Annotated in this window: 90 protein-coding genes (2 of these 90 cut by a window edge); 73 read left to right on the top strand and 17 right to left on the bottom strand. The window is 52.7% G+C overall.

Annotation, left to right across the window (positions count from 1 at the left end):
- The 4 genes in view from HQN87_RS05070 to yajC are tightly spaced (at most 50 nt apart) and all read left to right on the top strand, a layout consistent with a single transcriptional unit that may run on beyond the window.
- Nucleotides 1–1376: the 3' portion of a SpoIID/LytB domain-containing protein gene (locus HQN87_RS05070; protein ID WP_173128694.1), read on the top strand. 733 nt of this gene lie to the left of the window's left edge; the window shows 1376 of its 2109 coding nt (coding positions 734–2109); its start codon lies off the left edge, out of view; its stop codon occupies nt 1374–1376.
- 17 nt (nt 1377–1393) lie between these two features.
- Nucleotides 1394–2422 (top strand): tRNA preQ1(34) S-adenosylmethionine ribosyltransferase-isomerase QueA, encoded by a 1029-nt coding sequence (gene queA, locus HQN87_RS05065; protein ID WP_173128691.1) that lies wholly within the window; start codon nt 1394–1396, stop codon nt 2420–2422.
- 21 nt (nt 2423–2443) lie between these two features.
- On the top strand, nt 2444–3580 hold the full coding sequence (tgt, locus tag HQN87_RS05060) for a tRNA guanosine(34) transglycosylase Tgt (protein WP_173128688.1): 1137 nt from the start codon (nt 2444–2446) through the stop codon (nt 3578–3580).
- Nucleotides 3581–3630: 50 nt separating this feature from the next.
- Nucleotides 3631–3945 (top strand): preprotein translocase subunit YajC, encoded by a 315-nt coding sequence (gene yajC, locus HQN87_RS05055; protein ID WP_036732365.1) that lies wholly within the window; start codon nt 3631–3633, stop codon nt 3943–3945.
- Between the two features lie 219 nt (nt 3946–4164).
- On the opposite strand, the gene HQN87_RS05050 is transcribed toward yajC, so the two are convergent.
- The gene (locus tag HQN87_RS05050; RefSeq protein ID WP_173128685.1) at nt 4165–4989 is read right to left on the bottom strand and encodes a phosphatase PAP2 family protein; all 825 of its coding nucleotides are present in this window, start codon (nt 4987–4989) and stop codon (nt 4165–4167) included.
- A gap of 115 nt (nt 4990–5104) precedes the next feature.
- A complete protein-coding gene (locus tag HQN87_RS05045) occupies nt 5105–5497 on the bottom strand; it encodes a TIGR04086 family membrane protein (RefSeq protein ID WP_173128683.1) in 393 nt (130 codons plus the stop codon).
- A 219-nt stretch (nt 5498–5716) separates the two neighbouring features.
- On the opposite strand from HQN87_RS05045, the gene HQN87_RS05040 reads away from it, so the two are divergent.
- Complete coding sequence (locus tag HQN87_RS05040; RefSeq protein WP_425517076.1) at nt 5717–6508, top strand: YetF domain-containing protein; 792 nt, start codon at nt 5717–5719, stop codon at nt 6506–6508.
- An 18-nt stretch (nt 6509–6526) separates the two neighbouring features.
- On the opposite strand, the gene spoVB is transcribed toward HQN87_RS05040, so the two are convergent.
- Nucleotides 6527–8128: a stage V sporulation protein B gene (gene spoVB, locus HQN87_RS05035; RefSeq protein ID WP_173128678.1), complete on the bottom strand. Its 1602-nt coding sequence runs from the start codon at nt 8126–8128 to the stop codon at nt 6527–6529.
- Nucleotides 8129–8343: 215 nt separating this feature from the next.
- Here spoVB and HQN87_RS05030 point away from each other — a divergent pair, with 215 nt between their 5' ends.
- The 6 genes from HQN87_RS05030 to HQN87_RS05005 all read left to right on the top strand — a co-directional run bounded on the left by HQN87_RS05030 (nt 8344) and on the right by HQN87_RS05005 (nt 15086).
- A complete protein-coding gene (locus HQN87_RS05030; protein WP_173128675.1) occupies nt 8344–8595 on the top strand; it encodes a post-transcriptional regulator in 252 nt (83 codons plus the stop codon).
- 230 nt (nt 8596–8825) lie between these two features.
- Nucleotides 8826–10079: a protein translocase subunit SecD gene (secD, locus tag HQN87_RS05025; RefSeq protein WP_173128672.1), complete on the top strand. Its 1254-nt coding sequence runs from the start codon at nt 8826–8828 to the stop codon at nt 10077–10079.
- Entirely contained in the window at nt 10069–10968 is a 900-nt protein-coding gene (gene secF, locus HQN87_RS05020; protein WP_173128669.1) for a protein translocase subunit SecF, read from the top strand. The genes secD and secF overlap by 11 nt, the downstream gene beginning before the upstream one ends.
- Before the next feature lie 120 nt (nt 10969–11088).
- Nucleotides 11089–12051, top strand: coding sequence for a cation diffusion facilitator family transporter (locus HQN87_RS05015; RefSeq protein WP_173128666.1), 963 nt, complete (start codon nt 11089–11091; stop codon nt 12049–12051).
- Nucleotides 12052–12080: 29 nt separating this feature from the next.
- On the top strand, nt 12081–14483 hold the full coding sequence (recJ, locus tag HQN87_RS05010) for a single-stranded-DNA-specific exonuclease RecJ (RefSeq protein ID WP_173128663.1): 2403 nt from the start codon (nt 12081–12083) through the stop codon (nt 14481–14483).
- An 84-nt stretch (nt 14484–14567) separates the two neighbouring features.
- Nucleotides 14568–15086: an adenine phosphoribosyltransferase gene (locus HQN87_RS05005; protein ID WP_173128910.1), complete on the top strand. Its 519-nt coding sequence runs from the start codon at nt 14568–14570 to the stop codon at nt 15084–15086.
- A 276-nt stretch (nt 15087–15362) separates the two neighbouring features.
- Here the strand turns inward: HQN87_RS05005 and uraA are convergent, their stop codons facing one another.
- Entirely contained in the window at nt 15363–16673 is a 1311-nt protein-coding gene (gene uraA / locus HQN87_RS05000; RefSeq protein WP_173128660.1) for a uracil permease, read from the bottom strand.
- A 322-nt stretch (nt 16674–16995) separates the two neighbouring features.
- On the opposite strand from uraA, the gene HQN87_RS04995 reads away from it, so the two are divergent.
- The 11 genes from HQN87_RS04995 to HQN87_RS04945 all read left to right on the top strand — a co-directional run bounded on the left by HQN87_RS04995 (nt 16996) and on the right by HQN87_RS04945 (nt 30487).
- Entirely contained in the window at nt 16996–19176 is a 2181-nt protein-coding gene (locus tag HQN87_RS04995) for a RelA/SpoT family protein (protein WP_173128658.1), read from the top strand.
- 28 nt (nt 19177–19204) lie between these two features.
- On the top strand, nt 19205–19648 hold the full coding sequence (gene dtd, locus HQN87_RS04990; RefSeq protein ID WP_173128656.1) for a D-aminoacyl-tRNA deacylase: 444 nt from the start codon (nt 19205–19207) through the stop codon (nt 19646–19648).
- Nucleotides 19649–19896: 248 nt separating this feature from the next.
- Nucleotides 19897–20052 (top strand): hypothetical protein, encoded by a 156-nt coding sequence (locus HQN87_RS04985; protein WP_173128654.1) that lies wholly within the window; start codon nt 19897–19899, stop codon nt 20050–20052.
- Between the two features lie 258 nt (nt 20053–20310).
- On the top strand, nt 20311–20817 hold the full coding sequence (locus HQN87_RS04980; RefSeq protein ID WP_173128652.1) for a type 1 glutamine amidotransferase domain-containing protein: 507 nt from the start codon (nt 20311–20313) through the stop codon (nt 20815–20817).
- A gap of 49 nt (nt 20818–20866) precedes the next feature.
- Nucleotides 20867–21328, top strand: a complete 462-nt coding sequence (locus HQN87_RS04975) for a hypothetical protein (RefSeq protein ID WP_173128650.1) — start codon at nt 20867–20869, stop codon at nt 21326–21328.
- Nucleotides 21329–22018: 690 nt separating this feature from the next.
- The gene (gene hisS, locus HQN87_RS04970; RefSeq protein ID WP_173128648.1) at nt 22019–23272 is read left to right on the top strand and encodes a histidine--tRNA ligase; all 1254 of its coding nucleotides are present in this window, start codon (nt 22019–22021) and stop codon (nt 23270–23272) included.
- Nucleotides 23273–23317: 45 nt separating this feature from the next.
- On the top strand, nt 23318–25096 hold the full coding sequence (gene aspS, locus HQN87_RS04965; protein WP_173128646.1) for an aspartate--tRNA ligase: 1779 nt from the start codon (nt 23318–23320) through the stop codon (nt 25094–25096).
- Nucleotides 25097–25169: 73 nt separating this feature from the next.
- Nucleotides 25170–25928 (top strand): tRNA threonylcarbamoyladenosine dehydratase, encoded by a 759-nt coding sequence (locus tag HQN87_RS04960; RefSeq protein ID WP_173128643.1) that lies wholly within the window; start codon nt 25170–25172, stop codon nt 25926–25928.
- A 133-nt stretch (nt 25929–26061) separates the two neighbouring features.
- The gene (locus tag HQN87_RS04955; protein ID WP_173128640.1) at nt 26062–27363 is read left to right on the top strand and encodes an NCS2 family permease; all 1302 of its coding nucleotides are present in this window, start codon (nt 26062–26064) and stop codon (nt 27361–27363) included.
- Between the two features lie 202 nt (nt 27364–27565).
- Nucleotides 27566–29770 carry a HelD family protein gene (locus HQN87_RS04950; RefSeq protein ID WP_173128637.1) on the top strand — a complete coding sequence of 735 codons (2205 nt, stop codon included), beginning with the start codon at nt 27566–27568 and terminating at the stop codon, nt 29768–29770.
- A gap of 81 nt (nt 29771–29851) precedes the next feature.
- Nucleotides 29852–30487: a hypothetical protein gene (locus HQN87_RS04945; RefSeq protein ID WP_173128634.1), complete on the top strand. Its 636-nt coding sequence runs from the start codon at nt 29852–29854 to the stop codon at nt 30485–30487.
- 656 nt (nt 30488–31143) lie between these two features.
- Here the strand turns inward: HQN87_RS04945 and HQN87_RS04940 are convergent.
- Nucleotides 31144–33159, bottom strand: coding sequence for a methyl-accepting chemotaxis protein (locus HQN87_RS04940; RefSeq protein ID WP_173128630.1), 2016 nt, complete (start codon nt 33157–33159; stop codon nt 31144–31146).
- 601 nt (nt 33160–33760) lie between these two features.
- Between HQN87_RS04940 and HQN87_RS04935 the strand changes: the two genes are divergently transcribed.
- From HQN87_RS04935 to HQN87_RS04920, 4 genes are all read left to right on the top strand, one after another.
- Nucleotides 33761–34042, top strand: coding sequence for a CD3324 family protein (locus HQN87_RS04935; RefSeq protein WP_173128627.1), 282 nt, complete (start codon nt 33761–33763; stop codon nt 34040–34042).
- A 179-nt stretch (nt 34043–34221) separates the two neighbouring features.
- Nucleotides 34222–35532: a replication-associated recombination protein A gene (locus tag HQN87_RS04930; RefSeq protein ID WP_173128624.1), complete on the top strand. Its 1311-nt coding sequence runs from the start codon at nt 34222–34224 to the stop codon at nt 35530–35532.
- 770 nt (nt 35533–36302) lie between these two features.
- On the top strand, nt 36303–39041 hold the full coding sequence (locus HQN87_RS04925) for a glycoside hydrolase family 9 protein (RefSeq protein WP_173128621.1): 2739 nt from the start codon (nt 36303–36305) through the stop codon (nt 39039–39041).
- A 30-nt stretch (nt 39042–39071) separates the two neighbouring features.
- Nucleotides 39072–41972 (top strand): glycoside hydrolase family 48 protein, encoded by a 2901-nt coding sequence (locus tag HQN87_RS04920; protein WP_173128908.1) that lies wholly within the window; start codon nt 39072–39074, stop codon nt 41970–41972.
- A 203-nt stretch (nt 41973–42175) separates the two neighbouring features.
- Here HQN87_RS04920 and mnmA read toward each other — a convergent pair whose 3' ends face one another.
- Nucleotides 42176–43297, bottom strand: coding sequence for a tRNA 2-thiouridine(34) synthase MnmA (mnmA, locus tag HQN87_RS04915; protein WP_173128618.1), 1122 nt, complete (start codon nt 43295–43297; stop codon nt 42176–42178).
- Between the two features lie 318 nt (nt 43298–43615).
- Between mnmA and cymR the strand changes: the two genes are divergently transcribed.
- Nucleotides 43616–44035 carry a cysteine metabolism transcriptional regulator CymR gene (cymR, locus tag HQN87_RS04910; RefSeq protein ID WP_173128615.1) on the top strand — a complete coding sequence of 140 codons (420 nt, stop codon included), beginning with the start codon at nt 43616–43618 and terminating at the stop codon, nt 44033–44035.
- 131 nt (nt 44036–44166) lie between these two features.
- Here the strand turns inward: cymR and HQN87_RS04905 are convergent, their stop codons facing one another.
- On the bottom strand, nt 44167–45168 hold the full coding sequence (locus HQN87_RS04905) for a VanZ family protein (protein WP_173128612.1): 1002 nt from the start codon (nt 45166–45168) through the stop codon (nt 44167–44169).
- A gap of 292 nt (nt 45169–45460) precedes the next feature.
- Between HQN87_RS04905 and HQN87_RS04900 the strand changes: the two genes are divergently transcribed.
- The 23 genes from HQN87_RS04900 (at nt 45461) to HQN87_RS04790 (ending at nt 72065) form a co-directional block, all read left to right on the top strand.
- Nucleotides 45461–46138 carry a response regulator transcription factor gene (locus tag HQN87_RS04900; RefSeq protein ID WP_173128609.1) on the top strand — a complete coding sequence of 226 codons (678 nt, stop codon included), beginning with the start codon at nt 45461–45463 and terminating at the stop codon, nt 46136–46138.
- Complete coding sequence (locus HQN87_RS04895; protein ID WP_173128606.1) at nt 46135–47952, top strand: HAMP domain-containing sensor histidine kinase; 1818 nt, start codon at nt 46135–46137, stop codon at nt 47950–47952. Before HQN87_RS04900 ends, HQN87_RS04895 begins: the two co-directional genes overlap by 4 nt.
- Before the next feature lie 141 nt (nt 47953–48093).
- Nucleotides 48094–48780, top strand: a complete 687-nt coding sequence (locus HQN87_RS04890; protein ID WP_367272657.1) for a GDSL-type esterase/lipase family protein — start codon at nt 48094–48096, stop codon at nt 48778–48780.
- A gap of 35 nt (nt 48781–48815) precedes the next feature.
- Nucleotides 48816–50222, top strand: a complete 1407-nt coding sequence (locus HQN87_RS04885; RefSeq protein ID WP_173128600.1) for an MBOAT family O-acyltransferase — start codon at nt 48816–48818, stop codon at nt 50220–50222.
- Between the two features lie 15 nt (nt 50223–50237).
- Entirely contained in the window at nt 50238–51386 is a 1149-nt protein-coding gene (locus tag HQN87_RS04880; protein ID WP_254075354.1) for a DHHW family protein, read from the top strand.
- A gap of 22 nt (nt 51387–51408) precedes the next feature.
- Nucleotides 51409–51897, top strand: a complete 489-nt coding sequence (locus HQN87_RS04875; RefSeq protein ID WP_254075353.1) for a DUF4358 domain-containing protein — start codon at nt 51409–51411, stop codon at nt 51895–51897.
- Between the two features lie 218 nt (nt 51898–52115).
- Nucleotides 52116–52313: a hypothetical protein gene (locus HQN87_RS04870; RefSeq protein ID WP_173128597.1), complete on the top strand. Its 198-nt coding sequence runs from the start codon at nt 52116–52118 to the stop codon at nt 52311–52313.
- On the top strand, nt 52306–53571 hold the full coding sequence (locus HQN87_RS04865) for a DNA polymerase IV (RefSeq protein ID WP_173128594.1): 1266 nt from the start codon (nt 52306–52308) through the stop codon (nt 53569–53571). Before HQN87_RS04870 ends, HQN87_RS04865 begins: the two co-directional genes overlap by 8 nt.
- Nucleotides 53568–54044, top strand: coding sequence for a YhjD family protein (locus tag HQN87_RS04860; RefSeq protein ID WP_173128591.1), 477 nt, complete (start codon nt 53568–53570; stop codon nt 54042–54044). Before HQN87_RS04865 ends, HQN87_RS04860 begins: the two co-directional genes overlap by 4 nt.
- A 151-nt stretch (nt 54045–54195) precedes the next feature.
- Complete coding sequence (locus tag HQN87_RS04855; protein WP_173128588.1) at nt 54196–55941, top strand: sensor histidine kinase; 1746 nt, start codon at nt 54196–54198, stop codon at nt 55939–55941.
- Nucleotides 55938–57131, top strand: coding sequence for a response regulator (locus HQN87_RS04850; RefSeq protein ID WP_173128585.1), 1194 nt, complete (start codon nt 55938–55940; stop codon nt 57129–57131). Before HQN87_RS04855 ends, HQN87_RS04850 begins: the two co-directional genes overlap by 4 nt.
- 146 nt (nt 57132–57277) lie before the next feature.
- On the top strand, nt 57278–58531 hold the full coding sequence (locus HQN87_RS04845) for an ABC transporter substrate-binding protein (RefSeq protein ID WP_173128583.1): 1254 nt from the start codon (nt 57278–57280) through the stop codon (nt 58529–58531).
- Between the two features lie 32 nt (nt 58532–58563).
- Nucleotides 58564–59442, top strand: a complete 879-nt coding sequence (locus HQN87_RS04840; RefSeq protein ID WP_173128580.1) for a carbohydrate ABC transporter permease — start codon at nt 58564–58566, stop codon at nt 59440–59442.
- Nucleotides 59442–60260, top strand: coding sequence for a carbohydrate ABC transporter permease (locus tag HQN87_RS04835; RefSeq protein WP_173128577.1), 819 nt, complete (start codon nt 59442–59444; stop codon nt 60258–60260). Before HQN87_RS04840 ends, HQN87_RS04835 begins: the two co-directional genes overlap by 1 nt.
- A gap of 34 nt (nt 60261–60294) precedes the next feature.
- Nucleotides 60295–61461, top strand: a complete 1167-nt coding sequence (locus HQN87_RS04830) for a glycoside hydrolase family 172 protein (RefSeq protein WP_173128574.1) — start codon at nt 60295–60297, stop codon at nt 61459–61461.
- Nucleotides 61462–61508: 47 nt separating this feature from the next.
- Nucleotides 61509–62945 carry a glycoside hydrolase family protein gene (locus tag HQN87_RS04825; RefSeq protein ID WP_173128571.1) on the top strand — a complete coding sequence of 479 codons (1437 nt, stop codon included), beginning with the start codon at nt 61509–61511 and terminating at the stop codon, nt 62943–62945.
- Nucleotides 62946–63134: 189 nt separating this feature from the next.
- Nucleotides 63135–64463: an ABC transporter substrate-binding protein gene (locus HQN87_RS04820; RefSeq protein WP_173128569.1), complete on the top strand. Its 1329-nt coding sequence runs from the start codon at nt 63135–63137 to the stop codon at nt 64461–64463.
- 90 nt (nt 64464–64553) lie between these two features.
- On the top strand, nt 64554–66335 hold the full coding sequence (locus HQN87_RS04815; RefSeq protein WP_173128567.1) for a cache domain-containing sensor histidine kinase: 1782 nt from the start codon (nt 64554–64556) through the stop codon (nt 66333–66335).
- Between the two features lie 5 nt (nt 66336–66340).
- Nucleotides 66341–67960, top strand: a complete 1620-nt coding sequence (locus tag HQN87_RS04810; protein ID WP_173128565.1) for a response regulator transcription factor — start codon at nt 66341–66343, stop codon at nt 67958–67960.
- Nucleotides 67961–68055: 95 nt separating this feature from the next.
- Nucleotides 68056–69969: a GH32 C-terminal domain-containing protein gene (locus tag HQN87_RS04805; RefSeq protein WP_173128563.1), complete on the top strand. Its 1914-nt coding sequence runs from the start codon at nt 68056–68058 to the stop codon at nt 69967–69969.
- 17 nt (nt 69970–69986) lie between these two features.
- Entirely contained in the window at nt 69987–70922 is a 936-nt protein-coding gene (locus HQN87_RS04800) for a carbohydrate ABC transporter permease (RefSeq protein ID WP_173128561.1), read from the top strand.
- A 23-nt stretch (nt 70923–70945) separates the two neighbouring features.
- The gene (locus tag HQN87_RS04795) at nt 70946–71785 is read left to right on the top strand and encodes a carbohydrate ABC transporter permease (protein WP_173128559.1); all 840 of its coding nucleotides are present in this window, start codon (nt 70946–70948) and stop codon (nt 71783–71785) included.
- A gap of 100 nt (nt 71786–71885) precedes the next feature.
- A complete protein-coding gene (locus HQN87_RS04790) occupies nt 71886–72065 on the top strand; it encodes a hypothetical protein (RefSeq protein ID WP_173128556.1) in 180 nt (59 codons plus the stop codon).
- 102 nt (nt 72066–72167) lie between these two features.
- Here the strand turns inward: HQN87_RS04790 and HQN87_RS04785 are convergent, their stop codons facing one another.
- Together HQN87_RS04785 and HQN87_RS04780 are read right to left on the bottom strand one after the other, a co-directional pair.
- A complete protein-coding gene (locus HQN87_RS04785) occupies nt 72168–73967 on the bottom strand; it encodes an alpha-glycosidase (protein WP_173128553.1) in 1800 nt (599 codons plus the stop codon).
- Nucleotides 73968–74090: 123 nt separating this feature from the next.
- On the bottom strand, nt 74091–74789 hold the full coding sequence (locus HQN87_RS04780; protein WP_173128550.1) for an SOS response-associated peptidase: 699 nt from the start codon (nt 74787–74789) through the stop codon (nt 74091–74093).
- 99 nt (nt 74790–74888) lie between these two features.
- Here HQN87_RS04780 and HQN87_RS04775 point away from each other — a divergent pair, with 99 nt between their 5' ends.
- From HQN87_RS04775 to HQN87_RS04750, 7 genes are all read left to right on the top strand, one after another.
- A complete protein-coding gene (locus tag HQN87_RS04775; protein ID WP_173128547.1) occupies nt 74889–75359 on the top strand; it encodes a 2-thiouracil desulfurase family protein in 471 nt (156 codons plus the stop codon).
- A gap of 124 nt (nt 75360–75483) precedes the next feature.
- Nucleotides 75484–76635 (top strand): cysteine desulfurase family protein, encoded by a 1152-nt coding sequence (locus HQN87_RS04770; RefSeq protein ID WP_173128902.1) that lies wholly within the window; start codon nt 75484–75486, stop codon nt 76633–76635.
- Between the two features lie 89 nt (nt 76636–76724).
- Nucleotides 76725–77246 carry a PRC-barrel domain-containing protein gene (locus tag HQN87_RS04765; RefSeq protein WP_173128544.1) on the top strand — a complete coding sequence of 174 codons (522 nt, stop codon included), beginning with the start codon at nt 76725–76727 and terminating at the stop codon, nt 77244–77246.
- Between the two features lie 14 nt (nt 77247–77260).
- A complete protein-coding gene (locus tag HQN87_RS04760; protein ID WP_036690502.1) occupies nt 77261–77470 on the top strand; it encodes a YrzR-like zinc ribbon domain in 210 nt (69 codons plus the stop codon).
- Nucleotides 77471–78123: 653 nt separating this feature from the next.
- A complete protein-coding gene (locus tag HQN87_RS04755; protein ID WP_173128541.1) occupies nt 78124–82671 on the top strand; it encodes a carbohydrate binding domain-containing protein in 4548 nt (1515 codons plus the stop codon).
- 192 nt (nt 82672–82863) lie between these two features.
- Nucleotides 82864–82995 (top strand): hypothetical protein, encoded by a 132-nt coding sequence (locus HQN87_RS32660; protein ID WP_301953154.1) that lies wholly within the window; start codon nt 82864–82866, stop codon nt 82993–82995.
- The gene (locus HQN87_RS04750; protein ID WP_216857145.1) at nt 82949–85924 is read left to right on the top strand and encodes a GH36-type glycosyl hydrolase domain-containing protein; all 2976 of its coding nucleotides are present in this window, start codon (nt 82949–82951) and stop codon (nt 85922–85924) included. Before HQN87_RS32660 ends, HQN87_RS04750 begins: the two co-directional genes overlap by 47 nt.
- On the opposite strand, the gene HQN87_RS04745 is transcribed toward HQN87_RS04750, so the two are convergent.
- Nucleotides 85921–87537, bottom strand: a complete 1617-nt coding sequence (locus HQN87_RS04745; RefSeq protein WP_173128538.1) for a response regulator — start codon at nt 87535–87537, stop codon at nt 85921–85923. The genes HQN87_RS04750 and HQN87_RS04745 overlap by 4 nt on opposite strands.
- On the bottom strand, nt 87515–89230 hold the full coding sequence (locus HQN87_RS04740) for a sensor histidine kinase (RefSeq protein ID WP_216857144.1): 1716 nt from the start codon (nt 89228–89230) through the stop codon (nt 87515–87517). Before HQN87_RS04740 ends, HQN87_RS04745 begins: the two co-directional genes overlap by 23 nt.
- Nucleotides 89231–89380: 150 nt before the next feature.
- Between HQN87_RS04740 and HQN87_RS04735 the strand changes: the two genes are divergently transcribed.
- Complete coding sequence (locus HQN87_RS04735; RefSeq protein WP_173128532.1) at nt 89381–90961, top strand: extracellular solute-binding protein; 1581 nt, start codon at nt 89381–89383, stop codon at nt 90959–90961.
- 275 nt (nt 90962–91236) lie between these two features.
- Here the strand turns inward: HQN87_RS04735 and bglS are convergent, their stop codons facing one another.
- The gene (gene bglS, locus HQN87_RS04730; RefSeq protein WP_425517075.1) at nt 91237–91926 is read right to left on the bottom strand and encodes a beta-glucanase; all 690 of its coding nucleotides are present in this window, start codon (nt 91924–91926) and stop codon (nt 91237–91239) included.
- Nucleotides 91927–92155: 229 nt separating this feature from the next.
- Here bglS and HQN87_RS04725 point away from each other — a divergent pair, with 229 nt between their 5' ends.
- From HQN87_RS04725 to HQN87_RS32655, 4 genes are all read left to right on the top strand, one after another.
- Entirely contained in the window at nt 92156–93223 is a 1068-nt protein-coding gene (locus HQN87_RS04725) for an AI-2E family transporter (protein ID WP_173128525.1), read from the top strand.
- Nucleotides 93224–93681: 458 nt separating this feature from the next.
- On the top strand, nt 93682–93879 hold the full coding sequence (locus tag HQN87_RS04720; protein ID WP_173128522.1) for a hypothetical protein: 198 nt from the start codon (nt 93682–93684) through the stop codon (nt 93877–93879).
- Between the two features lie 224 nt (nt 93880–94103).
- Nucleotides 94104–96536, top strand: a complete 2433-nt coding sequence (gene leuS, locus HQN87_RS04715) for a leucine--tRNA ligase (protein ID WP_173128519.1) — start codon at nt 94104–94106, stop codon at nt 96534–96536.
- A gap of 95 nt (nt 96537–96631) precedes the next feature.
- Nucleotides 96632–96763: a hypothetical protein gene (locus tag HQN87_RS32655; RefSeq protein ID WP_301953153.1), complete on the top strand. Its 132-nt coding sequence runs from the start codon at nt 96632–96634 to the stop codon at nt 96761–96763.
- Here the strand turns inward: HQN87_RS32655 and comER are convergent.
- A complete protein-coding gene (gene comER / locus HQN87_RS04710; protein ID WP_173128515.1) occupies nt 96760–97611 on the bottom strand; it encodes a late competence protein ComER in 852 nt (283 codons plus the stop codon). The two genes, HQN87_RS32655 and comER, sit on opposite strands and share 4 nt — an antisense overlap.
- A gap of 147 nt (nt 97612–97758) precedes the next feature.
- Here comER and HQN87_RS32255 point away from each other — a divergent pair, with 147 nt between their 5' ends.
- The 8 genes from HQN87_RS32255 to HQN87_RS04670 all read left to right on the top strand — a co-directional run bounded on the left by HQN87_RS32255 (nt 97759) and on the right by HQN87_RS04670 (nt 107539).
- Nucleotides 97759–98490, top strand: coding sequence for a ComEA family DNA-binding protein (locus HQN87_RS32255; protein WP_254075352.1), 732 nt, complete (start codon nt 97759–97761; stop codon nt 98488–98490).
- 703 nt (nt 98491–99193) lie between these two features.
- A complete protein-coding gene (locus HQN87_RS04700; RefSeq protein WP_173128512.1) occupies nt 99194–99712 on the top strand; it encodes a deoxycytidylate deaminase in 519 nt (172 codons plus the stop codon).
- A gap of 42 nt (nt 99713–99754) precedes the next feature.
- Nucleotides 99755–102775 (top strand): ComEC/Rec2 family competence protein, encoded by a 3021-nt coding sequence (locus HQN87_RS04695; protein WP_254075351.1) that lies wholly within the window; start codon nt 99755–99757, stop codon nt 102773–102775.
- 358 nt (nt 102776–103133) lie between these two features.
- Entirely contained in the window at nt 103134–104033 is a 900-nt protein-coding gene (locus HQN87_RS04690; RefSeq protein WP_173128509.1) for a glycosyltransferase family 2 protein, read from the top strand.
- A 146-nt stretch (nt 104034–104179) separates the two neighbouring features.
- Nucleotides 104180–105073, top strand: coding sequence for a sensor histidine kinase (locus tag HQN87_RS04685; protein ID WP_173128506.1), 894 nt, complete (start codon nt 104180–104182; stop codon nt 105071–105073).
- Nucleotides 105063–105776: a response regulator transcription factor gene (locus HQN87_RS04680; RefSeq protein ID WP_173128503.1), complete on the top strand. Its 714-nt coding sequence runs from the start codon at nt 105063–105065 to the stop codon at nt 105774–105776. Before HQN87_RS04685 ends, HQN87_RS04680 begins: the two co-directional genes overlap by 11 nt.
- Before the next feature lie 82 nt (nt 105777–105858).
- A complete protein-coding gene (locus tag HQN87_RS04675) occupies nt 105859–106785 on the top strand; it encodes an ABC transporter ATP-binding protein (RefSeq protein WP_173128500.1) in 927 nt (308 codons plus the stop codon).
- On the top strand, nt 106778–107539 hold the full coding sequence (locus HQN87_RS04670) for an ABC transporter permease (RefSeq protein ID WP_173128497.1): 762 nt from the start codon (nt 106778–106780) through the stop codon (nt 107537–107539). Before HQN87_RS04675 ends, HQN87_RS04670 begins: the two co-directional genes overlap by 8 nt.
- A 3-nt stretch (nt 107540–107542) precedes the next feature.
- On the opposite strand, the gene HQN87_RS04665 is transcribed toward HQN87_RS04670, so the two are convergent.
- The 4 genes from HQN87_RS04665 to nrdI form a co-directional block, all read right to left on the bottom strand.
- Nucleotides 107543–108343, bottom strand: a complete 801-nt coding sequence (locus HQN87_RS04665; RefSeq protein ID WP_173128494.1) for an alpha/beta fold hydrolase — start codon at nt 108341–108343, stop codon at nt 107543–107545.
- A 451-nt stretch (nt 108344–108794) separates the two neighbouring features.
- Nucleotides 108795–109754 (bottom strand): class 1b ribonucleoside-diphosphate reductase subunit beta, encoded by a 960-nt coding sequence (gene nrdF, locus HQN87_RS04660; protein WP_173128491.1) that lies wholly within the window; start codon nt 109752–109754, stop codon nt 108795–108797.
- Between the two features lie 37 nt (nt 109755–109791).
- Nucleotides 109792–111876 (bottom strand): class 1b ribonucleoside-diphosphate reductase subunit alpha, encoded by a 2085-nt coding sequence (nrdE, locus tag HQN87_RS04655; RefSeq protein ID WP_173128488.1) that lies wholly within the window; start codon nt 111874–111876, stop codon nt 109792–109794.
- Complete coding sequence (nrdI, locus tag HQN87_RS04650; protein WP_039309577.1) at nt 111863–112222, bottom strand: class Ib ribonucleoside-diphosphate reductase assembly flavoprotein NrdI; 360 nt, start codon at nt 112220–112222, stop codon at nt 111863–111865. Before nrdI ends, nrdE begins: the two co-directional genes overlap by 14 nt.
- Nucleotides 112223–112816: 594 nt before the next feature.
- Between nrdI and HQN87_RS04645 the strand changes: the two genes are divergently transcribed.
- The 3 genes from HQN87_RS04645 to HQN87_RS04635 all read left to right on the top strand — a co-directional run.
- On the top strand, nt 112817–113356 hold the full coding sequence (locus HQN87_RS04645) for an RNA polymerase sigma factor (RefSeq protein WP_173128485.1): 540 nt from the start codon (nt 112817–112819) through the stop codon (nt 113354–113356).
- Complete coding sequence (locus HQN87_RS04640) at nt 113353–114498, top strand: hypothetical protein (protein ID WP_173128482.1); 1146 nt, start codon at nt 113353–113355, stop codon at nt 114496–114498. Before HQN87_RS04645 ends, HQN87_RS04640 begins: the two co-directional genes overlap by 4 nt.
- A 192-nt stretch (nt 114499–114690) precedes the next feature.
- A protein-coding gene (locus HQN87_RS04635; RefSeq protein ID WP_173128479.1) for a LacI family DNA-binding transcriptional regulator crosses the window boundary here: on the top strand, nt 114691–115343 show its 5' portion. Its footprint extends 373 nt past the window's final position; the window shows 653 of its 1026 coding nt (coding positions 1–653); it begins with the start codon at nt 114691–114693; the stop codon falls past the right edge of the window.

The raw sequence follows: 115343 nt of genomic DNA, 5'->3' as shown, positions 1-115343 counted from the left end.
CTCTGACCCCTGTGTCTCCCGGCGCACCCGGATTAATTATCCGTATGGATGCAGGGCTTGATTTCAGCAGTGAAGTCCAGGCCTTTCATTATCTGTTATCCGGAAGTAACGCCAAGTTTATAGCGTCCGGCAATGAGAAGGGGATCATGCTTACCGAGAGATCGAAACGGATCTACCGCGGCGATCTGGAGCTTGGCAATCTGAACGGTTCATTGTCTGTCATTAACGTGGTTCCAATGGAACAATATCTCTATGCGGTAGTGGGGGGAGAAGTCTCATCCGGCTGGCCGGAAGAGGCGCTCAAGGCCCAGGCAGTAGCCGCACGCAGCTACGCGTTGTCCCAGGGCAACCGCTTTGATGTTGCGAACGTGGTTGATACAACGCTAAGCCAGGTCTACAACGGAATCGGTGCTGAATCCCCCACAATCATCAAGGCAGTCGATGCTACGGCAGGTGAAGTGGTGATGAGCGGGGGCAAGGTCGTTGAAGCTGTATTCTCCTCGAACAGCGGCGGCGTCACAGCCGATCCGTCTGAGGTATGGAACAGCGGCGGCAGCAGTACCTTTGTGAGTGTGGCCAGCCCCGAGGATAATGCGGCAGCTGGTTCATCCAAGAAGTGGTATTACCTGCTGCTGGACAGCGGTGTCTCCGGTTACGCCCGTGAAGATAATATCAAACTGACAGGGGACAAGACGGCTGCCGGACTGCCGGTTGCTACAGCTACGACCAAGGATGTGAATATCCGGCCGCTGCCTGTCGTTGAGAGCAGTGTTCCAGCTTCAGGCAAGCTGAATCCCGGCCAGAATGCCGTTGTGCTGAATCAGGTCTATGAATCCGGCAGCTACAGCTGGATCAAGGGTCCCTATTCTTCAGCCGAGCTGCTGAAGAGCCTGGCCGGCAAAACCAGCGGTACCCTGCCCTCCTCCATAACCAGTCTTCAGGTGACCCGGCGCGGGCCATCGGGAAGAGCGGTGGAGGTCAAGGCGAACGGGCAGGTTCTGCAGGTGAAGTACCCGGATTTGTTCCGCTCCTCCTTCGGCGGATTACCGAGTACTTTGTTTGATATTGTACCTGCCGGAAGTTATACTGTACTAGGCGCTGACGGCTCTACAGCCGACATTGGCAGCTCCACATCAGCAGGAGTCTTGTCCGCCTCGGGCCAAGTGACTGCGGGCGGCAGCGGCACGGTTGTGATGGGTGCGGATCAGACGTCCAGAGTCTTAACCGGCAGTCCGGGATTCTATTTCATCGGCTGGGGTTACGGGCACGGACTCGGCATGTCCCAATGGGGCGTGAAGGGGATGGCGGACAAAGGGTATGATTATAAGCAAATATTGCAACACTATTTCAGTAACGTTACTATCATTAAGAATTAAGGAATGAAGACTCTATCATGAATGTAGATCATTACGATTTCAATTTGCCGGAAGAGCTGATTGCCCAGACTCCGCTGGCTGACCGCAGTTCATCCAGGCTGCTGCTTGTGAACAAGGAGAGCGGCCAGCTGGACCACGGGCATTTCACGGATATATTGGGGCAATTCCGCCCCGGAGATACGCTGGTGCTGAATGATACACGGGTCATTCCCGCCAGACTGTTCGGTGTCAAGGAAGATACCGGAGCGAAGGCAGAGGTCCTGCTGCTGAAGAATCTCGAAGGGGACCGCTGGGAAGCACTGGTGAAGCCCGGCAAGAAGCTGAAGACCGGAGCGGTTATCATCTTCAGTGAAGAGCTTCGCGCAGTTATCGAAGAAGAAGCCGACATGGGCGGCCGGACGCTCCGCTTCATCTATCAGGGGATCTTCCAGGAGATTCTGGACAGGCTCGGCTCGATGCCTCTCCCTCCGTACATTAAGGAAACTCTGGATGACCGTGAACGGTATCAGACGGTTTATGCCCGGCATGAAGGCTCGGCTGCCGCGCCGACAGCAGGACTACATTTCACTAATGTGCTGCTGGAACAGATTGCAGCCATCGGTGTGAATATCGCTTATATTACACTCCATGTGGGTCTTGGCACCTTCCGCCCGATGTCAGTCGAGACGGTGGAAGAGCATGTAATGCATGCGGAGTATTTCGAGTTATCCCAGGCAACGGCGGATTTGCTGAATGAGGCCAGAGCAAGGGGCGGAAGAATAATCGCTGTAGGAACAACCTCCTGCCGGACCCTTGAGACCGTAGGCAGACAATGCCAGGGCGGTCCGATTGAGGCATGCAGCGGCTGGACGGATATTTTTATCTATCCGGGTTATGAATTCACTGTCGTCAATGCATTGATTACCAATTTCCATCTGCCCAAGTCAACCTTGGTCATGCTGGTGAGCGCTTTGGCTGGCCGGGAGCTGATTCTCGCCGCCTATGAAGAAGCGATTAAGCAGCGGTACCGGTTCTTCAGCTTCGGCGATGCAATGTTCATTTATTAAGCAAGAGGAAGGGTTAAACTAATGGCAGCAATCACTTACGAACACATTAAGACCTGTAAGCAATCCGGAGCACGGCTCGGCAGAGTCCACACTCCGCACGGAATTATTGACACACCAACCTTCATGCCGGTGGGCACGCAAGCTACCGTCAAAACCATGAGTCCGGAAGAGCTTAAACAAATGGAGGCACAGATTATTCTGAGCAATACCTACCATTTGTTCCTTCGTCCGGGCCATGAGATCATCGGTGAGGCGGGCGGCCTGCACAAGTTCATGAATTGGGACCGTCCCATCCTGACCGACAGCGGAGGGTTCCAGGTATTCTCCCTGAGCGACATGCGTAAGATCACCGAAGAAGGGGTTCATTTCCGCTCCCATTTGAACGGCGACAAGAAGTTTCTGTCTCCGGAAGTGGCGATGGAGATCCAGAACGCTCTCGGCTCCGATATTATGATGGCCTTCGATGAATGTCCGCCTTATCCGGCAGAATATGAGTATGTCCGCAAATCCCTCGAACGCACCACCCGCTGGGCCGAACGGTGCCTTAAGAGCCATGCCCGTCCTAACGATCAGGGGCTGTTCGCCATCGTACAGGGAGGCATGCACGAGGATCTCCGCCGCCAGAGCGCGGCTGATTTGACTTCCATGGATTTCCCGGGGTATGCTATTGGAGGGCTCAGCGTCGGAGAGTCCAAGCAGCTTATGTATGAAGTGCTGGATTATACGGTTCCGCTGCTGCCGCAAGGGAAACCGCGCTATTTGATGGGCGTAGGTTCACCGGATGCACTGCTGGAAGGGTCAATCCGCGGAATAGACATGTTCGACTGCGTACTGCCTACCCGTATTGCCCGTAATGGAACAACGATGACCAGTCAGGGAAGACTCGTAGTGCGCAATGCGCAGTATGCCCGTGATTTCGGGCCGCTAGATCCGGAGTGTAACTGCTATACCTGCCGGAATTATTCCCGCGCTTATCTGCGTCATCTGATCAAGGCCGACGAGACCTTCGGCTTACGGCTGACAACGTACCATAACTTACACTTCCTGCTGGAATTGATGCGTAAAGTGCGTGAAGCCATCATGGAAGACCGGCTGCTTGATTTTCGCGATGAGTTTTTTGCACAATACGGATTATATGATAATCTAAAAGGCTTCTAAACGGTTCTGAGTGGAGTGTTCATGTTTATTCTTGAAAGGGGGGAAATAAGATGTCACAGTTTTATATGGCAGCAGGTACAGGCGGCGGAGGCAGCATACTGGGTCTGGTAGGTCCGTTTGTACTTATGTTTGTTGTGTTCTACTTCCTGCTGATTCGTCCGCAGCAGAAGAAGACCAAGGCACGCAACGGAATGCTCAAAGCTCTGAAAAAAGGCGATAAGGTAGTTACCATCGGCGGTCTTCACGGAACCATCATGGAGATTTCGGATGACATTGTTATCTTGCGGGTTAACGATGTGACCCGGTTGACCTTTGACCGGGGTTCGATCAGTCATGCAGTAGTGGAAGTAGAGGACAAGATGTAAGATCTCTGCACCAAATTACATAAAACCGGCGTTTTCTCTTTGGAGAAAACGCCGGTTTTTTTATCCTTCTATCCAGGACGGCGTAGCCGTTTCTGCTTGGAAATATATAGATTGAACTTGAAAATATACAGAGAGGGAAAAGTGGCGGAGGAGAATATTGGCACACGGCCATCCCATAACAGAAAACTTAAAAGTTCAATCTATATAGAAGGTTTTCATTTAGCGTGAATTGGTTACCCGGCCCCGGACTCTCAGATTCTCTTCGCCGCTGCGCAGTGTAAGTCTGGCAAGCGGTACAGCAATCGCTGTGGACACGACAGCCAGTAAGGTACCCCCGAGCATATCCGTCAGCCAGTGAATCCCGAGATAGAAGATCCCGAATACGATGGCCACAGCGGAGACTGTAGTAATGACCATCCAGCGGCGGTTGCCGGAACGGAAGGCCAGGAGGGCCATGGATACAGAGATTGCCGTATGCAGGCTCGGGAAGCAGTTATTCAGCCCGGACAGCGGGCGGTATTCCTGTTCAAACTTTGGAAAAACATCCAGCATGGTGAACCTTACCCCTGCGGGCACATAGGACCATACTTCGTTTACCGGGAAATACAGATAGAATGGGATTGCAATAGCGTAAGTTAAGATAATAGTGTAACAGGTCGCATAGAGGATTACGCGATTCTTTTCCAGTAGATAGATACCAAGTGAGGCCGCCAGCACGGCTTGAAGCATGAAAATATAGAAGAAGACAATGATTGGAGTCAGCCAAGGTGCATAGAACAGATCTTGAACCATACGGACAAAATGCCCTTCAAGGCCGAACACAAAACCTGTATAGTCTGCGGTCAGGCGCATCTTCTCTTCAATCTGCAGCTCATATTTATTCAGGGCAAGAATGCCGAACATTCCTATAATAATGAGCGCGAATTTATAAGAGCGCAGCAGCTCTCTCCCGATTTCGACTAAGGCCATCAGTGGATTGCGCCGGGCGCCGATCCAGATTAGTATCACAACAATGGCAACGGTATATACAACTACTAAATTCATGGACTGGTAAAGCAAAGCATTCGAAGCCTCCTTGATAAATCGTTCATATGAAGTCAGACATACGTAGTGTACCATATTTTCAAGGTTAGGTTTCAATTTTTAGGAATTATATTAATTAGGATTTTTGTAAATTAACCCCAAACATTCCCCCAAGTGCGCTTATGCCCGCAGCCGCCAGAACCCAGAGGAAATCCATTCCTGCAGGGGAACTGTCAAGAGCCAGAAATCCGATCAGCAGCACCGCCAAACCGTAGAACAGACCCGTCAGCGCCCCTTGGTACCAGCCTTTGCGGAGAGCCCGGCTGCCTGCGGTCAATCCTCCAAAAGCGGCAGCAACACCGTGTACAATATAGGTGTACATAGTGAGATCCTGTTCCTGGAGTCCGCTGCCCCAGAGCAGGAGGGAAAGGATGAACGCACCCAGCATCATCCACAGGAACGAGCGGATTAAACCCGACAATACAGGACTTGATATTTTCCATGAGAATAGACGCCTGATCAGAGACATGGTAAGACCTCCTAAAAAGTTTGTTAACCGGATACTAATTATTGTATGGGGGGGCTTGCCCCAATAGTACAAGAATGGCCGACATGAATTTTACCAGTAATTAATCAGCAGATTTCCGCATGTTCCCTCGGCCGGCAGGCCAGAATAGGTGTACATTAATCCGCCCGCAGGGTGACAGACCTCCCGGGTGAGAAGCGGAAGGGGAGCTAAGAGAATATGTTGTTCCAGCATATTACTGCCCACATCTTTCTGACCGTGCTGATGTATATCTTCATTTTCCTGAGTATGCGGATCATGGGTAAACGCGAAATCGGCAAGCTGTCGGTGTTTGATCTCACGATTTCCATTATGATTGCCGAGATCGCTGTGTTTGTAATTGAAGATATCGAACGGCCCATCTATGACGGGCTTGTTCCAATGGCGATCCTGGTGCTGATTCAGGTGATCGTCGCCCAGCTCAGTCTGAAGAGCCGGAAGATGCGCCTGCTGATGGACGGCAGGCCCAGTATCCTGATCTCGGACGGCAAGCTGCACCGGGGCGAGATGCGCAAGCAGCGGTATAACATTGATGACCTGCTGCTGCAGCTCCGCGGGCAGAACATTGTCAGCCCGGCAGATGTGGAGTTTGCGATCCTGGAGACAAGCGGGCAGTTAACGGTGATCGAGAAGAATAAGAGTGTGACCTCGTCCAATCAGTCCGGCAACAGCAGCTCAGGGGCAGAGCGCAAAGAGCAGAACGGAGAAAGCCAGAAGAATTCAAAGGAAACACAATCATCCGGCGATTCTGCTTCCGTGAAACTGCCGAAGCATAAGATCCGTTATGAAGGCCTGCCGATTCCGCTGATTATGGACGGGAAGGTGCAGGACAGCAATCTGGAGATGATCGGCAAGAACAGGTTCTGGCTTAGAACCCAGATTCGTCAGAAGGGTGTCTCCGATTTCCGTGATGTCTTTCTGTGCTCAGTCGATCATAAGGGGCAGCTCTATATTGACCCGATTAAGCCCAGATAAGGCCGCAAGACCTAAGACCTAACTGCGCCAGCGTCTGAAGAAGGGCACACGCTCCAGGTCACGCCTGGAGATCAGGCCGGATAACAGGCAGATACTAAGATAGATCGCCATCCCGCAGGCAGCAGCGGCCAGGAATTGTATCCACTGGGATGACGAGACGGGTACAGAGGTATAGACGTATGACATCCCGGCAGCCATGATGATTGTGGCCGCTGTGATTTTGAGCAGGTCGGACCATTTCAGGGACAATGCAGTTAACCGGATCACACTATATCCATGCAGAAGTGTAACGAGCAGGCTGTTAACCATAATGGCGATAATGGCTCCCAGGATTCCGTATTCGGGCCGGGAGGCCAGCAGGAGAATCAGCAGGATTTTGATAACCGCCCCTATCAGCGTATTGATAAGTGCCTTCCCCGGCCGGTCCATCGCCTGAAGCGCAGCCTGCAGCGGAGCCTGGACGTAGAGGAAGACAGCGAACGGGGCCATCATCCGCAGCATAGGTGCCGTATCCGCTGCGTTGCCATACATGAGCGTACATAGCGGTACGGCAAGAATATACATAACGGCAGCAAACGGGGCACCGGTTACCATAGCGAGCCGCAGTGCCTGATGCATTCTTTTATGAATCGTGGGCAGATCATTGCGTGCGGCTGCCTCGGACAAGGAAGGGACGAGGGAAACGGCCAGCGAAGAGCTGAGTACACCCGGCAGGAGCAGCAGCGGGATCACCATTCCCTGCAATGAACCATATTGCGCAGTTGCGGCAGCGGTGGCGATTCCGGCCAGTGCGAGGCTGCGTACAGTAATAATAGACTCCAGGAGATAGGAGAATGAGCCGATCAGGCGTCCGGCTGTTACCGGTACAGAAATGCCTATTAGCCGTCTTAGGACAGGTGCTGTTGTCTGTGCAGGATCGCTTCCGGCACTCCCTTGCATATCCTGAATAGTCATATCAACGGCAGAGGGGAGCTCAGACCTGTCTTTTTTGTCGTTCAAATAATATTGCCCCAGCAGAGCCAGCATTCCGGCAATCTCTCCTACCGTAACGCCTAGCATCGCACCGGCAGCCGCAAAGGCAATTCCCTTCGGCAGCAGCAGCCAGGAGAACCACAGCATGAAGAAGATCCGGATGACCGACTCCAGCACGGAGGAGAACGCCGATGGAATCATATTCTGCCTGCCTTGGAAGTACCCCCGGTAGATGGACGAAACAGCAACGATTGCGATCATGGGGGTCATGCTGACAAAGGTATAATAGACACGCCGGTCCGTCAGAAGAACACTGGATACCCAGGAGGCGCTGAACAGGGCCACAAAGGTGAACAGAACCCCCAGCGACAGACTGAGGACAAGGCCCGTATGCAGGATTTTGCGCGATTGCTCCGGACGGTTCTCCCCCTCGGCTTCAGCGACCAGCTTGGCAATCGCCAGGGGGATGCCGCCGGTAATGACTGTGATCAGCACAATGAAAAACGGGTATCCAAGCTGATACAGCCCCACCCCTTCGGCGCCGATAATCCGTGGCAGGGCAATCCGGGGGATGAAGCCAAGCATCCGGTTGATGATCCCGGCGAATAGCAGGATGATCGTTCCTTGTATAAAACTCTGTTTCCTCAAAGGGCACTCCTTCTTCCCGCAAATGAAATGAAACTGCCAGTGAACTTTCGTGATCCCGAGGTAGGCTTGTATAAGGATATGCGGGTACAGGCCTACTCCATGACAAGCATTCCATAGCAGACAAGTTTTTTGACCGAAAGCAGGAAAGTATGACCGGCAGGTCGAATATCTACCCTGAACATGCGTAATTGAGGATTCTTTGGAGGTGCCCACACGTGGAATCGGAACAATGGAGATACGACGAGCTTAGTGAAGAGATCGAAGCCATGTGCATCAGCAAAGCGGAGGAATTCCGGCTCCTCGGCTATGAATATGTGACCGGTAAGGATATTTGGGACTGTATCAGCCGTAATTATGCCAAGGAAGGAAGACCTCCCCTGCATAAACTGGTCAATGATATTTATTCGCTCAAATCGGGGAGTTATATGACTTATCTGACACTGGCAGCCTACCGGGGATTGAATTAATAGACTAATTTGTCCAAAAGGAACGATTTTCTTTTGCAAACAGGTACAGGAAGCAGTAAAGTAAGTAAGGTAAGTTTGGACTTGTCCTATCTAACGGAGGTCTCTGGCCTACAGCAGAACCGGCCGTTTCTTTGTGTGAATCCGGCACCGTCATTCCTTCTGAATTGACGGTCATTTCGCACGTAGCTATAATAGGAATATTGAGTAATGAAAGGGGAACTAGCTAGAGCATGAAGAGAATGTTGAGCTTTATCATTACTGTGGTCGTTCTAACCGGCGCCATGGTATTTACAACTCCCGGGCTGCTGGACAGAGTCCGTCTGGGTCTTGACCTCAAGGGCGGATTTGAAATTCTGTACCACGCAGAGCCAATGGATACGGGAGGAACCCTGACCCGTGCTTCGCTGCAAAAAACAGCAGAGAGTCTGGAAAAGCGGGCGAATGCACTCGGAACAAGCGAGCCTGAGGTGACAACCGAAGGTACGGACCGGATCCGTCTGAAGATTGCTGGTGTTACCGATGAGGCAGAGGTCCGCAAGAAAATGAAAGAACCCGCAGTTCTGACCTTCCGCAGTGCTAAGGAAGGGGATAAGCCCGGAGTGTACAGCAAGATTGAACTCGTGGGCAGTGACTTTGTAGAGGGCGCTGCAGAGGTTCAACGCGATAATCTGAACCGTCCTGAGATCAGTATCTCCATTAAGAACAAGGAGAAATTCGCGGAAATTACCGAGCGCCTGCTGGGTAAAGAGCTCGCTATTTATCTCGATGAGAACTTGTTATCTTCGCCCCCAACAGTAAGACAAGTCCTCACAGATGGTAAAGCTTCGATCTCCGGGGGATATACACTAGATGAAGCCCGTGAGATTGCCGATACGATTAACCTCGGTGCATTGCCGCTGAAGCTTACGGAGAAATATTCCCAGAGCGTAGGGGCAACACTTGGCAAGCAGTCCTTGAATGATACCGTCAGAGCAGGTATTGTCGGTTCCGTGATTATTTTGCTCTTCATGTTGTTCATGTACCGTCTTCCGGGCGTACTGGCCAGCTTCGCGCTGATCCTGCACACGTGGCTGCTGATTCTGGTGTTTGTTCTGGCTGACTTTACGCTGACCCTTCCCGGTATCGCCGCGTTCATTCTCGGTATAGGGATGGCTGTCGATGCCAATATCATAACCAATGAACGGATCAGGGAAGAAATCCGCAGCGGGAAGGGCATTATGTCCTCCGTCAAAGCAGGGAACAAGACCTCCTTCCGTACGGTTATGGATGCGAATGTAACCACTATTATCGTGGCGGCTGTCATGTTCGCCTTCGGTACAGGTGCGGTAAAAGGCTTCGCGCTGATTCTGATCGTGGAAATTGTACTTAGTATTGTAACAAACCTTTATTTTGCCCACTGGCTGCTGACAGTGCTGGTTAAAGCCGGCGCGCTCAAGAAGCCGAAGCAATTTGGGGTAAAGGAGAGTGACATCAGTGCGCTTTAAGAAAGAGCTGGATTTCGTACATTTAAGCAAATTCTTCTATATCTTCTCGATAGCCCTTACGGTGGCGGGTCTGATCTTTCTGGCAACCTTCGGCCTGAATTACAGCGTAGATTTCAAGGCCGGGTCCAACGTGGACGTAGCCCTTTCCAAGAGTATCACACTGGATCAGCTGAAGCCGGCTTTGAATGAAGCAGGCATTGGAGATGATCCCACTATTACCGTTGGTGATAAGCGGGTTAATATCCGCTATGATCAAGAGCTGAGTGATACGCAAAGTGAAAGCCTCAAGAAGTCAATCAACAAGATTGATGAGAAGGCATCCTTTGAGATCAACACCGTGGATACCGAAATGGCTAAGGAACTGGCCCGCAATGCGATCTATTCGGTGCTGCTCGCCAGTATCGGGATTATTATTTATGTAAGTATCCGTTTTGAATGGCGTTTTGCGCTGGCATCCATTGTGGCGCTGCTCCATGATGCTTTTATGGTTGTAGCGATCTTCTCCATCTTCCGTCTGGAGGTGGACATAACCTTCATTGTCGCGGTGCTGACCATTATCGGTTACTCGATTAACGATACTATCGTTATCTTTGACCGGATCCGTGAGAATCTGCGCTTCGGCAAACAGAAGTCGTATGAGGATCTTAAGGAGCTGGTCAACAAGAGTGTGGCGCAGACGCTCATGCGTTCGCTATATACAGCATTCACTGTATTTATTGCCGCGTTCTTCCTGCTGATCATGGGCGGCGAGTCGATCAAGATGTTCTCGCTTGCCATGGTTATCGGTCTGCTCTTCGGAGCCTATTCATCCATCTTTATCGCAAGCCCGCTCTGGCTGCTCCTGAAGAAACGCCAGAAGCCGGCGGTGAAGACCCCGGCCAAAGTCTAACACCCGGTTGTCCTTCAAGCCGCGTCAGTAGCGACGCGGCTTTTCGGAATCTTCGGATCAGGAAGTCACGCCGATTTCATCATCATGAGATTACCTGCTAGTGGTAAGGAGGGCCTCGTTATGAATGACAAACAATTACCCCCAAGAGAAACCGTTGTCTGGACCGGAATACTTAGTGATACTCTACTGGCTGTAGCCAAAGGCAGTATCGGTTATCTGTCGGGCAGCAAGGCATTGATGGGGGATGCCATCTATTCTGGAGCAGATGCCGCTGCCAAGCTGGCAGGGGTGATTCCGTGGAACCGGAAGCAGAGTCACAAGGCTGCAGGCTCAGCAGTACGCAGCCGGTCTGCGCAAGGAAGCAAGGAGCCGATGGCGGCTATTCTATTCTCTGTGCTGATTCTTATGGGCGGGCTGCAGGTGGCCTTCTCGGCGATCCGCGATTTGACCCGGGGACATTTGTCGGCACCGGGGCAGTCAGCGCTTGCCGCTGTCCTGCTGTGCATTGTGTTCAAAGAGGCTGTGTTTCAATATCAATACCGTTATCACAAAAAAAAGGGCGACGGCAGTCATGCCGCCTATGCTGATAGCCACCGGTTCAGCCTATATACGTCTATAACTGTCTTCATCGGGATTGCCCTGGCGATGACGGGAGGATACCTGAACTGGCATCCTCTGCTGTATATGGACCCTATCGCAGCCCTGCTCGCCGGTTGTCTGATTCTCCGCAAAGGCTATTCATTAATTACTTCCTCGGTGTACAAAAGAATACAGGAGCTTCCTTCCGAGGAAGCGGCCAGCTTCATTGAGACGGTTCAGCGTGTGCATGGAGTCATCCGTGTCGAGCAGCTAAGCGCACTGGAGGAAGGCAGTTATGTGAATCTTCACGTGAAGATCAGTGTGAACCCGCGGATCAGCGTGATGGAAGCCCAGGATATTTCGGAATGTGCCCGGAAGCTGCTGCAGCACCGGTTCGTTCATGTTGGTGAGGTTCATATGGATGTTGTGCCGTATGATCCGGGTTACCCTTATAAAAGCAATCATGAGCTCGTGGACAACGATATTCCCACGCTGCTTCAGTAGTCTGCAAGGTGAGAGAAAGGTGAGCTGTATTGCTTCATTCAAAAACAACATGGCAATCTCCGGCAGCCGATTCCGAGCGTATTTCGGAACTGGCCCGGAGCCTTTCTATTTCTCCGCTCCTTTCCTCCCTGCTGGTGCAAAGAGGCATGGATACCGCTGAACTGGCACGGGTATTTATGGATGGCGGAGCGGAAGATAGACATGATCCATTCCTGCTCAAAGGAATGGCTGAGGCTGTGCCGCGGATTCAGAAGGCACTGCAGGAAGAAGAGCATATTTTGGTATACGGTGATTATGATGCGGACGGAGTGTCCAGCACTGCGTTGATGATCTACCTTCTGCGTCATCTGGGCGCCTCTTTTGACATTTATATCCCCCATCGTTCCAATGAAGGTTATGGACTGCATAATCATGCGCTCGACTGGGCGCTCCAGCAGGGTGTATCTCTCGTTATTACGGTAGATACTGGTATCAGTGCTTATCATCAGATAGCCTATGCCAGAGAGCTGGGGATTGATGTCATTGTTACTGATCATCATGAACCGCCTGAACAACTGCCCGAGGCTTATGCCCTTATTAATCCCAAGCTGCCGGACTGCCCTTATCCCTTCAAGGGTCTGGCCGGAGTGGGAGTGGCTTATAAGCTGGCTGAGGCGCTGCTTGGCAGTGAGGTGCCCGAGGAATGGTGTGAGATTGCCGCTATCGGTACGGTCGCTGATCTGATGCCGCTGCTGGGAGAGAACCGCAGTCTTGTCCGCAGGGGCCTCCGCAGTATGCGGAATTCGTCATTCCCGGGTATCCGGGCGCTGCTCTCGGTAGGCGGAATTACGATGAACACCGTCAGTGCGGTGAATATCGCCTTCGGGATGGCACCGCGAATTAATGCCAGCGGAAGACTGGATCACGCCGGACGGGCAGTTACGCTGCTGACCACGGAAGATGCGGCTGAAGCGGAGCAATTCGCCGGAGAGCTTGACCTGCTGAATAAGGAACGTCAGCTGGTTGTGGAGCGGATTGTCCAGGAAGCTACGGCCAAGCTGGAGCAGAGAATCAGCCGGAGCGGACTGCCGGATATTATTGTACTGGCGGAACAGGGCTGGAATGTCGGTGTAGTCGGCATTGTAGCCTCCAAGCTGCTGGAACGGTACTACCGTCCGGTAATTATTCTGGATATTCACCCGGATACCGGAATGTGCAAAGGCTCAGCCCGTTCAATTCCAGGACTTGATATCTATGCGGCCTTATCCGCTTGTGCCGGACTGATGGACCACTTCGGAGGACATCCGGCCGCTGCCGGTATGAGCCTGCCGCAGGATAAGCTCGAAGCCTTCGATGCAGCGCTGAACAGCTATGCCGCCTCTATCCTGACACCGGAGGACTTCGTAGCTGTAACAACTGCAGACGGCGAGGTGTCCATTGCCGATCTGACCCTGCAGGCAGCGCTTGAGCTGGAACGGCTGGCTCCGTTCGGGATGGCGAATCCGTTGCCGAAGTTCATTCTGCGCGGAGTGGCTGTCAAGGAGACCCGCAAGATGGGCCAGGACGGCAAGCACCTGAAGCTTGTCCTGCAACAGGACAAGCTGACGATTGAAGCTGTAGCCTTCGGTAAGGGCCCGCTGGCCGAGCTGCTTCCGGACGGCACTATCGTGGATGTACTCGCGGAGCTGTCCGTCAATGAATGGAACGGCTCACGCAAGCCCCAGCTGATGCTGCAGGATCTTGCGGTGCCGAATGCACAACTGTTCGACCTGCGCGGCGCAGCGGATGCGGTCAAGCAGGCGGCGCATATACATGAGCTGCTGCGTACCTATAACGGCAGCAGTCCGGGCAGGAGTGCGGCAGTATTTCAGAACAGCCGGACGACGCCGCTGCGTGATCTGAAGGGCATGTCCCTCTGGGTATATGATGAGGCTGCCGGGATCTCTGCTGTACACCAGCCGGAGGCAGGGCATGACGAGGCGGGGATCTCGCTGCTATGTCTGCTGGATATGCCTGAGTCTCCGGAGCAGCTTGAGGCACTGTTCGCTGCTTTTCCTCAGGCAGAGAATATTGCCCTGCTGCATTCGATCCGCGACGGGCGGGACCGGCTGCAGATTCCTACACGTGATCATTTCAAATCGTTATATAAATGGATTGCTTCGATCGCCGCTTCTCCAACTCCTGAGCATGAAGTGCTGCTGCGGCTCAGCCGCCAGTCTGCGCTGGGTGTGCGTATGGTGAGCCGGATGCTCGATGTGTTTGACGAGCTTGATTTCATTGAACGCAGCGGGGGAAGCATCACCTTTGTCCCGCAGCCTGCCGCGAAGAGTCTGACCGCCTCAGAGCATTTCGTCAGACTGGGCAAGACGGCGGAGATGGAGCAGTATTTCATGGAGGGCAGCCGCAGTGAATTGCAGGAATTTATGCTGTCGCGCAATTTAGGCGCTTCATAGCAGTTGCAGAATGGTTTTGGGGTTAGGGTTCAAATAAGGTAATTTCAGTGAGGCATTCCTCACAACTTTTAGGAGATGATGATGTTGGATTTCAAAAACAATATTCGCGTAATTCCTGATTTTCCGCAGGCTGGAATCAGCTTCAAGGATATTACTACACTGCTGAAGGACGGCGCTGCGTACCGTGCAGCCATTGATGAGCTTAAGGCTCTGGTCGCACATCTGGAGATTGACGTTATTGCCGGACCGGAAGCGCGCGGCTTTGTAGTGGGCGCCCCGCTGGCTTATGCACTGGGTGTAGGCTTCGTACCCATCCGCAAAAGCGGCAAGCTTCCCTATGAGACCATTGAAGTGGGCTATGATCTGGAGTACGGCAAGGATACGCTGGCTGTACATACCGACGCCATCAAGCCCGGCCAAAAGGTGCTGATCGCTGATGATCTGCTGGCTACCGGCGGTACGATTGCTACCTCGGTAAGTCTGGTGGAACAGCTCGGCGGGCAGGTGGTCGGTGCTGCATTCCTGATCGAGCTGACCGCTCTGGCCGGACGTAATAAGCTGTCGGATATTGAAGTCGTTACGTTGTTGACTTACGAGGATTAATTTTACCCGGTTAACTTTTCCCGGGAAATATAAAAGCGGACTGCTGTCGAATGAAGACAGCAGTCCGCTTTTTGTTATGTCAGCCCCAGTTATAAATTCATTAATGAGATGATAGTAACGGAGGGGGATTTTGAAGCTGTAGGAGCGGAAGCGTCCGCCTTTGTCACCGGATTTCCAACGCGTTAAGCGGTATAAATCAAGAAATCTGGTGACAACAGCGGCCGTAAGTTCAAAATTCACCGCAGTTACGGTCAGCATCGCATAATAGACATTTATTTAATGAGCAGACTTCTCAGATTCCTGTTCATTGGACAAGCCCAGAACCTCAATCAATTTGAAGAGTATGGCGAGAACCATACCGACGATTGTCGCCAGCGCCATCCCTTTCAGCTCTACACCGCCAAGCTTAAGCGAGATGCCGCTGATTCCTACAACCAGTACAAGCGTCGCCAGAATCATGTTGGTAGCTTTGGAGAAATCGACTTTCTGCTCTACAAAAATACGCAGTCCCGACGCTGCAATGACGCCGAACAGCAGCAGCGACACACCGCCCATAACCGGCAGCGGAATGTTGGCAATGACCGAGGAGAAGGTCCCTGAGAACGACAGTACGATGGCGATCACAGCAGCTCCGGCGATCACGAATACCGAATACACTTTGGTTAATGCCATAACGCCGATATTTTCACCATAGGTAGTGTTTGGAGTAGACCCCAAGAATCCGGACAGTACTGTTGAAATCCCGTTACCCATCAGCGAGCGGTCCAGCCCCGGATCTTTGGTCAGGTCTTTGCCGACAATGTTGCTGGTGACCAGCAAATGGCCGATATGCTCAACAATAACAACCAGAGATACAGGAATGATGGTTAAGATAACCTGCCAGTCGAAGGACGGGGTAATAATCGTTGGATGGGAGAGGAAGCTTGCTTCAGAGATGGCACTTGTATTAACCTGACCCAAGATATAAGCGAGTACATAACCGGTAACGATACCGATGAGGATGTGAATGATTTTGGGGAAGCCGCGGAATAACACGGAGCCGAGTACGGTGACGCCGAGCGTGACAAGCGACAAGGTAATGGCTTTGCCGTCAGGAGTCCAGTCGCTGACCGCCACCCCTTCAGGAGCAATCAGTCCGGCCATACGTGCGGCTACGGGTACAAGCTCCAGTCCGATAGTTGCTACGATAGCTCCCATAACTGCCGGAGGGAATACGATATCAATCCAGCCGGTACCGGCATAACGTACAATTAAGGCAACCAGAATGAAAATAACACCGGTAACGATAAATGCGCCAAGTGCAAGCGAATATCCATGCTCATGATCGCCGGAGTGTTCTTTCAGCACAAGCAGTACCGGAGAGATGAAGGCGAAGCTCGAACCCAGATAAGCGGGGATTTTGCCGCGGCAGATCAGAATGTAGAGCAGGGTGCCGATACCGTTCATCAGCAGGATCATGCCGGGATCTACCCCGAACAGGTTGGGAACAAGCACGGTGCTGCCGAACATGGCGAACAGATGCTGAAGACTCAGGAGGAAACCCGGGCCCCAAGGGAGTCTTTCGTTAACTTGAATTTCGCGTTGCAATGGAGTTCACTTCTCTTTCTGATCTAATTTGAGGTAGCAGCTTGATTTTTCTTCTCTTTTTACAAAACCGCCTTTACTAGATTAAATAGATCGGGGGATTTTTACAACAACATTTTTGCCCGCGCCACAAAATTGTCTTTTCTTGACCCTTTACCTGTCAGGAATCCCACGCTATGGCAAGTGTTGACGGAATCCCTCGTAAGCGTCATAATTATAGACAACTTTAACCTGAGCGTAATGCAGCCGGGAACATATGGAACCTGCAAATTCTGCATGGCTTGCAGGTTCATTTTATTATAGAAGGGAAACGGATACGACGAGAATGGGCATAGAGCAACTAACCGAAAAGGCTGGCGCCTATATAAAAGAAAAAGATCTTCTCCGCATCCGTGAAGCTTACGAATTCGCCGATCAGGCTCATCATGGGCAGGTCCGGAAATCGGGGGAGCCATACATTCTGCATCCGCTGGCGGTCGCAGATATTGTCGTCAATATGCAAATGGATGTTATCTCCATTATTGCTGCGCTGCTGCATGATGTTGTGGAAGATACAACGGTGTCTCTGGAGCAGATCCGCACGAAATTTGGCGATACCTGCGCAATGCTCGTGGACGGTCTGACCAAGCTGGAACGCATCCGCTTCCGCTCCAAGGAAGAGCAGCAGAACGAGAATTACCGCAAGATGTTCATCGCCATGGCCCAGGATATCCGGGTGATCGTGATTAAGCTGGCGGACCGTCTGCATAATATGCGCACGCTCAAATACCAGTCGGAAGAGAGTCAGCGCCGGATTTCTTATGAGACGCTGGAGATTTTTTGTCCCATTGCTGACCGCCTGGGGATTTCAGCGATTAAATGGGAGATGGAGGATATTGCCCTCCGTTATCTGAATCCGCAGCAGTACTACCGGATCGCCAATCTTGTACACAAGAAGCGGGCAGAACGCGAGCAGTTCATCGACAGTGTCATCGGCCGCATCCGCTCGAAGCTGGATGAGATGGGGATCGACGGGGATCTTTCGGGACGCCCGAAGCATATTTACAGTGTCTATAACAAGATGAACACCAAGAACAAGCAGTTCAATGAAATCTATGATCTGCTGGCTATCCGCATTATCGTCGACAATATTAAGGATTGTTATGCCACTTTGGGCATTATTCATACTCTTTGGAAGCCGATGCCTGGCCGGTTCAAGGATTATATCGCTATGCCTAAGGCGAACATGTACCAGTCTTTGCATACAACAGTGGTAGGTCCCGGAGGGGAGCCGACTGAGGTTCAGATCCGTACCTGGGAGATGCACCGCACGGCTGAATTCGGGATCGCAGCCCACTGGGCGTATAAGGAAGGCAGCAGCAACAATGTCAATCCGGAGAACCGGATGCCGTTTTTCCGCGAGATCCTGGAGCTGCAGCATGAAGCCAAGGATGCGGAAGAATTCGTGGAATCGCTCAAAATGGACTTTTTCTCCGATCTGGTCTTCGTGTTCACACCTAAGGGTGAGGTTGTGGAGTTGCCTGCCGGCTCTGTGCCGCTGGATTTCGCATTCCGTATCCATACCGAGGTTGGCAACCGGACGATCGGCTCCAAGGTGAATGGGCGTATTGTGCCGCTTGACCATAAGCTGAAGACCGGGGATATCGTGGAGATTCTGACCTCGAAGAATTCGTACGGACCCAGCCGTGATTGGCTGAAGATTGCCCAGTCCTCCCATGCGCGGAGCAAGATCAAGCAATGGTTCAAGAAGGAGAAACGCGAAGAGAACGTTGAAAAGGGCCGCGAGGCCATCGAACGCGAGCTGAAGCGCCTGAACGTGGAGGTCTCCGACTGGCTGACCGAAGATAAACTGTCGGAGGCTGCGAAGAAGTTCGCCTTCAACGATGTTGAGGATATGCTGTCGGCTGTCGGCTTCGGCGGAATTACCGCCGCGCAGATTGCTTCCAAGCTGACCGAGAAGCTGCGCAAGGACCAGGAAGACGCCGCAGGACATCTGGAGCTTACCTCCGAGATGAAGGCCATTAAATCCAGCGGAGAGAAGCGCAATCAGCCGACCAACGGAGTCCGTGTCAAAGGCATCGACAATCTGCTGGTACGCTTCGCGCGATGTTGTAACCCCGTGCCCGGCGACGATATTATCGGTTATGTCACCCGTGGACGCGGCGTATCCGTGCACCGTGAGGATTGTCCGAATATTCCGAATGAGATGGACGGGGAGGAAGCAGCCCGCGTGATCGAAGTGGAATGGGAAGGCAGCATGGAGGCCAACTATAGTGTCGATATTGAGATTACCGGCCATGACCGGAACGGGTTGTTGAACGAGGTGCTGCAGGCGGTATCGGAGAGCAAGACCAATATCTCAGCCGTCACCGGGCGCTCCGACAAGAACAAGATGGCCATGATTCACATGACCATTCTGATCCGCAATACCGATCATCTGCAATCTGTGGTCGATAAGGTGAAGCGGGTCAAGGATGTGTATACCGTTAACCGTATTATGCAATAGGTGCTAAGGCAAGGAGCTGAAGGATGAGATGAGAGTCGTTGTGCAGCGCTGCAAGAACTCCAGTGTGACGGTGGACGGTGCAGTGACCGGAGCGATTGGAGAAGGCCTGCTGCTGCTGGTCGGCGTTACCCATGAAGATACGGAGAAGGATGCCAAGTATCTGGCTGACAAGGTAGCCGGGCTGCGGATTTTTGAGGATGATGCCGGTAAAATGAACTTCAGCGTAACGGACGCCGGAGGAGCCATTCTCTCCGTGTCACAGTTCACGCTGTATGGGGATTGCCGCAAAGGCAGGCGCCCCAACTTCATGGCTGCGGCAGCTCCCGCTGAGGCCGAGCGGATCTATGACTACTTCAACGAGGAGCTGCGCAGAGGCGGGCTTCAGGTGGAGACCGGCGTGTTCGGAGCGATGATGGACGTAGCCCTTACCAACTGGGGGCCGGTTACACTGCTGCTGGACAGCCGTGGTTAGTATAGCTGGACAGTCAGGGCGGTGCTCTGAAGCAGGCTACGCTTGGGCAGATTTAGGTTGCCTGCTTATTTTATAGATGGATCTATGGGACTCCACAGGGTGGGGTCTTTTTTTTGGCGCGAAGACAATGGGCGGAAGGTATGCGGAAAAACCGAACACAATGTGCTGGCTCCTGCCGGATAGCAGTCACCCTTGCTGGATAGACTAAGGGATGAACCACTATTCATAAGCTGCAAGGAGCAAGAGGCATGAGACAATCACCAAAAGCATGGATATGGAACACGATACAGTCCCATACGGCTGGATCTATGGCTGAAGCTACGGCGGCAGCGAAGGAAGCCGATGACCCGCGGGAGCTGCAGGGACTCCAGAGAATGCGCCGCAGTCTTTTGCCCCGGACCTAGGGAGCGAAGGGGTGCGGCTTGTTGTTTTTTAAAATATAAGAATTTATATGTTGCACACAATAACTTATCCTTCTATTTCTCGCTGAAACGAATACCGTCCTAATAAAAGGACGGCAAAGTCGTTTCCACTTGGCGTGAAGGGACAGCGATTGTGGAACATAATTTGCAAGTAAGCTGGCAGGTCTCGTTATAAAGCCGGGGAATGAGGGTAATAGAATGACGAGAACGATAGCAGCGTAGAGAGGAGCGATCTATCTCATGAGTAAAGTTGCATTTCTGCTCGCGAATGATTTTGAAGACTCGGAAATGAAGGTTCCTTACGAAGAAGTTCTGCAGGCTGGCCATCAGGCGGAGATCATCGGTCTGAAGAAGAATGAGACTCTGCTTGGCAAACAAGGAAGCGTATCCTATGCAGCCGATAAGGCGATCAGTGAGGTAAAAGCCGAAGAGTATGATGCGGTGGTCATCCCTGGCGGTTCTTCACCGGAGAATCTTCGTCTTGATCCTGATATCCTGCAATTTGTGAAGGATGCTGACCAGGCAGGCAAGACAATTGCTGCCATCTGCCACGGGCCGCAGATTCTGATCAGCGCTGAGCTGCTGAAGGGCCGTACGCTTACCTCCTATCCGCCGCTGAAGGATGATCTGATTAACGCCGGTGCGGAGTTCAAGGACGAAGAGGTCGTCGTTGACGGCAATTACATTACTTCACGCACACCCAAGGATGAGCCCGCTTTTGTGCGTGAGCTGCTTAAGGTGTTGTAATACAGCTTGATCCGAGAGGAATAACACTAATTTATGGGAGGGATTTACAATGACTAAAAGAATCCAGGCCTATTTCAGTACAGAAAGTGCAGCGGAAGGTGCAAAGACAGCATTGATTCCTTATGGCGTAAACGGAATGGAAGTATCGGCGTTAACGGACCCTCTGAATAATGGAGGAAACAACCGGCGTAATATTCTGATTCCGCTGGGCTCCACTAATACCGCTTCCACGGGTGCCGGAGGAGTATACGCAGCCGGGGGCGCCTCCGGAATGGCTGCGGGAGCGGCGATTGTTCCTGCCGTTGCAGATGACGATGATGTGAACCGTACCGATGAAGTGCGTGCAGAGGAAGTGCGCAATGAGGGCGAGGTCCACAGAGGGAACGATTTGAAAGACAGTGACCTGGAGAACCTGCACTATGTTATGGATCTCAAGGTGGCTGAGAATCAATACAATGAAGTGGTAGAGGTTCTGCGCGGCAAGCAGGCATATGTGGAGATTTTTGATTAAGCAGGACTGCTGCTTAACCCGGACCTAAGTTCAGCTCCAGCCCTCCGTTATGGAGGGGCTGGAGCTGTTTGTATTTTACGAAATATTGAAACGCTTTCTTTTCTGTAATGAAACCGTAATACTGCATTCATGATTCCTTAATATAGCGTGTTTATAATAGAAGCATGACCCCCTTTTTTATAATATATGACGATGGACCTGCAGCAATCGGCTGCGGGTCATTTTTTTATTTACGACAAGAATTTCATTCATTCCTTGACTTTAGCACAGTGGTTCAGTAGAATCTAACAGTATACGGTAAGTTTATATTGTTTTGATGACGGGACCAAGTACTCCGTACCCCACAACCCCAGAGAGGAATCCCGCAGATCGGACTGCCCAACCAAGTTAAGCCGGGCAACAAGCTGATCCGCATGGCTGTAAGGATTCTGTTGATGAACGGACGAATGACCTCCCCGAGAACGCACGGCGAAAGCAGGCGGCAAGATAGCCTACAGTCAGTAGCCGGTTGCGCGTAGGCGGGCGTTAACCGCTTAGAGCGGATCTGGAGCAGAGCAGTTGCCCGGTTCGGAATGTGGGTGGTACCACGGGTGAATTATTGGTTATGATAATCCCTCGTCCCTGTTTGTAATTGAACAGGGGTGAGGGGTTTTTTGCTGTTTAAGGGGTTATTTTCAGGAGGGATAGACTGTGGCTAAAGAAAGATTCGAGAAACCTACAGGTACGCAGGATGTGCTTCCGGGTGCAGTGGAGAAATGGCAGGTGGTTGAGGCCAAGGCAAGAGAGCTGTGCCGCCGCTTCAATTACCGGGAGATCCGTACCCCGCTATTCGAGCACACCGGGCTGTTCGAGCGCGGGGTAGGCGAAACAACGGATATTGTGGAAGGTGAGATGTATACCTTCAAGGACAAGGGCGACCGTGATCTGGCACTCCGTCCCGAAGGGACAGCAGGTGTTGTCCGCGCGTATGTCCAGAACAAGCTGTACGGGGAACCGGATGTCAGCAAGCTGTATTATATCGGACCGATGTTCCGCTATGAACGTCCGCAGGCCGGCAGATACCGCCAGTTCCACCAGTTCGGTATCGAAGCCTTTGGCGCCGTAGACCCGGCCATTGATGCTGAAGTCATCTCGCTCGGGTATCAGTTCTATATTGATCTGGGGCTGAAGGATGTGCGGGTAGAGCTGAATTCCGTCGGCAACGCACCCAGCCGCGCAGCTTACCGCGAGAAGCTGCTGGATTTCCTGAGACCGATGAGAGAGAGCCTGTGCAGTGACTGCCAGCGGCGGATGGAACGCAACCCGCTGCGTGTGCTGGACTGCAAGGTCGATCAGGACAAGTTCGGCGGTGCGCCTTCTATTCTGGACAGTCTGGATGAAGAGTGTACAGAGCATTTTGCGAAAGTAAAGGGGCACCTGGATGTGATGGGCGTGGAGTACAGCATTAACCCCCGCCTGGTACGCGGCCTTGATTATTATACGCACACAGCGTTTGAGTATAAAGCGGCAGGCATCGGCTCCATCGACACGGTGGGCGGCGGCGGCCGGTATAACGGTCTTGTAGAGGAGATCGGCGGACCGGATCAGCCGGGCATCGGTTTCGGGATTGGCCTGGAGCGCATTCTGCTGATTCTGGAGAATCAGGGAGTTACGCTTGAGGCGGCGAAGCCGCTGGATGTGTACTTTGTCGCACTGGGCGAAGCCGCAGATCTGGAAATTACGAAGCAGCTGTTCCGCCTGCGCAGCCTTGGATTCTCTGCGGAGCGCGATTACCTGGGACGCAAGATGAAAGCGCAGATGAAGTCGGCGGACCGCATGTCGGCCCGGTATACGGCGATTCTTGGCGAAGATGAGCTGAACAGCGGCGTCATCGCGCTCAAGTCGATGGAGACCGGCGAGCAGCGGACCGTCAAGCTGGAAGAGCTGGCACAGTCACTGAATTAGAAGGATTACCAATGTAATTTCAATCATGAAGGGGTAGGATAAAAGATGACCAGAAGCCATAACTGTGGACAACTAACGACAGCGAGCATCGGCGAGACAGTAACACTGAACGGTTGGGTACAGACCCGCCGTGACCTTGGAGGCGTGCTGTTCATTGATCTGCGCGACCGGACAGGAATTGTACAAATTGTCTTCAACCCTGACTATTCCGGGGAAGCGCTGCAGATTGCCGATAAGGTCCGCAGTGAATACGTGCTGGCCGTAACGGGTAAGGTGGTTAAACGGGACGATGAAACCGTGAACCGCAACCTGCCGACCGGGGAGATTGAAGTGCAGATTACAGATATTGAAGTGCTGAATGCCGCCAAGACCCCTCCGTTCTTCATCGAAGACGGTGTGGAAGTGGATGAATCGCTGCGGATGAAATACCGTTACCTGGATCTGCGCCGTCCGGAGATGCACAAGACACTGCTGCTCCGTTCTAAGGCAGCGAAGATTTTCCGTGATTTCCTGGACAACGAAGGCTTTATTGATGTGGAAACGCCGATTCTGACCAAAAGCTCACCGGAAGGCGCACGTGACTATCTCGTGCCAAGCCGTGTGCATGAAGGCGAATTCTTCGCGCTTCCGCAGTCCCCGCAGATCTATAAGCAGCTGCTGATGGTCGGCGGCATCGAGCGTTATTACCAGATGGCCCGCTGTTTCCGCGATGAGGACCTGCGTGCAGACCGCCAGCCGGAATTCACCCAGTTCGATATTGAGACCTCCTTCATGCCTCAGGATGAGCTGCTGTCGATGATGGAAGCTCTGATGCAGCGCCTGCTGAAGGAGACGATTGGAGTAGAGGTTGCTGTTCCGTTCCAGCGTCTGACGTATGCCGAAGCGATCGGTAAATACGGCTCGGACAAGCCTGACCTGCGGTTTGGCCTGGAGCTGGTAGAGATGAACGATATCGTTGCTTCCAGCGGCGTGAAGGTTTTCGCTTCCGTAATCGAGAAGGGCGGAGAAGTGAAATGCCTCAATGCCAAGGGCTGCGGCACCTGGACCCGTAAGGAGATTGATGATCTCGGACCTTATGCCGCCCGTTATGGCGCCAAGGGCCTGGCCTGGATTCAAGTGAAGGACGGCGAGTTCAAGGGACCGATTGTGAAATTCTTCTCCGAGGAAGAAATCGCTGCCGTGAAGGAGCGCACGGGGGCCGAAGATGGCGACCTGCTGCTCTTCTCCGCCGACACTAAGAAGGTCGTTGCCGATGTACTCGGCGCGCTGCGCCTGAAGATTGGCCGTCAGCTTGGCCTGATCGACGACAGTGTGTTCAAATTCGCCTGGGTCACTGAATTCCCGCTGCTCAGCTATGACGAAGACCAGAAGCGTTATATGGCGGAGCATCATCCGTTCACCCGTCCGATGGACGAGGATCTGCCGCTCTTCGAGACGGATCCCGGCGCGATCCGTGCGCAGGCGTATGACATCGTGCTTAACGGCTACGAGGTGGGCGGCGGCTCCCAGCGTATCTATAAGCGTGAGGTTCAGGAGAAAATGTTCCAGGCGCTGGGCTTCACACAGGAGCTGGCTCATGAGAAATTCGGTTACCTGATGGATGCCTTCGAATACGGCACGCCTCCGCATGGGGGAATCGCGTTTGGCTTCGACCGTCTGATTATGCTGCTGGCCGGCCGCACGAACCTGCGTGAGACGATTGCCTTCCCTAAGACAGCAAGCGCAACCGACCTGCTGATGGATGCTCCGGCACCTGTAGATGCTGCACAGCTTGAGCAGCTGCATATCAAGCTGGCACCCAAGCCGGACAAAGAAAAGAAATAAATCATACAGGGCTGAAGGGGCGTACGAGGAAAGTGAGCGCGTCCCGGAAGCCATCCTTAAGGAGGCTGACATCATGCTGAATCAGTTCTCGCGTACGGAGCTGGCTATCGGACCCGAAGGCCTTGAGATCATGAAGAACAGCACAGTGGCTGTGCTGGGGATCGGCGGAGTCGGTGCCATGGCGGCAGAAGCTCTGGCCCGGACCGGTATCGGCCGGATTATCTTGATTGACAAGGACACCGTGGATATTACCAACATCAACCGCCAGCTCCATGCGCTGACCACAACAATCGGTCAGAACAAAACCGATCTGATGGTGGACCGCATCAAGCTGATCAATCCGGAATGCGAAACGATTGCCCTGAATATGTTCTACACGGAAGAGACGTACGAGAAGCTGTTCCAATACAAGCTGGATTATGTTATTGACGCTTCGGATACGATTATTTACAAAATTCATCTGATCAAGGAATGTCTGGCCCGGAAGATCCCGATGATCTCAAGTATGGGGGCGGCTAACAAGATGGACCCGACCCGCTTCCAGGTAGCCGACATTTCCAAGACCAGCATGGACCCGATTGCCAGGGTGATCCGCACCAGACTGCGTAAGGAAGGCATCAAGAAGGGCGTGAAGGTGGTTTTCTCCACCGAGAAGCCCGTGAAGCCGCGGGAGGATGTGACGGAGCAGATTGTTCCTGCGGACGCACCGGACCGGCGCAAGGCGAAGCAGCCTCCGGCGAGTACTTCTTTTGTACCTCCGGTTGTCGGCCTGATTATGGTCAGTGTAACGGTACGGGATCTGCTCGAGACCGGCGGCATAACATTTGAATAACGTTCTTACAGGTAAAAGGGTGTGTAGCCGGTTTCCGGCTGTATGCCCTTTTGCGGCTTGAAGCGGCAATAAACAGGCATAATAGCTATACCGGCGAGCCGGCGGAACTTGATAATTCAGTGGAGGTTTTTACATGAAATCGAATGTGTGGCGGAATAGCGTGGGACTGGAGCCCGGCGACAACTGGAAACGGGAGTGGGCAGCCGGCATCCTATCGTATTTCGCCTCGGTATATATTGTTATGGTTAACGCAGCAATTCTGCATGATGCAGGTATGCCGCTGCGCGCCGGAATGGTGGCTACGCTGCTGACGGCGATCACTGGCTGCCTGCTGATGGCTTTTGGCGGCAAAACGCCGATTATCGTCGTTCCGGGCATGGGGATCAACGCTTTTTTCACCTATACGCTTGTGCATTCCATGAAGCTGGACTGGCGTGAGGCGCTTGCCGTTGTGGTGGTGACGGGTGTGCTGTTTGCCATTGTGGCCTTCACCTCTCTCTACCGTATCCTAAGCGACGCGATTCCCCATAATCTGCAGCATGCGATAACGGTTGGCATCGGGCTGTTCCTGACGTTCATCGGCCTGCAAAAAAGCGGGATTGTCATTGCCCACGCCACAACCTTTGTCGCCATCGGGCATTTCAGTGATCCGGCCGTCATTACCTCGGTGGTGACCCTGCTGCTGGCGCTGGTACTGTTCATCCGCGGCACGCGCGGCGGCCTGCTGATCAGCATGATCGTAGGCACAGGGCTGGCCTATCTGCTGGGAGCGGCTCATGCTCCGAAGAACACCGAGCCGGGGCATGTGTTCAGCGGATATGGCAGTGTGTTCGCCGGTATGGAATGGAGCGGAGTCCTCAGCCTGGTCTTCTGGATTGCGGTCTTCCTGCTGCTGCTGATTGTAGTCTTCGAGAACATCGGCCTGATCTCTTCACAGACTCTGATGGCTGGACGCCCGGAACGCTTCAAAAGCAGTCTGCGGGCGCTCTCCATCGCCAACATCGCGGCCGGTCTGTTCGGCAGCAGCCCGGTGGTGGCCGCTGCAGAATCCACAGCCGGGATTGCGGCAGGCGGACGCTCCGGCTTAACCTCGCTCGTCACTGGCCTGCTGTTCGGTGCGACGTTCCTGTTCATTCCGCTGCTGGCCTACGTGCCGGACAGCGCCATTGCGCCGATTCTGATTGTCATCGGCGGCCTGATGGTGCAGAGTGTCCGCGAGATGGATCTCAGCGACATGACTGAGCTGTTCCCGGCGTTCCTGGTCATGGTGATGATTCCCTTCACTTATAGCATTGTGGACGGGATGGCGTTTGGCTTCATCACTTATCCGGTAATGAAGCTGGCTACAGGCAAGGGCAGGGATGTCCCTCCGGCGCTGTACGGTATTGCCGGGCTGTTCATTGCGAACTTTGTGCTTCATGCGCTTATGGGATAACAGCAGAGGGGGGAAGTGCTGCTTCCCCTTCTGCTTCCGCTTATCCGCAGCGCGGGCAGCAGTTTGAAATATATGGCTTTACTGCTCCTGTTGTGATATGATGTACTGCTCACATCACTTAAGGTGCATGCTTCCGGAGCGAGTTTTGCTCGGAGAGATTCAGGAAGCGAATGCCCGCATAACTTTTAGGAGGTAACTGAAATTGGAGGACAACTTTCAAAGTGCCTATCAAGAGGAAGAAGACAGGCTGAACCGCGCGCTGACAGAGATTGACTCTACCCTTGAGCGTTTGCGCAGCACTCCGGTGTACACAGGACATGATTATACGGAGCAGGTGCTGGAGGACTCGAGGGAGCAGAGGCGCAAAGATCTTGCCAAGCTTAGGCAGGAGCCTTATTTCGGACGGCTTGATTTTCAGGGCAATGACGAGGAAGACCGCAAGGCGCTGTATATCGGCAAAATCGGCGTAGACCGCGAGCAGGTAAGCGACCGTCCGCTTGTAATTGACTGGCGGGCACCGGTGGCAAGCCTGTTTTATTCTTTTACCGGAGGAACGGAAGCCGCCTCTTATGAAGCACCGGAGGGGCTGATCGAAGGGCTTGTCTATCTCAAGCGCAACGTGGTGATCCGCAAGCAGATCCTGGAGCGGGTGGCAGACACGTATAACCGTGACAGCGACGCACCGGCGGTATCGGATGAATTCCTGGTGTATCGGCTGGGGGAGAACAAGGATAACCGGCTGCGGGATATCGTCTCCACGATCCAGGAGGAGCAGGACAAGATTATCCGGGCGGCCAAGAACACGGCACTGATTATTCAAGGCGTGGCCGGCAGCGGTAAAACCACCGTGGCGCTGCACCGTCTGGCGTTCTTATTGTATCAATACAAGGAGCAGGTCTCGGCGGAGAAAATGATTATTTTCGCCCCGAACCGGATGTTCCTGGACTATATTTCGGATGTGCTGCCGGAGCTGGGGGTCGGCAATATTGCCCAGAGCACCTTCCCGGACTGGGCGGCGGAGGTGCTGGGCGTAACATTGCCGGAGCAGGATGCTTCTGAGGTCATGAGCCGCTGGTTCGAGGCGGCGGGAGCGATGCCTGTCATTACAGAGGAGACGCCCGGACGCTTCAAAGGCTCCACGGTGCTGATGAGCGTCATTGAATCCAGCGTGAAGCTGCTTGAGACCAGCGCTGTGCCGGAGGGGGATTTCAGCCCGTGGGAAGGGGCTGTCCTGCCCCGCGAGATGATTCTGCGCTGGCACAACGAGGAATATGCGCCTTATCCGCCGGCGAAGCGCAAGGAGCGCGTGATGGCGCGGCTCCACCGCTGGATCGAGATGGAACTGAAGAAGAGCCCTTCGGCGGCAGCGCTGAAGGACCGCAAGAAAAAAGGTGCAGCCCGCGAGAAGGCTTACAGCGCCAAGTGGCCCAAATACGAGCCGCTTGCCATATATAAGCAAATCTTCCGCGCGGCCAAGACACCGGAGGACTGGCCGGCAGCAGCGCCGGACGAAATTCCGCCAGCGGTGCTGAAGGAGACTGTCAAAGAGCTGAAGAAGGGAATTCTGCGCGAAGAGGATCTACCTCCGCTGCTCTACATTCACTATCTTCTGAACGGCAATGAGGGGACCGAACGCTTCGATCATATCGTCATTGATGAAGCCCAGGATTTCTCCCCGTTCCAGATTGCCGTACTCGATCTGTATGTGAAGGGGCATTCCTTTACCATTCTGGGCGACTTGTCGCAAGGAATCCACGCCTATAAAGGGGTACATGAGTGGACGGAGATGCAGACGCTGTTTGCCGCAGAATACACAGCGTATCACGCCCTTACCCGAAGCTACCGTTCAACGATGGAGATCATTGAGTTTGCCAACGGCATCCTGTCTGCGGGCGTCGGCAGTGAGCTGCTGGCCGTTCCGGTCTTCCGCAGCGGGAATCCTGTGCGGCTGATTGCCTACGAGGATGTCCAGCCGGAAGCGGCTGCTGCGGGCACGGACAAGCGGCTCAGCGCGGTCAAGAGCGCGCTGACGATGCTCTCAGGGCGCGAATACCGCACTGTGGCAGTATTGACCCGCAGCCTGCGGGAAGCCTCTCTGCTGTACGCTGAGCTTGCCGGGCATTATGAGGATATTCATCTGATTGACGGCAGCATCACGGAATACCGCGGCGGCTTGTCCGTACTACCCGTATACCTGTCCAAGGGGCTGGAGTTCGATGCCGTCATTCTGGCGGACGCGGACAGCGACCATTACGGAGCTGCAGCCTGGGATGCCAAGCTGATGTACGTGGGCTGCACACGTGCCCTGCATGAGCTGTGGCTGCTGCGGGGCGGCGAACTTCCGCCTTACATTCAGCTTCAGGGGGAGGAAGCCGTCTCCGGCTGGCCGGAGCCTGAAGGGAATTAAGGCTTAGTGCAATCTTAAAAAACGGAAAAAAGAAACCTCTCCTTGGTGAAATGGGATCTGCCATTTCACAGGAGAGGTTTTTTGTACACCGGAAGTAGACTGCATGGTCTACAGGGTGAGAGTAGACTACATGGTGAAACCAGGCTAGCTGGTGAGGTCAAAGGGATAAATCCCTCTGATTTAGCTGAGATCAGGCTAGCTGGAGAGATCAAGGGGATAAATCCCTCTGATTCAGCCGAAATCAGGCCAGACGGAGAGATCAAAGGGATAAATCCCTCTGATTCAGCCGAAATCAGGCCAGACGGAGAGATCAAAGGGATAAATCCCTCTGATTCAGCCGAGCTCAGGCTAGCTGGTGAGATCAAAGGGATAAATCCCTCTGATTCTGCCGAAATCAGACCAGACGGAGAGATCAAGGGGATAAATCCCTCTGATTCTGTCGAGATCAGGCTAGCTGGTGAGATCAAGGGGATAAATCCCTTTGATTCTGTCGAGATCAGGCTAGCTGGTGAGATCAAAGGGATTAGTGCACTTGAATTTACTGGAAGCAGGCTAAATGGGCAAATAAGGAGCAATAGTGCACCGGAATTGACTGGATGCGGGGCAGATGAGGAAATGAAGAGCAATAGTGCACTTGAATTTACTGGACGCAGGCTAAATGGGCAAATAAGGAGCATTAGTGCACCTGAATTTAGCGGACGCGGGCCAAATGAGTAAATAAGGAGCACTAGTGCTCCTGAATTCAGCGGACGCGGGCCAAATGAGTAAATAAGGAGCATTAGTGCACCTGAATTTAGCGGACGCGGGCCAAATGAGTAAATAAGGAGCATTAGTGCACCTGAGTTCAGCGGAAGCGGGCCAAATGAGTAAATAAGGAGCATTAGTGCACCTGAATTCACTGAGCGCGGGCCAAATGAGTAAATAAGGAGCACTAGTGCACCTGAATTCAGCGGACGCGGGCCAGATGAGGAAATGAAGAGCACTAGTGCACTTGAATTTACTGGACGCAGGCTAAATGAGCCAATAAGGAGCATTAGTGCACCTTGTTAAGCTAAATGCCGACAAAGGTAGGCGAATGGCGATTGACGAATGGGGAGGTTGCTTAAAGGATTAACGGGTCGCATAAGTTCTTTCCATCATGGATTAAGATTGAGTGGATTCTCCCGCTTAAACATCGGAGTGTCCTCTAAGCGACTATCCCAGTGTCCCCCAAGCGCCTACCTAACCCGTCTCCCTAAGCTAACCAATCGTCCGTCCCCAAGCCGTCTCCCTAAGCTATTCAATCGTCCGTCCCCAAGCCGCCTCCCTAAGCTATCCAATCGTCCTCCGAAGCATCAGCCGGATACCATCTTCCAGATATCCTCCGTCTGCGCTTAAGCCTTGCCTTGCGGCTCGAAGTGGAACCGTTCCACCTGCCCCTGCATATCGGAGGCCATGCCGGAGAGCGCTGCGGAGGAGGAGGTGATCTCCTCCATTGAGGCAAGCTGCTCCTCGGTAGCTGCTGTTACGCTCTGGAAGGAGTCGAGCGCCGCCCGGGCAATCTTGGCCATCTCCTGGACGGAGGCAGCTACTTCTGAGCTGCTCGCCGACATTTGCTCCGTAATGGCCGAGACCTCATGGATCTGCTCACCGACCTGCCGGGTGGACTCTTCAATCTGCATGAAGGCTTCATTGGCCTCCAGCGTGAGCGCCAAGCCTTGCTCCACATCCCCGGCTACCTTATGCTTCATCACATCATAGGCACTGGCGATCAGGCGTACCATCTCGGAGATGGTCTCCTGGATTTGCCCGGCGCTGCTGTTCGTGGCTTCCGACAGCTTGCGTACTTCACCGGCAACGACAGCGAAGCCTCTGCCATGTTCTCCGGCCCGGGCCGCTTCGATACCGGCATTCAGCGACAGGAGATTGGTCTGCTTGGCAATGGCGGAGATCGCAGTACTGGTCTCTGCCACCTTGGTGCTTAACCCGTTAAGCTCAGCGATCAGAGTACCGGACTGCTGCACGGAATCGCGGATGGTCTTCATTTGTTCCCCGACCCCCTGCATTTTGGAGCTGCCGGTGGAGACATCCTTTTCCGTCAGTATCGCGGCGCTCACAATCGCCTCTGAGGCGGATGCAATCTTCTGGATACCGGTGGACATCTCCTCCATGGTTGTAGCAACTTCGGCAGATGCGTAAGCCTGGATTTCCACTCCCCGGGTAGATTCCTCAACCAGCTCTGTCACATACTCGACCGCCTTGCTATTCTCAGCGGTGCTGGCGGTGAGCTGTTCACTGGCCGCGGCGAGCTGGCCCGAGGTCTCGGCAACCTCCTGTACCATCCGGCGCAGAGAAGCGACCATTTCATTATAATTGCCGGCCAGTTCACCGATCTCATCCTTGCGGCTGGTCTGGACAGATTCATCCAGATACCCTTCGCTTACCCTTTTGGCGGAACGGTTCAGGCGTTCTACCGGCCCGGTGATCCGGCGGATAATCAGGAACGTAACTACTGCAGCGGCCAGCAGCGCAACGACAAGAACGATGGCAGATTTGTACATAATGGGGTAGACCGCCCTCGTGTATTCATTCTCAGGAAGCACTCCGGCCAAGGTGAATCCGGTCTGCTCATTGGTGATGTAGAACCCGTCCATTTGCGTACCGGTTGCGGCATCTTTGTAGGAGATTTTGCCTGCCGGGCCTTTGTTAATGCCAGCGACCATCGCGCCTGTGGCTTCTGCAGCAATCTCCATCGCAGGGTGATAGATCACCTTGTGGTTACCGTCCAGGATGAAGACGTAGCCGCTGTCCCCCAGACTGACATTCTTGGCCAGCTCCATAAGCTGGTTCATGCTGATGCTGATCGTAACTGCCCCCTTGCCGTCCGGAAAAGCCTTGGACACCGGCAGGATATAGCTGTTCGTTACTTTGGAGAAAATAGGATCAATTACCGATGTGCTCTCCGGGGTCTTCAATGCATCTATGTACCAGTCGCGTATGCGGGGATCATAATTCTCCGGCTTAGAATCCGGTGCGAACATGTATTTCCCTTCGTCGTTACCCAGAGCCACGATATCTACTTCAGGATGCTCCAGCTTGAAGTTGTCGATCAGCTTCCGCAGCTGTGCAGACTGGTTCGTAAGCCCGGCGCTGCTCATCTGATAGGCCAGCTCATTCACCCCTGCGCTCTCCAGCAGAATCAATTGTGACAGTGTTTTATCCAGGAGATGGATACTGGAGCGGGTGGTATCTTCCATTTTGGAGCGCAGGGCGGATTCTGAGGTTTGCGTGGATATGGCAACCAGTGCCAATGAGGGCAGCACAATAGCTGTAATAATCAGCAGCATCAGTTCTGTTCGTAGCTTCGTGATCCGGAATAGGCGGTTTCGTGGTTTTTGTGGTGTTGTCATGGAAGTTCCTCCTGAATTTCTGAATGGATAAGGATTTAAAATTTATTTCCATATATCGAAGTAACTAGATAATTTAATATGTATTTCGACATGAATCGACTAAAAATTTAGTTTTTCGTCAAAAAAAATTTCAATTTGAATTCCCCCTGTTCCTTCCTCCTGAAAGTCGTGATCACGTTAGCCTTCAGGTGGAGAACGATTATAATTATTCTTGAACTTGTAACCGGGGGCTGCCTGTGGCTTAATAATAAGTGTCCGGCCGGGCAAGATTACTTCTGGAAGGAGGCTGAAGATTATGTTTTCAGAATACGAGGTGGTTTCCGTCTAAGACGGAGACCTGTTAAACGGGAGGCCGCGAGGCCTCCTTATGTATAAGCGGCGATGTATTTCCGTGTTACTCCAATATATAGAATTACACTGACCAACCACTGACAGATCCCTGATGAACAATGATTGTAGACGATAACCGTAGGGTTTAATATAATGAATTTAGATGATTTACCAAATTTGAGGAGAAGAAAGGAGGCAGGTGGAATGATTATTCTGAACAGCACAGTGATCGGACTTAACGGAATACACCTGTTGAAGGAGGAAATTGAACGTGAGTTACGTCAATGGAAAGGATGTGCTCCCCCCGGGACTGCTCGAAGAGCTGCAGGGCTACATACAGGGTGAGCTGTTATACATCCCCAAGAAAGCGGAAGAACGGGTGAAATGGGGCGAGAACAGCGGCTCCCGGCAAGAGATTGCCGCCCGCAATGAAGAGATCTTCTGTAGTCACAGCAGCGGCTGCTCGGTGAACGAGCTGCAGAAGAGATATCATTTATCCGAAGAAAGTATCCGCAAAATCATCTCAAAAATGCGGCTGGCCCTTAAGAGCTAGCCTGATTATTTGGACACCGTCCCGTAATATACAAGTTCTAAGAATAGAACAAAGAGCATGGCTCCGCCGGTGATGGCGAGGTCATGCTCTTTTTAATGAATGCTGCCGGGTATGGTATGATAGAAGCAGTATAGTTATTCTTTTGAGATGATATCAGATTACAGCAAGGAAGTGGAGTTATGGATTTATTCTCGCTTGATGAAGATAACGGGAACAGAAATGGGCGGCTGCTTGCGGACCGGATGCGGCCCGGAACTCTCGATGAATATATCGGACAGGAGCATATTGTAGGCAAGGGCAAGCTGCTGCGCAGGGCGATTGAAGCGGACCAGGTCTCTTCCATCTTGCTGTACGGACCACCGGGCTGCGGCAAAACTACCCTGGCTCACATCATATCGCATCATACCCAAGGTGAATTTGTGCGTCTGAATGCGGTGGAGGCCTCGGTGAAGGATGTGCGGGAGGTCATTGAACGTGCCCAGAGCAATAAGGCGCTGTATGGCTCGAAGACGATTCTGTTCCTGGACGAGGTACACCGCTTCAACAGCTCCCGCCAGGATGCGCTGCTGCCCGCAGTGGAGAAGGGAACGATTACCTTCATCGGCGCAACCACAGAGAATCCGTTCCATTATGTGAATGGGGCCTTGATGAGCCGCTCGACCCTGTTCCAATTGGAGTCCCTGACGAGTGAGCATAGCCTGGTGGCGATGAAGCGGGCGCTTGCCGACGATCAGCGGGGACTCGGATTCATGGACCTGAAGGCAGACGAAGACGCGCTGCAGCATATCGCCACGATGGCTAACGGTGATATCCGCCGCGCCTTGAATGCCCTGGAGCTGGCGGCGATGACTACGGCACCGGACAGTGACGGGAGCGTGCACATTACTCTGGAGGTAGCGGAGGAGTCGATCCGCCGGCCGATTGTCAAAGCGGACGAGTCTACGCAGTACGATGTGCTGTCCGCTTTTCACAAAAGTATCCGCGGCTCCAGCGACGCTGCCCTGTTCTGGTTCCTCTATGCGGTGGAGAAGCTCGGGATGGACCCGATGACCTTCATCCGCCGTCTGATCGCCGCCAGCAGCGAGGATATCGGCCTGGCTAACCCGCAGGCGATGGTTCAGGCGGTCAGTGCCCTGGATGCCTACCGCAATAACGGCTGGCCGGAAGCGAAGCTTAATATCGCGCAGGCGATTCTCTTCGCAGTGGAGAGTCCGAAATCAAACGGCGTGATAACAGCCATTGCGAACGTTATGGACAGCCTGGAGGATCTGAAGTCGGCTGAGGTGCCGCTGCATCTGCGGGATACGCATTATAAAGGGGCATCCCAGCTGGGGCATGAGGGATACCAGTATCCCCATAATTTCCCCGGCCATTATGTGAAGCAGGATTATCTTCCGAAGGCGATCTCCCGGAGGGTGTTCTATCAGGCAACCGAGCAGGGCAATGAGGCGAAGATCCGCCATAACCAGCAGCTGCGGCATGGGCAATAGCGCTCTGCTTCTGCGAAATGGAGCCGATGAATGTATACAATACTAGAAGCTGCCAGCCTTCGGGGAAGCAGAGAGAGGCCACCGCATCATTGCGGTGGTCTATTATTGTGTGGAGGGCTAGGGCGGCAAAAGTTGACGGCCCTAGTTGACCAGGAGCAGCCGGAAAACGATCCGGATAAGCGGATTATCAGGGAAGCGGGAATAGCAGGTGGATAAACAGCACTTACTGGTGAGCGATTGAACGCTGTCGAAACAGGAGTTGGATAAACAGCACTTAAATTCTGCTGTTTGACCGCCAAGTAACAAACACACCAGTAGCAGATGTTGTTTATCCACTTGTTTCCGTCTATTCATCAGAAAATGGGGAATTAAGATACGTTTTTCGACTTACTTGTTAACCCTTACTTGTTACAGGGGGAGTATAGACTCTGTCTTCACCTCAGTTCCCTCTTTTATTTTTGGTGCTACTGGCGAATATAATCTTTGACTTTTAGCGGTTATTAGGACGAGAATAGAAATATTTTGACAAAAAAGATATATTTTTAGAAAAATAGATTGTAAATATATAGAATTAATTTACTATATGTGGTATATGTTAGATAGGGATTATTTTTCCTTAATTTGTAATATAGAGGTGGTAAATGGAACAACCCTAATTACTATGTCTAATGTTGTCAATGGGGAGGTATTGGGCGCGTGCCGGAGTCGACGTGGGATCACCGGAGTTCAAGTGGAATCCAAAGTAAGAAATCGAAGGGAGATGAGTAAGGATGAGTCGAAGCAAACGGAAGACCGGCTGTATGGCATCACTAAGTCTGATGTTAGCCTGCACCATTGTATCAGGAACGGCTATTCACCCGTCTGTCAGCGAAGCCGCAGCCGCCGGAGTTAATTATGCAGAGGCGCTGCAGAAATCAATCTATTTCTATGAGACCCAGCGTTCGGGTGAGCTGCCGGCGAACAACCGTGTGGAGTGGAGAGGCGACTCGGGGCTGCAGGACGGTGCGGATGTCGGCCATGATCTGACGGGAGGCTGGTATGACGCAGGGGATCATGTTAAATTCGGATTTCCTATGGCGTACACCTCCACGATGCTGGCATGGTCGGTCTATGAATACAAGGATGGTTACGTGCAATCCGGACAGCTGGATGAGATCCTGGACAACATCCGCTGGGCAACAGACTATTTTGTGAAAGCGCATACAGCTCCGAATGAGCTGTGGGGACAGGTTGGCAACGGTACGGCGGACCATAACTGGTGGGGACCGGCGGAGGTCATGCCAATGGCGCGTCCTGCCTATAAGATTGATGCTGCCCATCCCGGCTCCGATCTGGCTGCGGAGACTGCCGCCGCCCTTGCCTCGGCTTCCATTATTTTCAGGGATTCGGATGCTGCTTACGCGGACAAGCTGCTGCTGCATGCGAAGCAATTATACAATTTCGCCGATACGTACCGGGGGGCTTACTCCGATACCATCACTGACGCCAAGCAGTATTACAATTCGTGGAGCGGCTACGCTGATGAATTAAGCTGGGGCGGCGCCTGGCTGTATTTAGCTACCGGTGAGCAGACCTATCTGGACAAGGCGATTGCCGCCAGTGATCTGTGGGGGACCAACCAGGCCGGAGACTGGGGGTATCAATGGACCCAATCCTGGGATGACAAGCATTACGGTGCGCAGCTCCTGCTGTCCCGCATCACCGATGATCCCAAGTTCATTCAGTCGACGGAACGCAACATGCAGTTCTGGACTACCGGGGTGAACGGTACCTCTGACAGGGTAGCTTATACTCCCGGAGGACTGGCCCATCTGGACCAGTGGGGGGCGCTGCGGTATGCGGCTAACCAGGCCTTTATGGCTTTTGTCTATGCAGACTGGGTTACAGATCCGGTGAAAAAAAATACCGCCCAGACCTTTGCAGAGCGGCAAATTAACTACATGCTGGGCGATAATCCGCGCAATAGCAGCTATGTGATCGGCTTCGGCGCGAATGCACCCCAGCATCCTCATCACCGCACCTCACACGGCTCATGGAGCGACAGCCAGACTACGCCTGCGAACCACCGGCATGTGCTGTACGGCGCACTGGTCGGAGGACCCTCCAAGACAGACAGCTACACTGACACCATCAGCGATTATGTCTCCAACGAAGTTGCAACCGATTACAATTCAGCCTTTACCGGCGCTTTGGCCAGAATGATGCTGCTTCACGGGCAGGGTCAGACGCCGCTGGCGAATTTCCCGTCTGCCGAAACGCGTGAGGATGAGATGTTCACGGAGACTTCCGTGAATGCCAGCGGCAGCAATTTTGTGGAGATCCGTGCAGTGATCAATAACCGCTCGGGGTGGCCTGCCCGCTCCAGCAGTCAAATGTCCTTCAACTACTATCTGGACATAAGTGAGGCTGTAGCTGCAGGGTATGGGCCTGGAGATATCACCGTCAAGGCGGGAGGCTACAATCAGGGCGCAACGGTCTCACAGCTGCTGCCTTACGATGAAGCGAACCATATCTACTACACCAAAGTAGATTTCGCCGGCACACCGATCTATCCGGGCGGACAATCCGCTTACCGCAAGGAGGTCCAGTTCCGGATTGCCGGTCCGCTGAACACCACGTTCTGGGACAACAGCAATGACTTCTCCTTCAAGGGAGTGTCGCCTAATGCTTCCTCCGGGACGAAGAATCCGTATATCCCGGTATACGATGCAGGAGTCAAAGTCTACGGGGAGCTGCCTTCCGGCGGCGGAACGCCAGGTGAACCCCAGGTTCCGGGACGTCCTTCCGGCCTCCAGGCCGAGCCCGGCAATGCCAGCGTGGCCCTGAGCTGGAATGCAGTCAGCGGAGCTTCCAAGTATACGGTCAAGCGCTCTCTGGTGAGCGGCGGGCCTTATACGGCGGTTGCTACCGCAACCGGAGCTGTCTACACCGACAGCGGGCTGACGAACGGTGTGGACTATTATTATGTGGTGACGGCATCGAACAGTGTGGGGGAGAGTCTGGCGTCTGTACAGGCTACGGCCCGGCCGCGCGAGGCCACCACACCGACGACAGGAGCCTTGCGTGTGCAGTACCGCACCAATGACCCGAGTCCTGGCGATTCGCAGGTCCGCAGCCAGTTCCGGATTGTCAATACAGGAACAGAGAGCATTGCGCTCAGCGGCTTGAAGCTGCGTTATTACTACACCGTGGACGGGGACAAGCCGCAGGAATTCCACTGTGACTATGCTGCTGTCGGCAGCGGGAACCTAAGCGGAACCTTCGGGAAGCTGAGTGCGCCTGTGGCGCTGGCCGATTCCTATGTGGAGATTTCTTTTGCCGCAGGAGCAGGAAGCCTGGCCCCCGGAGCGGATAGCGGGGAGATTCAGGTGCGCTTCAACAAGGCGGATTGGACGGCCTACAATGAGAACAACGACTATTCCTATGGCGGAACCCAGCAGACCTTCGCGGATTGGAACAAAGTCACCCTGTACCGTGCAGGAACACTCGTATGGGGCTTGGAACCCTAAATTATTCCAGAGAGGAAGTATGCCGAAATGATGAAGCTAAGTTCATTCAAGAAACCGGCCTCCATAGTCATGACTGCCGTTCTGACGCTATCCCTCACCAGCGGGATCTTCAATTTCAATCCGGGAACAGCCAAGGCGGCATCGGTGGAGAAGACAAGATTCCTGCAATTATATGACCAGCTGAAAAACCCGGCAAGCGGCTATTTCTCGGCTGAAGGTATCCCGTATCACTCGGTGGAGACCCTGCTGAGCGAGGCGCCCAACTATGGGCATATGACTACCTCAGAGGCTTACAGCTACTGGATGTGGCTTGAAGTGCTGTACGGCCATAACACCGGAGATTGGAGTAAGCTCGAAGCGGCCTGGGACAACATGGAGAAATACATTATTCCGATCAATGAAGGCGACGGTGTGCAGGAGCAACCGACCATGAGCAGCTACAACCCGAACAGTCCGGCAACCTATGCCTCGGAGCATGCCCAGCCGGATCTGTATCCAAGTGCGCTGAACGGAAAGTACACTCCGGGCAAGGACCCGCTGGATGCGGAGCTGAAGTCCACCTACGGCAATAACCAGACCTATCTGATGCACTGGCTGGTGGATGTGGACAACTGGTACGGCTTCGGCAATCTGCTGAACCCTAGCCATACCGCGAGTTATGTGAACACCTTCCAGCGCGGAGTGCAGGAATCGGTCTGGGAGGCAGTAGGCCACCCTTCACAGGATAACAAGACGTTCGGCAAAGCCAATGAAGGCTTCATGTCCTTGTTCACCAAGGAAAATAGCGCACCTTCCGCACAGTGGCGGTATACGAATGCCACGGATGCGGATGCGCGGGCTGTGCAGGCCATGTACTGGGCCAAGGACCTTGGCTATACGAATACGGTCTATCTGAACAAAGCCAAAAAAATGGGCGACTTCCTGCGTTACGGCATGTACGATAAGTACTTCCAGAAGCTCGGCAGTGCCGCTGACGGTACGCCTGAAGCGGGAACCGGCAAGGATTCCAGCCAGTATCTGCTGGCCTGGTATACAGCCTGGGGCGGCGGTCTGGGAACCGGCGGAGACTGGGCCTGGAGAATCGGTGCCAGCCATGCGCATCAGGGGTATCAGAATGTGGTTGCAGCCTATGCGCTGTCGACCGCAGCCGGAGGACTGATTCCGTCCTCGGCAACAGCCGGAACGGACTGGGGCAAATCGCTGACCCGCCAGCTGGAATTCTACAACTGGCTGCAATCCTCTGAAGGGGCGATTGCGGGCGGTGCAACCAACAGCTATAACGGCTCCTACAGCGCTTATCCGGCAGGCACAAGCACCTTCTACGGCATGGCCTACGACGAGGCTCCTGTCTATCATGACCCGCCATCCAACAACTGGTTCGGGATGCAGTCCTGGAGCATGGAACGGGTAGCAGAGCTGTATTACATCCTGGCTTCCAGCGGGGACACTACCTCGGCTAATTTCAAAATGGCCAAACGGGCCATTGAGAACTGGATTGACTGGTCTACAGATTATGCCTTTGCGGGCAGCCGTCCGGTATCCGATGCTGCCGGCTATTATCTGGATCAGCAAGGAAACCGGATTCTGGGCGGAGATGATCCGCAGGTGGCCACCGTATCCGCACCCGGCGAGTTCTGGATTCCGGGCAATGTGGAGTGGCACGGACAGCCGGATACCTGGAGCGGGTTCAGCACTTTTAACGGCAACAGCGGTCTGAACGCAGTGACCAAAGATCCTGGACAGGACAGCGGCGTGCTGGGCAGCTACATTAAAGCGCTCACCTTCTTTGCCGCAGGGAATAAAGCGGAGCATGGCAGCAATACTGCGCTCGGCGGAACCGCTTCCCAATTAGCCAAATCCTTGCTGGATACGGCCTGGGGCTACAATGACGGAGTGGGCATTACGACACTTGAGAAGCGTGCGGATTATTTCCGGTTCTTCACCAAAGAGGTCTATTTCCCTGCAGGCTGGAGCGGTACCTTCGGCCAGGGCAACACTATACCGGGCAACTCGACGGTTCCTTCCGATCCGGCCAAGGGCGGTAATGGAGTGTATGCGAGCTACACCGATATTCTCCCGGATATCAAAAATGATCCCAAGTGGAGTTACCTGGAAGACAAATACAATAGCTCGTACAACAAAACAACAAAGACTTGGGAGAATGGTGCACCGGAGTTCACCTACCACCGCTTCTGGTCACAAGTGGACATCGCTACAGCCTACGCGGAATATGACCGGCTGATTAATAACGGCACCGGCCCGACGCCGACGCCGACGACTACACCAACGGCTTCACCAACAGCTACGCCGACGGCCACACCAACCCCTACACCTTCGGTTACACCGACAGTAGCGCCGACGGCCACACCTACCGCTACAGCGACGACCACACCTACTGCCACACCTACTGCCACACCGACGACTACACCAACAGCTACACCGACAGTCGCACCAACACCTACGCCGGCCGTAGGGAATCTGGTGGTTCAATACCGCACCACAGATACGAATGCCACAGATGCACAGTTCCGTCCGCAGCTGCGGGTTGTCAACAACGGAACCACGGCTGTAGATCTTAGCAAGGTCAAGCTCCGCTATTACTACACGATCGACGGAGAGAAGGCCCAGCAATTTAATGTGGATTATGCAACAGTCGGCGGCAGCAATGTGCTTGGCAGCTTCGTGAAGCTCGCTCCTGCGGCTACAGGAGCAGACTATTACGTGGAGATTGCCTTCAGCGCCGGCGCAGGCAGTCTGGCACCCGGTGCGAACACCGGTGAGATTCAGCTGCGCATCAACAAATCCGATTGGAGCAATTACAATGAGGCTGATGATTACTCCTACGATCCAACCAAAACAGCCTTCACCGATTGGAACCGGGTAACGCTGTATTTGGACGGCGTCCAGTCATGGGGCATTCAGCCGCAGTAAGGCTGCCGTCCGGTAAGCCAGCCCCGGCGTAAATTCGTATCCTGAAAAGCGAAAGAACCTTCAACTCCACAGCTAGTGGTTTTGAAGGTTCTTTTTTGAATGTACTAAGAAGCATGTATGCGAAAAACACAATAGGGGAGGCACCAGCACTCATCACTTGCCAGGGTTTCCTTTATATGGGTAGCTCCCTAGCTGGGGTGCAATCAGACTTGCGCCAGCGGCACAACCTTCTCAGCAGTCTCGATCGTCCCGCCGCCAAGACAGGTATCGCCCAGATAGAAGACCACGGCTTGTCCGGGAGTAATCGCCTTCTGCTGCACATCAAAAGCAACATGTACGGTTCCGTCCTCCTGCTTCGTCAGCGTAACCCCCTGATCCGGCTGGCGGTAGCGGAACTTGGCGGTACACTTCAGCGGTGTATCGCCAAGTGTATCCGGATCGATCCAGTTCACCCCTGAGGCTATAAGGCTGGTCGAGTACAAGCTGACATGCTTCTCGCCCTGTACCACATACAGGGTATTGCTGGCCAGATCCTTCTCCGCCACGAACCAGGGTTCGCCTGTACCGGAGCCGCCGATACCCAGGCCCTGACGCTGGCCCAGCGTGTAGTACATGAGGCCGTCATGCCGGCCCTTGACTTCGCCGGTGGCGATATCGACCATATTGCCTGACTGTGCAGGCAGGTATTGGCTGAGGAATTCACGGAAATTGCGTTCTCCGATGAAGCAGACGCCGGTGCTGTCTTTTTTCTTCGCGGTATAGAGTCCGGCTTCCTCGGCAATCCGGCGTACCTCCGGCTTCGGCAGATGCCCGATCGGGAACATGGCCTTGGAGAGCTGATACTGGTTCAGTGCATTGAGGAAATACGTCTGGTCCTTGTTGTTGTCCACGCCGCGCAGCAGCTTGAACAGGCCGTCTTCTTCCACGACTCGGGCGTAATGCCCGGTAGCGACGTAATCTGCGCCAAGCTGCAGCGCCTTGTTCAGGAATTCTCCGAACTTGATCTCGCGGTTACACATCACATCTGGGTTCGGTGTCCGGCCGGCCTTATATTCTTCGAGGAAATAGGAAAAGACTTTATCAAAGTATTCCTTCTCGAAATTAACGGTATAGTAAGGAATATCAATCTGCTCGCAGACGCGGCGTACATCCTCGGCATCGGTCTCCGCCGTACATACGCCGAACTCGTCGGTATCATCCCAATTCTTCATGAAGATGCCGATGACGTCATACCCCTGCTGCTTCAGCAGCAGTGCTGTAACAGAGGAATCGACTCCACCCGACATACCGACGACGACTCGGATATCCTGATTAGCTTTTGTCATCGTGATCACCATTTTCTGTGCACAAAATACCGGCATTCTCACTGAACACCCGGCTCATTGTGTATTATAACATACCTGTCTACCCCAAACGAGGACACGGCTGCTACAAAATATACCGAAAAACGGTCCGTTATTGACAATTTGTCCACCACTGGTGAACAAAATCGCGAATTATTGCCGTTTGCTGTTCCAAATGTGTCCAGAGATATGATAACATAAGCTGAGAGCAAACATCGGAATACGGTGATATGACAGATCTCATGTCTAGCCAGCGAATATTTACAACAAACCAGCAACTAAACCGAAAGAGGTGCCCCTTTGAAAATATCAACCAAAGGACGTTACGGATTAACCATTATGATGGAGCTTGCCCTGAAATTTGGCGAAGGACCTACATCCCTTAAGAGCATTGCCGAGAAAAACGGACTCTCCGAGCATTATCTGGAGCAGCTCATCGCCCCGCTGCGTAATGCGGGACTCGTGAAGAGCATCCGCGGAGCCTACGGCGGTTATATTCTCTCCCGCGAGACCAGCACCATCACCGCCGGAGATATCATCCGCGTGCTGGAAGGCCCGATCTCTCCGGTAGACTTTACAGAAGAAGATGACCCGGCGAAGCGCGACCTCTGGCTGCGCATCCGCGACAGCATCGCCGATGTCCTCGACTCCACCACGTTATCCGATCTGATCAACTTCAAGGAAGAGAGCCAGGCGGATAATTATATGTTTTACATTTAATAGTAATTTGCGATTGAACGCAAATATATGAGAAAGAGCCGCCACGGTCAATAGACTGGGCGGCTCTTTCATTTTATGGATACAAAAAAGGGGACAGGCCTGCCTGGGAGTGCTTTGACTTGCCGGATGGGCTACCCTCCTCCCAGCAACTGATGAATTCGCGCCGCCAGCTTTTGGCCGGCATTGGCTTCTATGAGCGTGAGATCCCACATTACCGCATGGGTTCGAGGGTCGGCAGCATCGTTGAAGACGGCAAGCGTCAACTCCTGCTTTCCTCCAAGCGGAACCCGGAAGGATAGCGGCTGATTCTCACCCGGTACGATATTCACATTCAGGGAGTAAAGCTCTTCTCCGTCGGCCCTGATAATGACGCGGCTGCTGCCGCTGTCCGCTGCAGGTATGGCATCGTCGGGTACGGCGAAATTCCCGGTAATCTCCTTATACTGTCCATCAAGGCGCAGAGAGAACTCGTGACTTCTTGGATTATCGCGGCTGTACAGATTGATCGCCGGTTTGATCTGCTCCTGCGCTGCTGTGAAGCCGTTGAGCTGTGCCTCCCACTGCACCTTGCCATGTTCAAGGGGCAGCCGGTCCAGCGCCTTGATCTCGCCGTGTCCATGATCCAGATAATGATTGAGACCGCTCACGGCGGAGTAGACGGTCAACGTCAGGATCGCTCCGGAGAACAGGAGCTTGAGTAAGCCTCCCGGCGTCGTACGATCGCGGCGGATCAGCCGCTGGCTGCCATAGCCGACAGTCGCACCCAGCGTATTAATGACGATATCGTTGACATCGAACGCGCCCAAATGCGTCACCATCTGGATCAGCTCAATCCCGGTAATGGCTGCTAAGAAGACCAAAAGAAACGGCAGGAACCGGCAGCGGATCAGCAGCGGGATCACTAGCCCGAACGGTACGAATGCCAGGTAGTTACCCAGGTTGAAGAGCCAGAGATTCGAATAACCACTGTCCGGAAACCGCAGGGGAATTCCGTCAAATGCTAAATGATACCGCAAGCCCGTCTCCGGCAGAGCCGATGAGCGGTTGAAGCTGACGAACAAGAAAAATAGGGTGAGGGCTGTGTACAGCCAGAAGCCAACCCATGCGACGGTCCTCGTTTTCCCTTGAAACATGATGTATTCCCTCTCTATCGCTCAGTTTAGTGTCAGTCGCCGGAACAAGCTGTATGGGTCGAGTATAAGTCATCCCCTGCGGTCCAGCAAGACAGGCGGCGGCCGTACAGCAGCCAGTTACCGAAACAATGTAACATAGAAAAATAACCCAATCCAACGAGAGTATGGTATCCTTTTAGTTCTCACGGTTACGACCAAAAATGTACCCTATTTCAGTTCATCTGCACATGATCTTTATCTGTATAGGGTAATCTTTGAAGTGGTTCCAGAAAAAAAGTGGTGAGGTTGTCACATGTCAAAAACAATACTGATTGTAGAAGATGAAAATATTTTACGCGAAATCATGAAAGATTATCTGCTTGAAGAGGGGTATCGTGTGATTGAAGCTGCCGATGGGAAACAAGCGGTCTCGTTATTTCAAGAACATGAGGTGGACTTGATTTTACTGGACATCATGCTGCCTGAATTAGATGGATGGTCCGTGTGCAGGCGAATCCGCAGGACGTCGAATGTGCCGATCATCCTATTGACGGCCCGTTCTGATGAGGACGATACGTTGCTTGGGTTCGAGCTTGGCGCTGACGACTACGTAACCAAGCCTTATAGCCCTTCAATTTTGTTGGCACGGGTAAAGCGGCTACTGGAGAGCAGGCATATCCGCGAGCATGATAGCGACACCTTGTCCAGCGGAGGCATTTCGATCCATTTTCCATCCCGAACCGTTTCGATTGATGGTACAAGCTCCGGTCTAACGCATACGGAATTCGAAATATTGGCCTATCTGTTGAAAAACAAAGGGATCATCATCAGCAGGGAGCAACTGATTACGAAAATTTGGGGATATGATTTCGCGGGCGATGATCGTACGGTCAACAGCCATATCCGCAATTTGCGTTCCAAGCTGGGGAAGCATGCCAAACAGATTGTTACGGTTGTGCGTTCAGGCTATAAATTTGAGGACGAGCTATGAAAAAGGGAATTGTTCTAAAGCTGTTCCTGTTGACAGCGGGGTTGTGCCTGTTCCTGATCGCCGTTATTTTCACCTTGCAAACCGTATTTTTCAAACAGTTTTATGTTCATCAAAAAGTGGAGGACGTTAACGCGGCGCTTCAGGCTTATGAACAAGACTACCTGAATCAGGCCTCGGGCACGCAGGAGATGGCCAAGCTGGAGCAAGACTTTTTTCAAAAGCATAACACCTGGATCACGGCTCTGGACATCCGCGGAAATATAAAGTATGCCGGTGATTTCTTCATGGAAATTAAGCTGGACCGTTCGGAAGAATCGGCGCTTTCTGACACAACGATAACCGTACCTCTATACAGTTTCATCAACGTAGAGGACTTCAGCAGCAATCAAACGTTCCTCACTCCCTGGATCGAAGAAGGGGGAATGATCGCCATGGAAGGCTTGATCATGAATAACCAGCCAGTGATCCAGCGGATGGGCAGGAACAGTTCCAATCTGAGAGATGAGAGCCGGCTGGAGAATCATCAGATGGTGAGCAAGGAGTACGAGGTGCTGGGCCGATTGAGCGCGGTTCAATATCGTGAGCTATATTCCTCCTTTCTGGTCAAAGGAACCATTACAAAAGTTCGGGTGCCGGAAGGGGCGGGAGTCTCGCGTTACACCAATCACTTGTTCCTGGACCGCATCAAGGCTTTCCAGGCGGATCTATTGTACGGCGACTTTAAGGATGCCACGAACGCAAAGCAGATCGTAGATGTTGAAGAAAATCACGTGAACTACAAAATTTTCGTGAACCGCACCCAAGATCGAGATGGAAATCCCACCTACCTGTTCGCGATGACGTCGCTGCAGCCTGTTAATGAAGCCGTAGGGATCATCAAAGACTACTACGTGTATATCATTATTGCGACCTTGCTGCTCGCGCTACTAGCATCGTTTTACTACTCCCGTCAGATCGCCCGGCCGTTGCTGCGTATCAACCGTACCACCCGGCAAATGGCAAACCTCGATTTCTCGGAGAAAATCCCCATCACAACGAAGGATGAAATCGGAGACTTGTCGGGCAACATTAACGAGCTCTCCGAGCGCCTGCACTCCCATATCCTCCAGCTTGAGCAGGATATCGAGAAGGAAAAGCAGCTGGAGCATACCCGGAAAGAATTTATATCCGGCGTATCCCATGAGCTGAAGACTCCGTTAAGCGTCATTCAGAGCTGCCTTGCCATTTTGAAGGACGGGGTGGCAAGCCATAAGCGGGATCATTATTTTGCGGCGATGGAAGATGAAGTCAGCCGGATGAATGTGCTGATCGGGGATATGCTGGAATTGGCAAAATATGAATCTGGTACGTATAAAATGGACGTCGGTTCATTCTATATTGATACGCTTATCGAGCGGGTATGCACTAAATTAACGCCGGACTTTGAAGCCAAGCGGCTGCTTCTCAGCACTTTGCTTATACCTGCCCTAGTTGAGGGGAACGAGCGTCGTATCGAGCAGGTCATCGTCAATTTCCTTACCAACGCGATTTTCTATACGCCGGAGCAAGAATCTATACTCGTAACCACTTTGGAAGAGAGAGACACCGTTCAAATTTGTATCGAAAATAAAGGTGCCCATATCCCGGACGAGCAGCTCGGTAAAATTTGGGACCGTTTCTACCGCGGTGAAACCTCCCGCCACCGGTCGACCGGCGGGACGGGGCTTGGTCTTGCCATCTCCCAAAAAATTTTGGAGATGCACGGCGCGGCTTACGGCGTTAACAATACCTCCGATGGAGTGATGTTTTATTTTCAATTGAATAAAAAAGCGTAGGAATACGGAAGAAAGTGCAGACCTTGGTTCTGCGCTTTTTCTTTATTTCTTTTTTGATCTGACGTTGATTTCCTCTGCATTTGTTCTGCATCTCTCCCTGTTATTCTTTACTTAATTTTAGATGAAGAGAGGACGATGTTCATGTTTAAAAAAATCATTTCAACGTTAGTTATTGGCAGCACCGCACTCACCTTGGCAGCATGCGGGAATGGGCAACATCCGCAAAACGTGACGTCTCAGCCACAAGCTAATGAAACAGCTCTCTTGGAGAAGTCAAACCAAACTTCCTATAAAACGATATTTAAGAACAGCGTATTTCTGGGAGATTCGATTACAGAGGCACTATCTTACCATGACATTTTGGACGAGTTCAATGTAGTAGCAGGTGCCGGAAAGACTACCGAACTATCTCTGATGAGTGGAGATGTCGATAAGCTGGCAGAGCGGAATCCGCAGCATGTATTTATCATGCTGGGGTCTGATGATATTCTATTGCCGCCCCAAATTACCGATAACCCCAAGCAGTATTCACTGGACTTCTACGCCCAATTGATCGACAGCATCAAGAAGAAGCTTCCGAAGGCATCCGTAACGGTTTTACCGGTTACGCCGGTTACGCCGGAAGCTGAACAGGTGGAACCACGCTACAAAAATATCAACGATTACAACCAAGGTTTAAAAGAGCTGGCGGACAAGAAGCAGGTCGGATTTGCCGATTTATCCTCCATATTTGTTGACAGACCCCATTTGTATAGTTCGGACGGTATTCATTTTAAACCGGAATTTTATACACGTATGCTCGATTTGCTGAAAGACCGGGTGAAATAACATGCGGCCAGGTGAAGATCGGGAGGTGACGGAGATTGGTCTTTAGCAGCCTTATATTTGTATTCCTCTTTCTGCCGGTCACCCTGCTGATCTACTATATCTCGCCCATGAGGATTAGAAATGCTATTCTGCTCGCCGCAAGCCTGATCTTCTATGCATGGGGCGAGCCCGTCTACATTGTCCTCATGATCTTCTCGACGGTATTCGACTATGTGAACGGGGTCCTGATCGAACGATACAGGCACCGTAAGGTGATTGCACAGGGAGTATTGATCCTGTCCATGACGGGGAGCCTGGGGATTCTTGGCTTCTTTAAATACGCGGGGTTCGTCTGCGACAATATCAATTCGTTGTTCAACCTGCACTTGCAGGCAGCAGATCTTCCGCTTCCGGTGGGAATATCCTTCTACACGTTCCAGACGATGTCTTACGTAATCGACGTTTATCGGGGGAAAGTGAGTGTTCAGAAGAACCTGATCTCCTTCGGCGCCTATGTGACGATGTTCCCGCAGCTTGTAGCGGGACCGATCGTGAAATACGAAGATATTGCGGAGCAGCTGGTTAACCGCCAAGTAACGTTGGACCGTTTTGGCGAAGGGGCGGAACTGTTTATCAGAGGACTTGCTAAAAAAGTATTGCTTGCCAACAATATCGGTTTGCTGTGGACAAGTGTCAAAGGGGTGCCTGCGGGAGAACTATCGGTACTTTCTGCATGGCTCGGCATAATCGCCTTCACGTTTCAAATCTATTTCGATTTTAGCGGGTATTCGGATATGGCACGTGGTCTGGGCAGAATGTTCGGGTTCGAATTTATGAAAAATTTTGACTATCCTTATATTTCCAGGAGCGTTACAGAATTTTGGCGGAGATGGCATATTTCGCTCGGTGCCTGGTTCCGTGAGTATATCTACATCCCGCTCGGCGGCAACCGGGTAGGGAAGCTGAAGCAGCTGAGAAACTTGGGGGTTGTATGGTTTATAACCGGATTGTGGCATGGAGCGAGCTGGAATTTTATCATTTGGGGCTTATATTTCGGTCTTTTTGTCACCATCGAAAAGTGGTTTCTCTTGAAACAGCTTCAGCGCTTTCCAGCCTTTGTAAGCCATGTCTACACCCTGATGATCGTGATCATCGGCTGGGTATTTTTCGAATTTGAACATTTGCCTGTAGCCATGAGATTCATCGGAACGATGTTTGGCGCTGGAGCACATGGGTTCGTGGACAACCGGTCGCTCTATGATCTGTCGACGAACGCCCTGCTGCTGCTGCTCTTGGCGGTTTGTGCCACGCCGTATCCCCGTCAAGCACTGACATACATCAGAACCAGGTTTGCCCGATCCGGCACGCTTGCCGCTTTCGCCGTCTACTTCCTCTTCCTAGTGGCCTCAACAGCCTATCTGGTCAATGCAACGTACAATCCATTCTTATACTTTCGTTTTTAATGGAGGTGATTTTATTTGAAGCAGTACGATCAGGTCTATTATCGGGCACTCGCCATTCTACTGCTGATATTTACCGGAGCGGTATGGGTTATCAACTCTCTGACCCTGGGTAAAGTATTGTCCGAATCAGAGAACCGGATGCTGCAGCAGCTCCCGGCATTCTCGCTTCAAACCTTAGGATCAGGCAAGTTTACTTCAGAATTTGAAGCGTATATAGCGGATCAGTTTATGGAGAGGGACTTTTGGATTGGACTGAAATCCGATGCGGACCAGGGATTGGGGAAAAAAGAGAGCAATGGGGTATACCTCGGCAAGGACGGGTACCTGATTCAAAAATTCACTCCTCCCGAAAAAGGAGATTTGGAAGATAAGGTGAAAGCCGTTCAAGCATTTGATCAGGCTACGCCGGGTCTGCGCAAATATATGATGCTGGTGCCGACGGCAGCTTCCATACTTGAGGATAAATTGCCGCCTTATGCTTCCGGTGGTGGTGAGAGGGTCTATTGGGACAAGATAAAGGATTCTCCTCTCGGGGATATTCGATGGATTGATGTTTCTCCCGTGCTGGAGGCGAACAAGGAGCAACCGGTCTATTACAAAACAGACCATCACTGGACGACCAAAGGCGCTTTCCTTGCCTACCGGGAGCTGGGCGCGCCAATGGGTTTTACACCCAAGCACGAAGCTGATTTCAACATTCGTCAAGTCACCAGTCAGTTCTATGGATCTTTGTATTCGAAAAGCGGGTTTCGGCACTTACAGCCGGATTCCATTGAGCTGTATGATCCAAAAACACCGGGGAACATTTCCGTGGATTATGTCGACGAACAGCAACGTGCGGATTCGATGTACGTCATGGAAAATCTCACCAAGAAGGATAAATACACTGTATTTTTTAATGGGAATCATGGCTTGATCCGCATAACAACCGGCAATCCAGATGGAAGAAGGCTGCTTATTGTTAAGGATTCGTATGCAAACAGCCTGATCCCTTTTTTAACCACGCATTTTAGCGAAATTGATGTGATAGATCTCAGATATTATGAGGGGGATGTACTGAAACTTACGGAAGACCGGCAAATCCGCGACCTGTTGATTTTGTATAATATCACCACATTTTTTGAAGATCCATCCATTAAATCAATAGCGGATTCTGTAGAATAATGCAAATAGGAGGTCAGTAACGATGCTTGCTGGACAGAAAATGAAGTACCTGGTTGTCCTGTCTGCCGTCATGATCTTATGTGGCATTCTGATAGGATGCTCCAGTAAGAAGGAAGGCGCCAAAGACGTTCCCGTCCATACCATTGAGGAACACATCAAGCAAGCGGCTTCTATGGGGAATATGGAAAAAGGGGATATGAACAGGCTTAAGAAGCTATATCATCTCGAGGCAGATGAGGTTCAGGATTTTGTGCTGTATACGGCAGAATCGAACGTGGAAGCGGAGGAACTGGCTGTGATCCAAGTGAAACAAGAGAATCAAGTAGAAAGCGTTAAGGAAAAAATCATGAAAAGAATCGGGGCTCAAGAGGTCAAGCTGAAGGACTACCGTCCCGAGCAATTTTACCTCGTCCAAAAGCATGTATTAAAGGTCAAAGGCCGCTATATTTTGTTTACGGTCTCCAAGGATGCCGGACAAATCGAAAGTGCGTTTAGCGAAGCTCTTAAATAACAGGAGATGACGCAGGACGCTGATATAACAACCCGCCGGGCTTGTGCCTGACGGGTCTTTGGCATGGGCCGAAGATTCAATCTCCAGTTCTAACAATCCCCCTCATCCGCATACCTTATTTTAACAAGAACACTTGTTCTATTTTACCATTGCTTAAAAAACTTAATCCTGGTTATAATACAAACAAATGTTCTCACTTAATCCGGAGGCGATCAATCATGAAGATGAGCATCGGCCAAACCATAGAAATGATATATCTGGACAAAGCGGGCAAGATTACGCAGCGGAAAATTGAAGTGCACGGTATCCGTGATGGCCGCATACGGGCTACCTGTCTGAGCACCGGCCTGCCCCGTGTCTTCCTGACCGCCAGTATCCTGTCGTGGCATCCGGTACAGGGGCGGAGGTATGCTTAAGCCTAAAGACCGGATTATTCTGCTCTCAGATTGCCAATCCTTTTATGCCAGTGTCGAAAAGGCTGCTCATCCCGAGTATAAAGATAAGCCAGTCGCCGTCGGCGATCCCGCGCGGATGAACGGGATTGTCCTGGCTGCCTGCCCCATTGCCAAATCTCATGGGGTAACCACAGCCTCACGCGTGGGGGAGGCCCTGACGAAATGCCGGGACCTGGTGGTCATCCGGCCGCGGATGAGTATATATATTCAGGTCTCGCTGCTGATATCGGAGATATATCAGGGGTATACCGATCTGGTGGAGGCCTTCAGCATCGACGAGCAGTTCCTGGATGTGACCGGCTCCTTGCGTGCATTCGGGGGAGATCTGGAGGAGATGATTCACTCGATACAGCAGCATGTCCTGTTATCCACGGGGGTCTGGACCCGGGTGGGAATCGGGCCGTCCAAAATCCTTGCCAAGATGGCCAATAACTTCGCCAAGAAGAAGACCGGCGGAACGTTCAGGCTGGATTACGATAATCTGGAGACAGAGCTATGGCCGCTTCCGGTGCATGAAATGTTCATGGTGGCAGGCCGGATGACCAAGAACTTTTACCGGATGGGAATTACTACCATTGGAGATATTGCCCGTATGGAGCTGGGCGAGCTGAAGCGGAGAATGCGCACAACCATGGGCAAACAGAGCGATATTCAGGCGGAATATTATTGGCAGACAGCGCGGGGGATTGATCCCAGTCCGGTCGTTACCGGGATACGCCAGCAGATGAAGTCTGTCGGCCACGGGAAGGCGCTGCGCTGGAATCTCTATACCCGGCTTCCGGAGATTGAGGTTGTATTGCTGGAGCTGGTGATCGAGGTCTGCCAGCGGGCGCGGAAATACCGGTATATGGGATCGGTGGTGTCTGTTGCGGTGGTAGAGACGGACGGTAACACCTCCAATTCTTACAGCCGGCAAGCGACACTGCCCGAACCCTCGTCTCTAACCCATGAGGTTGCAGCGGCAGCCTATCGTTTATTTGTAGATCATTGGAGCGGCTTGCCGATAAGCCGGTTGGCCATATCTATAACCCAGTTGACAGAGGACAGCGTGATGCAGCTAACCCTATTTGACGACCGTATCCGGGTCTTGGGCAGAGAACGGGCCATTGACCAGATCAAAGCCAGATACGGCAGTCAGGCACTGATCCGCGCGTCTTCTTTACTGGAATCCGGGGTTGCTCTGGAACGGGCGCAGCAGATTGGGGGGCATTATAAATGAGTAAATTAGATGGAAACGAGCGGTGGAAATCCAAAATGCTAATGACAGAGCATGTCCAGCACTATGAGCAGAAGCAGGGGGAAGAGGTTAGGAAAATGATCACGGTGGAGGAGCGGACGATGGTGCGTGACCTGATTCTGCTTCCATATATGGAGACCATGGTCAGCAAGAGCCTGAAGGAGATTGAGTTCTCCGGCAGTATCCTTAAGCGCGCTTTCGGCATTGCCGGCCAGGCGATTCAGGAGCGTATTATGCAGGATACCTACCGGCTGCAGAAAGAGCTGAAGCAGCATAATATCCGGGTGCTGGCAGATGAGCAGGAGGAGTTCCTGGTGTATTACAAAATCTTTTGCCGGGGATATCAGGAACGCTTCGGGCTCACCCGGGATGTGATGCGCACCGAGATCAGCCTGCGGCTGACCAAGTATACAGCGGAGCTTGGAGCCGTATTGAAGGAGTATCTGAAGTCATAACACCTTTTGCAGCTTTTTTGACGCGGGAGATTTCAGGAGCTATTCTATTGCTATTCTTCCTAAAAGCCTTTCGAAAGCAGAATTAAGGAAGCTGTAACGGGGAAGGGCATTGGATAGACTATATTAGGAATCTTACTGGAGGACGTTTGTGATGGCGCTGCATCGTAAAATTTATCTTGCCTTTGTTGTATTTATATTGGTTCCGATCAGTTTGTTGGGGATCGTGTCCTACCGTTTGTCTTACGCCGCGATCAAGGAAAAGGTGGGCCAGGAAACACTTCAAACCCTGCGGGCGACAGACCTCAATATTCGAAATGTGGTAGAGCAGGCCGATTCCTTCTCCGGGTATGTGATTGCATCCGAAGAAATACAGAGTTTCTTAAAACATAATAACAAGGACTCCCTGCTGGACTTTTACTACCAGCGCCAGGCCATTGCCGGAATTCTGTACGGTCAAAATGCACTGGATGATCTGATTCTGTATAGCGCCGGGGGGAGTGACTATCACTTTATGAACGGGGACATCCTCCCGTTTCGGGATTTTCAGCAAACGGATTTTTATCGCCGCATGCTGGAAGCTGAGGGGAAAAGTGTATGGCTGCCGCCCACGGAGAGATACCCGGATCAAAAAAAGTGGTCGTTCATGCTCGGCAGGACGATTAAGGACACTTTAACGTTGAAAAATCTCGGCTACCTGATTCTCGAAATCAATATCAAACGCTTCGACGACATCTTCCTCACACGATACCCGGATGGATCAAGGGAACTCCTGATGGACAGCAACGGGAACATTCTCTATGAAGCCAATCACGACAACATAGGAAAACGTCTGGAACTGCCGATCGTGAATAGCCTGTCCTCTGAGACCGAAGGTACCCTGATCGATACGGAAAGCGGTCAGAAGAGCCTGATTTCCTATATCACCTCCGATTCGCTGCATCCGGGGGATGCCCCCTACTATCTGATATCTATCAAGCCTTGGAGCGCGGTTTCCAAGGAAACCGATTACATCCGCAATACGACGGTTTGGCTGGTTGGTTTTGTCATCCTGCTGGCTGTGCTGTTTAATTTTCTGTATGTACGGCAAATCGTAAGCTTCATCATTCAATTGCTGGCACGCATGAAAAAAATAGAAAGCGGTAACCTGAATGCATCCATGCCTGAATACCGTTCGGTAGAACTGTCGCGGCTGGCCTACGGCTTCAACCGGATGAGCAACAGGCTGCGCCAACTGGTCGAGGAGGTCAGGCTGGAGCAGGAGCATAAACGGAAGGCCCAATTTCAGGTGCTTCAAAATCAGATCAATCCTCATTTTCTGTACAATACGCTTGAATCGGTGAATGCGCTGGCGCTGATGAACCATCAGAAGCCAATCAGCAATATTGTGATCAATCTGGGCAGGCTGCTGCGGTCCAGCATTCATGCGGACGATGAGGTTACAGTCAATCACGAGCTGAATCATGTGGTCAGCTATATTGAAATTCAGAAGGTACGGTTCGATGACCGCTTCTCCTACAAGATCGAAGTAGATCATGCGTTGCTGGATCACCATGTACTTAAGCTGGTGCTGCAACCGCTGGTCGAGAACAGTCTGCTTCGCGGATACAGCAAGAAGAAGCCCGATTTCTCCATCCATATTACCGGAGGAATCAATGCGCGGGGGGATGGCTATCTTCGGGTGCAGGATAACGGAACCGGGATTGATGACGATACTTTACAGCGTATACTGCAGCAGATGTCGGCTGCCAAGCCCGGGCTGGTCCACGGACTGTCCAATGTGCAGGGGCGCTTGCGTATGTGGTACGGGGACTGCTATGGTCTGATGATCTGTTCCCACCCTCATGAAGGAACGGCCATTCAATTGAACTTTCCACTGAAACGGGAGGCAGCTAAATGAAATATAAGGTACTGATCGTTGACGATGAGCCGCTGATACTAAAAAGCCTGCAAACTTCAATCCACTGGAGCGGCATGGATTGTGAGGTCATCGGAACCGCGGAAGACGGCGAGGAAGCGCTGGAGCTGATGCAGTCAGAACTTCCGGACATCCTATTAACGGATATCTCCATGCCGGGCATGAACGGTATCGAGCTGCTGGAGCAGATAAGCCGCTGGCCCGAGCGCCCGGAAGTGATTATTCTGAGTGGATACAGCGATTTTGAATATGCCCGCAAAGGACTGCAATACCGGGTGTTCGACTATATACTCAAGCCGATTGATCCCCTGGAGCTTGAGAAATGTATCCACAGCATGATCGCCTGGTTCCAGGAAAAGGAGCAAGTCAGACACTCCACGATGAAACAGCAGCTGTACGATGCGATGATGGGCAGCGGGTTTGATTCCAGTAAGTTCCATAGTACCGCCATGTACCGGGCTGCGGTCATTCTGGCTGACGATTCCAGCGGTTTGCATCTGGTGCAAGGGGAAGGAATGGCGACTCCTGAAGGACTTCGCAGATTTGTCTATGCTACCTCTAAGCGCTACGCTGTGGTCGTATTTTACATAGAAAGTGAGAAAGCTGGATTTGCGGAGTGGACTGCGGCTGAGCTGCAGTACCTGGGCAGTCTTCTCGGGGATGACAAGTTGATCGCTGCCGGGTCGGTGGTAAGCGGGTTGGCGGAGCTCGCGGAATCGTATGAAGAGGCTGTCGGCATATTGGATCTGCTGCAAACGCTGAACTCGGCGGAGACTTCTCAGCACCGGGTATGGACGATGCAGGAGGTGGACCAATCGCTGTCGAGCCGTAAAACGCCGGCCAAACAGATTGGAGCAGCGCTCGCATATATGAATGAGCATTATCGCGAGGATTTGGCTATTGATCAGGTGGCGAAGCATGTAGCCATGAGCACTAGCCATCTAAGCGCCTTGCTTAAGCAGATGACGGGCAGCACTTTTTTAGAGCATATGACGGAAATGAGAATACATCAGGCCTGTATGCTGCTCTCTGGAACCAACATGAAGACGTATGAGATTGCAAATCAGGTAGGTTATACCGATCAGCGCTATTTCAGTCAGGTGTTCAAGCGCAAAATGAACATGACGCCGAGTGAATACCGGGCGGGCTTTTCCCGGAACGCTGATGTATGACCTTTTAGGAATGGCAGAATAGATTTTTCAACATGAATCATAGAAACACCTCGTTTTTAGATGCGCTTACAAAAAATATAATAAGGCTGTAGACAGAGAGGACAAGTTATTGAGAGCACTTACAAACAAAGAGGAGGTAATGACTTTTGAAGAATCATGGGGTCAAATGGGTAAGCATGATGCTAATGGCGGGGCTGGTTCTTGGCGGCTGCGGGGCGAAGAATAATGCTGCAGAAGAAGTGAAGGGCAGTGAAGCTGAGAAGAAAATTGAATTTTTTCAATGGAAAGTGGAAGCGGTTAACTTTTTTGATGAAAAGATCAAAGAATTCGAAGCTGCTAATCCTGGGGTCCAAATTGAGCAGGTCAATGTTCCCGACGGTCCCGCGGTGCTGAAGACCAGAGTTGCCCGGGGGGATATACCGGATATCTTCATTTCCTACCCGATTGAACAAGACTATGTGCTTCGCGCACAAAACGACTATCTGCTTGATCTTACTAACGAAGATTTCGTTAAGAATATCATCCCGGAAGTGCAGGACCGTTATTTGATCGACGGCAAAATGTACGGAGTGGCCTTGAGTCAGAATGCAATGGGCGTCATTTACAACAAGAAAATGTTCGCTGAGAACAAGATCGAGATTCCTCAAACCTGGGATGAATTTGTCGCTACCATGGAGAAATTCAAGCAGCTGGGCATAACTCCGATTCTGATGCCTAATGCGACAGCAGATGTTAGCGCCTTCAATATGAACCTGTTGGCCAACTCGTTTGACAAGGCATACTGGGAGAAAGCCAACAAGGGAGAAGCGAAAATCGAGGGTGACCCGCTTTGGGAAGAGATCGCCAAGAAAATGCTAGTAGCTTATGATTACGCGCAAAAGGATTCGATCGCAACCAAGGCGGATCAGATCAACCAAAGGTTTGTGAATGGTGAAGGTGCCATGTATGTCATGGGGACATTTATATTGCCGCAATTAGAAAAGCTGAGCCCGGAATTTGAATATGGCATGTTCCCGTTCCCGGCCACCAATGATAAAGACAAGAACCTGGTTCTTGGCGGGGTAGATACCGGATTTACGATATCGTCCCAAGCCAAGTATCCGGAAGAAGCTAAGAAGTTCCTTGCCTTCCTCACCTCTAAAGAGAGTGCACAACAGTTCTCCGACTATGAAGGCAGTATCAGTGCGGTGAAGGATGTCCAAATGAACAAGGAGCAAGTGAAACAGATCGCTGAGCTAGTGAAAGAGGGACGTTCCTCGAACTGGCCTAACCACTACTGGCACGGAGGGACTGGAGCGGAGAACGATTTCCGTAAATACTCGCAGCAATTCCTGATGAGCAGAGACAGCAAGGCGTACCTAAAGAATCTGAACGACATGTTCATGATGTATAAAGAATAGAGACATTATAGATAGAGAAAGGGTGTTGACACATGCGACAGAAAGGTGGGCGTGCCTCCTGGATAAATGCCGGGTTTATACTGCCCGGGTTGCTGTTGCTGATTGTCTTTCATACGTACCCGCTGATATCTGGATTTGTTTACAGTCTTACGGACTGGAACGGAGTGGCGAGAAGCTTTGACTTCATCGGGTTGGACAATTACGTATCATTGCTGACGGATGCCCGAATTCTAAATACACTATTATTCACTTTTAAGTATGCGCTGGTGTGCGCGGTCATAGCCAATGTAGTGGCTCTGGCCGCGGCCCTCGCGCTCAATCGCAAGATGCGGTTCAGAAATATGCTCCGTTCGATTTATTTTTTACCATCCGTTCTTGGCCTCTTAATTATCGGGTATATTTGGCGGGAAATCTTCGGCAAAGTGATTCCTTTACTAGGAAATTCTCTTCATATCAGTTTTTTGCAAAGTAATTTGTTATCTGATTCTGACTTAGTATTCTGGGCCGTTGCGTTAGTTACGGTATGGCAGTCAGCTCCTCTGCTGCTTGTGATTTACCTGGCAGGACTGCAGACCATTCCTACAGATCTGTATGAGGCGGCAAGCATCGACGGGGCAAACCGGTTCAACGAATTTGCGAAAATTACGCTTCCGTTGATCATGCCATCCATTACGATATGTTTTGTCCTGGCCATGAAGAATAACCTGATGGTGTACGATTTGCTCGTTGCCCTGACCGGTGGCGGACCAGGCTTCAGTACCGAGTCCGTAACGATGCTGATCTATAACGTCGGAATTCTAAATAACCGCTATGCCTATGGGCTGGCCTCTTCGATTCTGCTGTTTATCATTATTCTCCTGACCGCTTTGCTGCAAGTTGTGCTGTTGCGGCGGAAGGAGGTGCAGCTGTAATGAAGTCGAACCGTTATGCAAATTGGGCTATACAGCTTCTGGTATGGCTTGGGGCCGGACTGATGCTGTTTCCGCTCTATCTGACTGTTACCGTTGCACTGAAGAAGCCTGGAGAGGGCGGCAATATTATGACTTTCCCCAAAGAAATATACTTTGGGAATTTCAAACAGGCCGTTGAGCTTGGACGATATTTCGAGGGATTGCTGAATTCTACTTTCATTACAGTCATTTCCCTGTTCCTGATCATTTTGTTCGGGGCGAGTACGGCCTATGGCATTTCCCGAAGCCATTCCAAGTCTTCCCGCCTTCTGTACTACTTCTTCATCAGCGGAATGTTCGTTCCGTTTCAGGTGCTTATGCTGCCTCTGTTGAAGCAGATCAGTGCGGTGGGGCTACTGAATAAATATGGTGTTATATTGCTCTATACGACTTACAGCTTGTTCCAAAGCGTCTTTCTCTACACCGGTTATCTAAAGTCAATTCCGAAGGAGCTGGAGGAAGCGGCTCAGGTGGATGGATACGGGCCGTTCAGGCTGTTCTGGAAAATTATTTTCCCGCTGCTGAAGCCGATGACGGCCACGCTGATCATTCTGAATACGATCTGGATCTGGAATGATTTCCTGCTGCCGCTGGTTATGCTGTCCGATCCGGGCGAATATACGCTGCCTTTGCTGCAATATGTATTCCAGACACAATATTCAACGGATTTCAGCCTGGCATTCGCGTCCTACCTGCTGGTTATGCTGCCGATATTGCTTGTATATTCCGGCCTGCAAAAATACATTATTAACGGGATCGTAAGCGGCGCTGTCAAATAGTGCAGGCCCGGATCTGAAGGGAGATTATAAAGAGATGAGTGAACTATACAATCTGATTCATAAACAGCCCGGCAAAAGCAGACGGCAATCGAGCTGGGACCAAACCGGAGGGAACCGGGATAATGTCACGGTCAAGGCAGGTGCCTCCTTATCCATCGGTCAAATGAAGGGATCAGGAATCATCCGTCACATTTGGATCACAATCGCTTCTGAAGAGCAGTATGTATTCCGAAAAATGCGTCTGCGCATGTTTTGGGATGGTGAAGCCTCGCCGAGTGTCGATTGCCCGATCGGTGATTTTTTCGGAGTCGGACACGGAGTAGCCAGCCATTTTGTGTCTCAGCCTCTGAATATGATTACTTCGCAGCATGAGATAGAGACCAAAGCGGCGATGAACTGTTTCTTTCAGATGCCCTACCGCAAAGAGGCGGTCATTGATATCGTGAATGAATGCGAGCAGGATATCGTGTTGTATTACTATATTGATTACACAGAAATGGCCGTAAGCGATGATTGCTTTTATTTCCATGCCCAGTGGAGACGCGAGAATCCAACGGCAGGAAACATGGACCTTGCGGCGCTGCGTCCGGCGCATGATCTGCAAACCGATCCGTGGTGGAGCGAGAATCAGGTGAATGCGGCCAAAAATCTGTCGGGAACCGAGAATTACTGCATCCTGGATGCAGAAGGAGAAGGTCACTACGTTGGCTGTAATCTGAGCATAGACCATATCGACCCGATTCCCGGCTTCAGCTGGCCGGGGGAAGGCGACGATATGTTCTTCATCGACGGAGACCAGTGGCCGCCGACGCTGCATGGCACGGGTACGGAGGATTACTTCTGTGCGGCCTGGGGATACCCCTCGGGGAAATATGATTCCCCGTTTCACGGGATCTCACTAGCGGCACCGCTTCGGGGCTATGGACCGGCATGGCGCTCGAAGGCAACGATTCCCTTTAAGGATTATTCCGGTAAATGGACCATGTACCGCTTCCATCTGTTGGACCCGATTATATTCAGCAAGTCCTTGCGCTTCAGCATTGAGCACGGCCACGGCAATAGTCAATCCAATGACTATTCTTCGGTCGCTTACTGGTATCAACGTGAGCCGCATAAGGCATTTCCGGAAATGCTGCCGGTGAATCTCCGGCTTCCGCTGTCCGAGAAGGAGAGCGCACGCAAATTTTATCAGGGCTTCTAGCAGGTGAGATAATTCATTATTCAATATTTCCCGAGGAGGAATTTTTAATGAAGGGCAGCAGACATATTTTCTTTATGCCAGAAAAGGAACGGGTGCCGATGCCTGGTACCGACGTATGCGGGGACTTTATGCCATTTTACCATGAGGGTGTTTACTACCTGTTCTATTTATATAAATTCTGTATTTATTATACCACCACGAAGGATTTCGTAAGCTATACCGACCCGGAGCCCGCGCTCATTTGCGGCAGTCCCGAAGATCAGCACTGGCATATCGGCACCGGCAGTGTCATCCACCGCGACGGCGTCTTCCATTTCTATTTCTCGGCATTTAATGAGGGGCATAAGGATATTGAAGGGAAATTCGAGCAGGTGCTGATGCGGGCAACGAGCACAGATCTCAGAAGCTGGACTTTTGATCCTGACTTTTTTGTGACACCGGATGTGGAGCATTACGGCAATTTGCACTGGCGTGACCCTCATGCCTTTTGGAATGAAGAAGCAGGCTTTTACTGGCTGGCCGTGACGGCGACCGAGAAGGATGAACTGCTCCACCGGAGCAGCTGTACCCATATCATGACTTCTCCGGATTTGAACGAATGGACGCATAGCAAGAAGCTGTACGCCCCCCGCATGTTCGACTCCCAGGAATGTCACGACTTCTTCAAGATCGGCGATAAATGGTATATGATCTTCTCCAACCTGACCCGCTGGTGGGAGACCCGTTACCGGATGTCTGACAGCCCCGATGGGCCATGGATCACGCCAAGCTTCGATGATATGTTTGACGGACGGGCGTTCTATGCAGCTAAGACCGTAACCGACGGGGAACGCCATTATCTGGTGGGCTGGCAGGGCATCCGGATGAACATGGATGACAATGCCAAGTATCAATGGGGAGGCAGTGTACTGGTTCATGAGCTGGTGCAGCGCCCGGATGGGACGCTTGGCGTGATGCCGGTCCCGGCGGTGGAGCAGTCCTTCGACCGCCCGCTGGTGCTTGACCCCGAGGTCCATCTGGGTGAATGGAGCGGGACAACCCGCATCACGGGTATTGAGCGTTATGGTTTTGGTTGGCAGGAGCTCGTGCAGCTTCCACAGCAAGCTCTGCTCCAGGTGGATGTAGACTGGAAGCCGGGAACCGGTGCCTTTGGCTGGATGCTGCACACGGGTGGAGACAAGCTGGAACAATGGTGCCAGGTTCGTATAGAGCCTGAGAGGGGGAGACTCCTGTTCGATCGTTCGAACAAATTCCACGATGATTATCATTACATCGAAGAACGTCCAATCTCCCTCAAGGCAGGGGAGCCGGTCCGGATCAAGGTGATCATCAGCGGCAACATCATTGTCGCCTATGCCAATGATGTTGCGCTGGCCGCCAGAGCCTATGATTTCCCTACTGGGGGCGCTGGCCTGTTCATTGAGAACGGCGAAGCGGTATTCACAAATGTTGAGATCAGAGGAAATGTTGAGGCAACACTTTAAAATAATAATTCAAAAGAACCTCCGGTTGCCACTTTGTGATGGCAGACGGAGGTTTTTTAGTATTAGATAGAAATACCGAACATTTTAAAAGCTCAGTGCAGAGAATAATGAATTTTATCATCGGGCATGTTTGATAATATTCAGTTGTAAGCGCAGACAGTAGACAGTAGATGAAAGGGGAGGGCATTATTGAACAGTAAGAGTAAAGTGGTACTAAGCGCAATGTTGGCATGCGGACTGCTCGCCGGATGTGGAAGCAAAGGGGATAACGCGCAGCCGGAGGCGGGAAGTTCGTCGGCACCCAAAGAAGAGAAGGTGTCGCTCACATTCTGGAGAAACTCGGGCAATGACGCCGAGAATTCAGCCTATGACAAGCTGGTGGCCTCATTTAATGAAGCACATCCTAATATAAAGGTTGAGATGAGTCCGATTCCGTATGCCGATTACGATACCAAGCTGAGAACATCCATTGCTTCGGGCAGTCCCCCTGATATTATGGCCGTCGACGGCCCGAATATGGCATCTTACGCCCAGGCGGGTGCTTTACAGCCGCTGACCGCCTATTTCAAGAAGAATGGCAACCTGGAGGATATTCCGAAATCGACCATTGCCACGTACACCTATAATAATGAAATTTACATGGCTCCGCTCACCGAATCCTCCATTGCTCTTTTTTATAATAAAAAAATGTTTGAAGCGAAGGGAATTCCTCTTCCCTCCAAGAACCCGGAAGAGCCTTGGACTTGGGATCAGGTGCTGGATGCAGCTAAAAAGCTTAACGACCCGGCCAAAGGCGTGTACGGCATTGATCCGGCGCAGGGCTTCGGTAATGCAGGAACAGCAGCCTACTTTAAATATCCGATTATTTGGCAGTTTGGCGGCGAGATCATGAGCCCGGATGGAACAACTTCCAAAGGTTACCTGGATAAGCCGGAGACCAAAAAGGCGTTGCAATTCTTCTCCGACCTGTATAATAAAGATAAAGTGTCCTCCCTGGAATACCCGCCAGATCCGTTCCCGAACAACCAGCTGGCGATGACGGTGGACGGCTCCTGGTCACTGGGCAATTATGCCGACAAGTTCCCTAATTTCAAATTAGGTGAAGATTATGATATCGCCCCGCTTCCGAAGGAAACCCAGCAGGCTGTCGCGAACGGAAGCTGGTCGCTGGCCATTTCCTCGAAGAGTAAGAATGCCGATGCTGCCTGGCAGTTTGTAAACTGGGTGACGGGTTCTGAAGGGGCTAAGACCTATTGCTCCATCACAAAAGATATTCCGGCCCGCTATTCGGTAGCCAACGAGTTCCCTGAGCTGGGTCAATATCCGAAGAATATCTTTGTCGTACAGAATCAGAAATTCGGCAGACCGCGTCCGATTACACCGGTCTTCCCGCAAATGTCCGAAGCGGTAAACAAGATGATTGAGGAAGTGACCATCGCCGGACGCAACGCGGATGCAGCCATTGCCGACGCCATCAAAAAAATTGACAAGGCATATGCAGATCTGCCGCAAAAATAATACAATTTCCAAACATTACAGAAACGGCAGCCGCCCTTTAACCAAAGGGCGGCTAAGCCGTTTCCACTTGTAGTAAGGGGTGCGGTTGTCATGTTCTACTCGTTACGCAGCAGATTGATGTGGGCTTTTTCGATCCTGCTGATCCTTCCGATTACGGCGGTTGTCTTCATCCTCAGCAAGGAATCGTCGGAGCAGATCCGTAAATCTACCCAGACCTCCACACTGCAAACCATAGACCAATTTGCCTCCCATGTCAGCACACTGCTGACGCAGATTGAGGATATGGGCAACCAGGTGCTGAGCAGCGACATCACACAGGAATGGATAACCGCCGATCTGAACGATGAGAGCACCAATGGGGACAAGTATCTGGCCAAGCAAAAGCTGCGGGAGCTGTTATCCTCTTATGCGATCAATAATTCGAATGTGATTTCCATTTCCACGTTTGCGGAGGGAAAGGGCGGGTTATGGACCCAGGACCTGAGCTACCTGAAGAGCAGTTGGTACAGCCAGTTTAAGGAGCAGGACGTACGCTGGACGCAGGCTCATAAGGACAAGGATCAGGCCGACGACAGCATACGTTCGCGCGAGATCAATAGTCTTGTGCTTCCTTTGGTGCAGCTCCAGTCCTTTAAGGATGTTGGAGTAATCAAACTCAATTATCCTACGGTGCTGCTGCGCCAGGATTTGGATAAAATCAGCTTCGGTAAAAGCGGCAAAGCCTTCCTGCTGACGGCTGAAGGCCTCAGTGTACTTAATCAGGATCTGACAGGAGCTGAGGGGCTGCTTAGAGACGGGCTTGCTACTGTGCAGAAACAGAGTGGTGGACAGACCAGCGGCATTTTCCCGCTTCACCAAGGGGGGACCGACTATCTGTTCTTTTACCGCAGGCTGCCTGCACAGAACTGGCTGATCGTCGGCGAGGTGCCGGAGGCGGAGCTGTATGCGACCATCACCAGGCTCAAAGAAACGCTGCTCCTTGCCAGCTTTGTGCTGCTGATCCTTGTCATTATTGTGGCGCTGTGGCTCTCTACCGGCATAACGAAGCCATTAAGTGCCATGGCCCGGGCCATGCGGCATGTGAGAAACGGGCAGTTCGAGCTGGCGATGAAGGATATGCCCAAGGTTAGATCGCGGCAGAGCGAAGTGGACTATGTGGCCGGTGTATTTGAGCAGATGACCCGTCAGCTGAAGTATCTGATCGAGACGGAATTCGAGACCAATCTGCGCCGGAAAAATGCCGAATACAAAGCGCTCCTGCTGCAGATCAATCCGCATTTTTACAACAATACATTGGAGATCATCAGCGGTCTGGCGGCGATGAAACGGGAGGATCTGGTCATGGACGCTACGGAAGCGCTGGGTAAAATGATGCGTTATTCGCTGAGTCTCGATACGGATCTGGTACAAGTCAGCGAGGAGCTTGGCTATATCCGTGACTACCTGTTCCTCCTAAAGCTGCGGCATGAGGATCATCTGATGGTGGAGGTCCGGGAGGATTCCGCCGCGGATCAGCTGCTCATCGCCAAGTTCATTCTGCAGCCGCTGGTGGAGAATGCGGTGAAGTACAGCCTGGAAAAAGGGGGAATCGCCGAAGTGGCGATCACCTCCAGTGTGTGTGGAGAGCGCCTGCACCTGCAGATTCAGGATAACGGTTCAGGAATGACACCGGAACTGATCGCCAGCATTCTTGCCGATACGGAGCTTAGGGACAGTGTGGGAATCTTAAATCATAAAGGGGACAGCATCGGACTACGCAATGTGCTCTCCCGCTGCCGTCTGTATTACGGCGGACAGTTTGAAGCCGTGCTTGATTCGAAGCTAAATACAGGAACAACTATTACACTGAAGCTGCCGCTGATAGAGAGGTGATTATTATGTATGACATTATGCTGGTGGATGATGAGAAGGGGGTCCGCAACAGTATCAAAGCCAAAATCGACTGGGAAGCCGCCGGCTTCCGGGTGGTCTCGGAGGCCTCAAGCGCCAATGAAGCGCTGCAGCTGCTGGAGCAGGGACCGCTGCCGCAGCTCGTCATCTCCGATATCCGTATGCCGCAGATGGACGGCATTGAATTTATCCGTATCTGCAAAACGAAGTATCCGCTGCTGAGGACGGTTGTGCTGTCGGGATACTCTGACTTTGATTATCTGAAATCGGCCATACAGCTTGGAGTGAAGGATTATTTGCTGAAGCCGGTAGCCCGCGCAGAACTGAATGAGCTGCTTGGCAAGCTGGGTGAAGAAATTAGACAAGAGCAACAAAAACTGCAGGCCTCACGGCAGGCTCTGCTGCAGAAAAATGAGCAGCTGCGGCTGCTGCAGGAGAATTTTTTGCTGCAAATGGTCAAGGACGAGTGGTACAGCCTGGCGGCGATCAAGGAACGGCTGCAGCAGCTCCAGCTGACCCCGCTGACAGCGGATGATCTGAAGCTGCAGTTTGTCGCTGTGGAGATGAGAGTGCCGGCGGGGCGGATGGCGGACCGGCTGGAGCGCCGGGATCTGCTCAATTTGGCTTTTCAGATGTTATGCCGGGAGACGGCTGCCAAGCGGAAAGGAATCTATCCATTCAGCGATGTTGCCAATTCCGCGATGATGTATTTGCTGATTATTATGAAGCCGGAGCCGGAGTATGCCGATCGAACGGACAGGTTCGTAGAAGAGCTGAAGCGAAACATCGCCAGTTATCTGAAGCTGGAATGTGTGACGGGGATTGGCGAGGAAGTGAATGGACTCAAGCGGCTGAAGAACGGTTATGCTTCGTGCATGCTGTCCTGGAGCCAAAACACCGTGTATAAAGATGGAACGGGCGAACGGAGCCAAGTGATGGAGCTTATGCAGGCTTTTACCCCGGAGGTGGAGCGGAAGCTGGTGCAGGCGATTGAGAATTTGGACATGAGCACCTTCCGCCAGCAGCTTGACACTATTTTCAACAGCGAAAGAGATACGCCGATGTTTGCTTTTACCTTTCTGGCCCTGCGGATGCTGCTGATGTTCAGCTCCATCGCCAAAAAGTTCGAGCTCGGCGGCTCCGCGCTGCAGAAGTATTTGTGGAACTGTCAGATGACCATTGCCGATTACCAGTCGCGTGAAGGCGTGCGGGGGCAGATTGATGAGCTGGCGCAGCTTGTCATGGGCGAAGTGAAGAAGCTCCGCTTCTCCAGCGGACAGCATATGGTCGAAGCGGTCAGGAAATACGTGGAGGAGAATTTCTCTTACGAGCTGGCGCTTTCTTCCCTCGCCGAAATGTTTCATCTGAATGAGACCTATTTATCCGGGCTGTTCAAGCAGCATGTGGGCATTACGTTCAGCGACTATGTCACCAAGCTGAGAATGACCAAGGCGGAGCAGCTTTTGCAAGAGAACGAACTGAAGCTGACCGATATCGCCATGCTTGTCGGCTATTCCAGTTCCAGCTATTTCAGTACCTCTTTCAAGAAAAACAGCGGCAAAAGCCCCAAGGAATACCGTGAATGGTATTTGAAGAATCACCCCTGAGAACATCACAACTTCTGAGCCGATCATATTGAAATAATTTCTCTGGCCGTTCAGCTACAATAGTGTCAACCAAACAAGGAATAGGAGTATGCAGCATGAATGTTTCCGGGGAGAAGCAAGCGCATAAAGAGAGCAAAACTATAAGCAAACTGGCGTGTGCGGCTGTAGTACTGCTGGTTATCGCAGGGTGCACTATTGGCGGCAACGGCAATCATAGCAGCAATACTTCTGATTCTAAAACTCCGTCCAATGCGATCTCTAATACTGAACCTGCAGCCTTTCAGTTTTCTGATGATCCCAATTACTACACGGAGCTATACCGCCCGCAGTATCATCTGTCGCCGGAAAGCGGGAATATGAGCGATCCGAATGGAATGGTTTATTTCGAAGGTGAATATCACCAGTTCTACCAGAACAGCGGCCAGTGGGGTCACGCCGTCAGCACGGATCTGATCCACTGGCAGCATCTGCCGGTAGCGCTCCTGCGCGATTCGCTCGGGGAGATTTGGTCAGGCAGCGCCGTGGTGGACTGGAAGGATACGAGCGGTTTTTTTGGCGGTGAAGCAGGACTGGTTGCGATCTTCACCCATTTCAAAGGGGGAATGCAGTCGCAGAGCCTGGCGTACAGTTCTGATAAAGGACGCACCTGGATCAAATATGAGGGCAATCCCGTGATTCCTAATCCGGGACTGAAGGATTTCAGAGATCCCAAGGTGTTCTGGCATGAGCCTTCGCACGCTTGGGTGATGGTTGTCTCGGTGGACAACCGGGTGAGATTCTATTCCTCTCCAGACCTGAAGACCTGGCAGATGACGAGCGAATTCGGCGCCGATCAGGGCTCACACGCCGCCGTCTGGGAATGTCCGGATCTGTTTGAGCTTCCCGTGGAAGGCAGCAAGGAGACCCGGTGGGTGCTGGCGCTCAGCATCGGCAATAACAGCTCAACCCGTGGCTCGGCGGCGCAATATTTCATCGGCAGCTTTGACGGACAGACATTCAAGAACGGGAATGAGCCCTCCAAAGTGCTGTGGACCGATTACGGAAAAGACTTCTACGCCGCAGTGTCCTACTCGGATATTCCGCAGAGTGACGGCCGCCGGATCTATGCCGGCTGGATGTCCAATTGGCGCTATCCGTTCTCGATGCCAAGCGCTCCGTGGAAAGGGAATTTGTCGCTGCCGCGGGAGCTGAAGCTGCGCGACATTCCCGGTGAGGGATTGCGCCTCGTCCAGCAGCCGGTGCAAGAGCTGGAAGCCTTGCGTGGCCAAGCGGTCAAGCTGGAACCCCAGCGGCTAGAGCCAGGCAGCAATCCACTGGCCGGTCTGCACGGGACCTCCTATGAACTCGATACCGAGTTCACCGTGAAGGGGGAGGCGGAATTCGGAATCAAACTGAGAAAAGGTGCAGATCAGGAGACCAATATATCGTATAACAACGCGAATTCAACGCTAACGGTGGATCGAACCCAATCAGGCGACAGTTCATTTGAAGCCGGGTTTGCCGAAACGGTCCAGGCGCCCTTAAGAGCGGTGAATGGTAAAGTCAGGCTGCATATCTATGTGGATGAATCGACGCTGGAGGTGTTCGGCGCAGACGGCGAGACTGTGGTTTCCAGTATTCTTTTCCCGGAGGCTACCAGCAATGGATTGGAGCTGTATGTGAAAAAAGGGGATGTGATGCTGGACCAGGCCGTCATGTATCCGATGGCCAGTGTATGGCGGAATGAGGAGCCTGACGGCTCGGAACCGCTTCGAGTCCTGCTTAGCCAATCTAGTGTGGATGTTCCGCTTGGCGGCACTGTGGAAGCGGCAGCGGCGGTCGTTCCGCTAACAGCTCCCCAGGATCTTACTTGGGTGTCGAGTGATGAGGCCGTTGCACAGGTGGAGAGCCGTGCCGGAACATCCGCTGTCGTAAAGGGGCTGAAGGAAGGCCAGACGGAGATTAAAGCCCTTGCCCCGGGCGGGCAAATCTATGCCGTAATGAACGTGTACGTCTATAAACCGGATTGAAATGGAGTGAAAAGATCATGACAAGCGTTACAGCGGCAGCTGAGTCTGCCTCCAAAACTGCCCCATCCAGCAAAAAGCCCCGCCGGTTTCTGCGGGGAGAAGAAATAACCGCCTGGTGGTTCGTGCTGCCTTCCTTTGCTTTGCTGCTCATCTTTGTGTTCTATCCGATGCTGCAAGCCTTTGTGATCAGCTTTCAGAATTATAACCTGGTAGGATCGACCCGCAGCTTCATCGGGCTGGACAATTACAAGTCTCTGATGACGGACAGGGATTTCCTGGCCAGTCTCAGGCATTCGTTTCATTTTGCCATCGTAGTGATTCCGATTCAGACCGCGATTTCACTGGGCCTGGCACTATTAATCCAGAAAAAGTTCAAGCTTACCGGTCTGTTCCGCACACTCTATTTCATTCCGGTAGTCATTTCTACGGCAGTGGCCGCAACGGTGTTCAAACTGATCTACAACAAGGAATTCGGGATTCTGAACAATGTGCTGAAGACACTTCATCTGCCCACTACCAATTTCCTGTCCAACCCGGATACGGCGATGAACGGTGTGATCATGCTGGGAATATGGAAAGGCGTAGGTTTTTTCATGATTATCTTCCTGGCTGGACTGAACAACATTCCGCAAGATTTATACGAGGCGGCCCGGGTAGACGGTGCTACCAAAATACAGCAGTTCTTCCGCATTACGCTTCCTTTGCTCAACCGTACCACGGCCTTCGTGGTGATTATGACGACCATTGATGCCATTAAGCTGTCCGGCCTTGTGTTTGTATTGACCAGTGGAGGACCCAACGGGGCTACCGAAACCGCAGTCTATTATATTTATAAAATGGCCTTCCAGCAGATGCAGATGGGCTACGGCACCGCTGCCGCCTTTATTCTGTTCGCGATTGTTCTCGCCATCTCGCTCGTGCAAATGAGACTGTTCCGGAACGCGGAACATTAATGAGACTACTAGGAGGTATCCACATGAACCGCTTTGCAAGCATTGCCAAGTATACGGTGATGACCGTTCTGGCTGTTATTTCAATTATTCCAATCCTCTGGATGATCTCGGGTTCACTACGCCCATATGAGGAATTGTTCAAGTACTCCTCCAGTCTGAATATTCATTTGTTCGTTCCTGTCCAGCCAACGCTGGCTAACTTCAAAGAGGTTATCTTCAGTGAAGGCAACCCGTTTCTCCGCTATATCGCGAATACACTGTTTGTTGCAGGGATTGTAACCCTGCTGGTGCTGCTGGTGAATTCGATGTCGGCGTTCGCTTTTGCCAAGCTGCGTTTCCGGGGCAAAGCGATTGTCTTCGCCCTGTTCATGTCAGCGATGATTATTCCCGGTGAAGTAACGCTGGTCCCGAACTATCTGCTGATGAATTATTTCGGCTGGCTGAACTCTTATAAGGCGCTGGTGATTCCTTCGATGCTGTCTGTGTTCGGAATCTTTCTGCTGCGGCAGTTCTTCGCGGAGATTCCCGATGAGATTCTGGAGGCGGCCAAAATCGACGGAGCCTCGATGACCCGGACCTTCTCCAGTATTGTCTTGCCTGCGGCTGTCCCGCCGATGATCACCCTTGCGCTGATGACCTTTCTTGGCAACTGGGATTCCTATCTGTGGCCTCTAATCGTTATCAATGACGAAAAGAAACAGATGATCCAGGTAGCCATTGCCACGTTCTCCTCAGTGGAAGGAACCGATTGGTCTAAGATTCTTGCCGCAAGCACCATTTCCACGGTTCCGATCCTGATCCTGTTTCTGTTCCTGCAGCGCTATTACATTCAGGGCATTACCATGTCCGGTGTGAAAGGGTAATGCCACTTATGGGACAGCTTGTTTAAAGGCTGTCTTCGCGAATAGTTCTCTAAGAGGGAACGCACACTATTTGTGAATAAGAGGAGGAGGCCCTAAGTTAATGTCCAATAAAAAAAGCTACTATGCATTTGAGGAGCCGCTTGGCACCACCATTGAATTTCAAGCCACCAGCTTACAACAAGCCATGGTAATTAAAAAGAAGAAGGCTCAAGAATTGGGGATTCCAAAAGAGGCTTTTGAACTCACAACTATACGCAAGAAACCCACTCAGAGCGCATAGCCCGGAAGCAGACCCGGGGTCCGTCTATAAGAAGCAATTGAACCTAAAGAAACCCGGAGGACCTGCCGAACTGTCAGCAGAATTCCCCGGGTTTCTTGCAGTTTATTGGCTGTGTAAAATGCGGTATTCGAATGGCGCCAGCGTAAGGCTGATCTGCTCACCGTCCATCTCCACCGGCTCACCGCTGAAGGCGTCCTGCCAACGGTGCTGGTCTCTGAATGAATGCTGGAGAGTGACCGGACTGCTGGAGTTGTTCATCCAGACAGTAATGCGGCTGTTGTCATTCCAGCGTTCATATACGAGGCCCCGGCTGTCCGGATCACTCTGCAGGAAGCGGAACTGACCGGTGCGCAGCACTTCATGCTCCTTGCGCAGGGCAATGATATCCTGATAGAAATGCAGCAGCTCCCGGTCCTGCCCCTCCTCTTCCCAGATCATGCATTTGCGGCAGTCCGGGTCGTCTCCGCCGGTAAGTCCGATCTCGTCTCCGTAGAAGATGCACGGCGTACCGGTGAAGGTGAAGAGGAAGGTGACCGCCAGCTTCAGCCGTTGCTTGTCCCCGCCAAGCCGGTTAAGCACTCTTGGGGTATCATGGCTCGCCAGAAGATTGAACAGGACTTCATTCGCCTGCCGGGGATAACGCATGAGCAGCCCGTAGATTTGAGCAGCGAAGGTCCCGGGATCAACCTCCTCGTCGGTCCCGAAGAACTTCAGCAGTCTGTCAGAGAAAGGATAGTTCATCACAGAATCGAACTGATCGCCCTGCAGCCAGCTAAGGGAGTCGCTCCAAACCTCGCCGATGATGAACGCCTCCGGGTTGATTTCCTTGACCGCGAGGCGGAAGTCCCTCCAGAACCTATGATCCACCTCATTGGCCACATCCAGCCGCCAGCCGTCGATATGTACCTCCTTAAGCCAGTATTTGGTGATATCGAGAAGATAATCCCGGACTTCCGGGTGGGCCGTGTTCAGCTTGGGCATGCCGCTGAAGAAGCCGAAGGTATCGTAGTTGGCCTTACCGTCCACCACCTGTACAGGATAATCATGGATATGGAACCAGCCCGCGTACCTGGAATCCTCCCCGTGCTCCAGAACATCCTTGAACGGGGCAAATTCAGAGCTTGTATGATTGAAGACAGCATCCAGAACGACCTTAAGCCCTTTGGAGTGGGCCAGCCCGACGAGTTGCTTAAGCTTGTCCAGATCTCCGAAGTTTGCGTCGATGGTTCCATAATCAACGGTGTCATATTTATGATTGCTGGGAGACTGGAAGATAGGTGTCAGATACAGGGCCGTTACGCCCAGCTCTGCAATATAATCCAGATGGTCAATCATTCCCTGCAGGTCTCCGCCGAAAAAGCTGTCATAGGCCGGGGGCTCACCCCATTCGAGCGTACCTTCGGGATCATTCGCCGGATCTCCGTTAGCGAACCGGTCAGGCATGATCTGATAGAATACCGCAGATTTCGCCCATTCGGGAACCTGCAGCAGATCCACCTCATGGAGATAAGGCATTTCATAGTAGCCTCCGGCAGGCGCAGGCAGCCCTTCTGTATAGAAGCCCGATTCGAGCATCCATACGGTTTGCGTATCCGTTTCCAGCCGGAAGCCGTAGGAGAAACGTTTGAATTCGGGGGTGATCTCAGCTTCCCAGTAATCAAAATAGGCATCGGTAGCTACCTTGAGCATGTTCAGCTCCTGATGATGATGCTCCCAGTCGTATTTGTCGCCTGTCAGCGCGAATACCCGGTCAACATTATTCTTTTTGCTGCGGATTCTTAAGTGGAAGGTGTCCTTGTTATACGCATACGCCCATCTCCCATGCGAAGAATGATGGAGACATCCAAGCTCGATGGAGGAGCCGGGTGAGGTTGATGCCACTGCTTGTCTGCTAAGAGCCATAAGAATTCCTCCCTGGTACGTGTTGTGAGTGTATATTTTGAAGTGAAATAGCTTTAATTAATACCCTGGCGCTGAACGTTCTAAACAGCTGGTTTCACTTCTATATTATGGGCGGAATTTTGGTCAAAACAGGGTGTCCGGTCCCCTCTCTGTCCCGGCTCTATGGATCAGCTCCCGGTAGTCATTACGAACATTGCCCACGGCCGCAGAGACGGGATAAGCCAGCATCTGCTCCGCATCGTATGGCTGCAGCAGCTTCATCAGTGCAGGAATATCCCGGTTGCTGCGCTCCAGCCACTGCGCCTCTCCATCAGGATCAAGAATGACCGGCATCCGGTCATGGATGTCTGCCATGAGACGGTTCGGGGCCGTGGTAATGATAGTGCAGGTGGAGATTCTTGTGCCGTCAGGACCTGACCAAATGTCATACAGGCCGGCCAGGGAGAACAGCTGCCCGTCCCGCAGGGTAATTCTCATCGGCTGCTTGCCGCCGTCATAGACCTTCCAGTCATAGAAGCCGTCTGCGGGAATCACACAGCGGCGGGAAGCAATCAGCCCTTTGAAGGAAGCCTTCTCCAGCAGCGATTCACTGCGGGCGTTGATTAGCTTGGCCGCGTTCTTGTCCTCTTTGGACCAGGAGGGCAGCAGCCCCCAGCGGAGTTCTCCCAGCCTGTTCTGTTCGCCATCATGAATGACCGCCGGAACCGGCTGCATCGGAGCAACATTGAATCTTGGGGCATATTGAATGAGCGGATGCTCACGGATGTAATATTTGGCTATCAGCTCTTCCAGTGTTACGGTAATCGTATATCTTCCGCACATTGTCCGTGCCTCCCTGAGTAGTTAATGGTTTACAGACAGAACAGCTTGCCTTAGCATTATATAAGATGAACCTGAAGATTGCGAAAGGGAGATGGCGGCATGATTATCGTAAGCTCCTGCCTGGCCGGGATGAAGGTCAGATATAACGGCACGGATTGTCTGGAGCAGGGTATCCGGCAGCTGCTGGACAGCCGGCAGGCGGTTGCCGTGTGCCCGGAGCTGATGGGCGGTTTCTCTACCCCGAGAGAACCGGCTGAGATTATAGGCGGCACCGGCAAGGATGTACTGGAAGGTAAGGCCCGGGTGATTGACCGGACAGGGAATGATGTGACGGCAATGTACATAGAGGGCGCTTATGCCGCGCTGGAGCAGGTCCGCAGCCTGGCTGCAACCCTGGTAGTTCTTAAGGAGAACAGCCCTTCCTGCGGGAGCTCCATGATCTATAACGGAGAATTTGCGGGTGTGAGAATACCCGGGGAAGGCGTAACCTCAGCGCTTTTGCGGCAACATGGGATTGAAGTGATCTCCGAGCAGCAGCTTGCTGCGCGGTTGCCGGAATTAGAGGGCTGATCCGTGGCGCTGACCATGGACAAATGTTACAATATTGTGTTTATTAACAGGTGGTAAAACAGGCTGTTCAGCAGTATAATCATTTTAAGAAAATTCTGAATTCCAGGAAGCGGAGAATTTCGTGATGAAACCCATCTATTTGGACCACGCCGCCTCAACACCGGTTCATCCGGAGGTGGCAACGGTTATGTATAATATGCTATTGAACGAGTACGGCAATGCGTCCAGTGTGCACCAGTTCGGACGGTCTGCCAAGAGAATCGTAAATGGAGCGCGCGACAGAATCGCGGGCTCTTTGGGCTGTTCCCCTGAGGAGTGGATATTCACAAGCGGCGGCACCGAGAGCGATAATCTCGCCCTGTTCGGCGCAGCCTATGCTTCCGCTCCCAAGGGTAAACATATCATTACTACAGCGGTGGAGCATCATGCAGTGCTGCACACCTGCGCAGAGCTTGCGGAACAGGGCTTCGAGGTCACCTATCTTCCTGTCGATGCTACCGGCCTTGTCTCTCTGAAGGATGTAGAGTCTGCCCTGCGTGAGGATACAGTACTGATCAGCATAATGTATGTGAATAATGAAGTGGGAACTGTACAGCCTATAGAAGAGATTGGCAGATTAGCAGCCGAACGGGGTGTGCTTGTGCATGTAGATGCTGTACAAGCTCTGGGAACGTTGCCTCTGGTGCTGCGCGAGCTGCCGGTAGACTATATGAGCTTCTCAGCCCACAAGATCGGAGGTCCTCAGGGGATTGGAGGGTTGTACGTCCGGCGGGGAGCGCCGCTTATGCCAAGACAGCATGGCGGGCTTCAGGAGCGGGGCCGGCGGGCGGGCACGGAGAGCCTGGCACATACGGCCGGGTTCGCAAGAGCCGTAGAGATGGCTGTACAAGGGCTGCCGGAGCATCACGAGCAGGCTCTCGAATTGCGCGCAGCACTGCTGGAGGGACTGGACAAGCACGCTGGAGCAGGCGGATATGTCATCAACGGAAATGAACAGCATTCGGTGCCGGGCATTCTGAATGTCAGCTTCCCAGGAGCCAGGACAGATGTGCTGCTGATGAACCTGGACATGGAGCGGATTGCGGCGGCCAGCGGCTCAGCCTGCACCTCAGGATCGCTGGAAATCTCGCATGTCCTCCGGGCGATGAAGCTTCCGGAAGAACTTTTGAACTCTGCGATTCGCTTTAGTACAGGTTTGGGTAATACTATTGAAGAAATGCAGGTTGTCGCCCAGAAAGTTGGAACCGTTTTGAACCGGCTGCGTAATAGAGACTAGGCGTCCTTGTAACCTGACAGCCGTTTAAGAGGTCCCTTGGCCCATGGGAATCCGTAAGCAATACTTAAGGTGAGGGGACTTTGGATACCATGAAACTTCAAGATATGATTGGCCTCACTGTATACGAAGTTGAAGAAGGTACGGAAGTCGGTGAAATCATCGACATCGGACTGGATTCAAACTGGAATATTACGGGTATTGAACTGGAAAGCAAATCTTTTTTCTCCAGTCATGTGAAAGTTGTGGCATGGGATAATATTGTCGCTTATGGCGAGGATGCTGTCATGATCCGCAATAAAGAGTCGATTATTAAGGTCGATGCTGACCATATATCCTACACGTTCCTCCTTGGAAAGAACAATTTGAAGGACAGGCAGGTGCTTACAGCATCGGGAACGGTGCTTGGGCGAATATCGGATGTTTATTTTGACCATAAGTTGGGAAATACAATAGTAGCGCTGGAAATCAGTGACGGGCTTGTAACTGATTTGATCGAAGGCCGCAAATGGCTGCCTTGTTCTGAAGGAATGTCTATCGGAGAGGAATCTGTACTGGTTCCCGCGATGAGTGAAGAACGGCTTCAAAAAGCCATTAATATTGTTAACGGATAGGTGGAATGTATTGTATGAAGTGTCCAAACTGCAACTCCAAGGATATCGGCAAGATCGGTTCCCACCAGTTCTATTGCTGGGGCTGCTTCATCGAACTTACGGTTAACGGCGAGAAAATGTCGGTTTATCAGGTTGAAGAAGATGGCACGCTCAGCTCACTTGACGATCTGTTCTCGGGTGAAGAAGTTGCACAGGATTTCCCGCAGATCCACGCATCCTCTTGAGCACTGCCTGATTCATAACCGGTCAACAGTTACATAGATTCGCCGTGCCCAAATACCGGGCGGCTCTTGAGGCCGCCCGGTATTTGGGCATTTTTGAATTGAAGGTACACCCCGGTTGTTCAGCCTACTCCTGCCCGGGCCACTTCGGCTACAAGTTACAATATAAGCTACGACCTACCAGCTACTTCCCCACGCCGGGCGACCGCCTGCTCTGAGCAAGTGGACAAACGTATCTTAATTCCTCGATTTCTGCGAGATGCTGGGTAGCAAGTGGAAAAACAGCAACTATTCATGTTAGTTTGCGGTACTTTGGCTGAATGGTGCAAATTTAAGTGTTGTTAATCCACCTGTTGTTATCGCAGCGTCCATTCATCCATCAGCAAGTGTAGAAAATCCAACTATTTCCTGTTCTCCCAACTATCCAAACGGATAAAGCTGTACTATTACGCTCCTCCGATACTCACCAAGCTGTGAAAATCATGCTATCCCCGTTCCCCTCACCCCCCCGGATACCCGCCCCAATACGAAAGTTGCATCTTTGTTATACAGGCTAAGGAATTGGTATGTTACCTCCGGGATACGGACTCTATACTGAAATCGACTGGCGGAATGGCCAGGATTCAACAGGGTTCTATACAAGGGGGAATGTTCAGATGTACCGCAAAGGAATATCCAAGCTTTTGATTGCCGGTCTGCTGCTGTCAGGAATTCAGCTTCCGGGAACTACGGGAATCGCCCAGGCAGACAGCAAGGACCTGGCTAACCTATCTGCAAGTGCAGGCAGCACAGACGCAGTCCAAACGGCAGGGTATGCCGACATGAAGCAGCACTGGGCTTCGGCAGCAGTGAACAGGCTGTCAGCCGCAGGAATTCTGCAGGGGGACGGGGAAGGACAATTCAGACCGGGACGAGCTGTCACGCGTGCAGAGATAGCCGTGGTGATCAACCGGATGTTCCGTTACACGGATGCAGGCCGTACTATTTTCAGTGATGTAAGCGCTTCTTCCTGGTATGGCCAAGATGTCAGCGGGGTTAGTGCAGCAGGCGTTATCCAAGGTTATGCGGACGGCCGGTTCCAGCCGGGAGCGGCTGTAACCCGTCAGGAAGTGATGACGATGCTGAGCCGGGCATTCACGCTTAATGCGGGCTCTCCTGCTGCACTTACAGCGCAGTCCGACGCAGCAGCGGTCAGCGGCTATGCCCGGGAAGCAGTGAGTGCCATGCTGGGCACCGGATATATTCGCGGCAATCCGGACGGCAAGCTGAACCCGCAGGCGCAGATGACCCGGGCCGAGCTGGCTGAGCTGCTGGGCCGCATGGTCGGCTGGATCAGTTCAGCCGAAGGAAGCCACTCCATTGGCGGGGTGTCCGGCAATGTAATTGTCAACCGCGCGAACGTGCAGCTTGAAGAAGGAGCCGTTAGCGGGAATCTGTATGTGACTGCCGGAGCAGGAGAAGGGGACGTATCGTTCTCGGGCATCAAGGTGCAGGGAACCACCCATATCTCCGGAGGCGGCGGGCATTCAGTGGTCTTCCGCAAAGCTGCGCTGGGCGAGGTCAAGCTGAACAATCCCAAGGCCCCTGTACGCCTTGTCCTGGAGGACGGGAGCACAGCCGCACGTATCGAATTGCTAGAGCCGTCCAAGGTTGAGATTGGGGCCGGTTCACGGGCTGAGGCCGTGGTCATCGGTGCTGGTGCTGCCGGTTCAGAGATCATAAACCGGGGGCAGATCGGCCTGCTTGAGAACCAGGCGGACCGTGTGCTTCTCAACACCCTGGCGCTTAAGGCTGGCGAGACGCTTCGCGGCTTGTCCGGCAACGGAGCCACGCCGCAGGCGGGTGCTACCGCTACTCCAGCCCCGGCAATTGCGGGCGGGAGTACAGGCGGGGACACGCCAACGCAGGCACCTGAGGCGCCGGTGCCAACAGCCACGCCGGTGGCTACACCGACAGCAACCCCGGCTGCGACGCCGGTGGTTACTCCGCCAACCCAGGAGAATCCATGGGAGCTGGTCTGGAATGACGAATTCGACGGCCAGGCTATTGATGAGAGCAAATGGAATGTGCAGGATACCGGAACGGTATACAATAACGAATTGGAATATTATCATCCGGACAACGCTTCGCTTACAACAGAGAGCGGGCAGAGTGTGCTGGCCCTGGAAGCCCGGAAGGAAGCTTACGGCGGCAAGAACTATACGTCAGCCAAGCTGACCTCCAAGATGAAGGGCGACTGGACGTACGGCAAATTCACGGTGCGGGCCAAGCTGCCGGTTCAGCAGGGGATGTGGCCGGCCATCTGGATGATGCCGACCGATGATGAGAAGCAATATGGACCTTGGCCGGGAAGCGGCGAGATGGACATTATGGAGCTGACGGGACCGGTGGCTGGTAAAAAGGAGGCAGACCTGTATCCAAGAACCGTTCATGGCTCGATTCACTATGATATCCCTCATTTGTCCCAGACCAAAACCTATGTTCTGCCCGAAGGCCAGACCTTCGCTGATGATTATCACGAGTTCACGATGGAATGGCTTCCGGGCCTGATCCGGTATTTTGTGGACGATAAAATGTATTTTGAAACCAGGGATTGGGGAACAAAGGCAAACGGTCAGCCGGACTACTACACGTACCCTGCACCGTTTGACCGGCCGTTCCATATGATCCTCAATCTGGCGGTGGGCGGCGACTGGCCGGGCGATCCGGCAGCGGACTTCAAATCGGATGAGATGTATGTGGATTATGTCCGGGTCTACAAGTATACGAACATGGATCAATGGCCGGATGTAACCGGACAACGGCCGACGAACCCGGGGCTCTCGACCCCGCAGCGTCCTGCCTTGCCAGACGGGAACCAGATTTATAACGGAGACTTCACAGGTGCCACAGCGGCCGAAGGTCTGCCGGAATATTGGGAATGGATTGAGAATGACGGGGGCAGCGGAACCGTCTCTGTCACACAAGATCAGGAGAAGGGCAAGGCCGTGAAGGTTGCCATCGGTAAGCCGGGAACCCAGAATTATTCCATTCAGCTTACGCAGAAGCCGCTGCTGCTGGAGAAGGACAAAGCCTATAAGGTAACGTTCGATGCCAAAGCGGACGCAGCCCGTCCGCTGATGAGCAAGCTGACAGAATTCGGCGGGGGATGGACGGCGTATTCCGGGGAACGTAATTTCCAGCTTACGCCGGACTGGCAGTCGTATGAATACAGCTTCACGATGCCGAAGGCCTCCGACAATAATGTCCGTTTCGAGTTCAACCTCGGCCTGAACGACATTGCCGCCTATTTCGCCAATGTCCGGGTGGTAGAGACAGAGGCGCCGCCGGTGGTGCGCACACCGCTTGCCGATGGCAACCTGATCTATAATGGAGGCTTCGAGCTGGGAGAAGGGCGGCTGGGTTATTGGAACTTTGCCGTTAAAGAGGGCACGGAAGCAGCGGCGAAGGCCAGTGTAACCAATACGCTTGCGCTGCCGATGATGAAGCGTGAGTTCCAGGCAGACGTACAGAAGGCCGGAGGGTCGCCGGAGGATGTGATGCTTACGCAGACCGGAATTCCAGTGTCCGCAGCAGGCGTCTATCAGCTTGCCTTCGACGCGAGATCGGATCAGGCGCAGCCGCTTGGCATCAAGCTGGAGAATAGCGGTGGACAGACGGTCTATCCCGACGGGGCAACCTTCAGCCTGACACCGGAGTGGAAGAGCTATACAGCAGAGATTGCACTGTCCGGCGGGTCCGGTACGGAAGCCGTATTATCGTTCCTTCTGGGCGGGGCTCCGGGGCAGACCGGGATTGACAATGTGCGTCTGATACGGATGATTGATCCGCCTGTATTCACGAACTACCTGCATCTGCGGGGGGACCAGTACTGGAGATCATCGGGTACCGGCCTGATTCCGAGCGGTGAAGGCGGCAAGGACATCACGGATATGGACGAGGGCGACTATGTGGAATACAAAGTGGTGCTGCCTCAGGCTGCCCGCATTGTTCCGGTAGCCCGGGTATCCAGTGTGCGTGCGGATTCGGAGCTTACGCTGTCGGTGCTGGATGCCGGCAAGCAGAGTGTGGTAACGGGCTCAGTCTATAGCTCGGCAATTGGAGACACCGGGGGTCTTCAGGCCTACCGCGCTATCGTCAGTCAGCCGCTGGAGCTGCCTGCGGGAAGTTATTATATCCGTCTTGGCGGCAGCGGCTACAATCTGGCCTGGCTGGATCTGACCCGCGAGCTGGTGCTGAACGGCAGCTTCAAGGGCGATTCTACCGAAGGCTGGACGCTGTACAAGCGGGATTGGGACAGTAATCCGGTGAAGAATACCGTCATGAACGCTGTGTATGGTGCGCTGCGGGTTGACCTTGGCGGCACTGGTGATGACGACTGGAACGTACAGGTGAAGCAAGGGGGAATACCGGTAGAACAGGGCAAGAAGTACCTGCTGCGCTTCGATGCGGATGCCTCCATCAGCCGGGAGATCCGGGTGCTGGTTCAGCGTGACGGCTCATTGGACGGGATTTGGACCCCATACACGAATGAGAAAGTCAGCCTGAGTGAAGCGGGCGGACATTATGAATATCTGTTTACCGCTCCGGCAAGTGATTCTGCTGCCGTCCTGCAATTCAGTCTGGGCAAGGTTAACGAGCTGCTGGGAGAGCATACGGTCAGGCTGAGCAATATCTCTCTGCTTCAGGTAAGTCCAGTGATGGCCGGTGAGGCATATGAGGAGAATCTGATTCCGAACGGAGATTTCTCCTCCGCTTCGCTTAAGGGCTGGAGCAGCTTCTCCTCCGACAGCGGCGAGTTATCCATTGACAATGTGAACGGGGCGCTGAAGATCAAGGTGGGCTCCACAGGAACGAACACCTGGGACCGGCAGGTCTTTTATGAGGGAGTCGCTTACAACGAAGGCAATCATTATACACTTACCTTCAAGGCCAAGGCGGATCTTAAGCGCAAAATGAATATCAGCATCGGCTGGCTGGATGTAGCGAATAATTACACCTGGCACGGGTACACAAGCAAGATTGTTGATTTGGATACGGAATACACCGAATATACCCTGGAATTCGATGTTGCCGGGGACAGCACTTCTATCGGCCGCATTTCATTCGAGCTGGGCAACATTAAGGACGGCGGCACGGGTCAGCTTGCGGTGGATATTGATGATATTGTGCTCATGAATAACGGAACCGTACCGGCGCCTTGAATAAGCTTTAGATTTTGTTATCCAGGTTTGCGATTTGGTATTTAGACCGGCAAGAAACCCTTTTATAATCAGTACATGGAGGACGGGCAGCCGTTCTCCATGCTTTTACATTCGGGTAGCCAAGAATCCATACATACTGGGGAATAATTCACGTCTAAACGGCATTCTATACCCCGATCAGATCATATCTTCATGACGCCAAAATACTGTATCAGCGGTATGACTGCGGAAGCTGCCAAGGCTAAGCCGCAGGATACCAGAAAAGAGGAGAACCATCATGATGCTGAAATTCAATACGGCAAGACAAGCCACAGCTTCCGCTGAGGATATTCTGAGACAAGCGTTCGCGGACCGGATTGAGGCGGGCAGGCCGCTTAGCGCCGTCTTTACCGACTCGCAGCGCTGCGGGGCTGTCGGCATAGCCGGTCTGCCGCTTCGGCTGCCTGCCATTCAGGAGCTGCTGAAGCTCCCGGCCGTGGCAGCGCTGGTGCCGGTGGAAGCCGGAGCATCCGCGCTGTTCGCCGTGAACGGCGCAGGCACGGAATTGGCGCTGTATATCCGCCATGCGGGAAGACAGGAGCAGGCCGTAGTCCTGCCGGAAGCTACTGCGCGCCAAGCGCTGGAGCTGCTGCAGGCTGCACCAGGCTGGGCGGGCACGCTTAACGCGAAGGGCGAGCATGTGATTGATCTGCGCTCACCCGTGCCGGGTCCGCATTTCGCGGTCAATCTGCTGCTGGGCAACCGTCTGGAGTTCCCTCATCCGCTCCAGACTACCCCGAAGAGCGTCGTAGACCGGACTGGCGGCGGCAGCTTCCGCTCCCATGCCGCTACTCAGGTGCTGGCGACCCGCTGGGATATGCGCCAGGAGGAGAACGGCTTCCCGGCCAACCGTCAATTCTATCTGTTCGAGGATGGGGAGCAGATCTTCTACTCCGCAGATCCGGGTGCAGAGGGCATTGAATCGGCGGTCTGCCGCCATTCGCAGAATGCAACGGTCATCACATACCGGATGTCCTGCGGACTTGAGATTACACGTACCATCTTCATTGTGCCGCATTCCGAGGGTCTGCCGCTGGCTACCGAAATGCAGCGGATTGAGATTGTGAACCATGGAGAAGGCGACCGCCGCCTCCGTCTGGTATACACCGGAATGTTCGGCTCAGCGGCTCCGGGGGCGCTGTTCGAGGATGTGCTGTACAGCAATGTCATCATGCAAGGCGGGGTATTGCAGGATTCTACCGGCGCTGTGGCTGCGGTCAGCCCCGACTATTATCCGGAAGGCGGGCGCCACGATCTGCGCTTCCACACGATGATTGTACATGGTGAAGACGGACCGGTGCTTCCGCGCGAATACTGTGTCAGCTACAACGAATTCGTCGGCACTGGCTCGCTGCACCGTCCGAACGGTGCCCTTAAGCTCAGCAGCATTCTGCACCGCAAAGGGCCGGGATTCTTCGCTGTCGCCGGGGAGCTTCATGTTCGTGCCGGAGCTTCGGCGGCGGTTGACCAGTTGACGGGTCTGGTCTCCGACAAGAGCGGCGCGGCCTGGAACGAGACCGTGCTGGAGGAGGAGGTAGGTGCCCTGATCGCACGCTTCGCAAGCCGCCGCTCGGCAGAAGCGGCATTGGCTGAGTCCCTGGGATTCGTGCGGGATTATGCCAAGTTCCTGCAGGTGTCCTCAGGCGACGACAGCTTCGATCTGTTCGTCAACCGCAACCTGCCCTTCCAGGTGCTCTACCAGAGCTTTGTCTCCCGTTCCTTCTGCCAGACCCAGAAGGGATACAGGGAGATCGGCTTCCGTGAGATTCAGGATCTATATGCTTCCATGTATTATTTCGTCGGTATGGGCCGCAGCGGCCTGGTCAAGAGTCTGTTAAAAGAATGGACCGGCATGGTGTTCGAGCTGGGGTATGCGTATCACAATTTCTTCTGGGCCGGCAAAGAGCCGGGTAAATGGTCTGACGATGCCTTATGGCTTGTTCAAGCCGTCTACCGCTATGTCATGCTGACCGGAGATGTGGAGTTCCTGGATGAGCCTTGCGGGGTGGCGGGACAAGAGGCTACCCGGCCGGTCTTCGGGACACTGAAGGCGATCATTGTCTATTCTGGGCAGATTTCGATCGGCCGCCATGGCCTGCCCTTGCTGGATTTCGCAGACTGGAACGACTGTCTGAAGCTGGATGACACGTATCTGAACGGCCCGGCCAAGGAGGCGCTCTACCGGGAGCAATTGCAGCAGACAGGCGGGGTCTTCGGGGATTCGCTGGAGAGCGATTATTCCGAGAGCGTCATGAACGCCTTCCTGTTGAAGGTGGCGGTCGATGAATTGTCTGCTCTGGCCGTCCGTAAGGGAGAGCAGGAGGATGCCGATGATCTGAAGCGCTTCGGAGTGAAGCTGCGCGAACGCATTCAAGAGCATGCCTGGAAGGGCAATTTCTTCGCCCGTGTGCTGTTCAACCGCTACCCGGACGGCGAATACACGTACTTGGGTGCAGCAGGAGACGGGATGTCTGCAGATCCCGCGTCAGACGGTTCATACTTCCTGAATTCGTTCAGCTGGAGTATTCTGGCGGGTTGTGCGGATGAAGCGCAGATCGCTGTGATGCTGGATACCATGAAGTCGCATCTGATGACGCCTTACGGGCTGAAGCTGGTCTCGCCGGTTGCCTTGGGCCGCGTATCCACCCACACGGCATCCGATGAGTATTTCCCGGGCGACCGTGAGAACGGCGGCGTGTTCAAGCATGCCTGTATGATGGCCGCTGCTGCCATGTTCAAGGGAGCGAAGCAAGTATCGGACTCTGCACTTGCTGCCGAACTCAGCCGCCTTGGCTATTGGCTGCTGGACCGGATTATGCCGTTCAAGACGATGGAAGATCCGTTTGCCATCTGCGGGAATCCGCGGTTCTGTACCCAATACAACAACAGCGAGACCGGTGAGAACATCGGTCCGATGCTAAGCGGCACCTCGACCTGGCTCACCCTCTCGCTGATGGAAGCGCTGGGCATTGAATATACGGAGCAGGGCATCGCGCTGAGTCCGATTCTGCGGGAAGAGCAGACGGAATTCAGCTATACCCTGAAGCTTGGTAGCTCCTCCTACCGGATTCGGGTCCGCAAGCCGGAGGGCTTCCACCGCATGCTGGATGGAACAGCCCGCCTGACGCTGGACGGCCGGGTGCTGGAGGATGGGATGGTACCGGCGGCAGATGACGGCTTCTCCCATGAGGTAGAGCTGACCTTTGCCGGCTAAAGGGTTTTACAGCGGCGGTCGCGGAATTCATGCGGGGTCATCCCGGCGTATTCCTTGAAGAGCTTGATGAAATAATGGGCGTTGGAGTACCCTAGCTCCGAGGAAACTTCATAAATTTTCAGCGGCGTATGGATTAGCAGATACGCCGCTTTTTCCATCTTAACCTGACTGATATAGTCGCTGATCCGCTTGCCTGTCTCCAGCTTGTACATTTTGGAGAGATAGACCGGGTGCATCTGGACATGATCGGCAATGGCCTGAAGGGAGACATAGTGCAGGTTACGGTTGATATATTCATGTACATTCCGGATCAGTTCAGTCCGGCTGCTCCGCCGCTCGGAATCGAAATACTCCCGCAGCAGAAGGATAACCTCCATGGCCCATTCCCGCAGCTTATCCGGCGTCTGGAAGGAGGTCTGCTCCAGCAGCGGATTGCCGACAATCTCGCTCAGCATCTTGTTATTCTTGTGGGCGAAGTAATAGAATGCGGTCTCCAGATGTAAACGGGCTTCGTGGATATGCTCCAGTGAACGCTCGGGACTATGGACCAGCTCCGATACGATAGCATTCAGCTTATCTTCAATGCCCTGCCAGTTGTTCGCTTCGAACAGGTGAAAGAACAGCGGAGGCTCATAGAGCGGCTGAAGAATCTCCACCGGCTGGGAGCCGTTGTTGTCTGTGGTGTCAAGATAAATGCCGGTTTCGCTGCCGATATGCTGGCGGATGGCTGAAATGGCGGATTGATAAAGCGTATAGACCTGGTCAGGGAAGTCTCCCCAGCCTGTGGTTACTACGGACAGGCCGCCGCCCATCAGGGTGCTGACATGATTCTGCAGCTGGTAGGCCGCCTGGGCAACCTCATTTCCCGGATGGCTGCCGGGTTCAAGATCCGTCTTAGGCTGAAGCAGGAATACGAGATAATCATGCACATCCTTGCAGGACCAGATCAGGAACCGGTCCTGGAACAGCTCCTGTGCGATATTAATGATCGCATATTCAAACAGCAGCATGCTGTGCATATCCTGGCGACGGAAGAACTCCTCGGGGCGGACCACCGCAAGGCATACCGGCAGGTCGGTGGACAACGGCAGATCGAACTGGGACAGCCGCTCCTGCAGCTGCTGCCTGGGCAGCTTGCGTCCCTGCAGCAGTTCCCCGAGCAGGCGGTCCCGCAGGATCGGAAGATGCTCGCGGAAGGTCTGCATCGTCCGCTGATGGGAGGACCAGGCCTCCCAGTCACTGCGCAGCTTCTCCTGTAGCTTGCCGATGACAGCGATCAGCTGGTCACTCGCAATCGGCTTGAGCAGGTAGGCGCTGGCCTGCTCTTCAATGGCCTTGCGGGCGTAATCAAACTCGGCATAGCCGGTCAGCATTACCACCCGGATATGCTTCCAGCGGCGGCGGATCGCGGCAATCAGCTCGGTGCCCGACAGCTCCGGCATATTGATATCTGTAACTACAATGTCAATGGGGTGGCGCTGAAGCAGCTCCAGTGCCTCATACCCGGAATAGGCTTTGTGGACCTGGCCGAAGCCCATGTCCGCCCAGGGAATCGAAATGGACAGATCATCGACAACATAAGGTTCGTCGTCAACCAGCAGAATTTGGTGCATAAGGTTCCTCTTTCTTCTCCATTCGGAGAGTCGTGGTTAGGCCGCCTTCAGGTGAAGGGGCAATCTGCAGGCCGGAGGCCTCGCCATAATAAGATTTGAGGCGCTGCTGGATATTCCACAGCCCGCAGCCTCCGTCCTCGCGTGCGGTTTCGGAGATACGCTCCTGAAGAGCAGCGATGGCTTCAGCAGTCATACCGGCACCATTGTCTTCGACGGTAATCTGAATGACCTCCCGGATTCGGCGGGCGGTGATCCGAATGAAGCCTTGGCCGATTTTCCGCTCAATGCCATGAATGATACTGTTCTCAACCAGGGGCTGGATGAGCAGCCGCGGAATTTGCAGGTCAAGCAGCTCGCCCTGAATATCCATGTCGTAGCGGATACGCTGCTTCCGCAGGTTCTGAATCTTCAGGTAGTTCTCCAGCAGCTTCAGCTCATCCTGAAGGGTGGTGAGGGAATGGTCTACCCTCGTGATATAGCGGTAATACTCGCCCAGATTCAGGGCCATGGCCTCCACGGAATCCGTATCGCCGATGGCGGCCTTGCTCTTGATGAAGAACAGGCAATTGTACAGGAAATGCGGGTTGATCTGCGACTGAAGCTGCTTCAGGTGGGCGTCCTTGGCCCGGAGCTGCTCCAGATAGACCTGCTCGATCAGCAATTGGATCTTCTCCGCCATGTCATTGAATTCCCTGTTCAGCATCGTGAACTCAGGATTGGTCTTGGTATAGATACGGGTAGACCAGCGTCCTTCCTTCATCCGGTTGAGCGAGCGCAGCAGAAGGCTGACCGGACGCTGCACCTGACGGTAGAGCTGCAAGGAGAAGATTAGGCTCATCACCAGCAGGACGGCGGACCCTGTCAGGAAGAAGTAGCGGCTGCTGCGGATCGGCTGCAGAATCTGCTTCAGCGGCGAATAATGCACGACCTTCCAGTTAATGGCCGAGGAAGGCACCGAGCTGACCAGAAAGCTTCCCTCCTCCAGATTGAAAATATCCGAGGAGCTCTGTCCGGCCGCGAACTTCAGCGCCCCGGTGATCCGCTCCGCCATGTCCCGGTCCGTCTTCCGGGAGAGAATGACCCCGAGGGACGGATGGAACAGGAAGGTATCCCCCTTGTTCTGTGACTGGAAGGCCTCGAACATCCGTTCAATGTTCGATACCGGAAAATACATCGACATCAGCAGCTTCGCCTCACCCGGGGTGCTTGTCTCCTGGGCAGGGTCTGACAGCAGCAGCCGGAAGCCCGCCTCCGTACCGGTCCTGGCCTCAGAAATATACTCCCAGCCCGCCGGGAGCGGCTTCTCCAGCACGGAGACGTCGAAGGAGAGCGAGGAATCCGACCCCAGGGTCTCACCGCTGAAGGGCTTGTACAGGACAATCCGGTTCTCCCACGTACTGGAGCTGGTCTGAAGGGAGAGCTTCTCCAGCACCGTCATAATAGTCTGGGCGGGATCAATGAGATGGCCCAGCTGCGTGATCTGCTCATAATCGCGGATGGTCGGGTCTCTCTGAAGGGCATACATGCTGCCTGCGAGCTGGTTGATATTATTGTCCATCTGCTGGGTCAGGAATTGCAGATGATTCAGGTCGGTTGTTTTGATCTGGCTTGTAATAACTCCGACATCCTTACGGTAAGACAATCCGTAGAACAAAAGCGTGGCTGCAATCAGGGAGAGAAGGATTGCGACCATTTTGATAAATAGATTGGGACGCCAAGCCACCATAAGATCATCCTTTTCAAGACATTTGCTGTAATATGAAGAAGTGTATCATAAGATCATGAGGTCGATTACAATACAATCTGTCCGTCACACAGAACTCTACGAAAAGCAGGTGGTTTCATGAAAGTCCGTTTACCGCTGTCTATACTGCTCTTAATATTGTCAGGCTGCACGTGGCACAGCACCGGCATAAGCCAGCCGCCGGTTGCTCCGCAGACCACAGCTTCTCACTTCGATGTTAAGGAAGGCAAATATGATCCTCCGGTAGACCTGTATACGGCCGGCTCCGTGAACCCCAACCTGAACTTCATCCAAGGGGAGAGCCTGGAGCATAACGTACATACGGTCTGGGCCGAGAACCGGCTTGGCATCCGTATCCGCTATCTCTGGACCATCTCCGGTACATCAGAAACCTATGCCAACAAGCTGCGGCTTGAGCTGGCCAAAGGCAACCTGCCCGATATCGTAACGACAAGAGATGCCGCTGTCATCCAGGAACTGATTGACTCCGGGCAGTTCATGGAAGTCGGTGACCTGTTTGAACAGCATGCTTCCGAGGTATGGAAGAGGGCTGTTGCCGAGGATGCTTCGGCATGGAATCCCTTCGTGCGCAGTGGTCACAAGTATGCTATTCCCATCATGGATTATGAATATAATTCCGATCCGCTGCTCTGGGTCCGCCAGGATTGGCTGGACAAGCTGAAGCTGGAAGCCCCGCAGACCCTGGATGAGCTGGAGCAGGTCATGGATGCCTTTGTCAACCGGGACCCGGACGGCAACGGACTTAAGGATACCTATGGCCTTTCGGTCGGTTTTCGCAACGGTCCAAGTACCTGGATGGGGGACAGCAGCTGGATATTCGGTGCGTTCGGCACGGTTCCCGAGCAGTGGAACCGCCGGAGTGACGGCACTCTGGAATACGGCTCTGTCCAGCCGGGGGCCCGGAAGGCCGTGCAGCTCATGAAGCAATGGGTGCAGCATGGATACCTGACCGCTGACAGCGCTTGGCTGGATGAAGAGGGGGCAGCCAATCAGTTCATCACCGGCAAGGCTGGCATTATTGCCGGTCCTTACTGGATGCGCGGCTGGCCGCTGTCCAGCTTGACCCAGTCGGACCCGCAGGCGCGTGTCAGGGCTGTCGCCATCCCTGCGGGACCGGGCGGCCTGTTCATGAGAAGAGGCACGTTGCCTGTCAACGGCGCTATCCTGATCAACAAAAAGATGAAGCATCCTGAAATCTTCTTTACTTATCAGAATTATTTGTTCGATTCCTACGCCGCTTCGACCGGCGAATTCACCCATGGGCTCGCCGAAGGCTACGATTGGGCAATGACGGGCGGCGAGCCGACGGACCAGTCTTCGGCGCTGCCGCTGGGCGGCATCCGGGTGGCCTCCTACACACTGACCTTCGACGGGGCAAGGATACCCTCTGAGGTGATCCGGGAGATTCCGAAGGACATTGTTCCCGTGCTGCTGTCCCAGAAGGAGGCTTCACGCAAGGAGCAATTCACGGGACCCCCAACGGCGACGATGAAGCACGACGGCGAGCTGCTGAAGAAGCTGGAGCAGAAAAGCTTCCAGAAAATCATCTTCGCAGACAGCGGAGTCGAAGAGTTCGACGAATTCGTAGCCAAGTGGAATGCCTACGGAGGATTGACCGAAACCGCTGAGGTCAATGCCTGGGACAGCAGCCACCGGTGAATGCGACAGGGACAAGAAACCGCCTCAGGTATAAGGCGGTTTCTTTCTTGAAATATAAGGATTTATATGTTGCACACGATAACTCATCCTTCTATTTCTCACTGAGATGGATCGGGAGTATGGCTCTTCCTATTATCGTACTGAATGATAGTGGCTGCTGCCATACCAATGTGCCGATTGGAATAACAAATTTTGAAGATGTGCATCCGTTTCAGCGAAAAGACCCCGGCCGATGCCGCTTGCGCATCGCCGGGGCCTGACACCTGCCTGCAAGTCTAGTTGCTTGTGTACTTCAGCCAATCGTAATAAGCGTAGAGCGGGTTCGCACCGTTATAAGAACCGAGCCAGGAATCCACACCGGTTCCGTTCCAGAGGTTCATCATAATTTTGCCGGGCCGGGAGGGGATATTGCTGGTTGCCGTATGCTTCAATACACCGTCGACATACCACTTGATGTAGCCCGGCTGCCAGTCGAAGGCGTACGTATGATAACTCTGGGAGGCATCGAAGCCAAGGTTGACGATTTTCTCATGGCCGCCTACGCCGTTCGTGTAATAGTTGAACTGGACCTTGGTGGTATCCTTGCCGAGGAACTCAATATCAATCTCATCCCAGGGCGTGCCGTCTGAAGGACCGGTATAGGTGAAGAAGGAGGAGACGATCCCGCTGTTCTTGGCCGGCTTCATACTGACCTCGTATTTGCCGTAGCTGTACTTGTTCACAGAGCGGTACTCCGCGCCGTCAAATTTATTATTGCTGGGACTGGTCAGGGCCAGACGAAGCTGTCCGCCACTGGTGAAAGAGATGTTATTCGCACGCCAGGTACAGTTGAACATGGAGCCATTCGAGTAGCCGTCGGCTTTTTGCCAGGTTGCGGGATTGAAGTAAGTCAGAGGCTCATTAAAGACGGTGGCCGCCGAAGCGGACGGAGCTCCTGTCAGCAGACCGGCCAGCAGCAGGGTCATTCCTGCACCGAATAACTTGTGTAGCTTTCTCCTCATATACGATACCCTCCTCATAATGAAAGCGCTTTTACAATATGATTGTAGCGAACCTGGGTTCCGGCCACTATACCAACCTGCGAATTGAAATAACAAAAAACCAATTTTTTGCAGAGCAGAGTATTTCACTCCCCTCCCACACATACTAATATGGCATGACGGTTAAGGGCTGTACACGTTCAGGAGGGGTATTATGGAGGAGTGGTCCCGCAGTAAATGGCTCCGCTGGATGATCGGCGTGCTGCTCTCATTGATTATTCTATATTTCGTCTGGCTGCTCCGTCCGATGCTGAATGGGGTATTTCTGTTTCTAAAAGCGATCCTGGCCCCATTCCTGGCCGCCATGATTATCTCATATGTGCTGAATCCGGTGGTCACCCTGCTCTCCAGAAGAAAAATGCCGCGCAGTGTGGCCGTCCTGCTGATCTATGCGGTGTTCCTCACCTCGCTTGCGGTGATTCTCATCAACCTGATTCCGATGTTCATCGAACAGCTGGAGGAGCTTAACGAGCATCTGCCGGAGATGACTCTGCATGCACAGGGGCTGATGAAGGGCATGAACTCCAGGCTGATTCCTCCCGGGGTGGAGACGGGAATGAATAACTGGTTCTATCAGCTGGAGAACCGCCTGGCCGAAGGGATCTCCCACTTCCTTAATAATATAGCTTCGACGATCGGCCTTCTGTTCAACGCATTTATCGTGCCTTTTCTGGTGTTCTATATCCTCAAAGACTTCGAGGTGTTCGAACGGGCGGTGGTCTCCTGCCTTCCCCGTTCCCGCCGCAAGTCGATTGTTACGCTGCTCAAAGACATTGACGAGGCGCTCGGCAATTATATCCGCGGCCAGTTTCTTGTCTGCATCATCATCGGTGTGCTGGCTTATATCGGTTATGCCATTATCGGCATGCCTTATGCACTGCTGTTTGCATGTGTTGTTGCGGTGTTCAACATCGTGCCTTATATGGGCCCATTTCTGGGGGCGGCTCCGGCCATTGTGATGGCTTCAACCCTGTCGTGGCGCCTCGTCCTGCTGGTGGCGGTGGTGAATACACTCTGCCAGATGCTGGAGAGCAACGTGATTTCTCCGCAGGTGGTGGGACGGAAGCTTCATCTGCATCCGCTGCTGATTATCTTTGCACTGCTGGTCGGAGGGGAGATCGCGGGCATGATTGGACTCATTCTGGCTGTGCCGTTCTTCGCCGCCGCCAAGGTCGTCATTCAGCATATCATCGGCTATTATATCCGCAGAAAACCGGCTTAAAGACGGCAGTTCTTCCTCCCGCTACACCAGGAATCGGGGAATTGTAACTACTTCGTGTGAAAGGATTGACGGTACATGTATCTTTTGGTTATAATGTGGTGAATATTACGAATAAGAAGCAGTTGTCATAGCAGTGCGATGAAGAGGAGTATTAATTCGTGAGACCGTTATTGCAGAGAGCCGGCACCCCAGGTGCGAGCCGGTTAACGGACCGCAGTGAACTCACCTCGGAGTAATGGCGCGAGCCGCAGGTTCCTTATCTTCATACTAAGGATTCCGGCGTGTGAACCGTCGTCGTCTCACCCCCGTTACAGGGTGTCAAAGTGAGTGCCGGACAAAGAATGTCCGCCGCTAACTAGGGTGGTACCACGGGAATTCATACCTCTCGTCCCTAGCGATAATACGCTAGGGATGGGAGGTTTTTTTGCGGTTGGAAGGCAGCGGCCCGTACAGGGATTATGCAGGTGCATCAATGGGTTGCCCGGGGGAGCGGCGAAGCGGAAGCGGGTCTGCCGGCCCGGCGAAGCATGGACGGGTTCCTACATACCCGGCAAATCAATGGCGGATTTGGCTTTTCAAGCTCTATCGGCCCAGCGAATCATTGCGGGTTCTTGGGCTTTGCTGTTCCGCAGGTGAGACGCGCGGGCTGGCTTTAGAATTAAGCAGGAATGAGAAACGGAAAGAAATTTTGGAGCTGTAGAAACGAAGTGTTCGCCTTTATTCTCGGATTTCTACCGCTGAGAAGCGGTTCAAATCAAAGAAATCGGAGAATAACAGCGATCGGAAGCCCAAAACTTTCTGCGAGTGACGAATACTTCCTGCTCTTTTCGGCAGGCAGAAGTTATAACTAATAAAGCAACACTCCAAGGAGGAGCACAAGATGAGCGACAATCATACGGGTTACCGCGCCCAGACCATCGAGCCGAAATGGCAGAAATTCTGGGACGAGAACAAGACCTTTAAGACGAGTGAAGAAGCAGGCAAACCGAAGTTCTACGCCCTGGATATGTTCCCGTATCCTTCCGGTGCAGGACTGCACGTAGGCCACCCGGAAGGGTATACCGCTACGGACATCGTCTCGCGTTATAAACGGATGCGCGGCTACAACGTGCTGCACCCGATGGGCTGGGATGCCTTCGGACTTCCTGCTGAGCAGTATGCGATGGATACCGGACAACATCCGCGTGACATTACCTTCAAGAATATCGACAATTTCCGCCGCCAGATCAAGTCGCTGGGCTTCTCCTACGACTGGGACCGCGAGATCAGCACGACGGACCCGGGTTACTACAAGTGGACGCAGTGGATTTTCATCCAGCTGTACAACCGCGGTCTGGCTTATGTAGCTGAGGTATCTGTGAACTGGTGTGAGGCGCTGGGTACGGTTCTGGCGAATGAAGAAGTTATCGACGGCAAAAGCGAGCGCGGCGGCCATCCGGTAGTCCGCAGACCTATGCGCCAGTGGATTCTGAAGATTACTGAATATGCTGACCGTCTGCTGGAGGATCTGGAGGAGCTGGACTGGGAAGAGAGCATTAAGGATATGCAGCGCAACTGGATCGGCAAATCGACCGGCGCTGAGGTAACCTTTGCGATTGAAGGGCATGAGGCCGTGCTTGAAGTGTTCACGACCCGTCCCGATACGCTGTTCGGAGCAAGCTATTGCGTACTGGCCCCTGAGCATAAGCTGGTGGATGCCATTACAACAGAGGAACAGAAGGCAGCGGTTGCGGACTACCGCGACAAGGCTTCCCGCAAGAGCGATCTGGAACGTACGGATCTGGCTAAGGAGAAAAGCGGTGTATTCACTGGTGCCTATGCGATCAACCCGGTGAACGGCGCGCAGGTGCCCATCTGGATTGCAGATTACGTGCTGGCAGGATACGGAACCGGAGCGATTATGGCCGTTCCGGGCCATGATGCCCGTGACTGGGAGTTCGCCAAGCAGTTCGGCCTGAACATCCTGGAGGTTGTACAGGGCGGCAACATTGAAGAGGAAGCATACTCCGGCGACGGTCCGCATGTGAATTCCGGCTTCCTCGACGGCCTGTCCAATACCGATGCGATTGCGAAGATGATCGCCTGGCTCGAAGAGAAGGGCAGCGGCAAGGGCAAAGTCACCTACCGCCTGCGCGACTGGCTGTTCAGCCGTCAGCGTTACTGGGGAGAGCCGATTCCGATCCTGCACCTGGAAGACGGCACGATGAAGACCGTTCCTGTCGATCAGCTGCCGCTGGTTCTGCCGGATGTGGATGCCATCAAGCCTTCGGGCACCGGTGAATCCCCGCTGGCGAATGTAACAGAGTGGGTTGAAACGGTTGATCCCGAGACCGGCATGAAAGCCCGCCGCGAGACGAATACCATGCCGCAATGGGCCGGCAGCTGCTGGTACTACCTGCGTTATATTGATCCGCACAATGACCAGGAGCTGTGTTCACCGGAGAAGCAGAAGGAATGGCTGCCGGTTGACCTGTATATCGGCGGAGCCGAGCATGCGGTGCTTCACCTGCTGTATGCCCGCTTCTGGCACAAGGTACTCTATGATATCGGCGTAGTCGATACCAAGGAGCCGTTCCACAAGCTGGTGAACCAGGGAATGATCCTGGGGAACAATAACGAGAAGATGAGTAAGTCGCGCGGCAACGTGATTAACCCGGATGAGATCGTGGAGGCCTACGGCGCGGATACCCTGCGTGTCTATGAGATGTTCATGGGTCCTCTGGAAGCAACGAAGCCTTGGAACGAAAAAGGCGTCGAAGGCATTCACCGCTTCCTCTCCCGCGTATGGCGCCTGTTCGTGAATGAAGACGGCAGCCTCAGCGCGAAGATTACAGCGGACGGCGGCAGTGACGAATTCAAGCGCACCTGGCATAAGACGCTGAAGAAGGTTACTGAGGACTTCGAGCATCTGCGCTTCAATACGGCGATCAGCCAGCTGATGATCTTCATCAATGATGCTTACAAGCAGGAGAGCCTGTCCACCGAAGCGGCGGAACAGTTCGTGCAGATGCTGTCGCCGCTGGCACCGCATATTGCCGAAGAGCTGTGGCAGCTGCTGGGTCATGAAGGAAGCATCAGCTATGTTGCTTGGCCGGCCTATGACGATGCCTGGACCGTAGACGCGGAAGTGGAGATCGTCGTGCAGGTGAACGGTAAAATCGTCCAGCGCGCACTGATTCCGGCGGATATGGGCCAGCAGGACATGCAGGACCATGCACTGGCCCTGCCGAATGTGAAAGCGGCTGTTGAAGGCAAAACCGTACGTAAAATCATTGCCGTTCCCGGCAAGCTGGTAAATATAGTAGTGGGTTAAGCGAAGAACGCAATTCTGCCCGCAGCAACGGAGGTTTCCGTGCTGCGGGCTTTCTTGGTTTCGCGCGGCCTGGGCGGGTAAGAGGATCAAGTATCGTGGAAGGCCAAGGACAGCACAACCAGGGTGCAGAGCGGCAAGGTAAGGAAGGTAGAGAGACCAAGGCCGGGAAGCGTGACGACTGCCAGAATGGGAAGGGACAGGGCCAAGGCAGGGGCAGGATGGCTTAACGGTCTAAGCGGCTCTGGGCGATGCTGCCGAGTCCGAACAGTTCGTCAAGCTTTTCTACATCCTCATCGTACTTGTCATGAGTGGTGGTAATCAGCCGTTCAAACACCCCTTCCAGACTGGTCTGCAGATGATTAAGCGCCTGTGCTGTAATTCCGCCACGGACGGCAACCCGTTCCTGCAGTCCCTGGGGGGTGAATGAGCCTTCGGTCAGCAGCTTGCCTGTCCCCAGCAGCATCTCACCGGCAAGCCGGGTGACCAGTGCTTCGTCAATACCTGTCGCTTCTACAGCCGCTTCAATCCACCGCTCCAGGAAATAGCTGAGAAAAGCCGGACCGCAGCTGGAGAAATCCGAGGCAATTCGCGTATGACTCTCCGGAATTTCCTCGGGAACACCAATACATGAGAATAACCGGAGCAGCATCAGCCTGTCTTTTTTATTTAACCGGCTGCCGAAGATGCACAGTGAACTCCCGCCTCTGACGGAATGGGTGATGCTGGGAATGATTTTGGCGATTTTGGAGGGCAGGACAGCTTCCAGATGATAGAGCTGCACAGGGCTGGTGATGGATACCACAATCTGCTCGCTGCGCAGATAAGGCGCAATTTCATCGGTTAACCTCTTGAACTGCAACGGTTTGACACACAGAAACACAATATCGCTCTCCGTCGCGGCTTCGATATTGCCGGAGCATACAGTGATTCCGGGATGAAGCTTCTTCAGCTCCAGCAGCCTGCCGGGGCTGCGGTTACTGGCCAGCACATCACATGGATCAAGGGCTCCCGAACGAAGAAAGGTGTCAATGAGCAGACCGCCCATGCTGCCGGTTCCGATAAATCCCACTTTCATCCTGTGGTTACCTCCTTTCTAATGTTGCTGGGTTCTGGGCTTACAGGAATACTCTTCGTTAAATGTATGCAGGGCAGTCTTGGACAAATGACAGGTTTTAATCGGATTTTTGAATAAAATTCCAGTTCGATGAGGGAGGACAACCTGATGGATAAAAGAATGATCATCTGCGCCATCACCGCCGCGCTGCTGGGCGGCAGTCTGGTGTGGGCCGCTGACCACAGAGGAGAGGACGGCATTGCCGGATGGAAGACGCTGAACGCGGGGATGGCGCAGGCGCTGGGTGTCGCTGCTGAAGGGGAAGCCGGCAGTGCGGCCGCTGGGGTTGATGGCGGGAGCGAGGCGGGCGGTAAGGTGGCTGGGGGCGGGAAGGACGGCGGCGTAACGGCGGGGAGCGGAGCTGCGAATGCCCGGGCAACCGGGATAGTCGCTGCGGGGAGCGGGACGGCTGGAGCAGCGGGAGGCGGGACAGGAAGCGGTACTGTAACAGCGGGGAACGGAGTCTCAGGTGGTGGGGCAGGGAGCGCAGGCGGACAGGCAGCAGGTGGCGAAGCTGCGAGTGCCGGGGCAACCGGGAAAGACGCTGCGGGGAGCGGGACGGCTGGAGCAGCGGGAGGCGAGACAGGAAGCGGCGCTGTAACAGCGGGGAACGGAGCTGCTGACAGTGCGACTCCGGCGGTGGCCGATGGCCGGATCAATGTAAACACAGCCGACTTCAAGCTGCTGATGGACCTGCCGGGCATCGGGGAGAAGAAGGCGCAGGTGATCATTGATTACCGCAGCAGTAAAGGGGCCTTCCGCAGCCTAAGCGACCTGGGGAAGGTGAAAGGAATCGGCCCCAAGCTGCTGGAGAAGCTGAAGCCGCTGGTGGCATTTTGAGACCGATGTCCTTCGGGGTCTTGGCTGGCAGATAACCACAAGTCTGCGAAGAATCGGCCCCCGGGCAGCAGTTGGATTTTGTACACTTAAATCTTCCGCCAGTCTTAATTCAGCAAAAACAAGTGGATTAATGTTATCTAATTTGGCTCGTTTGCTCCAAAGCTCCAAGCATCGCTCGAATAAGTGTTGTTTATACAACTGCTTCGCTGTTTTCAAGTATTTCGCCCGAACTAGATGGAGTTTTTCCAATTAGTAACTTTCTCAGCGCAGGTACAGCAAGGTAAGGATAGTTGGTCTGGAACAGAAATCTAAATAGCAACAGGATGTTATCCGAATTTTACGTCGTTCCCATCCGCCAGAACTGCCTGCAATTGCACTTTGTACATTAGTTTGCTTCAAAATCTGACGAATCAATGAATCTGTTGCACATTGTGCAGTAGAATTCTGTGAAACCGGAGGTTTTGCGGCTAGATTATAGAATCAATTGTACGAAGTACAACAGAACGCAATTTTGTCCCCGATATGGCTATTTCTATTGCAGGAAATGCAATCAGACCTGAAATATTCTTGCCAGTGTTATAACTACTTATGGACAGAAGAACGGGTTAGAGAGAAGTTGCTCCCAACCGATGTTCTAGTGAAAAAGCAGGACATTATGATACAATAATGAACAACTATTTATAAAAGAAAGTGGAGATTGCTGATGACTGTGGCTTACCGCAAGAACTGGGATACATACTTCATGGATATTGCCTGCATGGTCTCTACCCGTTCGCGTTGTCCCCGCCGCCATGTCGGCGCTGTGCTGGTGCAGGGTAAGAAGCTGCTGGGTACGGCCTACAACGGGGCGCCGATGGGGGTACCCGACTGCTCGGAAGCAGGCTGTATGGTCTCTGAACAATATGAGCGTGAGCTGGTGAACGGTGAGGAGACTATGGTGAAGAAGCAGCGCTGTATCCGTACGATCCATGCCGAGCAGAATCTGCTGCTGTTCACGGACCGGAGCGACCGGGAAGGCAGTACAGTATATGTTACGGATGAACCGTGCTGGACCTGTGCCAATATGCTGGCTAACAGCGGAATTGTGGAGATCGTCTATCTGCGCCCTTACCGTAAGGATATGGAGAAAGTGCAGGCAATGCTCTCCTCCAAAGGAATTGTGTTCCGCCAGTTGGAGAACTATGAGCCGCCCAAGGAAACGATGATTTCGGTATCAGAATAACTGGCCTATCGGTTCCTGGCGGGACATGTAAGACTTGACGGAATGGACGGAATATGGACAGGAATAGAATATGGACTGCCTTCAGGGGAAGAACCTCTGCTCACGCATATGTTTGCGTTTGCAGGGGTTCTTTGCCGTTGCTGCGGCAGCGGCGGAAGAGAGCTGGTCCATGCAGGCGGGAAAAGAGAGTGTATCTATCTGAAAGGAGAGATAATGATGAACCGGAGGCCGCTCTTAAGCTTCACGATATGTTGGGTTGCCGGAAGTGCAGCAAGCTGTATGTTCTCAGGACGCAGTCTGCTGTTCTGCCTCGCGGGGATGCTGTTACTGCCTGCCATTTGGGCGGTCAGCGGAAGCATACGCTGGAGGATGGCTGCGGTGCTAATAATGGCATTGATTGCTGCAGCGCTATACTGGGAATGGAACGAGGCCCGCAATATGAGTCTGCTGCCTGAGGCACTTGGGCAAAGGACAAGCGAACTTTATGAGGCCTATGTAACAGCCGCAGGCGTTATTGCATCTCCGGTGGAGCGGGATGGGGACCGGGTTGATTTTAAGGTGAAGCTGTCAAGGATTGGATTGAGTCAGTCAGGGAGTTACGCGGCAGAAGTAGTAGTAGAAGGTACGGGAAAGGGAGCAATAACAGGGCCAGAAACTGTAGATACAGGTTCAGAAACTGGAGTAGATGCAGAATCAGCTACAGAAGCAGATAAAAGGGTCTTGGCAGAAGGAGAAGTAGAAGTTGCAGGAGAGCTGGCTGCCGTACAGATCAAACTCCAGGAGGAGAATGAAATTGCTGTGGCTGCTCAATGGCAGCGGGGAGACCGGGTCGTTATTGAAGGGGAGTTGAAGCAGCCACAGACCGCGCGTAACTTCGGCGGATTCGACTATCGTAATTATCTGCTCACCAACAGGATTCACTGGCTGCTGAAAGGCTCCGGGACAGCCAGTGTAACGGCTGCACCTCCGGCATCCTGGGAGCCATCCAGTCTGCTGCGCTGGAATGACCGGGCCCGTTCTGTGCTTGGCGCAGAGATGAGCCGCTTATTTCAGGAGCCACATGCCGGTTATATGAAAGGCCTCGTCATCGGAATCCAGGAGGAGCTGAACCCGGAGACCTTCAAGCAATTCTCGCAGCTTGGGCTGACGCATATTCTGGCCATCTCGGGAATGCATGTGGCGGTGTACGTCGGGGTGATCCTGTTTCTCCTGCGCCGCTGCCGCTTCACCAGAGAAACCGCATTGACGGTGACCCTGCTGCTGGTTCCGGTCTATGTGCTGCTGTCCGGGGCCGGCCCGTCAGTGATTCGCGCCGGGTTAATGAGCATGATTGCACTGCTCGCGGCAAGGCTTGGTATGCTTAAGGATGGAATGAATATTTTGGCGGCGTCTGCCCTGATGATGCTGGTCTGGAACCCGTACCTGCTGCTTAGCGTCAGCTTTCAGCTGTCCTTTCTGGTGACGGCGGGCCTTATGGTGTATACCCCGCTGGCTGCACCATTGTTCAAGGGGTTACCGGGCTGGCTGGGCAGCGCCCTCTCGGTGACACTTATTGCCCAACTGGTTTCTTTTCCGCTGACGATCTATTACTTCAACCAATTCTCCCTGTTGTCGGTTGCCGCCAATCTGCTGTTGGTTCCCTTCATCACGTTCCTGGTGCTGCCGCTCGGTACACTAGCCCTGCTGCTGGGTCGGGTCTGGAATGCTGCGGCTCTCTTGACTGCGCAGTGTGCAGAGTTCTTGAATAATGTTACGTTTGCGGCGGTAGAGTGGGTGAACGGATTCACGGCTGGCGTGCTGATCTGGGCCTCGCCTTCCTTCCTGTGGATCTGTCTCTACTACGGACTGCTATATGGATTGCTATATGCCTTGAAGCGACGGACAGAGTTTAGGCTTGTTCCCCAGTTCATGGATGATGAGACCCGGCCTCTGTCGGAGCTAGAGCAACCGGAAGCTCCGGGCAACAGACTTGGGAAGTCCGGCATTAACAGCAACAATAGAAGTAACAGCAACAACACCAGCCGCAATTATCCGCCGAATTCGGCGGCCGCTGCGAACAGTGGAAGAGCCGCGCTGGCCTTCCAGGCTTTTCCTCAAGCAGGTCCAACGCGCTGGTTCAGTCTCGCCGCTGTAATGTGCGCCGCAGGCCTGGCCCTTCTGCTCTACAGAGGCTACAATGCGGAGAGGCTGAATGGCGCAGGAGCGATCAGCTACCTCGATGTGGGACAGGGCGACAGCATCCTGATCACCACACCGGGCGGAGCCCACATCCTTGTTGACGGCGGCGGGACTGTGAGCTTCGGCAGCAGGGAGGCGTGGCGGCTCCGCCGCAGCCCGTTCGAGGTCGGGGCTAAGACGCTGCTGCCGCTGCTGAAGCAGCGGGGTATCCACCGGCTGGACGCGGTCATCCTGACGCATGGCGATCAGGACCATGCCGGAGGGCTTCAGGCGGTGCTGGAGGGAATACCCGTATCAGCGCTGCTATTCAACGGGACGCTCACCGGTAAGGAGCCATACACCAAGTTGATGACTACGGCGCTGGCTGCGGGTGTCCGGCTGTATCCGGTGCAGCAGGGCATGGTTCTGGCCTCCGACGAAGCCACGCGGCTGAATTTCCTCTGGCCGGAGCCGCCTGCGGACGGGCAGGCCCTTCCCGAGGAAGTGGAGGATCAGAATCACGAATCGGTGGTGTTCCGGCTGGAGATGAACGGCCGGGGGTTTCTTTTCACAGGTGATATGGACATGGCGGCCGAGGAAGCGATATTGCGATCTGCGCAACAGGCCGCATTCACTCCAAGCAGGCCCATCGACGTCCTCAAGGTCGCCCACCACGGCAGCAAAACCGCCACCAGCGCAGACTGGCTCGCCTTCTGGAAGCCCGGGGCCGCTGTAATCTCAGCCGGTGTGAATAACCTGTACGGACATCCGAATAGCGGTGTGCTGGACCGGTTGGCAGACGCAAATACTGAGATCTACCGGACTGACCAGCAGGGGGAGATTCAGCTGAGAGTACATAAAAAAGGCATAGCAGTGAGATGCAAACTGGGTGAAACAATGAAATAAATAGAAAATAAAATTACTCTTTTTCAGTGGGAGTACAAAGGGAAAAAAAGCGATAGTCACAGTTAAACATTCGCTAAATAATGAAAGGAGTGCCCCGTCTGGCTGTATTGGAAATCATATGATTTTAAGTGTGGTTCAATTTATTATTGGTGTATACCTTTTAATGATTTCATCAAATGCATACGATATGTTTGGGATTTTATTATGGATTTTATACTGTAAATTAACTACTACACTTAATACCCATTGACTATTCACGGTAAATTCATGCGAGATAAATGTGTATTCAGTATGATATTGCAATATAAGTTAATGGAGAGTTACAACTGTTAATATACGCTGATTTAGGAGGGTTTATTTGAAAAATAACCATAAAACAACAATTATTGTGCCGGTTTTTAATGGAGAAGCATATATTGAAACTTGTCTGGAATGTTTGATTAATCAATCATACAATAATTTGGAAATAATAGTGGTTGATGATGGTTCTACTGATAATACCAAAAAATATATTGAGTTATACATGGAAAAAGACAGTAGGGTTTTACTAGTTGAACAAAAAAATCAAGGCGTTAGTAGTGCCAGAAATAAGGGGCTTAGTTATTGCACAGGAGAATATGTTTGTTTTGTTGATTGTGACGATACAATTGATAGGGACTACTGCAAAATTATGATCGGGTATATGAATGAAAATATTGATGCAGTAGTTTGTGGTGTGAGAGTTTCTTATAATGGAGAGTTTACTGAGGATTCTCCTTATTACAGCACGGTATCAGGGGAAGCTGCCTGTCTGAATATTCTTGAGCAAAGAAATGTTTCCGGTTTCATTTGGAATAAACTATTTAGAACATCTGTGTTTCAGTTGAGAGAAATATGTTTTCCAGAAGGATTAATATACGAAGATCTGCTGGTTTGTTATGAATACTTTCGATCTGTACATTCTGTGCAATATATTGCTGAAGCACTGTATCATTATAAAAGAAGGTCAGGTTCATTATGTACCAATTATGATAATCCGAGAAGAATGAGTGACTTAATTGAAATCATTAAAATAATGGAAGAAAAAACGCTCAAAAATCAAATGAATTTAAAAGCATTTATATTTTTCCTTCATAACTCCCTTCTAAGATTAAATAATTATTTCATAAGATCTAATTACATTGGTAATGATATTCTATTTAAAAAGTGTGCGAGATTCATAATTGAACGCATTCAGGTATTAAATGGAGAGCTTGAAAATGTGAAAATCAAGTATTAAAAGTTAAGGAGTCAGCGTGCGTCATATTCAATCGGCGCGCGCTACTTTGTGTGTAGCGACAATGATAAAGGTAAATCAAAATCGTATATAATAAGATTCATAAGAAAGGAAGTGATCCTATCCTTATTGTCCTGGCAGGACTCTTAATGCTGCTGATATTCCAGACGCTCTACCTGCTGAACTACAAAAGCCAGATTAAGCAGATCAGCAGTCAACTGTCTTTTATTATGGAGCATCAATCCCGTAAGTTTGTAGCTACGCAATTGAAGCCGAGGGAGATCGACAGGCTGGTCCGGGAGTGCAATATGCTGCTGAGCCGCCAGAGAGCTATGGATGAGCAGTTCAGCCGCAAGAATCAGGAGATGAACTCTACGATTATTAGTCTCTCCCATGATATCCGGACGCCGCTCACTTCCCTGGACGGTTATCTTCAATTGGCGCTGCGGGCGGGGGCGGAGCAGGAGAAGAGCCAGTATGTAAGGCTTGCCCAGTCGAGAATACAGCAGATCATCAAGCTGGTGGATGAGCTGTTTCTGTATACGAAGCTGCAGAATCCTGAATATGTGTTTGAGCTGCAGCCGGTTGAGGTTATGGAGGTGCTGAAGCGGAATCTGTTCACCTTCCTTGATGACTTCACCCGTTCCGGGGAGGAGCCTGAACTCCGGCTGCCGGAGCGGTCCGCGCTGGTCATGGGGGATACGAATGCTATAGAGCGAATATTCTCCAATATTATCGGCAACTATTTCATCCACGGGGCAGGCCCGCTTTCGGTCGAAGTCCAGGATAGGCAGGATACGCTGTGTATACGCTTCACTAACCGGCTGAAGGCGGGCAGTACAGTGGATACGGAGAAGATATTTACCCGCTTTTACAAAGAAGATCCGTCGCGTACCCTCCATTCCTCCGGTCTTGGACTTTCGATTGTGAAGGCGCTGATCGAGAAAATGAACGGATACGCAGAGGCCGAATGTACAGCGGATACCTTCAGGATTAGCATAGCCTTCAAGACAACGGGAAAGGAGTATGCCCATGTACACTAATGTTAACGGCAGCAGGGACGGGAACCGCAGGCGAATTCTCATCGTTGAGGATGACGAGCATATTAACGGGATTATCCATGACGGGCTTACCGCCGCAGGATTTCTGTGCACCCGCGCTTATTCGGGCAGTGAAGGGCTGCTGAACCTGGCGGAGCGGGAGTATCACCTGATCGTGCTGGATCTGATGCTGCCGGGGTTGTCCGGGGAGGCGTTCATGCACAGCCTGCGCAAGGAGCGGAATTCCGGGACTCCGGTAATTATCCTCTCGGCCAAGGACCAGCTCGATCATAAGCTGAATCTGTTCACGCTGGGCGCGGATGATTATGTGACCAAGCCCTTTGAGCTGGAGGAGCTGATTGCCCGCATCCATGTCCATATCCAGCGAACAACTGGGGAGGAGCCGGTGAATGAATTCAGACATAAGAATCTGGTGCTGGATAGTGTGGATTACAGTGTGCGAATTCACGGAACAGCGCTTAATCTGACCCGGCAGGAATACAGAATTGTAGAACTGCTGCTTAAGAATCCTACCCGCGTGTTCACCAAGCAGGATCTCTATGAGCTCGCCTGGAACGAGGTCTATCTGGGGGAGGACAAAACCATAACCGTACATATCAGCAATATCCGCAACAAAATCAAACCGCATGACAGTGAAGCCTATATTGATACGATCTGGGGCATCGGCTTCAGGCTGAGCAGATGAGCACAGCTTTGAACTTTCTTAACCTTTTATTGGCGATATCTTAGTCTTCATCCTGTTAACTTAGGGTAAGGAGGTGGCAGCCATGACAGATTGCATGATTGAAATATGCGGACTTACCAAGATGTACAAATCGAAAACGGCGGTACGAAATGCCGATCTCAAGATTTACAGAGGGGAGATTGTCGGGATCATCGGGAGGAACGGGGCGGGTAAATCCACCCTGCTGAAGATGATCGGCGGACTCGTGTATCCGACCTCGGGAGAGCTGCATTTCTTCAACCGTGCTGCGGCTGGGGAGCAGTCTTTTTTCGAGCGGATGGGTGTACTGATTGAGAATCCCGGGTTATACCCGAATGTTTCAGCTTACGAGAATTTGAATCTGCTCGCCATGGCGTATGGTCTGGGGGACAGGAACGCGGCGATAGAGAAATTGCTGCAGCTGGTAGGACTCGATAGCAAGAATACTGCCAAAGTTAAAAGCTATTCCATGGGTATGAGGCAGCGGCTGGGGATAGCGGTGGCATTGCTCGGCAGTCCCGATGTGCTGATTCTGGATGAGCCGATTAACGGGCTGGACCCGCAGGGCATTGTGGAGATACGGCAGTTGATTCTGGAGCTGAACACAGCGGGCTTAACGATTCTGATCTCCAGCCATATCCTGGAGGAGCTATCGAAGATCGCCACCAAATACGTCATTATTCATCAGGGAGAGTTCATCGAGGTTCTCTCGCGGGAAGAATTGCAGCAGCGCTGCGAGGAACGGATTGAGCTTGGAGTGGAGGAAGCCCGGGCAGCCCTTCCGGTGCTGGAGCGCGAGCTGAATATCACGAAATATAAGGTGGTGGACAGCCGGACGGTGTATGTATATGACGAGAATATCCACATCCGGCAGATCGTCAAGGTGCTGTCGGAGCAGGGGATAATGATAGATTCCATAGCAAAGCACAAGCAGAGCCTGGAGCAATATTTTCTGGAACGCACGGAAAGTGCAGGTGAACGGCATGATTAATCTGCTTAAGATGGACCTGCACCGGTTCGGGAGAAATAGAATGATGTATCTGCTGCTGCTGTTGTTCTGCGCTTTTCAAATCTTCGGCATCTTCATGATGAAGAAATACGAGCAGCCGGTGGAGGGTGCTATTCCAGTCAGCCGCTTAACGGAGAGCGAATTCATCCAGTATAACATCTCGCAGCCGCCTTCATGGATGCTGATCTATATTGCGGTGTTCACGATCTATTTTTATATGAGCGAATTTAATTCCGGCTTCCACAAAAATTACATTTCCATGCGTAACGCAAGACTCCACTCCGTATGCTCAAAATTGATCATTCTCGCCATTTTTGTGGCGATGATGTTTCTGACGATGCTGATTGCTGACGGGGCCGGAAGAAGGCTGTTTTTTGACCATACGGCTCTGGGGGACCTTGCCACACTCATTACACTGCTAATCGGCCAATTCCTGCTGCACTGGGCGTTCTCGATCCTTATTCTCTGTATTGCCATGATCGCCAAAAACCTGCTCATCAGCCTGAGCGCGGGATTTATTCTGGCACTGAATGTGATCGGCATGGTGTTGGCGGCCCTGGAGGCTCAGCTTACCGGCATTCATCTGAGCAAATATCTGCTGATCAATACGCTTGTGCGGGTCAAGGATTTCAATAGTACAGCTGACATAGTGCATACGTTTGGCGTTGCGGCCGCAGCCATTCTATTATTTGGCATCCTTGCCGTCAGGTATAAGCTGAAGGAGGATCTGAACTAGAGATTACTTCCGGGGGCGATCGGCTGCCATTCTTATATATCCCCCGGGCAGATCCCTGTCGTGTATCCAGGCATCCACCAGCCCGTTGAAAAGCTCTGGCCTCGCCAGAGAGACTCCGTGTCCAACCCCGGGGATCATCACGCCGATACAGTGGGAGCTCGCGTCAACAAGGTCTTGGGCGGATTGCTTCATCACAGCTTTTTCTTGCTCGCCGACGGTTACTAATATCTTGCCTGCGGCCTCGCTGAACCCGGGGGGGATGGAGAATGACATATTCTCTTCCAGCACGGTGATCAGGGTCTCAGGCTGCATCCGGCAGCTCTCTTCATAATACCGCTCCAGGTATTCATCGCCCAGATATAGTGTCTTGGCCTGAAGCCTGGAGAACCATCTGTATTGGATCAGGGGGAAGGATAATCTGGCAGCCGGTCTGATCCATCTTGCAGCATAGGAGACCGGTCTGACCAGAGCACTGTTAATGATGGCATAATCAATGAGCGCAGGCTGCATGCCCAGCATTTGAGTCAACACTTGTGCGCCCAGCGAAAAGCCTATAACGACGACTTTCTTGCCGCCAGCGTGGTCTTCAATCCATTGGAGCAGTTCTGCTGCACTGCTGCGGATAGAGAATTCAGGTGCATCTGAACTTAGCCCGTGTCCGGGCAGATCGGGTACCGCACAGTGGTAGCGGGCAAAAGCCTTAACCTGCTTCTCCCACATCCAGCCGCTCACGCCGCCGCCATGCAGGAAGATCATCAGACAATCCGCGCTCCGATCCCCGTATTCTTGAATATGTAAGGCCATACCACCACACCTCATTCTTGTAAAAATACCCATCCCTACTCCTACGTCTCAACACCCGTATGGTCTCATATATAGATTCGGCTTTGCCTTCCTTTTGGGGACGGTACCGTTTCAGTGAAAAGTGGAGCTTGGGTTTCGATGTTTACTCAGGACCTTCGCAGGGCCTAGAACTGTGTCTCACAAAAAAAGCCCCCGTCAGCTTGTCCAAGCTGACGGGGGCTTTTTATACATACTATCCTATAGATTGAACTTGTTAATTACAAATAAAGGGTAAGTGGCGGAAGGGAATTTTGGAACTGTAGGAGCGTTAGCGTCCGCCTTTGTATACGGATTTCTACCGCGAACAGCGGTCTAATCAAGGAAATCTGTATACAACAGCGGCCGGAAGTCCAAAACTTCTCTGGAGCCACGATTATCCCGGAATCGGTATTTACAAGTTCAATCTACCCACTTAAAACTTAAAATCCTCATCCCGCAAAGGCTCCACATTCATAGCCCGCACATACCCGTTGCCCTTCTTCGAGAAGAAGTCATGCTGCTTGGTGTGGGTGCTGATCCCGTTCTGCACGATCGGGTTGATCTCTTCTTCATCGAACAGCGGATCATGGCCGAGGTTCATCATCGCCTTGTTGGCATTGTAGCGCAGGAACGTCTTCACTTCCTCCACCAGACCAATCGGCGCGTAGATCTGCTCGGTGTATTGCTCCTCATTTGCATGCAGCAGGCGCAGCAGACCCACCAGGGTCTGGTAGACATCGCTCTGGTCCTCTTCGGACAGCTCTTCGAAAATCTCCTGGGCAAGCACGCCGACATAGACGCCGTGGATGCTCTCATCGCGCAGGATCAGGTCGATGATCTCGCCGCTGCAGGTCATTTTGCCTTGTCCGGCCAGATAGAGCGGGTAGAAGAAGCCGCTATAGAACAGGTAGCTCTCCAGCAGAACCGATGCGGACATCGCCAGATAGAGGTCTTTCTTCGTTTCAATCTTAGAATAATATTCAGAGATCGTCGCTGCCTTGAACTGCAGGAACGTGTTGTCCTCCACCCAGCGGAAGATCCCGTCAATCTGCTCGGTGGAAGCCAGTGTGGTGAAAATACTGCTGTAGGATTTCGCATGAATCTGCTCCATCATCCCCATGAAGCCGAGAACCGCCTTGCGCTGCAAGCCGTCCACATGCTCCATAATCTGCGGCATACCCACGCCGCCCTGAATCGTATCCAGCAGGGTCAATCCGCCCAGCACCTTCATATAGGAGTCCTTTTCGATCTCACTCAGCGTGAGCCAGGACATTTTGTCATCGGATAATGGAATTTCGTCGTCGGTCCAGAACTGCATAATATTCTGATTCCAGAACATCAGCGAGAAATCGTCGTCGGGACGGTTCCAGTTCACGGCTTGGATTGCGCTCATAATCGTATATTCTCCCTTTCTGTACCCGTGCCCGCTCTTAGATAGAGCAGGACAGGCATTCCTCGACAGACAGTTTATTGGTCCGGGTGTAGTACAGGGATTTCAGTCCCTTGTGCGCCGCATACAGGTAAGAGCGTGCCAGCTCACGTGTCGTTACATCACTGTTCACATGCAGGACCGTCGAGATGCCCTGGTCGATATGGGGCTGAATTTCCGCAATCAGATCAATCACCTTAAACTGGTCCATCTGGTAGGCGGATTTATAATAGAACACATTGTCCGGACGCAGGTAAGGCATCGGGTAGTAGGTGGTCGAGTTGGCATAGGTGCGGGTCTCGATCTGCTCTACAATCGGCATTACGCTGGAGGTGGCATTCTGGATGTACGAGATGCTCGCTGTAGGCGCAATCGCCAGACGGTAGGCATGGTACAATCCGTTCTGCATAACCTTGTCACGCAGCTCTTTCCAATCCTCGGTGGTAGGAATGTAGATCCCCTCGAACAGCTCCTGCGCTTTTGCCGTAACCGGACGGTAGTCTGTAGTCAGATAACGGTCGAAATACACGCCGCTGGCGTAGTCGGACTGCTCGAAGCCATAGAAGGTCTCACCGGTCTCGGCGGCGATCTCCATACTTTTCTCAATCGAATGATAGTTCATCGTCATGAAGAAGGTACGGGCGAAATCACGGGCCTGCTCACTCTCATAAGCCACCTTGTTCTTGGCAAAGTATCCATGCAGATTCATCACGCCCAGACCCACGGAGTGCATCTCCTTGTTCGCTTTGGCTACGCCCGGAGCGTTGGAGACCGTAGTCATATCACTGACCGCAGTCAATGCCAGCATCCCTTCATGTACGGATTCACGGATCTTGCCGTGCTCCATCACATTCACGATATTCAGTGAAGCCAGGTTGCAGCTAATATCGCGGCGGATGGCATCCTCTTGCCCGTAATCATTGATCTCCGAAGTCTCCTGCAACTGGAAAATCTCGGTGCACAGGTTGGACATCTTGATCTGGCCCACATTCCGCAGGGCATGAGCAGCGTTGGCGTTGCTCTTGTTCATAATATATGGGTAGCCCGATTCAAGCTGGATCATGGCGATCTTGGTCAGCATGTCGCGTGCGCTCATGGCGATTCTTTTCTTCACCCGCGGATCGGCGAGCAGGGTGTCGTACATGACGTCCAGATCCATGTCATCCAGATGCGTACCGTACGCCTGATAGACTGTATAAGGAGCGAACACATGCAGCGGCTGATTATCCTGTGCGAGCTTGTAGAAGCGGTTAGGCACGATCAGGCCGATAGACAACGTCTTCAGGCGTGTCCGTTCGTCGGCGTTGATCTTCTTGCTGTCCAGGAATTCGAGTACATCCCAGCCAAAAATATTATAATAAGCCGCGCCCGAACCCTTGCGCTGACCCATCTGGTCGGCGTAGGAGAAGCCGTCTTCCATGAGCTTCAGGACAGGCATGATGCCTTTGGCCGCATCCTCGACACCCTTAATCGTCTCGCCGCGCGATCGCAGCTTGGACAGATTGACGGCAACACCGCCGCCGATCTTCGACAGCTGCATGCAGGTGTTCAGCACATAGTTGATCGAATTCAGCGAATCGTCCATCTCCAGCAGGAAGCAGGAGACCATCTCACCGCGGCGGCTTTTGCCGGCATTGAGGAAGGTTGGCGTAGCAGGCTGCAGGCGCTGCTCCATCATCGAGCGGGCCAGTGTACGGGCCGTCTCCACATTGCCGCGTCCCAGATGCAAGGCTACGACAGCTACACGGTCCGGATAATGCTCCAGGTACTGCTTGCGGTCATTACTTTTGACAGCATAGTCCGTATAGAACTTGGAAGCCGCCATATAGGAAGGGAACTGGAAATTATATTCGTGGGCAATCCGGTAGACATCCTCCATCTCAGCCGCAGAATAACGGTCATACAGGTCCTCGTAGTAATCATTGGCAATCATATAATCAATCTTCGCTTTGGTAGTTGTGAAGGTCAGGCTGCGCCGCTCCACATCCCGCATGAACTCGGCTACCGCCTCCTGGTCCTTATCCAATTGGAAAAAGCCGCTTTCGTCTCTCTTCATCAACATGTTGTTCAGTTCAATATGCCGCAACCCGGTCCACCTCCTGTTTTATGCGCTGTACATCACCAAATGTTCCCGACAATTCAAACTTGCCGACCACCGGTACGTTGTAACGCTGTGCAATCAGATCTGCGCTGTGCGCATATAGCTCACCCCAGTTTTTGTTGCCGCTCGCGGCGATGCCTTTGAGCCTGGAATGGTTCTTCTCTAAGAATGAGGATACCTTCTCTGGAATCTGTCCAAATCCGGTGGTGTATGTAACAAGCACGTAAGGCTCGTCGATCGTCATATGCTCTTCGATTTGAACAGCGGGAAGCTTCAGTTTATTGATGAACCTTCTAACGTTGCCAGTCTTGGAATCGTAAGCAATCAGCATGGTCCCTAACCTCCTATAACATTAGCTCTTTCTACTTGACAAATGATGATGGGCCATTTCACTAGATTTATTGGCTTTTCTATTATATACACTATATTTAGTAATGCTTAATCATTTTATATACCATATATTGAAAAGTCAAGTGACGAACAACCCCTCCCAGGCCCGGAAAATGCGGGTTGAAATGGCCAATCCCACGCCCCGCCTGCATTCTATTCTCTTATAATTTATTAGTATTTTTTTTAAGCAATTTGCTGCGCGGGGGAATGGTCCGAATGGGGCGTTTGGCGAAGGGGAATCGTCTGCGGATTGATCAGGCATTCAGACTCCGGTGAATACGGATGTGATTGCATTTTATACATTAGATGGACTCGAATTCTCGGGGGAAATGGGATCTGTTGCATTTTGTACACTTGATTTCAGCAAATGAAGGGGATTGGAGCAGATTTTCCAAATTCTACTGTAGGAAATGCAATAGAATAGGTTTTAACGTCGAATATCGTCCGTTCTATTGCAGGAAGTGCAATCAGTCCACATATAAAAGGGAACCGTTTCTGCCCGCGTGAGTCTTATTGGGTGAGAGGGGAGAGAAGTATGGATCGTAGCAACGAATTACCCTATAACATGACCTGCGTTCCGTCTATATCCCTTCGTGAGATGATGGAGACTTATGGTTCGGACGTATGGAATTATGCTTTTTTCTTAACCCGCAGCCGGGAGCAGGCCAGTGATATCAGCCAGGAGGTATTCCTTAAGGCATACAAGAGTATCGGCAAGTACCGGGGCCAAGCGACCTTGAAAACCTGGCTGCTCACCATCACCCGCAACACCGCATTCAGCTTAAGGCGTAACAGCTTCTGGCGGAGGTTCACTCCGCTGGGAAGCCATCAGGATCAGGGAGGCACCTTGTCCGCAGAACAAGAGGCTATCGGCAATCAGTACGCCAACCGCATCTGGGAGATCATCATGGAGCTGCCGGATAAGTACAGAGAGGTGCTGGTGCTGGATATTCAGCAGGATCTATCTGTCGCTGAACTGTCAGCACTGCTCGGGATCGCGCAGGGGACGGTCAAATCGCGTCTTGGCCGGGCCAGAATGAAAGTGAGAACGGCGATGAAGGAGGAAGACCTGTGAAGACGAGATATGAGGATGAACAAGTGAAGGTGATGAGCGGGGAAAAGGACTGGTACAAGCAAGCCGGGCGCAACCCGCTCTTAGAGCCGGGATTCACGCCACAGCTCATGGCGCGGATTGAAGAGGCTGCGGCAGAAGGCTCACCGGGCAAAAGCGGACACCGCCGCCGGTTCGGGCGGGCCGCGGTGCTGGGCGGACTGGCAGCGGTGCTGCTAATCAGTGTGCTGATCTGGCCATTTGGCCCGGGGGCCGATTCCGGCCCGGCAGCGAAGCTGGCCTCGCTATTCAAGCCAAGCTCGGGAGCGGCTGTGGTGCAGCCGTCGCCGTCTGCTTCAGCAGCCCCTTCGGCATCGCCGGGGGCTTATCAGCCCCCGCTCGGCTCTGCGGAATTCGAGCTAGGCGGGATGAAGTACTATATGCCCCTGCCCATGAACAGAGACAGGGCAAGTGCGCGTGCCGTGGAGACTAATGCCGGTATCGTCTGGTCGCCTCCGCCTCCGATGGTGAATTACAGCAAGCCTGGATACACACATCCTACTGAGCCTTATGCATTATATCTGTCTCCCAAAGGGCAGCCTGAGCTGTCGGAAGCTACAGCCAAGCGGATATACACCTTGCCGCTCTACGCGGGCGGTTCACAGAGCTACTATGAACTGTCCGGAATCTATGCCGGTGGCGATTATGTTATCATGAGTAGCGCTACCTTTACCTTGGGTAAGAAAAATAGCAGAACACAGGATAAGTTCTTTGTAGTGAATGTAACCGCAGCGGCGGCCGGAGAAACGGCAGTTTCACGTGAGCTGTATGACTACGCCGGCGAAGGCTACGATCTTTCTGTTCACAGATCGTATATTGCTTTTGATCATGTGAATGAAGGTATGCTGGTTGTATATTATACGAAGAATGGACGGAACGCTTATGAGATGCATGGTGTATTATACGACTTAGCTACAGGTGAGAAACAGAACGTTGAGAGCAAGATCGGGATCGATATTAAAGGACAGAAGCAAACAGCCGTTTATGAGATACAAGGAAAGAAGCGCGAAGCTGACATGGCGTTGCTGCTCGGCCAGCAGTGGTATTATGATTGGTACTATAATGAATTCGGAGAGCACATAGAACCAGTCCCGACAGGGATGTGAGTGTTCTGTATTTGTAGCATCGAATAGAGGAATCCTGGTGAGACTACAGGGTTCTTCTTTGCTGTCTGCTGCTTAATCCGATTCAAGTAGATAATTTACTAAAATAAAGCTATAATTTTGATAATATCATCAAGTAAACTTTGTCTGTGTTTATTATTGGACTTCTATATATAGAAGAGTGGAGCGGGGTAAATGAAGAAGCTGACCATTGAGGATGTGGCCCAGAAGGCAGGCGTATCGAAAAGCACAGTCTCGCAATTTTTGAATAAACGGTTCAAATATATGAGTGAGGCGACCAAAAACCGCATCGCCGAGGTTATTGACGAGCTGAACTACCAGCCGAATGGCCTGGCCCGCAGCCTGAAGCAGAACCGCACGCATATGGTTGGCATTATTGTAGCCAATATTGATTATTCGCTGTCCATCCAGTGTATCCGGGCGATCGAGAATGAGCTGCAGCGCCATGGGATTCAGGTGATCATCTGCAACTCGGACGAGAACGCCGATAAGGAGAATACTTATGTGGAGACGCTGGTCGCCCGGCAGGTGGATGGGCTGATTATTTTCCCGGCAGGAGATCAGCCCGCACCCTACACCCGATTAATTGAAGCGGAATACCCGCTGGTCTTCATGGACCGGCTGGTGGACGGAATCACTACCCAGAGCCTGCTGCTGGATAACGAGATGGCGGTGAAGACAGCCGTCCGGGAGCTGAGCAGCTACGGCCATGAAGCGATTGCTATTCTATCGCTGCCGCTGGGAGTCCATGCGATTACCCCGCGCAAAGAGAGAATGAGCGGGTACAAGAAGGCGATGGAGGAGGCCGGTCTGCCGCTGCTGGACTC

The organism is Paenibacillus tritici (genome assembly GCF_013204885.1).
Lineage (GTDB): Bacteria > Bacillota > Bacilli > Paenibacillales > Paenibacillaceae > Paenibacillus_AQ > Paenibacillus_AQ tritici.
This window is presented reverse-complemented; position numbering and strand designations above follow the sequence as displayed.

Coding starts and splice junctions, on each gene's coding strand:
- HQN87_RS04925 (WP_173128621.1), top strand. CDS start 36,303: ATGAGTCGAAGCAAACGGAAGACCGGCTGTATGGCATCACTAAGTCTG.
- HQN87_RS05045 (WP_173128683.1), bottom strand. CDS start 5,497: ATGTCTCTGATCAGGCGTCTATTCTCATGGAAAATATCAAGTCCTGTA.
- HQN87_RS04975 (WP_173128650.1), top strand. CDS start 20,867: ATGACTAAAAGAATCCAGGCCTATTTCAGTACAGAAAGTGCAGCGGAA.
- HQN87_RS04700 (WP_173128512.1), top strand. CDS start 99,194: ATGACTGTGGCTTACCGCAAGAACTGGGATACATACTTCATGGATATT.
- HQN87_RS04750 (WP_216857145.1), top strand. CDS start 82,949: ATGATGCTGAAATTCAATACGGCAAGACAAGCCACAGCTTCCGCTGAG.
- HQN87_RS04895 (WP_173128606.1), top strand. CDS start 46,135: ATGAAAAAGGGAATTGTTCTAAAGCTGTTCCTGTTGACAGCGGGGTTG.
- HQN87_RS04825 (WP_173128571.1), top strand. CDS start 61,509: ATGAAGGGCAGCAGACATATTTTCTTTATGCCAGAAAAGGAACGGGTG.
- HQN87_RS04760 (WP_036690502.1), top strand. CDS start 77,261: ATGAAGTGTCCAAACTGCAACTCCAAGGATATCGGCAAGATCGGTTCC.
- HQN87_RS04735 (WP_173128532.1), top strand. CDS start 89,381: ATGAAAGTCCGTTTACCGCTGTCTATACTGCTCTTAATATTGTCAGGC.
- tgt (WP_173128688.1), top strand. CDS start 2,444: ATGGCAGCAATCACTTACGAACACATTAAGACCTGTAAGCAATCCGGA.
- HQN87_RS04865 (WP_173128594.1), top strand. CDS start 52,306: ATGCTTAAGCCTAAAGACCGGATTATTCTGCTCTCAGATTGCCAATCC.
- yajC (WP_036732365.1), top strand. CDS start 3,631: ATGTCACAGTTTTATATGGCAGCAGGTACAGGCGGCGGAGGCAGCATA.
- nrdF (WP_173128491.1), bottom strand. CDS start 109,754: ATGAGCGCAATCCAAGCCGTGAACTGGAACCGTCCCGACGACGATTTC.
- HQN87_RS04725 (WP_173128525.1), top strand. CDS start 92,156: ATGGAGGAGTGGTCCCGCAGTAAATGGCTCCGCTGGATGATCGGCGTG.
- HQN87_RS04745 (WP_173128538.1), bottom strand. CDS start 87,537: ATGCACCAAATTCTGCTGGTTGACGACGAACCTTATGTTGTCGATGAT.
- HQN87_RS04960 (WP_173128643.1), top strand. CDS start 25,170: ATGCTGAATCAGTTCTCGCGTACGGAGCTGGCTATCGGACCCGAAGGC.
- HQN87_RS04755 (WP_173128541.1), top strand. CDS start 78,124: ATGTACCGCAAAGGAATATCCAAGCTTTTGATTGCCGGTCTGCTGCTG.
- HQN87_RS04835 (WP_173128577.1), top strand. CDS start 59,442: ATGAAGTCGAACCGTTATGCAAATTGGGCTATACAGCTTCTGGTATGG.
- HQN87_RS04695 (WP_254075351.1), top strand. CDS start 99,755: ATGGACGGAATATGGACAGGAATAGAATATGGACTGCCTTCAGGGGAA.
- HQN87_RS04765 (WP_173128544.1), top strand. CDS start 76,725: ATGAAACTTCAAGATATGATTGGCCTCACTGTATACGAAGTTGAAGAA.
- HQN87_RS04770 (WP_173128902.1), top strand. CDS start 75,484: ATGAAACCCATCTATTTGGACCACGCCGCCTCAACACCGGTTCATCCG.
- secD (WP_173128672.1), top strand. CDS start 8,826: ATGAAGAGAATGTTGAGCTTTATCATTACTGTGGTCGTTCTAACCGGC.
- dtd (WP_173128656.1), top strand. CDS start 19,205: ATGAGAGTCGTTGTGCAGCGCTGCAAGAACTCCAGTGTGACGGTGGAC.
- HQN87_RS05015 (WP_173128666.1), top strand. CDS start 11,089: ATGAATGACAAACAATTACCCCCAAGAGAAACCGTTGTCTGGACCGGA.
- HQN87_RS04920 (WP_173128908.1), top strand. CDS start 39,072: ATGAAGCTAAGTTCATTCAAGAAACCGGCCTCCATAGTCATGACTGCC.
- HQN87_RS04785 (WP_173128553.1), bottom strand. CDS start 73,967: ATGGCTCTTAGCAGACAAGCAGTGGCATCAACCTCACCCGGCTCCTCC.
- HQN87_RS05050 (WP_173128685.1), bottom strand. CDS start 4,989: ATGAATTTAGTAGTTGTATATACCGTTGCCATTGTTGTGATACTAATC.
- HQN87_RS04940 (WP_173128630.1), bottom strand. CDS start 33,159: ATGACAACACCACAAAAACCACGAAACCGCCTATTCCGGATCACGAAG.
- comER (WP_173128515.1), bottom strand. CDS start 97,611: ATGAAAGTGGGATTTATCGGAACCGGCAGCATGGGCGGTCTGCTCATT.
- HQN87_RS04980 (WP_173128652.1), top strand. CDS start 20,311: ATGAGTAAAGTTGCATTTCTGCTCGCGAATGATTTTGAAGACTCGGAA.
- HQN87_RS04830 (WP_173128574.1), top strand. CDS start 60,295: ATGAGTGAACTATACAATCTGATTCATAAACAGCCCGGCAAAAGCAGA.
- HQN87_RS04850 (WP_173128585.1), top strand. CDS start 55,938: ATGAAATATAAGGTACTGATCGTTGACGATGAGCCGCTGATACTAAAA.
- HQN87_RS04995 (WP_173128658.1), top strand. CDS start 16,996: ATGGGCATAGAGCAACTAACCGAAAAGGCTGGCGCCTATATAAAAGAA.
- HQN87_RS04740 (WP_216857144.1), bottom strand. CDS start 89,230: ATGGTCGCAATCCTTCTCTCCCTGATTGCAGCCACGCTTTTGTTCTAC.
- HQN87_RS04675 (WP_173128500.1), top strand. CDS start 105,859: ATGACAGATTGCATGATTGAAATATGCGGACTTACCAAGATGTACAAA.
- HQN87_RS04795 (WP_173128559.1), top strand. CDS start 70,946: ATGAACCGCTTTGCAAGCATTGCCAAGTATACGGTGATGACCGTTCTG.
- aspS (WP_173128646.1), top strand. CDS start 23,318: ATGACCAGAAGCCATAACTGTGGACAACTAACGACAGCGAGCATCGGC.
- mnmA (WP_173128618.1), bottom strand. CDS start 43,297: ATGACAAAAGCTAATCAGGATATCCGAGTCGTCGTCGGTATGTCGGGT.
- HQN87_RS04800 (WP_173128561.1), top strand. CDS start 69,987: ATGACAAGCGTTACAGCGGCAGCTGAGTCTGCCTCCAAAACTGCCCCA.
- HQN87_RS04930 (WP_173128624.1), top strand. CDS start 34,222: ATGGATTTATTCTCGCTTGATGAAGATAACGGGAACAGAAATGGGCGG.
- HQN87_RS04860 (WP_173128591.1), top strand. CDS start 53,568: ATGAGTAAATTAGATGGAAACGAGCGGTGGAAATCCAAAATGCTAATG.
- HQN87_RS04665 (WP_173128494.1), bottom strand. CDS start 108,343: ATGGCCTTACATATTCAAGAATACGGGGATCGGAGCGCGGATTGTCTG.
- HQN87_RS04645 (WP_173128485.1), top strand. CDS start 112,817: ATGGATCGTAGCAACGAATTACCCTATAACATGACCTGCGTTCCGTCT.
- nrdI (WP_039309577.1), bottom strand. CDS start 112,222: ATGCTGATTGCTTACGATTCCAAGACTGGCAACGTTAGAAGGTTCATC.
- HQN87_RS04905 (WP_173128612.1), bottom strand. CDS start 45,168: ATGTTTCAAGGGAAAACGAGGACCGTCGCATGGGTTGGCTTCTGGCTG.
- HQN87_RS04900 (WP_173128609.1), top strand. CDS start 45,461: ATGTCAAAAACAATACTGATTGTAGAAGATGAAAATATTTTACGCGAA.
- bglS (WP_425517075.1), bottom strand. CDS start 91,926: ATGACCCTGCTGCTGGCCGGTCTGCTGACAGGAGCTCCGTCCGCTTCG.
- HQN87_RS04680 (WP_173128503.1), top strand. CDS start 105,063: ATGTACACTAATGTTAACGGCAGCAGGGACGGGAACCGCAGGCGAATT.
- HQN87_RS04855 (WP_173128588.1), top strand. CDS start 54,196: ATGGCGCTGCATCGTAAAATTTATCTTGCCTTTGTTGTATTTATATTG.
- HQN87_RS04890 (WP_367272657.1), top strand. CDS start 48,094: ATGTTTAAAAAAATCATTTCAACGTTAGTTATTGGCAGCACCGCACTC.
- leuS (WP_173128519.1), top strand. CDS start 94,104: ATGAGCGACAATCATACGGGTTACCGCGCCCAGACCATCGAGCCGAAA.
- queA (WP_173128691.1), top strand. CDS start 1,394: ATGAATGTAGATCATTACGATTTCAATTTGCCGGAAGAGCTGATTGCC.
- HQN87_RS32660 (WP_301953154.1), top strand. CDS start 82,864: ATGACGCCAAAATACTGTATCAGCGGTATGACTGCGGAAGCTGCCAAG.
- HQN87_RS32255 (WP_254075352.1), top strand. CDS start 97,759: ATGGATAAAAGAATGATCATCTGCGCCATCACCGCCGCGCTGCTGGGC.
- HQN87_RS04875 (WP_254075353.1), top strand. CDS start 51,409: ATGCTTGCTGGACAGAAAATGAAGTACCTGGTTGTCCTGTCTGCCGTC.
- HQN87_RS04805 (WP_173128563.1), top strand. CDS start 68,056: ATGAATGTTTCCGGGGAGAAGCAAGCGCATAAAGAGAGCAAAACTATA.
- HQN87_RS04870 (WP_173128597.1), top strand. CDS start 52,116: ATGAAGATGAGCATCGGCCAAACCATAGAAATGATATATCTGGACAAA.
- HQN87_RS04780 (WP_173128550.1), bottom strand. CDS start 74,789: ATGTGCGGAAGATATACGATTACCGTAACACTGGAAGAGCTGATAGCC.
- HQN87_RS04985 (WP_173128654.1), top strand. CDS start 19,897: ATGAGACAATCACCAAAAGCATGGATATGGAACACGATACAGTCCCAT.
- HQN87_RS04685 (WP_173128506.1), top strand. CDS start 104,180: ATGCTGCTGATATTCCAGACGCTCTACCTGCTGAACTACAAAAGCCAG.
- HQN87_RS04720 (WP_173128522.1), top strand. CDS start 93,682: ATGCAGGTGCATCAATGGGTTGCCCGGGGGAGCGGCGAAGCGGAAGCG.
- HQN87_RS04775 (WP_173128547.1), top strand. CDS start 74,889: ATGATTATCGTAAGCTCCTGCCTGGCCGGGATGAAGGTCAGATATAAC.
- HQN87_RS04670 (WP_173128497.1), top strand. CDS start 106,778: ATGATTAATCTGCTTAAGATGGACCTGCACCGGTTCGGGAGAAATAGA.
- HQN87_RS04810 (WP_173128565.1), top strand. CDS start 66,341: ATGTATGACATTATGCTGGTGGATGATGAGAAGGGGGTCCGCAACAGT.
- HQN87_RS04790 (WP_173128556.1), top strand. CDS start 71,886: ATGTCCAATAAAAAAAGCTACTATGCATTTGAGGAGCCGCTTGGCACC.
- HQN87_RS04955 (WP_173128640.1), top strand. CDS start 26,062: ATGAAATCGAATGTGTGGCGGAATAGCGTGGGACTGGAGCCCGGCGAC.
- HQN87_RS04815 (WP_173128567.1), top strand. CDS start 64,554: ATGTTCTACTCGTTACGCAGCAGATTGATGTGGGCTTTTTCGATCCTG.
- HQN87_RS04840 (WP_173128580.1), top strand. CDS start 58,564: ATGCGACAGAAAGGTGGGCGTGCCTCCTGGATAAATGCCGGGTTTATA.